At 48.2% G+C, this 100,197-nt stretch carries 105 protein-coding genes, 1 pseudogene and 1 riboswitch; of the genes and pseudogenes, 24 read left to right on the top strand and 82 right to left on the bottom strand.

The annotated features are described in order from the left end of the window. The 6 genes and pseudogenes from HP401_RS19280 to HP401_RS19255 all read right to left on the bottom strand — a co-directional run. A pseudogene (locus HP401_RS19280) lies at positions 1-1,551 on the bottom strand (late control protein); the annotation flags it as partial. A gap of 37 nt (positions 1,552-1,588) precedes the next feature. Then, positions 1,589-1,963 carry a DUF4280 domain-containing protein gene (locus HP401_RS19275; protein ID WP_173606173.1) on the bottom strand — a complete coding sequence of 125 codons (375 nt, stop codon included), beginning with the start codon at positions 1,961-1,963 and terminating at the stop codon, positions 1,589-1,591. Positions 1,964-2,170: 207 nt separating this feature from the next. Further along, positions 2,171-3,100 (bottom strand): S66 peptidase family protein, encoded by a 930-nt coding sequence (locus tag HP401_RS19270; protein ID WP_173606172.1) that lies wholly within the window; start codon positions 3,098-3,100, stop codon positions 2,171-2,173. 49 nt (positions 3,101-3,149) lie between these two features. Further along, positions 3,150-4,517: a sigma-54 interaction domain-containing protein gene (locus HP401_RS19265; RefSeq protein ID WP_173606171.1), complete on the bottom strand. Its 1,368-nt coding sequence runs from the start codon at positions 4,515-4,517 to the stop codon at positions 3,150-3,152. Beyond that, a complete protein-coding gene (locus tag HP401_RS19260) occupies positions 4,504-5,265 on the bottom strand; it encodes a response regulator (RefSeq protein WP_173606170.1) in 762 nt (253 codons plus the stop codon). The genes HP401_RS19265 and HP401_RS19260 overlap by 14 nt, the downstream gene beginning before the upstream one ends. Next, complete coding sequence (locus HP401_RS19255; RefSeq protein ID WP_173606176.1) at positions 5,252-6,823, bottom strand: ATP-binding protein; 1,572 nt, start codon at positions 6,821-6,823, stop codon at positions 5,252-5,254. The genes HP401_RS19260 and HP401_RS19255 overlap by 14 nt, the downstream gene beginning before the upstream one ends. Before the next feature lie 102 nt (positions 6,824-6,925). Here HP401_RS19255 and HP401_RS19250 point away from each other — a divergent pair, with 102 nt between their 5' ends. Next, positions 6,926-7,975, top strand: a complete 1,050-nt coding sequence (locus HP401_RS19250; protein ID WP_173606169.1) for a DctP family TRAP transporter solute-binding subunit — start codon at positions 6,926-6,928, stop codon at positions 7,973-7,975. Between the two features lie 5 nt (positions 7,976-7,980). On the opposite strand, the gene HP401_RS19245 is transcribed toward HP401_RS19250, so the two are convergent. From HP401_RS19245 to HP401_RS19235, 3 genes are all read right to left on the bottom strand, one after another. Beyond that, positions 7,981-9,435, bottom strand: coding sequence for a HAMP domain-containing sensor histidine kinase (locus tag HP401_RS19245; protein ID WP_173606168.1), 1,455 nt, complete (start codon positions 9,433-9,435; stop codon positions 7,981-7,983). Then, entirely contained in the window at positions 9,401-10,090 is a 690-nt protein-coding gene (locus HP401_RS19240; RefSeq protein WP_012684996.1) for a response regulator transcription factor, read from the bottom strand. Before HP401_RS19240 ends, HP401_RS19245 begins: the two co-directional genes overlap by 35 nt. A 212-nt stretch (positions 10,091-10,302) precedes the next feature. Continuing rightward, a complete protein-coding gene (locus tag HP401_RS19235) occupies positions 10,303-11,049 on the bottom strand; it encodes a stalk domain-containing protein (protein ID WP_173606167.1) in 747 nt (248 codons plus the stop codon). 248 nt (positions 11,050-11,297) lie between these two features. Between HP401_RS19235 and HP401_RS19230 the strand changes: the two genes are divergently transcribed. Further along, entirely contained in the window at positions 11,298-12,590 is a 1,293-nt protein-coding gene (locus HP401_RS19230) for a dicarboxylate/amino acid:cation symporter (protein ID WP_172141982.1), read from the top strand. 48 nt (positions 12,591-12,638) lie between these two features. On the opposite strand, the gene HP401_RS19225 is transcribed toward HP401_RS19230, so the two are convergent. Then, entirely contained in the window at positions 12,639-12,893 is a 255-nt protein-coding gene (locus HP401_RS19225) for a hypothetical protein (protein ID WP_012684992.1), read from the bottom strand. 326 nt (positions 12,894-13,219) lie between these two features. Here HP401_RS19225 and HP401_RS19220 point away from each other — a divergent pair, with 326 nt between their 5' ends. Both HP401_RS19220 and HP401_RS19215 read left to right on the top strand, forming a co-directional pair. Continuing rightward, a complete protein-coding gene (locus HP401_RS19220; RefSeq protein ID WP_012684991.1) occupies positions 13,220-13,717 on the top strand; it encodes a cation:proton antiporter regulatory subunit in 498 nt (165 codons plus the stop codon). Positions 13,718-13,719: 2 nt separating this feature from the next. Next, entirely contained in the window at positions 13,720-14,952 is a 1,233-nt protein-coding gene (locus HP401_RS19215) for a cation:proton antiporter (protein WP_173606166.1), read from the top strand. A gap of 48 nt (positions 14,953-15,000) precedes the next feature. Here HP401_RS19215 and HP401_RS19210 read toward each other — a convergent pair whose 3' ends face one another. Both HP401_RS19210 and HP401_RS19205 read right to left on the bottom strand, forming a co-directional pair. Then, entirely contained in the window at positions 15,001-15,561 is a 561-nt protein-coding gene (locus HP401_RS19210) for a peroxiredoxin family protein (RefSeq protein WP_173606165.1), read from the bottom strand. Further along, positions 15,545-16,240, bottom strand: coding sequence for a hypothetical protein (locus HP401_RS19205; RefSeq protein ID WP_173606164.1), 696 nt, complete (start codon positions 16,238-16,240; stop codon positions 15,545-15,547). Before HP401_RS19205 ends, HP401_RS19210 begins: the two co-directional genes overlap by 17 nt. A 90-nt stretch (positions 16,241-16,330) precedes the next feature. On the opposite strand from HP401_RS19205, the gene HP401_RS19200 reads away from it, so the two are divergent. After that, positions 16,331-17,110: a GNAT family N-acetyltransferase gene (locus HP401_RS19200; RefSeq protein WP_012684987.1), complete on the top strand. Its 780-nt coding sequence runs from the start codon at positions 16,331-16,333 to the stop codon at positions 17,108-17,110. 54 nt (positions 17,111-17,164) lie between these two features. Here the strand turns inward: HP401_RS19200 and HP401_RS19195 are convergent, their stop codons facing one another. Genes HP401_RS19195 through HP401_RS19095 form a run of 21 tightly spaced genes read right to left on the bottom strand, consistent with a single transcriptional unit; the run spans position 17,165 to position 36,394 of the window. Further along, positions 17,165-17,800, bottom strand: a complete 636-nt coding sequence (locus HP401_RS19195) for a precorrin-2 dehydrogenase/sirohydrochlorin ferrochelatase family protein (RefSeq protein WP_173606163.1) — start codon at positions 17,798-17,800, stop codon at positions 17,165-17,167. Between the two features lie 26 nt (positions 17,801-17,826). Beyond that, the gene (gene cobA / locus HP401_RS19190) at positions 17,827-18,609 is read right to left on the bottom strand and encodes a uroporphyrinogen-III C-methyltransferase (protein WP_173606162.1); all 783 of its coding nucleotides are present in this window, start codon (positions 18,607-18,609) and stop codon (positions 17,827-17,829) included. Then, complete coding sequence (gene cobT, locus HP401_RS19185; protein ID WP_173606161.1) at positions 18,606-19,646, bottom strand: nicotinate-nucleotide--dimethylbenzimidazole phosphoribosyltransferase; 1,041 nt, start codon at positions 19,644-19,646, stop codon at positions 18,606-18,608. Before cobT ends, cobA begins: the two co-directional genes overlap by 4 nt. Further along, entirely contained in the window at positions 19,621-21,162 is a 1,542-nt protein-coding gene (locus HP401_RS19180; RefSeq protein ID WP_173606160.1) for a cobyric acid synthase, read from the bottom strand. Before HP401_RS19180 ends, cobT begins: the two co-directional genes overlap by 26 nt. Further along, complete coding sequence (locus HP401_RS19175; protein WP_173606159.1) at positions 21,155-22,531, bottom strand: cobyrinic acid a,c-diamide synthase CobB; 1,377 nt, start codon at positions 22,529-22,531, stop codon at positions 21,155-21,157. Before HP401_RS19175 ends, HP401_RS19180 begins: the two co-directional genes overlap by 8 nt. Then, positions 22,528-23,673 carry a cobalt-precorrin 5A hydrolase gene (locus HP401_RS19170; protein WP_173606158.1) on the bottom strand — a complete coding sequence of 382 codons (1,146 nt, stop codon included), beginning with the start codon at positions 23,671-23,673 and terminating at the stop codon, positions 22,528-22,530. The genes HP401_RS19175 and HP401_RS19170 overlap by 4 nt, the downstream gene beginning before the upstream one ends. After that, complete coding sequence (gene cobM, locus HP401_RS19165; RefSeq protein WP_087344448.1) at positions 23,673-24,452, bottom strand: precorrin-4 C(11)-methyltransferase; 780 nt, start codon at positions 24,450-24,452, stop codon at positions 23,673-23,675. The genes HP401_RS19170 and cobM overlap by 1 nt, the downstream gene beginning before the upstream one ends. Beyond that, positions 24,452-25,162: a precorrin-2 C(20)-methyltransferase gene (gene cobI / locus HP401_RS19160; RefSeq protein WP_173606157.1), complete on the bottom strand. Its 711-nt coding sequence runs from the start codon at positions 25,160-25,162 to the stop codon at positions 24,452-24,454. The genes cobM and cobI overlap by 1 nt, the downstream gene beginning before the upstream one ends. Next, positions 25,159-26,388 carry a precorrin-6y C5,15-methyltransferase (decarboxylating) subunit CbiE gene (gene cbiE, locus HP401_RS19155; RefSeq protein ID WP_173606156.1) on the bottom strand — a complete coding sequence of 410 codons (1,230 nt, stop codon included), beginning with the start codon at positions 26,386-26,388 and terminating at the stop codon, positions 25,159-25,161. The genes cobI and cbiE overlap by 4 nt, the downstream gene beginning before the upstream one ends. After that, positions 26,351-27,487, bottom strand: a complete 1,137-nt coding sequence (locus HP401_RS19150) for a cobalt-precorrin-5B (C(1))-methyltransferase (protein ID WP_173606175.1) — start codon at positions 27,485-27,487, stop codon at positions 26,351-26,353. Before HP401_RS19150 ends, cbiE begins: the two co-directional genes overlap by 38 nt. Positions 27,488-27,491: 4 nt before the next feature. After that, complete coding sequence (locus HP401_RS19145) at positions 27,492-28,142, bottom strand: precorrin-8X methylmutase (protein ID WP_012684976.1); 651 nt, start codon at positions 28,140-28,142, stop codon at positions 27,492-27,494. A gap of 2 nt (positions 28,143-28,144) precedes the next feature. Beyond that, positions 28,145-28,918 carry a precorrin-6A reductase gene (gene cobK, locus HP401_RS19140; protein WP_173606155.1) on the bottom strand — a complete coding sequence of 258 codons (774 nt, stop codon included), beginning with the start codon at positions 28,916-28,918 and terminating at the stop codon, positions 28,145-28,147. Between the two features lie 12 nt (positions 28,919-28,930). Further along, complete coding sequence (locus HP401_RS19135) at positions 28,931-29,857, bottom strand: sirohydrochlorin chelatase (RefSeq protein ID WP_173606154.1); 927 nt, start codon at positions 29,855-29,857, stop codon at positions 28,931-28,933. A gap of 35 nt (positions 29,858-29,892) precedes the next feature. After that, positions 29,893-31,650 (bottom strand): precorrin-3B C(17)-methyltransferase, encoded by a 1,758-nt coding sequence (cobJ, locus tag HP401_RS19130; RefSeq protein ID WP_173606153.1) that lies wholly within the window; start codon positions 31,648-31,650, stop codon positions 29,893-29,895. A gap of 27 nt (positions 31,651-31,677) precedes the next feature. Continuing rightward, complete coding sequence (cbiB, locus tag HP401_RS19125; protein ID WP_173606152.1) at positions 31,678-32,628, bottom strand: adenosylcobinamide-phosphate synthase CbiB; 951 nt, start codon at positions 32,626-32,628, stop codon at positions 31,678-31,680. Beyond that, positions 32,625-33,257, bottom strand: a complete 633-nt coding sequence (locus tag HP401_RS19120) for a histidine phosphatase family protein (protein ID WP_173606151.1) — start codon at positions 33,255-33,257, stop codon at positions 32,625-32,627. Before HP401_RS19120 ends, cbiB begins: the two co-directional genes overlap by 4 nt. Beyond that, positions 33,254-33,994 (bottom strand): adenosylcobinamide-GDP ribazoletransferase, encoded by a 741-nt coding sequence (gene cobS / locus HP401_RS19115; RefSeq protein ID WP_012684970.1) that lies wholly within the window; start codon positions 33,992-33,994, stop codon positions 33,254-33,256. The genes HP401_RS19120 and cobS overlap by 4 nt, the downstream gene beginning before the upstream one ends. Further along, on the bottom strand, positions 33,991-34,530 hold the full coding sequence (gene cobU / locus HP401_RS19110; RefSeq protein ID WP_173606150.1) for a bifunctional adenosylcobinamide kinase/adenosylcobinamide-phosphate guanylyltransferase: 540 nt from the start codon (positions 34,528-34,530) through the stop codon (positions 33,991-33,993). Before cobU ends, cobS begins: the two co-directional genes overlap by 4 nt. Then, positions 34,527-35,642: a threonine-phosphate decarboxylase CobD gene (cobD, locus tag HP401_RS19105; protein ID WP_173606149.1), complete on the bottom strand. Its 1,116-nt coding sequence runs from the start codon at positions 35,640-35,642 to the stop codon at positions 34,527-34,529. Before cobD ends, cobU begins: the two co-directional genes overlap by 4 nt. Beyond that, on the bottom strand, positions 35,639-36,187 hold the full coding sequence (cobO, locus tag HP401_RS19100) for a cob(I)yrinic acid a,c-diamide adenosyltransferase (RefSeq protein ID WP_173606148.1): 549 nt from the start codon (positions 36,185-36,187) through the stop codon (positions 35,639-35,641). The genes cobD and cobO overlap by 4 nt, the downstream gene beginning before the upstream one ends. Positions 36,188-36,214: 27 nt before the next feature. Continuing rightward, positions 36,215-36,394: a hypothetical protein gene (locus HP401_RS19095; RefSeq protein ID WP_173606147.1), complete on the bottom strand. Its 180-nt coding sequence runs from the start codon at positions 36,392-36,394 to the stop codon at positions 36,215-36,217. A 32-nt stretch (positions 36,395-36,426) separates the two neighbouring features. Continuing rightward, positions 36,427-36,642, bottom strand: a riboswitch (cobalamin riboswitch). A 183-nt stretch (positions 36,643-36,825) separates the two neighbouring features. Between HP401_RS19095 and HP401_RS19090 the strand changes: the two genes are divergently transcribed. After that, positions 36,826-37,518, top strand: coding sequence for a M15 family metallopeptidase (locus HP401_RS19090; protein ID WP_173606146.1), 693 nt, complete (start codon positions 36,826-36,828; stop codon positions 37,516-37,518). Between the two features lie 100 nt (positions 37,519-37,618). Here HP401_RS19090 and HP401_RS19085 read toward each other — a convergent pair whose 3' ends face one another. From HP401_RS19085 to HP401_RS19060, 6 genes are all read right to left on the bottom strand, one after another. After that, on the bottom strand, positions 37,619-39,037 hold the full coding sequence (locus HP401_RS19085; RefSeq protein ID WP_173606145.1) for a LeuA family protein: 1,419 nt from the start codon (positions 39,035-39,037) through the stop codon (positions 37,619-37,621). A 25-nt stretch (positions 39,038-39,062) separates the two neighbouring features. Then, positions 39,063-40,154, bottom strand: coding sequence for an alpha/beta fold hydrolase (locus HP401_RS19080; protein WP_173606144.1), 1,092 nt, complete (start codon positions 40,152-40,154; stop codon positions 39,063-39,065). A 36-nt stretch (positions 40,155-40,190) separates the two neighbouring features. Next, entirely contained in the window at positions 40,191-40,640 is a 450-nt protein-coding gene (locus tag HP401_RS19075; RefSeq protein ID WP_173606143.1) for a DUF441 domain-containing protein, read from the bottom strand. Positions 40,641-40,648: 8 nt separating this feature from the next. Continuing rightward, positions 40,649-41,509, bottom strand: a complete 861-nt coding sequence (locus tag HP401_RS19070; RefSeq protein ID WP_173606142.1) for a HesA/MoeB/ThiF family protein — start codon at positions 41,507-41,509, stop codon at positions 40,649-40,651. A 30-nt stretch (positions 41,510-41,539) separates the two neighbouring features. Then, entirely contained in the window at positions 41,540-42,388 is an 849-nt protein-coding gene (locus tag HP401_RS19065; RefSeq protein WP_012684960.1) for a HesA/MoeB/ThiF family protein, read from the bottom strand. 214 nt (positions 42,389-42,602) lie between these two features. Further along, entirely contained in the window at positions 42,603-44,690 is a 2,088-nt protein-coding gene (locus HP401_RS19060) for a TerD family protein (protein ID WP_173606141.1), read from the bottom strand. Between the two features lie 255 nt (positions 44,691-44,945). Here HP401_RS19060 and HP401_RS19055 point away from each other — a divergent pair, with 255 nt between their 5' ends. Together HP401_RS19055 and HP401_RS19050 are read left to right on the top strand one after the other, a co-directional pair. Beyond that, on the top strand, positions 44,946-45,827 hold the full coding sequence (locus HP401_RS19055) for a hypothetical protein (RefSeq protein ID WP_173606140.1): 882 nt from the start codon (positions 44,946-44,948) through the stop codon (positions 45,825-45,827). A gap of 75 nt (positions 45,828-45,902) precedes the next feature. After that, a complete protein-coding gene (locus HP401_RS19050; RefSeq protein WP_012684957.1) occupies positions 45,903-46,433 on the top strand; it encodes a peroxiredoxin in 531 nt (176 codons plus the stop codon). A 180-nt stretch (positions 46,434-46,613) separates the two neighbouring features. On the opposite strand, the gene HP401_RS19045 is transcribed toward HP401_RS19050, so the two are convergent. Together HP401_RS19045 and HP401_RS19040 are read right to left on the bottom strand one after the other, a co-directional pair. Beyond that, the gene (locus HP401_RS19045) at positions 46,614-48,188 is read right to left on the bottom strand and encodes an FMN-binding glutamate synthase family protein (protein WP_173606139.1); all 1,575 of its coding nucleotides are present in this window, start codon (positions 48,186-48,188) and stop codon (positions 46,614-46,616) included. A gap of 73 nt (positions 48,189-48,261) precedes the next feature. Continuing rightward, positions 48,262-48,573, bottom strand: a complete 312-nt coding sequence (locus tag HP401_RS19040; RefSeq protein ID WP_064201762.1) for a hypothetical protein — start codon at positions 48,571-48,573, stop codon at positions 48,262-48,264. A gap of 369 nt (positions 48,574-48,942) precedes the next feature. Between HP401_RS19040 and HP401_RS19035 the strand changes: the two genes are divergently transcribed. Genes HP401_RS19035 through HP401_RS19020 form a run of 4 tightly spaced genes read left to right on the top strand, consistent with a single transcriptional unit; the run spans position 48,943 to position 52,367 of the window. Further along, complete coding sequence (locus HP401_RS19035) at positions 48,943-50,235, top strand: right-handed parallel beta-helix repeat-containing protein (protein ID WP_173606138.1); 1,293 nt, start codon at positions 48,943-48,945, stop codon at positions 50,233-50,235. Beyond that, the gene (locus tag HP401_RS19030; RefSeq protein ID WP_041749285.1) at positions 50,232-50,813 is read left to right on the top strand and encodes a nitrous oxide reductase accessory protein NosL; all 582 of its coding nucleotides are present in this window, start codon (positions 50,232-50,234) and stop codon (positions 50,811-50,813) included. The genes HP401_RS19035 and HP401_RS19030 overlap by 4 nt, the downstream gene beginning before the upstream one ends. Positions 50,814-50,830: 17 nt before the next feature. Next, positions 50,831-51,637: an ABC transporter permease gene (locus tag HP401_RS19025; protein WP_012684951.1), complete on the top strand. Its 807-nt coding sequence runs from the start codon at positions 50,831-50,833 to the stop codon at positions 51,635-51,637. Between the two features lie 4 nt (positions 51,638-51,641). Further along, the gene (locus HP401_RS19020) at positions 51,642-52,367 is read left to right on the top strand and encodes an ABC transporter ATP-binding protein (RefSeq protein WP_173606137.1); all 726 of its coding nucleotides are present in this window, start codon (positions 51,642-51,644) and stop codon (positions 52,365-52,367) included. Positions 52,368-52,423: 56 nt separating this feature from the next. On the opposite strand, the gene HP401_RS19015 is transcribed toward HP401_RS19020, so the two are convergent. The 6 genes from HP401_RS19015 to HP401_RS18990 all read right to left on the bottom strand — a co-directional run bounded on the left by HP401_RS19015 (position 52,424) and on the right by HP401_RS18990 (position 57,719). Next, a complete protein-coding gene (locus tag HP401_RS19015) occupies positions 52,424-53,341 on the bottom strand; it encodes a response regulator (RefSeq protein WP_173606136.1) in 918 nt (305 codons plus the stop codon). Between the two features lie 3 nt (positions 53,342-53,344). Continuing rightward, positions 53,345-54,613, bottom strand: coding sequence for a sensor histidine kinase (locus tag HP401_RS19010; protein ID WP_041749792.1), 1,269 nt, complete (start codon positions 54,611-54,613; stop codon positions 53,345-53,347). Between the two features lie 76 nt (positions 54,614-54,689). Continuing rightward, on the bottom strand, positions 54,690-55,340 hold the full coding sequence (locus HP401_RS19005) for an amino acid ABC transporter permease (RefSeq protein ID WP_012684947.1): 651 nt from the start codon (positions 55,338-55,340) through the stop codon (positions 54,690-54,692). A 15-nt stretch (positions 55,341-55,355) separates the two neighbouring features. Beyond that, the gene (locus HP401_RS19000; protein WP_173606135.1) at positions 55,356-56,009 is read right to left on the bottom strand and encodes an amino acid ABC transporter permease; all 654 of its coding nucleotides are present in this window, start codon (positions 56,007-56,009) and stop codon (positions 55,356-55,358) included. A gap of 96 nt (positions 56,010-56,105) precedes the next feature. Then, positions 56,106-56,957, bottom strand: coding sequence for a transporter substrate-binding domain-containing protein (locus HP401_RS18995; protein ID WP_173606134.1), 852 nt, complete (start codon positions 56,955-56,957; stop codon positions 56,106-56,108). Between the two features lie 33 nt (positions 56,958-56,990). After that, entirely contained in the window at positions 56,991-57,719 is a 729-nt protein-coding gene (locus HP401_RS18990; RefSeq protein ID WP_173606133.1) for an amino acid ABC transporter ATP-binding protein, read from the bottom strand. Between the two features lie 187 nt (positions 57,720-57,906). Here HP401_RS18990 and HP401_RS18985 point away from each other — a divergent pair, with 187 nt between their 5' ends. Further along, complete coding sequence (locus tag HP401_RS18985; RefSeq protein ID WP_173606132.1) at positions 57,907-58,485, top strand: sigma-70 family RNA polymerase sigma factor; 579 nt, start codon at positions 57,907-57,909, stop codon at positions 58,483-58,485. After that, entirely contained in the window at positions 58,475-59,461 is a 987-nt protein-coding gene (locus HP401_RS18980) for a hypothetical protein (RefSeq protein WP_173606131.1), read from the top strand. Before HP401_RS18985 ends, HP401_RS18980 begins: the two co-directional genes overlap by 11 nt. 67 nt (positions 59,462-59,528) lie before the next feature. Here HP401_RS18980 and HP401_RS18975 read toward each other — a convergent pair whose 3' ends face one another. Next, positions 59,529-60,383, bottom strand: a complete 855-nt coding sequence (locus HP401_RS18975; RefSeq protein WP_173606130.1) for a manganese catalase family protein — start codon at positions 60,381-60,383, stop codon at positions 59,529-59,531. A 176-nt stretch (positions 60,384-60,559) separates the two neighbouring features. On the opposite strand from HP401_RS18975, the gene HP401_RS18970 reads away from it, so the two are divergent. From HP401_RS18970 to HP401_RS18960, 3 genes are all read left to right on the top strand, one after another. Beyond that, positions 60,560-60,916, top strand: a complete 357-nt coding sequence (locus HP401_RS18970) for a DUF2512 family protein (RefSeq protein ID WP_173606129.1) — start codon at positions 60,560-60,562, stop codon at positions 60,914-60,916. Positions 60,917-61,039: 123 nt separating this feature from the next. Continuing rightward, the gene (locus HP401_RS18965) at positions 61,040-61,558 is read left to right on the top strand and encodes a DUF3231 family protein (protein WP_173606128.1); all 519 of its coding nucleotides are present in this window, start codon (positions 61,040-61,042) and stop codon (positions 61,556-61,558) included. 72 nt (positions 61,559-61,630) lie between these two features. Beyond that, positions 61,631-62,047 carry a DUF2243 domain-containing protein gene (locus HP401_RS18960; RefSeq protein WP_254457120.1) on the top strand — a complete coding sequence of 139 codons (417 nt, stop codon included), beginning with the start codon at positions 61,631-61,633 and terminating at the stop codon, positions 62,045-62,047. 18 nt (positions 62,048-62,065) lie between these two features. On the opposite strand, the gene HP401_RS18955 is transcribed toward HP401_RS18960, so the two are convergent. The 11 genes from HP401_RS18955 to HP401_RS18905 all read right to left on the bottom strand — a co-directional run bounded on the left by HP401_RS18955 (position 62,066) and on the right by HP401_RS18905 (position 71,565). Continuing rightward, complete coding sequence (locus HP401_RS18955; RefSeq protein ID WP_173606127.1) at positions 62,066-62,992, bottom strand: ADP-ribosylglycohydrolase family protein; 927 nt, start codon at positions 62,990-62,992, stop codon at positions 62,066-62,068. 38 nt (positions 62,993-63,030) lie between these two features. Continuing rightward, complete coding sequence (locus HP401_RS18950) at positions 63,031-63,228, bottom strand: hypothetical protein (RefSeq protein ID WP_286176788.1); 198 nt, start codon at positions 63,226-63,228, stop codon at positions 63,031-63,033. Positions 63,229-63,324: 96 nt separating this feature from the next. Beyond that, positions 63,325-63,615 carry a DUF3817 domain-containing protein gene (locus HP401_RS18945; protein ID WP_064201748.1) on the bottom strand — a complete coding sequence of 97 codons (291 nt, stop codon included), beginning with the start codon at positions 63,613-63,615 and terminating at the stop codon, positions 63,325-63,327. 96 nt (positions 63,616-63,711) lie between these two features. Further along, positions 63,712-64,239 (bottom strand): PadR family transcriptional regulator, encoded by a 528-nt coding sequence (locus HP401_RS18940; RefSeq protein ID WP_173606126.1) that lies wholly within the window; start codon positions 64,237-64,239, stop codon positions 63,712-63,714. A 12-nt stretch (positions 64,240-64,251) separates the two neighbouring features. Beyond that, on the bottom strand, positions 64,252-65,769 hold the full coding sequence (locus HP401_RS18935; RefSeq protein ID WP_173606125.1) for an MDR family MFS transporter: 1,518 nt from the start codon (positions 65,767-65,769) through the stop codon (positions 64,252-64,254). A 111-nt stretch (positions 65,770-65,880) separates the two neighbouring features. Further along, positions 65,881-66,534 (bottom strand): hypothetical protein, encoded by a 654-nt coding sequence (locus HP401_RS18930; RefSeq protein WP_173606124.1) that lies wholly within the window; start codon positions 66,532-66,534, stop codon positions 65,881-65,883. Between the two features lie 183 nt (positions 66,535-66,717). After that, a complete protein-coding gene (locus tag HP401_RS18925) occupies positions 66,718-67,401 on the bottom strand; it encodes an FHA domain-containing protein (protein ID WP_173606123.1) in 684 nt (227 codons plus the stop codon). Positions 67,402-67,428: 27 nt separating this feature from the next. Next, positions 67,429-68,343, bottom strand: a complete 915-nt coding sequence (gene blaBBI / locus HP401_RS18920; protein WP_173606122.1) for a BBI family class A beta-lactamase — start codon at positions 68,341-68,343, stop codon at positions 67,429-67,431. A 215-nt stretch (positions 68,344-68,558) separates the two neighbouring features. Beyond that, the gene (blaI, locus tag HP401_RS18915) at positions 68,559-68,957 is read right to left on the bottom strand and encodes a penicillinase repressor BlaI (RefSeq protein WP_012684931.1); all 399 of its coding nucleotides are present in this window, start codon (positions 68,955-68,957) and stop codon (positions 68,559-68,561) included. Positions 68,958-69,000: 43 nt separating this feature from the next. Next, complete coding sequence (locus HP401_RS18910; protein WP_173606121.1) at positions 69,001-70,770, bottom strand: BlaR1 family beta-lactam sensor/signal transducer; 1,770 nt, start codon at positions 70,768-70,770, stop codon at positions 69,001-69,003. A 225-nt stretch (positions 70,771-70,995) separates the two neighbouring features. Beyond that, complete coding sequence (locus HP401_RS18905) at positions 70,996-71,565, bottom strand: FAD-dependent oxidoreductase (protein ID WP_012684929.1); 570 nt, start codon at positions 71,563-71,565, stop codon at positions 70,996-70,998. 211 nt (positions 71,566-71,776) lie between these two features. Between HP401_RS18905 and HP401_RS18900 the strand changes: the two genes are divergently transcribed. Continuing rightward, entirely contained in the window at positions 71,777-72,262 is a 486-nt protein-coding gene (locus HP401_RS18900; protein WP_254457119.1) for a hypothetical protein, read from the top strand. A 62-nt stretch (positions 72,263-72,324) separates the two neighbouring features. On the opposite strand, the gene HP401_RS18895 is transcribed toward HP401_RS18900, so the two are convergent. The 6 genes from HP401_RS18895 to HP401_RS18870 all read right to left on the bottom strand — a co-directional run bounded on the left by HP401_RS18895 (position 72,325) and on the right by HP401_RS18870 (position 77,886). Then, positions 72,325-72,855 carry a GNAT family N-acetyltransferase gene (locus HP401_RS18895; protein ID WP_173606119.1) on the bottom strand — a complete coding sequence of 177 codons (531 nt, stop codon included), beginning with the start codon at positions 72,853-72,855 and terminating at the stop codon, positions 72,325-72,327. Positions 72,856-73,246: 391 nt separating this feature from the next. Further along, positions 73,247-73,564: a cytochrome o ubiquinol oxidase subunit IV gene (gene cyoD, locus HP401_RS18890; RefSeq protein ID WP_012684923.1), complete on the bottom strand. Its 318-nt coding sequence runs from the start codon at positions 73,562-73,564 to the stop codon at positions 73,247-73,249. A gap of 1 nt (position 73,565) precedes the next feature. Further along, entirely contained in the window at positions 73,566-74,174 is a 609-nt protein-coding gene (gene cyoC, locus HP401_RS18885) for a cytochrome o ubiquinol oxidase subunit III (RefSeq protein ID WP_012684922.1), read from the bottom strand. 2 nt (positions 74,175-74,176) lie between these two features. After that, entirely contained in the window at positions 74,177-76,147 is a 1,971-nt protein-coding gene (locus HP401_RS18880) for a cbb3-type cytochrome c oxidase subunit I (RefSeq protein WP_012684921.1), read from the bottom strand. Positions 76,148-76,170: 23 nt separating this feature from the next. Continuing rightward, entirely contained in the window at positions 76,171-77,166 is a 996-nt protein-coding gene (gene qoxA, locus HP401_RS18875; RefSeq protein WP_173606118.1) for a cytochrome aa3 quinol oxidase subunit II, read from the bottom strand. Positions 77,167-77,673: 507 nt separating this feature from the next. Continuing rightward, on the bottom strand, positions 77,674-77,886 hold the full coding sequence (locus HP401_RS18870; RefSeq protein WP_041749283.1) for a hypothetical protein: 213 nt from the start codon (positions 77,884-77,886) through the stop codon (positions 77,674-77,676). Positions 77,887-78,152: 266 nt separating this feature from the next. Between HP401_RS18870 and HP401_RS18865 the strand changes: the two genes are divergently transcribed. After that, positions 78,153-79,781 carry an ATP-binding protein gene (locus HP401_RS18865; protein ID WP_254457118.1) on the top strand — a complete coding sequence of 543 codons (1,629 nt, stop codon included), beginning with the start codon at positions 78,153-78,155 and terminating at the stop codon, positions 79,779-79,781. Further along, positions 79,774-80,493, top strand: coding sequence for a response regulator (locus HP401_RS18860; protein ID WP_173606116.1), 720 nt, complete (start codon positions 79,774-79,776; stop codon positions 80,491-80,493). The genes HP401_RS18865 and HP401_RS18860 overlap by 8 nt, the downstream gene beginning before the upstream one ends. Before the next feature lie 29 nt (positions 80,494-80,522). Here the strand turns inward: HP401_RS18860 and HP401_RS18855 are convergent, their stop codons facing one another. The 11 genes from HP401_RS18855 to HP401_RS18805 all read right to left on the bottom strand — a co-directional run bounded on the left by HP401_RS18855 (position 80,523) and on the right by HP401_RS18805 (position 89,815). Continuing rightward, positions 80,523-81,491: an EamA family transporter gene (locus HP401_RS18855; RefSeq protein ID WP_173606115.1), complete on the bottom strand. Its 969-nt coding sequence runs from the start codon at positions 81,489-81,491 to the stop codon at positions 80,523-80,525. A gap of 19 nt (positions 81,492-81,510) precedes the next feature. Next, positions 81,511-81,963, bottom strand: coding sequence for an Lrp/AsnC family transcriptional regulator (locus HP401_RS18850; protein ID WP_173606114.1), 453 nt, complete (start codon positions 81,961-81,963; stop codon positions 81,511-81,513). Between the two features lie 235 nt (positions 81,964-82,198). Beyond that, positions 82,199-82,981 carry a class I SAM-dependent methyltransferase gene (locus tag HP401_RS18845; RefSeq protein WP_173606113.1) on the bottom strand — a complete coding sequence of 261 codons (783 nt, stop codon included), beginning with the start codon at positions 82,979-82,981 and terminating at the stop codon, positions 82,199-82,201. A gap of 12 nt (positions 82,982-82,993) precedes the next feature. After that, positions 82,994-84,517: a tripartite tricarboxylate transporter permease gene (locus HP401_RS18840; RefSeq protein WP_012684914.1), complete on the bottom strand. Its 1,524-nt coding sequence runs from the start codon at positions 84,515-84,517 to the stop codon at positions 82,994-82,996. A gap of 12 nt (positions 84,518-84,529) precedes the next feature. Further along, positions 84,530-84,991 (bottom strand): tripartite tricarboxylate transporter TctB family protein, encoded by a 462-nt coding sequence (locus tag HP401_RS18835; protein WP_173606112.1) that lies wholly within the window; start codon positions 84,989-84,991, stop codon positions 84,530-84,532. Between the two features lie 81 nt (positions 84,992-85,072). Then, positions 85,073-86,107, bottom strand: coding sequence for a Bug family tripartite tricarboxylate transporter substrate binding protein (locus HP401_RS18830; RefSeq protein ID WP_173606111.1), 1,035 nt, complete (start codon positions 86,105-86,107; stop codon positions 85,073-85,075). A 201-nt stretch (positions 86,108-86,308) separates the two neighbouring features. Next, positions 86,309-87,376 carry an AbrB family transcriptional regulator gene (locus HP401_RS18825; RefSeq protein ID WP_173606110.1) on the bottom strand — a complete coding sequence of 356 codons (1,068 nt, stop codon included), beginning with the start codon at positions 87,374-87,376 and terminating at the stop codon, positions 86,309-86,311. A 182-nt stretch (positions 87,377-87,558) separates the two neighbouring features. Then, a complete protein-coding gene (locus HP401_RS18820) occupies positions 87,559-88,431 on the bottom strand; it encodes a LysR family transcriptional regulator (protein ID WP_173606109.1) in 873 nt (290 codons plus the stop codon). A 2-nt stretch (positions 88,432-88,433) separates the two neighbouring features. Further along, complete coding sequence (locus HP401_RS18815) at positions 88,434-89,135, bottom strand: TerC family protein (protein ID WP_173606108.1); 702 nt, start codon at positions 89,133-89,135, stop codon at positions 88,434-88,436. A gap of 123 nt (positions 89,136-89,258) precedes the next feature. Next, on the bottom strand, positions 89,259-89,555 hold the full coding sequence (locus tag HP401_RS18810; protein ID WP_007722285.1) for a hypothetical protein: 297 nt from the start codon (positions 89,553-89,555) through the stop codon (positions 89,259-89,261). Between the two features lie 38 nt (positions 89,556-89,593). Then, positions 89,594-89,815 (bottom strand): hypothetical protein, encoded by a 222-nt coding sequence (locus HP401_RS18805; protein WP_173606107.1) that lies wholly within the window; start codon positions 89,813-89,815, stop codon positions 89,594-89,596. A 158-nt stretch (positions 89,816-89,973) separates the two neighbouring features. Between HP401_RS18805 and HP401_RS18800 the strand changes: the two genes are divergently transcribed. Next, positions 89,974-90,243 carry a hypothetical protein gene (locus HP401_RS18800; RefSeq protein WP_173606106.1) on the top strand — a complete coding sequence of 90 codons (270 nt, stop codon included), beginning with the start codon at positions 89,974-89,976 and terminating at the stop codon, positions 90,241-90,243. 61 nt (positions 90,244-90,304) lie between these two features. On the opposite strand, the gene HP401_RS18795 is transcribed toward HP401_RS18800, so the two are convergent. From HP401_RS18795 to HP401_RS18785, 3 genes are all read right to left on the bottom strand, one after another. Next, on the bottom strand, positions 90,305-90,646 hold the full coding sequence (locus HP401_RS18795) for a GRAM domain-containing protein (protein ID WP_012684903.1): 342 nt from the start codon (positions 90,644-90,646) through the stop codon (positions 90,305-90,307). A 156-nt stretch (positions 90,647-90,802) separates the two neighbouring features. After that, a complete protein-coding gene (locus HP401_RS18790) occupies positions 90,803-92,782 on the bottom strand; it encodes a methyl-accepting chemotaxis protein (RefSeq protein ID WP_173606105.1) in 1,980 nt (659 codons plus the stop codon). Between the two features lie 259 nt (positions 92,783-93,041). Further along, positions 93,042-93,974 (bottom strand): 3-hydroxyacyl-CoA dehydrogenase family protein, encoded by a 933-nt coding sequence (locus tag HP401_RS18785; protein WP_173606104.1) that lies wholly within the window; start codon positions 93,972-93,974, stop codon positions 93,042-93,044. A gap of 200 nt (positions 93,975-94,174) precedes the next feature. On the opposite strand from HP401_RS18785, the gene HP401_RS18780 reads away from it, so the two are divergent. The 3 genes from HP401_RS18780 (at position 94,175) to HP401_RS18770 (ending at position 96,614) form a co-directional block, all read left to right on the top strand. Further along, the gene (locus HP401_RS18780) at positions 94,175-94,876 is read left to right on the top strand and encodes an SDR family oxidoreductase (protein WP_173606103.1); all 702 of its coding nucleotides are present in this window, start codon (positions 94,175-94,177) and stop codon (positions 94,874-94,876) included. 28 nt (positions 94,877-94,904) lie between these two features. Beyond that, the gene (locus tag HP401_RS18775; RefSeq protein ID WP_173606102.1) at positions 94,905-95,672 is read left to right on the top strand and encodes an SDR family NAD(P)-dependent oxidoreductase; all 768 of its coding nucleotides are present in this window, start codon (positions 94,905-94,907) and stop codon (positions 95,670-95,672) included. Positions 95,673-96,149: 477 nt separating this feature from the next. After that, the gene (locus tag HP401_RS18770) at positions 96,150-96,614 is read left to right on the top strand and encodes a hypothetical protein (RefSeq protein ID WP_012684898.1); all 465 of its coding nucleotides are present in this window, start codon (positions 96,150-96,152) and stop codon (positions 96,612-96,614) included. Between the two features lie 194 nt (positions 96,615-96,808). On the opposite strand, the gene HP401_RS18765 is transcribed toward HP401_RS18770, so the two are convergent. From HP401_RS18765 to HP401_RS18755, 3 genes are all read right to left on the bottom strand, one after another. Continuing rightward, the gene (locus tag HP401_RS18765; RefSeq protein ID WP_016741702.1) at positions 96,809-98,230 is read right to left on the bottom strand and encodes a SpoVR family protein; all 1,422 of its coding nucleotides are present in this window, start codon (positions 98,228-98,230) and stop codon (positions 96,809-96,811) included. A gap of 71 nt (positions 98,231-98,301) precedes the next feature. Further along, entirely contained in the window at positions 98,302-98,883 is a 582-nt protein-coding gene (locus HP401_RS29675; RefSeq protein WP_309145143.1) for a ParB N-terminal domain-containing protein, read from the bottom strand. A 453-nt stretch (positions 98,884-99,336) separates the two neighbouring features. After that, on the bottom strand, positions 99,337-99,783 hold the full coding sequence (locus tag HP401_RS18755) for a hypothetical protein (RefSeq protein ID WP_173606101.1): 447 nt from the start codon (positions 99,781-99,783) through the stop codon (positions 99,337-99,339). Positions 99,784-100,197 lie beyond the last annotated feature (414 nt).

Genomic DNA, 100,197 nt, shown 5'->3' with positions numbered 1-100,197 from the left:
CCCTTTCGCCTCAGCCAATTGGTTATTGAGGGCTCTTTTCGCCATGATGGCGGCCACACTGCTTCCCTGCAATTCCTTTTCAAACGCACTTGGTATGTGATTAAACTCTGTACGCTTAGACGCCTCCAGCTTAATTTCCTCACTACTGGATTTATTCTCCTCCAACAGTTCTATCGTATCCGACGCCGTTTTCACGTTCAAGCTCTCAGTCCCGGACAAAGACACGGCTGCCCCTTTCAAGGTCAGCGCACCACTCGCACTGATATTCACATTCGAGGTGCTTTTCAGACTGATGCCTACATCCTTGTTCATGGAGATGTAGAGCATCCCTTCCTGGGCCGTCATCGTCAGCTCTTTATCCCCGAGCGTAAACTCTTTCCCCTGCGGATTCCCAAACGTCTTCACACCGGGGTCCTGCATTTGCCGCTCCTGTTTCTCGGCAGCCGCTCCTTTTGGCGCATGGCGCACGGAGTTCATGACCATGCCGTCGTCTTCATCGTCGCTTGGGAAGTACAGCTTTACCTTTGACCCGAGCTCGGGCATGAGGTACAAAATTTGGTTGCCTTCCGCCGCGTACGGGAACCACTGGGCCTTGCTTGGCTCTTGCTTTTTGTCCATGTTCAGGTGGAGCTTGACCTGGTTGCGACCGATTTGAATCACTTTCCCGTCGATCGCCGCACCGATGATGGCCTTGTTGTACAGCTTCGTTTGCTTGACGGCTTCAGGCACGGCGCAGACGTAGCTCCACCTCAGGAGTCCCTGCTCCAGCTTCCCAGTCACTTTCGTAATGACAAATGTTTGCCCTTCCCGCCGCACCTCATCTCCGATTTGCAACAGGTCGTCGTAATCGAAGGCGTATGTCGTGTACTGGTACTCGCTGACGGACGAGGAGCCGTTTGCGGCTTTTTTCATGTACGGCGCGATGGCCCGGTTGACCTCGTATGGCGATTCCTCATCCAGCTTGATTTGCTTGCGTCCCTCGGGCATGCCGATCCACAAGCGTACCTTATGCGCACTCAAATCTGGGACGAGAACGGCTCCGACATGGGACGCGATTCGTCTTAAAAAGGTCCAGTCTGTCTCCTCGTACTGCATGATGTATTTGCCCTGCTGGCGGTCGTCGAAGGCTTGATCGATGACATCTCCACCGTGATAGATGGACATGATTTCGTCTACAACATCTCGGTACAACCGATTCACCTGTTGAAACGAACGTGTTTTCACGCTCAGATCTAAAGCATATGTATGCGACACGGCCTTTATTGTGACGTAGTGAATGTCCCGTACGACCTTGATCTCCACATGATCCAGCCGACCCATGAAAATCGGCTGTTTTTCCCCGCCCTCCACCTTGTACAGCTCGATGGGATCGTGGGTGCCGGCACGATTGATGATCTCGTCCTCTTTGTCTTCCGGAACAATTCCTGTGATTGTGAGCTTGGCATGCGTGCCTGTTTGATGGACGAACTCCAGCTGATCTAGCCGGATCGGTCCATATGGCCAGACGACTTTTATATCCTGATAGGTCATGACGCCACTTGTACGCTGCATGTTCTCTCCCCTCCTTCTCTAGCAAGCGCGATAAGCGTCAATCCTGACCGTCTTTTTCAATCGTGATGATGCCTGAACGATTGCAAACCAGCTGTGACCTGCTCAGCAAGGCATGCTCGTTGTCGATGAGCACATCGTGTTTTCCATCTGTCCATTTCGAGAACGTCTGTGGTACACACACATCTCCTCCTGCTGCTTTGCAAAACCCAAAGCATCCGATATTCACGCCGGGGACGTGATCGGCGACATTCATGACAGGCTTGTTAAGGCTGTAAACGCCATGGCACCAGGGTAAATTCAAAATGCCGGGGTCGGTTCCCTGACTACACTTGAGGGTCGCTCCCCGCACGACATATGAGTACTCGGGGCTGAACAACCCCATTGTAAGTGCTTGAAGTAACGCTAGCATCATTAGACCTATCTCCCCTTCCAAAAAAATCCTCCGCAAGCAACTTCCATATTCCGTCTTATTTTTACATTCCATCTAATAATCGGGATATATTGGAAAATATTTTATGGGTCAAACGTCCTGTTTCCTTATTTTTCTAAGTAACCCAAAAAGGCTCCCACCAACTCTGCAATGGTTGGGGAAGCCTTTTTGAATTCAAACCTATTCACACTATATGGTTACGCTCTCCTCGATCACCAGTTCACCGTTTGTCGCATCGAGACTGGCCTCTACGCCCAGAGGGAGAGCGATGTTGCACACGCCATGTCCGATCTGAATGTTCCAGATGGTTGGCTTTCCGTACGGTACGACGATATTTTGAAATACATCCCAGACAGAGAAACCTTCGCGCTTTTTCGGCTCACAATCGGTCCATGTCCCGATGACGACGCCCGCACAATCATCAAACAAGCCACCTTGCGCAAGCTGTGTCAGCATGCGGTCAATCCGGTATGGCTCTTCGTCGATATCCTCCAGGAACAACAGCTTACCTCTCGTATCGAGCTGGTAAGGCGTGCCCATCAAGGCGGAGACGAGGGCGAGATTCCCGCCGACTACGGGTCCAGCTGCCTGACCTTCGACGAGACAGACGATTTCTTCCCCCGGCGGATTCATGATTGCTCCCAATGGCTCGGGGCGAGTCATGGCGCGCAGCAAATATTGCTTGGACCAGTCATCCAGTCCATGCGCGATGTCTGAGGTAGCCATTGGTCCGTGAAGGGTAGCCAGATTCGCACGCTGTCCGAAAACGGTATGCAACGCCGTAATGTCACTGTAGCCGATAAACAGCTTCGGGTTTTGGGCGATGAGGTCATAATCGAGCAAGGGCAGGATTTGTGGGGAACCGTAACCGCCGCGCATGCACATGATCCCGTCCACTTCCTCGTCGACGAACATGGCATTCAGCTCAGCCGCCCGTTGCTCAGGAGTTCCCGCCAAATACCCACCGTACGATTCTCGGCACGTATCCGATATTTTCACCTTGTATCCCAGACCTTGCAGCTCTGCTATTGCTTTGTTCAGCACTTCTTCTGTGGCAGGGCTAGAGGTCGCCACTACTCCGATTGTATCTCCCGCTCGCAACGCTTTCCCTTTGTTCATCTGTCCAGTCTCCTTCTCCGGGTTCTCTCCCCATTATCGTACATCTGTGTCAACTGGTGCATAACCATTTTCGCAGCTTGCGACTTGCAGACGGCTGGCTGATTCCGAGCGCTTCCGCTACCTTTGTCGTCGTCTTATGCTGCTCATACGCCCGGTGCACGAGCTGGCGCTCCACCTCGTCCATTGCTTCCTGCATCGCCATCACACGATCGACCTTGATCCCTTTGTGCTCCCTGTACTCTTGGTTATGTATGTAACGCGGAATTTGCGCGGGCGTAATGAGGACATCGTGAGACGTGACGACGAGCCGTTCCACTACATTTTCCAACTCCCGCACATTGCCAGGCCAATCGTATTCACTGAGGATGCGATAGCAGGTATCTGCGAGCTGTCTCTCCAAGCAGTACTTTTGCGAAAAGACATTAAGAAAATAATGAACGAGCACGGGTATTTCTTCCTGCCGTTCGCGCAGCGGCGGAATCTCCAACGGAACGACGTGAATGCGATAGTACAAATCCTCGCGAAACCTGCCTTCCTTGACCATTTGCCGCAGGTTTTTATTCGTAGCCGTGATCAGCTTTACATCTATTTTTCGCGAGACAGAGCTGCCTACGGGCGTAATCGTTTTTTCTTGCAACACATTCAACAACTTCACTTGCAAGGAGAGTGACATCTCCCCGATCTCGTCCAAAAACAGCGTGCCTCCGTTTGCCTTCTCAATCAAACCTGCCTTACCATCTTTGAATGCTCCTGTAAAAGCACCCTTTTCATAGCCAAACAGCTCCGACTCCAGCAATGTCTCGGGAATGGCTCCGCAGTTGATGTGCACGAATGGTTTGTCCACCCGAGGACTGCACTCGTGGATGTATTTTGCCAGCACGCCTTTTCCGACACCTGATTCTCCTAACAGGATCATGGATGATTCTACCTGCGACAGTTTTTTGGCTAACATGGCGACCTGCTCCATGGACTGACTGCGGTAGATCAAGCTAGTCTCTCCTTTTTGTCTGTTGTTCTCCTTGGTCATTTCACTTTGCAAGACCGTCCCGACGTACTTGACTTCATTTAATTCCTGCTGTAGTTGCTCCTGGCTCGTTATATCAATGAAAGTATGAACCACTCCGCTAAAAATCCCGTCCTGATCCCAAATCGGTGTGCCTTCCACAAAAAGCTTTTGATTTTTGCGGGTGGTTTGAATCGTGTGTACTTTTTTCTTGTCGCGAATGACCCGCATCGTGATCGTTGGCGCAAAATAGCCGAGGTGATAAAACTCCTCGATCGGTTTGCCTATCAGCTCTCTTGGATCGATTCCGAAAAATTCCTCATATCGTCCTGAGCCATACAAGGTTCTGCCTTCTGTGTCTGTTACGTGCACGATATCAAACAGCGAACCTAATAACGATTCATAATCGACCATGGCGCTCTCTACCCCCCATGCCCCCCGCATCTTGTGGAGTGACACGTACATAGCGATTCGTCGGTCTGCCTACCCCACCATAGCTGACATCCATTCTGACACTCCCGCTCTTCTCCAAATAGTCCAAATAGCGTCTGGCTGTCACTCTCGCGATCCCTACGCGTTCGGCCACGTCATCTGCCGAGAGCGGCTGACTCTCTTTCTCGATCTGGCGCATGATCTGCTCCATAGTAACAGCGTGCAGTCCCTTCGGCAGCACTTCTCTGGCTGGAGTGGCATCGGCTTGTTCCTTTTCCCGGCTTTTGCGGAATAACAGCTGGTCGACCTCATCCTGAGACGCGGTTCCCTCCCACTCAATCCGTCGGCGAAACTCTCGATAGTTTTCCAACGACTGCTTGATCCGTTCAAACTGAAACGGCTTGATTATATAGTCCATCGCCCCATTGCGCAGCATGGACTGGATCGTGGTTTTGTCCTTGGCAGCGGTTACGACGATGACGTCCACTGCATGTTTGGCGGCGCGCAGCTCCATCAGCGCCTTCACCCCGTCCTGGATCGGCATGAAAATATCAATGATCACCAAGTCAGGAGTGAGCTCTTTCACTAGCTTGAGTCCATCTGCCCCGTTGGCTGCAATTCCGACCACGACAAAGCCCGGGACGCGCTCAATGAACTGCTTGTTGATTTCCTGTACCATCGGATCGTCTTCCATAATCAGTACGCGAATGTGATCGTTATCCTTCTCCATGACTGTCCACCTCCCCCATCGGAAACGTTATGAGAAAGCTGGCCCCTTCTCCGCGTGCCGAATGGCAAACCAGCTCGCCTCCCCCTTTATTGACCAACTGATGCACCAGATGCAGACCAAGTCCACGGTGCGCACGCTCTTTCGTAGAAAATCCCCGTTCCAGCATATGTCGGCGCGTCTCTTCGTCCATGCCGCTTCCATTGTCCTCCACCAAAATGGAGCAAATCTCATCGTCTTGCTCGATACTGATCATGATCTCCTTCTCGTCGCGTTCGATGCGCTCCAGTGAATCAAAGGCATTCTCGATCAGATTTCCCAATATGAGCACGAAATTATGATGATCCATGTACGGCGGAAAACGTTCCAGATGACTCCTGCGATCAATGACAACACGGATGCCCAGCTCTCTTCCGCGACTTACTTTGCCAATCAAGAGCCCAGATAAATTCTCATCCATGATCCGCGTGGTTAAAAAGGAGGTGAGCTCCTCTTGCTGCTCGTTGACATCGAACAAATAATTGAGTGCCTTTTCATGCTGATGGAGCTGAAGCAAGCCTGCGATGGTATGCAAATGATTCATGTGCTCGTGATTTTGTACCCGCAGTGCACCCACGAATTCTTTTACGCCCGTCAGCTCCTCCGCCATTCTCGCCACTTCTGTTCTGTCCTGAAAAATCGCAATGGCACCGACGATCTTTTCCTCGACCTTGATCAGAAAACGGTTGGACCAGAGCAATGTATTGCCGACGTGAATTTCCGTGTTGGTAAAATTCTGGCGAAGCTCCAACACTTCTGGTAATCTGGTGTCGTGCAGGACAGACCGTATGTGCTTGCCCAGCACCTCTCCTTCTATGCCAAAAATTTGCTTCGCCCTGTCGTTAAAGATTGTGATTCGCTCCCGATTATCGATAGCGATTACTCCCTCATGCATGGCATGGAAGGTTGCGGTTCTCTCTACCAGAATTCGCGCGATTTCGTCCGGCTCCAAGTCGAGCATCTGCTTTTTCATGTGACGGGCCAACTGATAGGAGCCCCACACCCCGAACAATAAGGAGAGGAAAAAGGTCAGCGCGATATTGTTTCGCTCGCTGTACAAGATTCCCCAGACATCAGGCATGACACGTCCGACCACGACAACACCCACCTGCTGATGCTGGTCATCCATGATCGGCACGTAGGCCCGCAGAGCCGTTCCCATCTCTCCTATGACTTTTTGAAAATAGGAGTGCTCGGCATAGGCCTCATCAACCGCAGGGTCCATAAACACCGTACCAATCCGCTCATCTAATGGGGCTGAGTAACGAACACGCTCCCTATTCAGTACGACGATATACGTCACATCATTGACGACGCGCAGGTTGTTGGCTGTCGGTTGGATCACCTTCCACCCGTCTGGTTCCTGAATGCTTTTCTGTACATTTGGAATCGTCGCAACCGTGCGCGCTGTGGTCATCAGCCGTTGTCCCAGTTGGGTTTCCGTAATCCGAATAATCCCTCCGGCCATGATCAAGTTTCCGATGATCAAGGAAAAAAGAACGATTCCGACGGAGAGCAGCATAATCTTCCATTTAATTGTTAATCGTTCGAGCAGGTTCGTTCTTTCCTTTCCATTGGGTTTGCAACTCACTTACATTTACTCAACATAAGCAGGTGTTTAATAATGAAATCATTGGTAACTAGTACATTCATAGTCTTACTCGGACTTGTGAGCGCTGTCATTATCGGCTTCGGTCCAGATCAACTGATGGACAACAGAGGATACGACGAAGAACAAGTAGGGCTGTCCAATCAAATTATCATCAAGTTCAGCCACGTGATCGCGGAAAACACGCCGAAGGGTCTGACTATCGAACGTTTTTCCCAGCTCGTGAAGGAAAAGACAAACGGACGTGTAGAGGTGCAAGTCTTTCCCAACAGTATCCTTCACACAGAGAAAACTGAAATGACTGCTTTGCAAAACGGCGAAATCCAGATGATCGCCCCTGCATTCTCCTACGTGTCGAACACGATTCCCGAGTGGGCTGTCCTTGATCTGCCTTATCTGTTTCGATCGCAAGAGGACGTCGAAACTGTATTCAATGGGGAAATCGGCCAAATACTATTCGATAAGCTTGAAGATTCCGACATGAAAGGGCTGGCCTTTTGGGCAAGCGGCTTTAAGCAAGTGACAGCCAACCGCCCATTAATTATGCCTTCCGATTTTGTCGGCCAACGTTTGCGCATCATTCCAGGCAACGTGATCGAAGCTCAGTTTCGCACGCTCCACGCAATTCCTGTAGGCTCTTCCTTCAATGAATTATACAGCATGCTGGCTGCCGGAAAAGTAGACGGCGAAGAAAATACGATCTCCAATGTGTACACCAAACGGCTTTACCACGTTCAAAAGCACATGACGATTAGCAATCACAGTTATTTGGGCTACGCCGTCGTGATTAATAAAACGTTTTGGAACAATCTCCCCGCAGATATTCAGCAGGCGATATCAGAAGCGATGCAGGAAGCGACAGCTTACAATAATCAGTTGGCTGTTTCGATGAATGACAAACAACTACGCTTGCTCCAAGAAAATGGGGGGATGAACATCCACGTACAGACAGCAGAAGAACGTGCGGCCTGGATCGAAGCATTGCAGCCAGTCTACGATCAATTCGCCCCGAGTATCGGAGAACCCTTGATGCAGAAAATCAGAGAGCTCCACCAACGCCGGTGAAGCTCTCAAGCAATCTCCTCACTCTGCTCCTTGCGCATGGGCAAAATGAGCGTAAACACCGATCCCTCTGACGTGCTATTTGCGAGGAGGAGATCTCCACCAAGCGCCTTCGCCATCATGCGAGAATAGGACAGCCCCAAACCGAGTCCACGTACTTTGTCTTTTTTATTGCTTCCCCGGAAAAAGCGCTCAAACACAAGAGGCTGTTCCTGTGCGGGTATTCCTGGTCCATCGTCTTTGACGTCGATTCGTAAATCGGTGTCCGTTTCGTAGAGAGTGAGCGCTATGCTTCCCTTCCCACCAACAGCCTGTTTCGCGTTGTTCAAAAGGTTAATCAAGATTTGCTGGACACGCCCCGGATCGACATAGATCATCGTCTGCTTGTCCAGAACCCCAACGGTAAACGTAACGTGACCGAGGTCGTTAACAATCTGCCATTGTGAGGCGATCTCGCGGACCAGCTTGTTCACGTTTTGCTCTTCCTGACAAACGGTGATCGCTCCTACGGCAAATGAATTGAAGTCTAGCAAATCCTCTACCATTTTTTGCAGACGCTTGGTCTCCTTCAAGCAGATTTCCAAGAACTCCTTCTGCTCCTCACCAGAAACCACCTCGTCGTTAATTGCCTGGATCAATCCGCTAATTGACGTAACGGGGGTTTTCAACTCGTGTGTCACCCCTGCCAAAAGCTCTGTTCGCATGCTTTCCAGCTGCCGAAGACGGTCGGCCATTTCTGCAAACGTATGCACCAGTTCGTGAATTTCCTTTTCCTTGATCGTTTTATTGAGCAAGACGTCGTAGTTTCCTTCTACGATCTGTCTTGCGGACATTACCACATTTTGAATCGGTTCAGACAGCTTCCGCGCATGAAAATAAATAACCGCCCAGCCAAGCACACCCAAACTCCCCAGCATGATGACCAAATATTGGATTTCTTCTTTCCCTACCTTGATATCCGTTTCTGGAAAAAGCAAGATCACCTCGCCAATGATTCGGTCATTGAACTCCAAATTCTTCCTGATTACATACAGGGTCTCCCCTGACGGATGCCTCACTTTATCCCGCATATCTGCCTGCTTCAACAGCTCAGGTGCTGCCTGCTGCAAAGGAGGCGGAAGCTTGGTTGGACGACTGTATACGACCTTTCCTTTTACATCTTCAATGAACAAAATCAGGTTGCGATCCACACCCATAAACTTGCGCCGATTATCCAATACCTGATGAAGTTTTTCCCCCACCAAAATATTTCCAACATCATCGACGACTCGATCAGCTACTTCCTCCGCAAACAGTCGCGTGACCTCGATCTGCTTTTCAATCGCTGCGTACTTGATCCAATAGGCAGAAACAGCCCCAATGATGAGTAATCCGATCACGAGGGTGAGTAGATAGCGTGTGGTCCAATAGCGCAGCAACGATACGGGCTCATTGTTTTTTATAAACACAGAATTGATACCCAACCCCTCTTTGCGTCTTGATCTCGCCTTCCTGAACTGGCCAATTCTCCAGCGTCTTTCTGACCCGCTTGATCGCCAGGTCTACAGCACGGTCACTCCCACCATAGTCCATTCCCCATACTTGTTCGATCAATTGCTCCCGGGTAAAGGTCTGATTCGGATTTTGTGCCAGAAAAAGCAGCAAGGACAAATCGCGCGGGTGAAAAGTCAGTTCAAGACCGTGCAGCGTCACGTGGTGGGACTGAAAGTTTATTTTTAAGCTTCCAAATAGTCGGGTTTCCTGATCTTTCACCAAAATTACAGAGCGGCGCAGCACCGCATTGACTCGTGCAACTACTTCATCCGCGACAAACGGCTTCGTTATGTAGTCATCTGCCCCTTGATTCAGTCCTTTGAGCTTTTGGTCTGTTTGACCGAGCGCTGTCATGATAATGACCGGACAGGAGCTCTTTTCGCGAATGTACTGGAGAATCTCCCAGCCGTTGCGTTCAGGGAGCATGACATCCAACAGAACCAGATCCGGCTTTTTTTCGTCAAAAAGCTCCATCGCCTCAAGTCCGTCGTTCGCTGACCAGACCTCATACCCTGCCTTTTGCAAGTAAGCCTTTATCACACGCGCTATCACCAGTTCATCTTCTACCAATAATATGCTTTTCATATCTTCCCTACCTGATTTACAGACATATGATCATTCCTATTCGAGAATTCTCGCATGGTCTCTCTAATCGTCTACGTACTTCTATTCTATCAGTTTACAACCTTGTATTTAAATTTCGCTTTGATGTTTTTGGAAAATAGGAAAAAAGCCTTGCATCCTGTAAAAAGGAGCAAAGCTTTTTTTGTGAGGAACGTCCTCACTTTTCGTTAATTTTACACGTCAAAGTTGATGTCTTCATCGCTAGCATCGCCTTCGAACTCATAAATGGTATCGTCAGAGTCGCTGTCGATGATTTCACCTTTAATGTCGGCATCTTCGAAATCCTTGTCGTCCCAGATATCTTTAATAATATCTTCAACGAGAGCCTCTACATCGCCATCGTCATCCAGGTCATCGAATTCATCTTTGTATTTATCCAGATTGATCTCGATTTCTACATCGATATCATCCTCATCACCCTTCAGGGAGATACTCCATTTGAGGTCTTTGTAGTCATCGTAATCAGAGTTCAGATCATCTTCCAAATCATCCAAGGCATCCTGAATATCATCATCTTTTTTGTTACTGTTGTTTTTCTTGCCGTTTTTCAAATCAGAGATCTCTTTGTTCAGGCTATCGATGGTGTTTTGCAGGCTTCTGATTTGAGCATCACGTGCAGCCAACTCGTTTGCGTGTTGGGAGTTAGGCAAGTCTTTTACCGTAATGGTGTACTTCGCGCCATCCCATGCTACATCCTTGCTGAATACGCCAGCCATCATGCGAAGTGGAATGTACGTGGTTCCGTTTACGATGAATGGTTCGATTGTTGTTGGAACAGCTGCACCGTTATAAATAACTTTAATGTTGTTGTACTTAGCTTGCAGATTCTTCGTTCCAGTCGCCGCTTGAGAGCTCGTCGGAATAAGTGTGGTAGTCAGAATCAACGCTGAGGCAATCGCCAGATATTGCTTCTTGAACATAGAAAATCCTCCATTCTCCCGGTTGTCTATTTCTTTCGTGTCACTATGTACCTCTCTTACTTTACCTATCGTTCGTGTCGAGAGTATGTCAATCATTGATTTTTTCCTTTCCAATTTGAGGGGATTTCTATGACCAAAATGACCAAAACAACCAATATGACCGCATCATTTTCAATTTTTCACACCATCTATACAATGCAAAAGAGAGGGATAAAGCGCTTTCAATTTTTGGAGGAGGAATGGATTCGATGCGGATCAACTTTAAAAATCTGACCGTACAGGTCGTTATTGCCATCATTCTCGGTATCGTAGTTGGTCATTTTGCACCCAAATTCGGCGCAGAGCTGAAAGTGTTGGCCGATATTTTTGTCAAACTGATCAAAATGGTTATTCCACCGATTGTCTTCTTCACCGTGGTGAATGGAATCGCCAGTATGGGAGATATGAAAAAGGTCGGAAAGATCGGCGGAAAAGCGCTACTCTATTTTGAAATCGTTACCACAATCGCATTGGCGATCGGACTGTTGGTTGTCAACTTGATCAAGCCTGGAGCAGGCTTTGACAAAACAGGACTGACCAGTGGGGACGTCTCCAAGTATACGGAGGCTGCTGCTCAGAGTAACAACGGTTTTATTGATTTTATTACGGGGATCATCCCGGAAAACGTCGTCGGGGCTATGGCAAAAGGAGAGCTGTTACCCATTCTGTTCTTCGCTGTCCTGTTTGGTCTCTCACTCGCTGCCATGGGGCAAGCGTCCCAGCCTGTCATCAAGCTGTTTGACAAGCTGACACACGGATTTTTTGGTGTCGTTAACATGATCATGAAGGTTTCTCCAATCGCTGCATTTGGGGCGATGGCGTACACGATTGGCAAATTCGGCATCGGGTCGCTGACCAGACTGGGCCTTTTGATGACGGCAGTCTATATCACGATGTTTTTGTTCATTATTCTCGTATTGGGCGGGATCGCGCGCTACTACAAATTCAGCATCTTCTCGTTTATCAAATACATTCGGGAGGAAATTCTGCTCGTGCTCGGAACATCCTCCTCAGAGTCCGCTCTTCCGAGAATGATGGACCGGCTGGAGAAGTACGGCTGCTCCAAATCCGTTGTCGGTCTGGTCGTACCGACGGGCTACTCGTTTAATCTGGATGGCACCTCCATCTATTTATCTATGGCTGCCATTTTTATCGCCCAAGCATATGGCATCGAGCTCAGCTTTTGGGAACAGATCACTCTTTTAGGAATCCTGATGATTACGTCAAAAGGGGCTGCCGGTGTCACAGGTTCTGGTTTCATTACACTCGCCGCTACCTTGGCAGCCTTCCCTGTCATTCCAGTCGAAGGTATTGCCCTCCTGCTCGGCGTTGATCGATTCATGTCAGAAGCTCGTGCCATCACGAATCTGATCGGAAATGGCGTAGCTGCCGTGGTCATAGCCAAGCATGAAAATGAGTTCCATCCGGGACGCGTCCAGCAAACAGATGAAACGGCCATCGAGTCGGACAACGAGTCAGAAGCAAAACCGATCATGGCCTAGTTTCAATAAAAAAGAGGTTCTCCGATTGGGAGAGAACCTCTTTTTGCTTTAGTCATTCGGCCATGTTTTGCGAAGCTCAACCTCAAATTGGCGCAGGTGATTAATTCGCTTCTGAGCTGCCTGATACTCCTCCTGCCAGCCATCTTTCTCGCGCTCTCTGATCAGCTCCGCCTTTTTCTCCAGTTCCCTTACCTCATTTCGCAATGCGATCACGATGTCCAATAGCTCATCCATCTCCATGGATCGCATGTCTTGAATAAAGACCCATTCCGCTTCTGTTAATCGATACTGTTTGTTCGCCATGTTTCATCATCCTTAAAATAACCTCTATCGAAGTCCACTCATAGAGGAGCGACCGCGCTTTAGAGGATAGTTAATATTCGTACTCGTTTATAAGTGTGTCATTTTTAAATAAAAATGTTTCATTTTAAAGAAAAACGATGTCATTTCGTGTATAATAGTTGTTGTAGGTATGAATGTCGACAATAATCCGCACAACAGGGGGGATTATTACTAAAATATCACCGGGATGGATATAATTCCAAATAATTATTGACGACTTGTTGCTCACTGGGAAAAAGAGTAGCTATCTATGCCAATACAGTGTTTTGCGTGAAGGAGGATCTTACATGTTCTCTATTAGAGAATCTGATTTGCCGGGAATCGGCAGGAAGTACCAGGTCGAAACCAGAAGTGGCGACAAGCTGGTTATCGTCATTCACGATGACGGCCGCCGGGAAATGTATCACTTTGACCGTGATGATATAGACGAAACTCTCTCCATGGTTACCCTTGACGATGATGAGGCGAGACAAATTGCTGCCATCGTAGGCGGCTTGACGTACAAACCATCTGCACTGGAAACAGTCGAGGTTGCGTTAGACAAACTCATGATCGAATGGTACAAGATTGAATCGAACGCTCCTGCCATTGGCAAGACGATCGGGGAACTCAACATTCGTCAAGAAACAGGCGCTACGATCATCGCCGTTATCGAAAAAGACCATAATCAAACGATTAATCCCGGCCCCGAGTATGTCCTTTGTACAGGATCTACTTTGGTCGTTGCAGGTGAACGGAAGCAGGTGAAGGCTCTCAAGACTATTCTCAGCAACGGAGGTGAGTGATATTGGAGCACATCGTTTTTGAAGTCGGTCTTGCCCTCGCACTCATAGCAATCGCGGGGTTCCTCTCCATGAAGTTAAAATTCTCCATCGTACCCTTCTACATTCTCGTCGGGATGATCGTGGGTCCACACGCTCCCGACATCGGTTTGTTTGATCTCCGCTTTATTTCAAGCGCCCCGCTCATCGAATTTATGGGCAGACTCGGCGTACTCTTCCTGTTGTTTTACCTCGGACTTGAATTTTCAGTAGGCCGCCTGATCAAGGCTGGTCGATCTATTGCCGTTGGCGGTACCATTTACATTGTCATCAACTTTACCCTCGGCCTCTTGTTTGGTTGGGCCGCTGGATTTCCACTTAAAGAAGTTTTGATTATCGCAGGTATTACTACTATTTCCTCCAGTGCCATTGTGGCAAAAGTACTGGTGGATCTCAAACGTACAGCAAATCGCGAAACAGAGATGATCTTGGGGATCATCATGTTCGAAGACATATTCTTGGCCGTCTATATCTCAATCGTGTCCGGCTTGGTGTTAAGCGGTGCAACTTCTCTTGCTGGCGTACTCTCATCCGCATTGATTGCACTCGGCTACATGCTCCTCCTCATTATCGTAGGACGCAAGCTCGTTCCTTTCCTGAATCGGGCATTGAACATCAAATCAAACGAAGTGTTTATGATTACAGTGTTTGCCGCTTTGTTTCTGATTGCGGGTTTTTCCGAAACGATCCATGTTGCCGAAGCCATCGGAGCATTACTCGTAGGTCTCGTCTTGGCAGAAACACAACACATGAAGCGCATCGAGCACCTCATCCTGCCGTTTCGAGACTTCTTCGGGGCCATGTTCTTCTTCAGCTTCGGTTTGACAATTGATCCATTGTCATTAGGTGGAGCCGTATGGTTGTCCATTGGTGCAGTTGCCCTTACCCTTTTCGGTAACGTTGTCGCCGGACTTTTGGCTGGGCGAAGTGCTGGGTTGCCTCCGAAGGCTTCTACCAATATTGGACTGACCATCGTATCTCGCGGTGAGTTCTCCATCATCATGGCTAATCTCGGAAAAGCGGGCGCACTCATGGAAATTTTGCAACCATTTGCGGCTCTTTACGTTTTGATACTCGCCATTTTAGGTCCTTTGCTGACCAAGGAATCCAAGCATATTTACAAGCTGCTCAATGCTGTGTTTCGTCTGGATCGAAAGGCACCCGTCAAAGAACCAGCAAACAAAGCAGACGCTGGATAATCAGAGAGACATGACTACCGACAGCAAATATGCCTGCTGTCGGTTTTTCTATTGGATCGCAGACAGCATGTTCTCCATGATTTCTTCACTCATCGGGCCGATGTATTTATTCTGGACCACGCCGTTCGAATCAATGATGTAGCTGGTCGGAATCGAAATGGCTTTGGACACATTCGCTACTTTTTTATCGGGATCGAGCAAGATCGGGAAGCTGATGCCGTACAACTTCACGAAATCCGCCACTACTTCCGGGCTCGTCTCCGTATCGGTCAGATTGACCCCGAGAATAACTACACCTTTTTCCTTGTTCTCCTCATAGTAACGCTGCATGTCCGGCATTTCTGCGCGGCAAGGAGGACACCACGTCGCCCACAGATTGAGAATGACTTTTTTCCCGCGAAAATCGGACAGTTTGACCGTACCGCTACCTATTTGCTGCAATTCAAAATCCGGAGCGGTATTTCCTTTTTCCATTCCAATCTGCCCGTTGCCTTGCTCTCCAGATGACGCGCTTGGCTCCTGCCTGTTCAAGATTTCCGAATCGAAAATGCCCCATCCCAAAAGCCCCAAGAGCACGACAATCGCCCAAACATTATGATGCTTCTTCATCGGTTGCTCCCCCTATCGGCTTCACTCGTCTGGACAAAAAGAGCAGCAAGAGAGCGAATGTATAGTACATGAGCTGATCGCTGGAAAGTCCTGCAAACACAGCTTCTCGATTTGGAACAAAAAAGTGCACATAGACTTGGCTAATGGCAAACCACATTACGGGTGCAAGCCAAGCCGCCAGATGAATGAGTCCTTCCTTTGCCCGTTGCAGCCACCAAAGAAAGCAGGCGCATATGGCGATCTGCTGTACGTGATACCACATGCTGCTCTGTTCGAACACGACCGTGAGTAGCTGGTAAACGCCCGTTGCAGCAAGAAAACCTGTCGCCATTGCCAAGGCGACCAAATGAACAGGAATCGCTTTTTTTCGTACTGTCTTGGTGAGGTAGACGACAACTACCACGACAGCCAGCATGGTTCCGTTTTCTCCCCCAGAAAAATAAAGAATGGATGAGGGGTTCTCCAGCGCTTTGGAAAAATCAAACAAGATGTAGCTGAATTTCCAAACGAGAAAAGCCAGCACCAGTTTATGACTCAACAGCTCAATTACCGCTGACTTCCATTCCCTACTATGTGTAAGCTGAGCGGATATAGCCACAAAGCCGAGCGAAAGCGAAACAACGACCGCCAGCATGCTCATTTTCAACAAAAAGGGGCCTATTTGAAAAGCATCCGACATTTTCGTTTCCTCCTTTAGGAAAATGGCTTACTCTAGGAAAGACAAGTATTCAAACAACTATCACCATATCAGGAAATGGGGAATAAAGGAATGCTCACGAATATTTTTACTTTGCAGGAGCGCTATGCCCTTGCTTTTTCTACGCGAACCGAGCATCCACAAGTGCGCGTATATCGGGATGAATCGGTCCCGGATATGTATAGCCATAATTATACAGAAGTCATGTCGGTGCCCACGCAGGACTGGCTACAAGCTTATATCGAGCAAGAGCTTCGGCGTGCCAAAGAGCAGCAGCTCGGCCACTTGAAGCTGGAGCTGCACCCGTCGCTACCTTTTTCAGAAGAGTTCGTGTCTTTTGCGACTCAGCTTGGGTTTGAAGTGAATACGATGCTGTACATGCTCGCTCCGCTGGAGGTTGCCGATAAACTGGCGCCGAATCCACAATGCTCCGTTTTACGAGGAGATTCAACTGACGTCATGGAAGCAGGCATACGCTGCCTTACTGCTTATGATTCGGTTATGATCAATCCTGATTTTGCTGTCCGTAAAGCGAACCGGAAAAGAGCGGTCTATGAAACCGGTGAGATCATCCCGTATGTATGCTTTGTCGATCAGGAGCCCGTCGGCGCATGTGAATGGCATCTTTACAAGGAGCTCGTTCGTATGGAGGAATTTTTTATACTGGATGCCTGGCAGCGTAGGGGACTCGGTACGGAAATCATTCGGGTCATGATGCAGGACGCCAAAAAGCTCGGCGCCACCCATATGTACTTGACCACCTATGCAGATGATACGCCACAAGAAATGTACAGAAAGCTCGGCTTTCAAGAGGTCGGGAGGCATTTGGAAATGATCTGGCGCAAAAACTAGAAAAAAGCTCCCACCAAGTCGCTTAGTGGGAGCCCTCCAATTTTTGGCGTTAATCTACTCTTTTGTCATGGTAAGCAGCGCTTCTGCCTCCCGATCTCTTCGGTCGGTTTCGCCATTTTTGGTCCATTGTAAAAAGCGGTCGTCCAAAAGCTCGGCCAAGATTGCTCGTTTGTCCGCTTCGCTCACAGACAGCGAGAGTATTTGTCTTCTCATGCTGCCGAGAAAAAGCGTGTAGTCCTCGTATTCCGGTCCTACCCAATCTTCAAGCTGGCGGCGCATTTTCTTTGCCAGACCCGGGTTGTTTCCACCCGTAGAGATCGCAATCTGCAAGTCTCCACGTGCAACGACAGATGGAACGGTAAAGGAACAGAGGTCTGGGCGATCAACGATATTGATCCACTGATGCGGACGACACGCTTCGTATACCGCCAAATTGACGGCAGGATCACTCGTCGCTGCGATGATGAGCACTGCCTCTTCGACATCCTGTGGGGTAAAGGGGCGCAGTGCTACCGTCAGCTTCTTGGCGTGTGCCCATTCAAGAATAGTTGCCGTACAGGAGGGACTCACAACGGTGACATCCGCACCAGCAGCAAGCAGACTGCCGATTTTCCGCTCGGCTACTTGCCCGCCACCGACCACCAAGCAACGCTTGTTTTGTAGATTGACCATCATGGCATAGTGACTCACCAGCGTTCCCTCCCCTCGGTTTCCTATTATTGCACCTGCTCGATTCCAAGCGTAGCTTCAAACCAGTTGATTTTCTCACGCATCTTCACGACTTCACCGACCAGAATGATTGCTGGATTCGTGATGTGACTGTTTTGGGCCAAACGTTCCTCAATATCAGCCAAGGTACCCGTTACTACTGCCTGCTGCGGGAGTGTTCCCCACGAAATGACGGCTACTGGCGTATGTGGATCGCGTCCGTGCTTGATTAATTGGGTGCGGATCAACGGCAGGTTGGCGACTCCCATGTAAAAAGCAACCGTGTCGATGCCATTCGCGAGAGCACTCCATTTTTCTACCGCCAGCTCCGGTTTGTCTTCACGCAGATGTCCCGTCACGACAGCAAATGACGAGCCGTGATCGCGGTGTGTCACCGGAATACCTGCATACGCCGAGGCTGCAATTCCAGCTGTTACTCCCGGGACGATTTCAAAGGCAATTCCTCGCTCAGCCAAATGCTGTGCTTCTTCTCCGGCACGACCAAACACACAAGGATCGCCGCCTTTTAGCCGTACGACGACTTTTCCTTCCAGCGCTTTTTCCGCTAACAGCTCGTTAATCGATTCCTGTCTCATCGTATGATGATCCGGCAGCTTGCCGCAGTAGATGCGTTCTGCCGTCTGTGGCGCGTACTCCAGCAAAGCTGGATTTGCCAGACGATCATACACAACCACCTCTGCCTTTTGCAGGCATTCCATTCCTTTTACGGTAATCAGCTTTGGATCGCCAGGGCCAGCTCCTACGAGATAGACTTTCCCCGCGCCGCTCATCGGTCACTTACTCCTGCTGATGCAAATGTCGCCATCTCACGAACCATCCGTGTCGCTGCTTCCACGATTGGAAACGCCAATGTTGCTCCGCTTCCTTCGCCCAGTCGCAATTTCAGGCTGAGCAGCGGCTCCTTGCCTAATGCTTGCAGGACAAAATCATGCCCCGGCTCCTCAGAACGGTGACCTGCGATCAAGTAATCAGCAACGAGTGGCTCCATTCGAACAGCAAGCAAAGCCGCTACCGTAGCGATAAAGCCATCCAGCAGCACAGGGACACGGCGAGAGGCTGCTCCCAGGATCGCTCCTGCCATTGCTCCGATTTCCAGTCCGCCGACTTTTGCCAAAACGTCCAACGGATTGGTTGCATCCGGGCGATGCAAGGCAAGTGCTTCGCGAACAACTGTCTTTTTACGCTGCCAGCCTGCGTCATCCAGCCCTGTTCCACGTCCGACGATTTGCTCAGGATCAGCTCCGGTTAAGGCTGACAGGATCGCGCTACTAGCTGTCGTGTTGCCAATACCCACTTCACCGACGATCAGGACTTTGGCGCCTTCCCCGATCATCGCTTCTGCCATCTCGAGGCCAACTGCGATGGAGCGCTGCGCTTCGTCTGCCGTCATCGCAGCTTCTTTCAGCATATTGCCCGAGCCTGCTTTGATTTTCTTATGATAAACACCTGGTGCTTCGATCTCGACCGCTACACCGACATCTACGATTTTTTGAATGGCTCCGATTTGTCTTGCGAAGACGTTGACTCCAGCTCCACCATGAACCATATTCAGCACCATTTGCGCTGTCACTTCCTGCGGATAGGCAGAGACACCTTCCCGTGCCACACCGTGATCGGCCGCAAAAACAAGCACGCCCGGCGGTGTTACAACAGGCATTGTCTCACCTGTCATCCCAGCCAGCTCAATAGCCAATTGCTCCAGGCGACCAAGGCTGCCAAGCGGTTTGGTCAACTGATCCACATGCTGTCTCGTTTGCTCACTTGCTTCCTGATTTCGTGGCTCAATCGCCGGATAAATGACTGACATTATACTGCACCTCTTTTTCTTGAAAAGCCTTCATGTACTCTTCGATCGTATCCAACTTCACATGGCGACGAACAGTATCCGCCAACAGATCGTACCCCTGCTCTCGTAGAGCGACAAAAGAGGGGCGATCCGTAATGGGTGAGAGTCCTTTTTGCTCACGGATGGCATTCAGCAACAGTGTGCGGAAGTGGTCATTGTGGAACAGGCCATGGAAATACGTGCCGATCAACTGCCGCTCCTCCTGACAATAGCCCTCCGTACGCCCCTCCATCTGGATAAAAGGAAAATCATTGCGCGAATAAGTCGATTGCCCCATGTGAATCTCGTAGCCTTCCACCGTCAGCTCTTCCTTCGCAAATACTGCTTCACCACGGGACAAAACAGTCGTTTTCTTCTGCTCCATCGTCGTAATCATCGGGATAAGACCCAGCCCATCAAGCTGCTGTAATGGAGACTCGACTCCAGCAGGATCATGAATGGCTTCTCCCAGCATTTGATAACCGCCGCACAAACCGACGATATACGTCTTCCCTTTATGATGAAGGTCTTTGACTGCCGCGGCAAGACCTGTCTCTCGTAAGAATTGCAAATCCTCGAGTGTATTCTTGCTGCCCGGCAAGACAATCAGGTCAGGTTCACCCAGCTCTTCCAAACGTGTCACAAAGCGCATCCGGCAATCCGGCTCTACAAAAAACGGGTCCACGTCTGTAAAGTTGGAAATTCGCGGATAGCGCAAAACCGCAATGTCAATCTCCCGCGGTGTCTCACGCTGCCCTTGATAACGGTGCAAAATCAACGAGTCCTCTGCATCGATCCACAAGTCTGGAATAAATGGCACGACACCAAGGACAGGCTTGCCTGTATATTCTTCGAACCAGTCGAGTCCCGGCTGCAAAAGCGTCAAATCACCGCGAAAACGATTGATAATGACGCCGATCACGCGGTCCCGATCTTCGGGCTCGAGCAGTTGGAGGGTACCGACCAAGCTGGCAAACACTCCCCCTCGCTCGATGTCTGCCACTAAAATGACGGGCGCTTTCGTGAGGCGAGCTACTCGCATATTGACAAGCTCACGGTCATTCAGATTGACCTCTGCCGGACTGCCAGCCCCTTCAATGACGATCCGCTCATAGGAGCTGGCGAGTCGTTGATACGCTTCCTCAATGATCCGCAAGCCCTTGTCATAAAACTCCGTCCGATAGGCAAAAGCCTTCATGTTGCCGTATGGCTCGCCGTTAACGACAATTTGCGATTCGGAATCTCGTGTCGGCTTGATCAAAATGGGGTTCATGTCAGTTGTCGCCAGAATTCCTGCTGCCTCTGCCTGAACGCCCTGTGCCCGCCCGATTTCTTTTCCATCCAGCGTCACGTAGGAATTCAGGGCCATATTTTGCGATTTGAACGGAGCTGTCTTGTAGCCATCTTGGGCAAAAATCCGGCACAGCGCTGTTGCAATCGCACTTTTTCCTGCATCCGAGCTGGTACCTTGCACCATCAACGGGAGGGTCTTAGGCACGCTCGGCCACCTCCGCGCAACGGCTCAGCCAACGTTCGACCAGTTCAGGATTGGAGCCGAAATGCAAGTGAGTATAGCCTGCGACCAGATTTTCTTGGACATAGCCCTCCGGTTTCGTACCGCGGAGCCCTTTCGTCTCATATGCTGCTGGCAGCTCTTGATCCGAAGCATACGTAGAGTAATGGAATTCATGCCCTTTTGCCTGTTCCTCTGTGCCGAGCAAGAAATTGCCTTCCTTGCCACGCACTTCCCGATAGCCAAGCGCTGCGAGCTTTTTCTGCATGGTCACCTTGCCTGGGATGAGCCCCACCATTGGATAGCTGTCGCCATCGGTTGTGACGATCGCCTCTGTCAAAAACATGTAGCCGCCGCACTCAGCCAAGGTAGGCAAGCCTTTTGTGATCGCAGATCGGATCGATTGTTTCACCGCTTCATTTTGCGATAGCTCTGCTGCAAACTCCTCCGGGAAGCCTCCCCCGATGTACAAGCCATCTGCGTCCTCAGGCACTCCCTCACCGGCCAGTGGGGAAAAGAACGCAAGCTTCGCGCCATATGCTTCGAGTAGCTCCAAATTTTCCGGATAGTAAAAATGAAAAGCAGGGTCCTTCGCTACAGCAATGGTGACATTGGCAGACGCTTCTCGCGGAGCAAACAGCGTGGGTTCTACTTGCAGCGGCTCAGCCTTTGCCAGTTCCCAGATTTGCTCCAAATCGACTGTCTCTGCGATCAAGTCAGCCAGCTTTTCAAACAGCGGTGTCAACTCTCCACGCTCGACAGATGGCACCAACCCGAGATGACGTTCCGGTATTTCCAGCTCATTCTCCCGTTTTAGATAGCCTACGACCGGAATCCCGCATTCCTGCTCGATCGCTGCCTTCACGATTTTGTGATGCCCTTCACTCCCGACCTTGTTCGCGATGACACCGACGATTCTCACCTGTGGATTGAGCAGTTGAAAGCCTTTGACAATCGCAGCTGCACTGCGCGCCATGCTCTGACAATTGACCACCAACAGAACCGGAGAGCCAGTCAGGATGCTGATTTCTGCCGTGCTGCCTTTATCGCTGGTCGCTTCCTTGCCATCGTACATGCCCATGACACCCTCGATAATCGAGATGTCAGCCCCCTCGCTGCCGCGGACAAAAATCTCCTTCACGATCTCGTGCTCCAGCATGAAGCTGTCCAGATTACGCGAGGCTCTGCCGGTCACAGCCGTATGATACGTAGGATCGATGTAATCAGGTCCGCACTTGAAGCCCTGTACGGTATGCCCTTTTCTTTTCAGAGCAGCCATCAGTCCGATGGTAACGGTTGTCTTACCCGCTCCGCTGCCCGTTCCTGCAATCACAATACGGCGGCTGTCCGTCATGCGCGCTCCTCCTCATGATAGGGCATCAATCCGACCGAAATGGTGGTGTTGCCCGACTTCTTCTTGGTCAAAACGAGTTCGCCCGCGCCAGCGTACAGCTTCGCGGCAGGCTCGCTTACTCCGTACGCTCCCGTGAACTTGAAGACGGTATCAGACGGATCGCTGATCTCTACCTGATTCAACTCTTCAGGCGAATACCAGACGAATGGCCAGCCGTATTTTTCGCAAACGGCGATGAGGCCTGCTTCATCCTTTTTCAGCTCGATGGTCGCCAGTGCTTTTACACTTTTGATCGAAAATTGCAGTTCATCCAGCGTTTCCTTGATGACAGCCTCGATCTCTTCTGCGGAGGTTCCCCGGTTGCAACCCATCCCGAGCACGATTACCTTCGGACGATAAAGGACGCCGTTGTCCAAAATCGATTGTTCCTCCGGTGTGAGCAAGCGATGAGAGACGACGAGAGCAGCTTGCGGCTGATCGGCTTGTGCCTCAGCGATTGTCGCGTATTCCTTAATAGATGGTGGCATCGGTGTGTCATGCATCCACCAGTCGCGTTCACCGGATTCATTGATGACAGCTACGCGCTCCTCGTTTACGACAGAAGCACTGACAGGGGTCAGCTTTTCAGCGGAATCCCACTCCCAGCCAAAACGTCTACCGAATAGATCGACGGGAATCGTCTTTTGTACGTCAGATGCTGTGGTGATAATCGGACGAGCACCCATGACTGCCGCTACCTCACGAGCCAGCTCGTTGGCACCGCCCAAATGGCCAGACAGCACACTGATGACATTCTCCCCACGGTCATCGACGACGACGACACCCGGGTCTTTCTTTTTGTCTTCGAGCAAAGGTGCGATCATCCGAATAACCGCACCCAGTGAAATAATGATGATTAAGCCTTTATAAGCAGGCCAGAGAGCGGGAAACAGCATCCGGACACTGTTGGAAAACAGCTGGATGCCGCGCGCTTCCTCATCTCCGCGCTCGAACTTGCTCATGTAGTACAGGTCTGTCCCAGGGAATTTCTGTGCCAGATCGCGCGCCATCTCTACACCGTGCTTCGTGATCGCGACGATCGCATAGTCTCCGCGCTGCTCGATAACAGGGATTTCTCCCTCGATCAGTTCGATGATCTTCATTATTCCTTCACACCTTTTCTGAACCCGTGTGTAAAGGTTTTATCGTACAGCTTGGAACGGTATTGCTCACTCTTGTCGTGGATGTTCGGGTCCAATGCCCAGCCAGCCAAAATCATCGCGTGCTTGCGAATACCGTTTTTGCCCATGTCTTCGTCCAAATTTTTCAGCGTGGTGCGAACGATCAATTGATCCGGCCAGCTTGCACGTTGTACGACTGCTACTGGTGTATCCTCGCTCCAGCCTGCATCGACCAGCTCACGGACTACTTTTTTCGTCAAAGTCGCACTAAGGTACAGAGCCAACGTACAATGATGCTCAGCGAGCGCACGCAGCTTTTCTCTTTCAGGCACCGGTGTGCGACCTTCCGCGCGGGTGAGGATGATCGTCTGTGTCAGATCAGGAATCGTCAGCTCGGCTCCTACTGCTGCCGCTGCCGCAAATACTGAGCTCACACCTGGAACGATTTCTACCTCGATGCCTTTTTCTTTTAATAGGGCAATCTGTTCCATGATCGCGCCATAAATGGACGGATCACCTGTATGCAGACGTACGACTGTTTTTCCGCTATGAATACGGTCTACCAACAGCTCTACCATTTCTTCCAATGCCATACCCGAGCTTTGCAGTACCTCTGCATCGGGATTGCTCATTGCTACCAAGTCCTCGTTCACAAGGGAGTCGGTATACATAATAACGTCTGCCTTTTGCAGCAGCTTCAAGCCTTTTACCGTAATCAAATCAGGGTCGCCGGGACCCGCTCCAACTATGTACAGTTTCATTATTTTTTCACCACCATCAGTGTAAGATAGCTAAGCTCTGCCCGCTCCAGTTCACGCATATCGGTCCAAACCATTTCCTCGGAGGAAGTGACCTTGGTCGCTACCGCTGCCTTTTCAGCCAGCCCCATTTCTTTCAGCAAGCCAATGATCATTGGCAGTACCTTTGCTACCTTCAGGAACACGACGGTATCATGGTTCTCAAGCGCTTTGCGCATGGCTTCCTTGTCTTCTGTTGCCGGGATGATGCCGATCTGCTCGTCCCCGTCCGCCAGCGGCAGATTGAAGCGGGAAGCTGCTCCTAGAAACGAAGAAACGCCTGGTACGGTCACGATTGCTACTTCAGGGTGCTCCTCATGCATGACGCGCATCATGTGGATGAACGTGCTGTAAAACATCGGATCGCCTTCCGTTACAAAAGCAACGTCCTTGCCTTCAGACAAACGCTCCCAAACGATCTCCACTGTGTTGTTCCACTCGCGCTCCAAAATTTCTTTGTCCCGCGTCATCGGGAATACGAGCCCAAGCATTTCCTTGTCTGGGGTCTGCACATACAGCTCTGCGATTTGATGCGCGTAGCTTTTGCTGCCCATCCGTTTTTTCGGATACGCAACCACTGGTGATTGCTGTAATAGACGAAATGCCTTGACGGTAATCAATTCAGGGTCGCCGGGACCTACTCCCAGTCCGTACAATGTTCCGATCTTAGTCACTTGCTGTCTCCTCCTTGTTCTTCTGCCTGCTTGGCCCAGGCCGTAATGATGTAGATCGGATTCAATGCTTCAAAGCGCGTTAGGGACAAAATCGGCTTGCTGCGCGATAGCTGCGCCAGTGTCACCGATGTCTCAAATCCTTCTTGCGCGAATGCTTGTGTCGCTTCGTACAATGTCTCAATGGTCGCTGCATTCACCACGATCCGGCCATTCGGGCGCAGTCGTGTGCAGCAGATGTTCAACAGCTCGCGCAATTCTCCGCCACTGCCGCCGATAAAGACGGCATCCGGGTCCGGGAATTCATCCAAGCCATGTGGGGCGCGTGCGTTAATCACTGTCAAATCCGTGCGAAACTTCGCCATGTTCTGGCGACAGTTTTCCAGATCGTCCACGTTCTTCTCTACGCCGTACACTTCACCCTCACGCGCAATTCGTGCCGCTTCAATGGCGACAGAGCCTGTGCAGGTGCCGATGTCCCAAACGATGCTTTTCGTATGCAATTGCAGCTGCGCAATGCTTAAAATGCGCACTTCTTTTTTCGTAATAAGTCCCTTGTCCGGCTTGCGCTGGGAGAACTCCTCGTCTGCGATTCCGAACGGCCATACCGGGCTTGGACGGCGTTTTTTCAAAATCACGACATTCAGATCAGAGAAGCTACCATCAGCCATTTCCTCAAGGGAATACCAGCCTGCCTGCTCTTCGGCACTGCCGAGATTCTCCGCCACGAACGCATCATACTCGGTCATCTGAAACGAAAGAAGGTACTTGGCAATCGCTGCTGGCGAGTTTTCCCGATCCGTCAACAGTGCGACCTTATCCTTCCCGTCGATCCGCTGTGCCAGACCTTTGATACTGCGCCCGTGCACACTTGCCAATGTTGCATCCTGCCATGCTTCGCCCATTTTGGCAAAAGCGAGCTGAATGGAGCTGAGGTGCGGGTAAATCTCTACGTTCAGCTTTTTGGAAAGTAAGCCACCTATCCCGTAAAAGAGCGGGTCACCTGACGCCAGAATGACCGTCTTGCGCGTCTCTGTGCGTAGCTCTTCTACCATCGCGGTCAGTCCGCCCTTTAGTACACGCTTTTCTCCTGTATACTCCGGGAAAAAGCTGAGGTGCCGCTCGCCTCCAACCAACAGCTCACTTTCCTCTATCCAATTCCGGTACAACGGCAGCAGGCTCTGCTGTCCATCATCCCCGATTCCAATTACTTTCATCGCCTGTGTCATTGATCGTCACCCTTCCCAACAGGGACCCTTTCATTGTGATGATGATGGTCTCGACCTCGATGCCGCCGCCCACTTCCTTTAGTGCGGCGCGACAGCAGTTTTCGCACATAATCTCGAAAAAGGCTGGTGTGTCTACCATCATATCGCCTACCTGCGAAGCGGTGTTGGCTCCCAAAATTTCGTCAATACGCTCCTGTGAAGCACCTGCATCTGCTGCCATTTGAGCGAGGAAGCCGAAATCGACGGGTGCGCTTTTGGAATGAACCATCATGACGCCCTGCGCTACCTTGGAAAACTTGCCCATCATCCCGACCAAGGTCACTTTGCGCATCTTTTTGTTCTTGCACTGCTTGAGGGAAAAGCCGACGAAATCGCCCATCTCCACGAATGCTTCTTCCGACAGCTCTGGATAAGTAGCGACTCCGTAGGATTCACTCTTTCCGCCCGTCGACAGCACAATATGATCGCAGCCGGCTTCCTTGGCGACATTGACCGCTTGTGCCACGCTTGCCTTGTAGGCAGAAGTGGAGAACGGCACCACGATTCCACGCGTCCCCAAAATGGAGATGCCGCCGAGTATGCCAAGTCGTCCATTCAAGGTTTTTTTGGCGATTTCCTCACCCGTAGGCACGGAGATGACGATTTTGATCCCGCGCTGGGTCCCGTACTCATCCAGAACAGCCTGCGCGGTTTCCCTGATCATTTTGCGCGGGACGGGATTGATCGCTGCCTCGCCAATCGGAACAGGCAACCCTGGCTTGGTCACCCGTCCTACACCGAGTCCGCCATCCAAAATAATCCCAGGCTCATCCGACCATTCCACCGTAGAAAGAATTAGGGCACCGTGTGTCGCGTCTGGGTCGTCTCCCCCATCCTTGATCGTGCCTGCTGTCGCCCTCTCCAATGAAAATTCACAGCTCTCCATCTGAAAGGTGACATCCTCGCCGATTGGCAGGCGAATCGTCGCTTGGCTTTGCTCTTCCTGAGTAATCAGCGCGATCAAAGCAGCCTTGGTTGTCGCCGTTGCACATGATCCAGTCGTATATCCATGGCGGAGGGGTTTTGCCTCTTTCTCGTCCGTTGCTGCTTTGGCTGCCATCTGCTTAGCCCAACCGTTCCGCCATAATCGAAATGGCATTCAAAGCTGCTACCGTTACTGGGCTTCCGCCTTTACGTCCCATGTTTGTGATGAATGGGATATCGAGCTTCGCCAGCTCTTCCTTGGATTCTGCCGCGGATACGAAACCAACTGGCATCCCGATCACCAAACCTGGCTTTGCTTCGCCTTCCTTCACCATGCGGATCAGCTCCAGGAGTGCCGTAGGTGCGTTTCCGATGCAAAAGATCCCGCCATCTGCTTCCTTGATCGCTTTGCGCATGGAAATGATCGCACGGGTCGTATTCAGACGCTTCGCCTCTTCCATCACATCGCGATCAGAGATGTACACCTTTACTTCTCCACCGAATTTTTCAATACGGTTTTTGCTGATGCCGACTTGCACCATCTGTACATCTGCTACGACGATTTTGCCGCTGCGGATCGCTTCGATTCCCGATTTTACTGCGTCCGGGTGGAAAACAAGGCTGCGTCCGAGGTCAAAGTCTGCAGATGCGTGGATGACGCGTTGTACTACCGGATATTGTTCTTCTGTAAAGGAATGCTCGCCCAGCTCATCTGTAATGATTTGAAAGCTCAAGTCCTCAATCTCTTGCGGTTGTACGGTCATCGGTTTAAATTCTGTTTTGAAATCCATGGTTAGTTTCCTCCAGTCGCTTGTTTAAGTTCGCCCAGCACGCTTGCGTAATCTGAAAACTTCGTTCCATAATCGATCTTTGGACGACCGATGACGATTGTTTCGATGCCCATTTCCAGTGCCGCTTCCACCTTTTCATCAAAAGCGCCTACCTTGCCGCTCTCCTTGGTGATCATCAGCGTGACACCATAATGCTCGTAGAGCGCTTTGTTCAGCTCCTTGGAAAAAGGACCTTGCATCGCGACGATGTTTTTTTGCTCAACACCGAGCTCTTCGCACTTCTGCATATTGTCTAGACGTGGCAGCATGCGTGCTACCAGCGTCGTGTCCGGCAAGCCCAACAGCCGATCCGTGAACGTTTTCAGCGTCTTGCTGCCCGTCGTCAGCATGATGACGCCGCGCTTTTCAGCCGCCAGTTCAGCCGCCTGGACGTAGTCTTCTACTACAATCAGCTTTTCACTGCCAGGTGAGGAGAGGCTTTCCCGCTCATAACGAATGTATGGGACTCCCGCTCCTTGCGCCCCTGCCATGGCGTTCTTGGAGGCTTCCTCTGCGAAGGGGTGACTCGCGTCGACTACGCATTGGACGGCTCTGTCTTGGATCAGCTGCTGAATATCTTCAGCAGTCAGGCGTCCGACCTGAACGGGCACACCCGCTTCCTCCATACTTTTCGCAGCATTGTCGGTGACAACTGTCGTTAACAGATCGTAGCCCTTGTCCTTGATTTGCAAAGCCAACTCGCGCGCGTCGCTCGTTCCAGCCAGTACCAGAATCATGCTGTCTTCCTCCTACTTGGTAACGTGGTCGTGCTTGTGATCATGCTTGTGGTCGTGGTCATGGCCGTGATGGTGATGGTGACCATGGTGATGATGATGTCCATGCTCGTCATCGTGGTGGTGATGGTGATGGTCGATGTGCTCCATCGCCGCCAGCCTGTACTGACAGGTATCACAGTTCAGCTTCACTTCACCGTGCAACGCTTCCACTACACGATCCTTGAGCACTTCTTTCAACAACGGATGGAAACCAAAATACTCGGCCATTTCGAACTGGGCTTCTGGATATTGCTCACGGAACTTCTCCAGCTGGTCGCTCATCCGTTTGATCAACACACCCGTAAACAGGAAATACGGCAAAAGTACGATGCGCTTCGCACCCAGCTTCAAGCAGCGCTCAACACCCTCGTCGTACAAGGGATATGTCACGCCCATGAAGGCGGTCTCTACCCACTTGGCTTTGTAGCGCTCCCAGAACAGTCGGGACATTTTGTAAATATCGCTATTGGCATCTGCATCGCTGCTGCCGCGTCCGATTACAAGTACAGCCAGGTCATCGTTGTCTTCTCCGGAGGCAAAGCCTGCCTCTTCCATGCGAGCGGTCAAAATATTGATAACTTCGTCGTGAATGCCGATCGGGCGTCCGTAGATGAACTGAACGTGTGGGTGCAGCTCCTTCGCCTCGTCGATGGCAGCTGGAATATGGATTTTTGCATGTCCGGCAGAGAACAGGATGATTGGAATCACCGCCACGCGGGTTGCCCCCCGAGCCACGCATGTATTCAAGCCTTGCAGCATGTCAGGACGGGCAAACTCCAGAAAGCACGTCTCGATAATCGGTACATCCAAGTCCGGTGTTAGCGTCGCCACAAACTGGCGAATCTCTTCATTGCCTTCCGGGTCCTTGCTTCCATGACCTACAAATAATACTGCGTCCATTTTATGTCCCCCTCGTTTTTAGTGGTGTTCTTGCATTAATCTCCGCATGCAGCATTCTCGATTTCAGCTTTGGCTGGCTCGTACCATGCAAAGCCCTCCAGCTCACCTACACGTTGGAAAAACTTGTGGAACCGCTCATTCGGAAATGCTTCTTTTTTGAATCGGTTCACGATTCGCTCCACGAGTGGAACAATCTCTTCTTTTTCGATGCCTTCTGCTACCGGAATACCGGAGTGTGCATTGCGTCCCACCGTTTTTGCTCCCAGGAATAAATCGAACTTCCCTTTGCGGAATACGATCCCAATATCCTCTTGAACCGCGCCATAGCACGCCATCCCGCAGCCGTTAAAACCGATCTTCAGTTCTTTCGGCATTTCTTTTCCACCCAGCTTTTGGTGCAGCTCCTCGGCATAAGGGATGCTGTCTTTTTTCTCGCCGTCGCAGAAATCACACGCTTTTACCTGCAAAACGTCTCCGATCGGGCTGAGAATCAATCCAAGCTCTCGCAAGCGGCTAGTGATGCTTTCTGGGTTGGCAGTCGGCACGCGCAAAATCATTTGGTGGTGTGGGGTGTATTCGATCTCGCCTTTTTCTCCTGCCACCTCGGCAATCGCCATCATTTGCAGCGGCGTGATTTTTTTATTGGCAACACCCGGACTTACCGCGCATTCGAAAATCATCTCTGGCGTAAAGGTAGACACCGGACGATTGACTTGACCTACAGCTGGCTTGGTTTCAATGCCTTTCGCCGTATTGATAGCCGTCAATGCCTCCATGGCCCATGCGAAAGGAGCTTTTGGTGCGGCTTCTTCTGTTACAGGCGGCGCTTCCAGTACTGCCGTGCTTGTTGCTACACGATTTGCTGGTTCTGTAGCAGGTACTCTATCCTCGGTAACGGCTACTGGTCTTTCTGTGTTCGGTGTTGCTGGTGTTGCCGGAGCTGACGCGAGGCTCTCCTCGGAGGCCTCGAGCGACCAAGGCTCATTTTCTACACGCAGACGCTGATGCGGCTTCAGTGGCTGCTCATCGGCAGACAGGGTGTACTTGCGCTGATAACCGCGCGGCGTAATCATTTTGCCGTCGTATACAAACGTCGATGTATTTCCGATAATCACGGTGGTCAGCATGCCGATATCATGCTCCAGCATTTGGGCCAGGGTCGTGACGACAACCGTTTCGCGTTCGCGATAAGCACTTTTCACGATACCGACCGGCGTATCTGGTGAGCGGTACTGCAAAAGAATGCGTTGTGCTTCGACAATCTGGCGTGTGCGTCGTCCGCTGCGCGGGTTGTACAACGCGATCACAAAGTCAGCCATCCCTGCTGCGTCAATCCGTTTGGCAATGAGTTCCCACGGCGTCAAGTGATCGCTCAGACTGATCGTACATGCGTCGTGCATGATCGGTGCACCGAGGATCGCCCCACAGGAATTGATCGCCGAGATGCCCGGTACGATTTCGATAGGTACGCCGGTTGCTTCTGTCCAGCCTTTTTCCACCAACACCTCGTATACGAGACCTGCCATCCCGTAAACACCTGAGTCTCCACTGGAAATGACCGCTACCTTTTTGCCTTCCTCTTCCGCCTGACGTACAGCTTCCCGTGCACGCGCCACTTCTTCCGTCATCCCTGTGCTGACGATTTGCTGATTCGTCAAAAGTCCACGGATCAAATCTACGTAAGTGGAATAGCCGATAATGACATCGGACTCTTGCAGGGCTTCCCGCGCCCGCTTGGTGATATGCTCAAAACTCCCTGGACCAAACCCGATCACAAACAACTTGCCGCTCATAAGGCCCCTCCCCTTTTCGCTTCCTGTTTATAATAAAATCGATATCATCACACTAACGAGCAGACATAAGAGTGAAACGAGATACATCAAACGAATCGTCGCGACAATGTCACTTGCCTGCAATGGTCGTTTCGCATCTCCCATTTTTGCCCGGTTCGATGCAACGCCTTGATAATAATTCAATCCCCCGAGCTGCACGCCTAATGCGCCAGCGACTCCGGCTTCCGGCAAACCGCTGTTTGGACTCGGATGCAAGTGCGCATCTCTTCTGATCATTGCCCAGCACTGCTTCCCATCCAATCGCTGCAGCCAGCTTGCGGCGACGAGCAACAAAGCCGTCAAACGGGCGGGTATGTAGTTCAGTACATCGTCAAAGCGGGCAGACGCCCAGCCGAGATTCAGATACTTCTCGTTTTTATAACCAACCATGGAATCGAGGGTGTTGGCGGCACGATACGCCATTGCCAACGGAGCTCCCCCAATCGCTGCGAAAATCAGCGGAGAGACGATCGCATCGACGATGTTTTCCGCCACGGTTTCTACCGCTCCCCTACATACTTCCGGTTCATCTAGTTGCTCCGTATCACGTCCGACTACCATGGACAAGGAGCGTCTCGCCGCTTCCATGTCCCCAGCCACAAGGTGACGGGCAATCTCCATCCCGGCATCGGCCAAGCCTTTTGTCGCGATCGTCGTAGAAATCAACCAGGCACCCAAGATCCAGGCAAGCACCGGATGGATGAACGTCGCTCCCCACAGAATTAGCCAAACCACAGCATAGCTACCGCCAACGATCACGACCGGAAACAGGACTCCTGCCAGCTTCAAATGCGACTCCTCTTTGAAGAGAGAACGTATGACCAGTTCCAATCGTGTAATCCACCAGCCCATGATGATCACTGGATGCGGCAAGCTCCGGGGGTCTCCTACCACCCGATCGATCAAGTAGGCCGCGCATAATACCCATACTTCTGTCATGTTGTCCCTCTCTTATTCTTCAGGGGTTGTCGCATCCAACTCTGCTTTTCCGGATCCAAGCATTCCGCTACCAGCGCCTCTCCATGCTTCATGCCATCGACCTGCCAATATTGGTCAGGATTGTTTTCGAGCCAGGTGGCCTGGAACCAGCGGATCACGCCGCCATGTGTGACGATGACGACTGTATCGGATGTCTCCTCCCTGCCCGCTCTCTCCAACAAGGAACGTAGCCAACGATCCACGCGCATCCCTAGCTCTTGCAGACTCTCACCTTGTGGAGGTCGATTTCGAAAAGGATCGTCGTACCACCTCGTGGCCCGCACAGGGTCCGACTGCATTAGCTCATCGTAGGTCATCAGCTCCCACTCGCCAAAAGACAGCTCTCTCAAAGCTGGCTCCGAAATAACCGATAGCCCCCAAGTAGCTGCAAGTGGTTCGGCAGTCTGCATGCATCTGAGCAGGTCACTCGAGTAAATCGCAGCGGGTCGCCCGATCAGCACTGGTAATTCCTTGGCCAAATCACTCGCGTGTAGATACCCACGCTCATTCAAAGGAACGTCGCTATGCCCCAAATATCGATGCTCACGATTGCTGTCTGTCTCCCCGTGACGTATCCAAACCAGTTTCATAACCACCAGCTCCCGACTAGCACGAGCAGAACGACCGCTTCACTGCTTTCGATAACAGCCCCATAGCAGTCTCCATTTAAACCGCCCAGTTTTTTTGCAACCGAGCGTGAAAACCATAGAGCAAACAGCAGCGACAGGAAAATAGCTGTCATGACCTGCAAGCCCCCAAGATACCATCCTGCTGCAAACACGATGATGTAGCTCACGATGATAGAGGAAACGGAAAGCCCGGAACTGATGCCTTTTCCGATTCCTTTGTCCGCCGAAAGATACGGCCAGAGCTTGATCGACAAAAGCACATGCGTCCGCGCTGCCACTGGCGCTACGATCAAAAAGCTGCCCCATCCCGGATGTGCGAGCTCTGCGACCGCACCCGCCTTGATCAGCAACAGCATAATCGCAGCAAGTACGCCCATCGCACCTACACGGCTGTCCTTCATAATCGCAAGGATTTGCTCTCGCGGCCTGCTGCTGCCAAGACCGTCCGCGAGGTCCATCCACCCATCCATATGAAGACCACCGGTTACGTAGACCCATGCGATCAGCGTCAAAATAGCGGCGATCCATGGACTAAACAACACCAGTCCTGCCTGATGCACACCCCATAGCAATAAACCGATGACCAAACCAACCGCGGGATACCAGTTGACGCTTTTTCTCCACGCCTCCTCAGAAGGACGAAGCCACGGGACCGGAATACGCGTAAAAAACGAGATCGCGTGTAAAAATGCATTCATCCTTTGATCCTCCACGGTATCCCCGACAAAACCGCGTAGACGGCGTCCGCTTGTCGCGCACTTCTCTGATTGACATCGCCCAGCACATCCGCGAACCATCTGCCCAAACGACTCAAGGCTACACCGCCCAATCCGACCTCACTTGTGACAGCAATGACTTTTTGCGGGGAATTCTGAACGAGGGTCAGCCACGCCTCTGTCTCCTGCAGCAGGGCTTGGGTGTGTGAAGCACTTCTCCATTCCGACTCCTCCACGCTCATCAATCGATTACTCACCCAAGTGGACAGACAATCGATCAACACCACATCATACTGCTCACGAAATGCGTGGTAATCCGTTAATCGTTCTCCTATCTCCACACAGCCCCAATCCAGCGGACGACGTGCCTGATGCTGCTCGATTCTCTGCTTCATTTCATCATCCCAAGCCTTGCCTGTCGCCACGTATAAGACTCGATTGCCCAACGTCATCGCGAGCTCTTCCGCGTAGCGGCTTTTTCCTGAACGGACACCGCCTGTTACCAGCACCAAGCTCATCGCTGTTCCCTTCCTTCCGCATGGACCTCGCGAAGCGCTGCCAAAAGTCGTTCATTTTCCTCTCGTCCACGCACCGCGATTCTCACATCATGCGCCGTCAAACCGGGATACATCGCACAGTTGCGGATCAGAACGCCTTTTTTGCCCAGCCGTGCCTGCAGTTGCTCGGCTGGCAATCCTTCTGGCGAGCGCAGTAGCAAAAAGTTTGCCTCCGAAGACCATACCTGCCAGCCCAACTCTCTACGGATGCAGTCAGTCAAATACGCACGTTCTGTTTTGATCAGCCTACGCGTCTGTTCCTCGTATGCCTGCTCCTGCAAGCACAGTTCTCCTGCCAAAAGGGCCAGTGCATTCACACTCCAGCTCACTTGCTTTTGGCGCATTTTCGCAATGACATCCGGATGCGCAATCGCATAGCCCAAGCGCAATCCCGGGATCGCGTACATTTTCGTCATCGAACGCATCAAAATCACACGGGGAAAGTGCTCCAGCTGCGTCGCCAATGTATACTGCCGCTCTTCCTCCACAAAATCGAGAAAAGCCTCATCCACGATGAGCCACGTATTGGTCTCTTGCGTCCATTCCGCCATTTGGCGCAGCTCATCCAGTTGATACAGGATTCCGGTCGGATTATTAGGTGACCCGACAAATACGAGATCAGTCTGCGTAAAAAGCGTATACAGCTCTTCAGGATCGGGCTTGTACCCGTTCGCTTCCTTCCCGAAGCAGCCAATGACACGAGCTCCATACTGCTCGGAAAGTTGCGCGTATTCCGAAAAGCAAGGATACACCACACCAACTATTTGCGGCGAAAGACCGAGGATGGCCAGCGCCATTGCCTCCGCGGCACCATTCGCAGGTAGCAGCCATTCCTCCGACATTTGCAGCCGTTTGGCCAGCGCACGACGAAACACACGATGTCCAGGGTCTGGGTAATGCGCTACAGCAGCCAACGAAGCCAGTAGCATCTCACGGACGCTTGCTGGCATCCCCAGCGGATTAATATTGGCACTGTAATCCAGAAATTTCCCGGGCTCTCGACCAAAGCGCTGCGCTGCGGTCAGCAGGTCTCCACCATGACCGTACGTCTCTATTACACCTGCGCTTGTCAAAACTCTACCCCCAGCACAGCTGGAATCCCTTCATCGTAGTAATGCTTGATTGGCTTCATCTCTGTCACCAAATCTGCGATGTCCAAAATCTCCTGCTTTGCTGCCCGACCCGTAATCACGAGGTGGATATGACTTGGTCTGTTTTGAATCGCTTCCAACACAGCGGACAATGGCAACACATCGTCAATCGGGAAGCGGTCAATCGCCAATGCATTATTCAGCTCATCCAGAATGACGACGTCGTACACTCCGGAAGAGAGCTTCTCGCTCGCAAACGCCCAAGCTTCCTTCAATGCCTCACGATGCTCCTCCGGTGTCTTTGTCCAGGTGAAGCCGACGCCCATTTGCACGATTTCAATGCCCAATTTATCAAAAATAATCTTTTCTCCATATGTTCGCTCCGGCGACTTGATGAATTGAACCATCAGCACCTTTTTTCCGCGCCCTGTCGCCCGCACAGCCAATCCGACTGCTGCCGTCGTTTTTCCTTTGCCGTCTCCTGTGTAAACGAGGGTCAAGCCCCGCTTCTTATCGTTTTTCTCCATCGTGACCACCTCAAAAAGTGACGTATTTTACTCCGCTGTTCCATCCATACTTTCCGAAGCAAGAAAACGGTCATGACCGTTTTGTTGACCGCAAGCGGTCGCATCCACTTTTATGAAAAACGTCGAGACGTTTTTCACAGAAAAAAAGCGCTCTGTTTCCCCCAGTACGTAAGGAAAAACAAAGCGCGGATAGCTGAAAAGCAACAATCCTCACCTCTTCCTTTGACCCGAAGGAAATCAGTGTAAACGTAAAACAGGCAGGTCTCCTGGCTTGAGGATCATCGCTCTTCTTCTCCTTCCCGCTCCCGGATGGGCAGTGGATGGCATGATGCCTTGAAGAATAGCTACTCTCTTACAGTGGCGGGACCGCGTTGGCTTTTCACCAAACTTCCCTTTTAACCTTGCTCCTGCGAATCGGTTTCGCAAAAACAAGGACCTGTTTCTCTTCCATATGTAAATGTCATTCGTTTCGTTGACAAGCACTTGCTTTAATAATAGCAAAAGCTACCGAGGATTCAAGCAAAAGCTGCCGATTCCTCGCAGGTGTCTATTGGCAGAAAATTTAAGATAATGACCGTTTACTTACTTGACGTTTTTCGTTACCCTATTGGCAAAACAATCGAAAGTGGTGTGCAGTCATGCTATATCCTCCGATTCCAAAAATAACAGACATGGTCCTGCCCAGCCCACTGCCGATCAAGGAATGCGGCGAACTGATGATCCCTCTCTCTTCCCTTTGTGAACAAATCACAGTCTATCCAGCCTACTACCACGAAGGCTATGCCGGAACACAGCCAGAAGCCTTTTTGCGAGAAGGGGCAGCACGCAAGCTCGCCACGGCTGCCGCCCAACTTCCTGTTGGCTACAAGCTCGTCGTGTTGGACGGCTGGCGCTCGTTCGAGGTACAGGCATCTCTGTATGAACGTTTTCGTGAAGCTCTGCTTTTACAAGGTTGGCAGGAAGGACCCACCCTCACGGAAGAATTGAGCAAATTCGTTGCTTATCCAACAACAGACCTCTCCAAACCGTCCCCGCACCTATCCGGTGGTGCAGTCGATCTGACTATCACAGGGCCTGATGGCTGGCTGGAGATGGGCACAGCCTTCGATGATTTCAGTGAAAGAGCTGATACTCGCCATTATGAAGAACTCATACAGCCTACCCAAAAAGACATCGAGATTCGAGACAATCGCCGACTGCTCTATCATTTGATGACTACTGCCGGATTCGTCAACTATCCGCAGGAGTGGTGGCATTTTGAGTATGGTACGCGCACTTGGGGACAAAAAACGCAGCAGGAGCCGATCTATGGCGGGGTTTTGTCGATGTAACCACAAATACTCAAGTATTCAGCCGAAAAAGGCATGAGCCCGGTCTATACCGTACTCATGCCCAGATGGCCGCCCACTCCTCAATAAATTCCTGTACCTTTTAGCTCACTGGTATTTCAGAAGAAGCTGCTGAAACCAAAAGGCTTTTGTTGTATTCAGGTGACAATACAATATTTGTATAAGTTCCGCGACCAGACACATAGTGATAGGAATGCTCGACCCCTGCTGGGATAAAAATAGCCGCTGGACTCTCAACAGTCTTCTCTTCTTCACCGAGTTGAACATGACACACCAGCCCAGTGCCATCAGGTGCATCTCCCCAAAAGAGGAAGGCACTGTCACAATGATGCGCATGTCTGTCTACATGCTTTTCAGGAATACCGGACAAATCGCATAGTCCAAATATCCTTTGGATCACATAGAATGAGGCTCGCTCATCAACACGAGAATCCATCATAACCCAGCGTATCCCTGGACCGTCACGATGATACTGTAGCTCTGAAGCACCTTTGGGAAACGGCTTTCCTACCTGTAAGGAAACAGGTAGCTTTGGACTTCCTATTGGAGGACGCTTTTCTTCGAGAAGCCGTGTTCTTCCAATTGTTTCGGGAGGTAATGGCTCATACGCTTTGGAATTTCTCTTTACGGCTTGGACATGGTAAGTCGATGTATGCGTAAAGGCATTTTGCCCAATGATAGGGCGCAGTTCGTCCGGCCTATACCCTGTCGTCAGACGTATCGCTTGGACAAGCTCGGGAATTCTATCCAAAGAATATCGATGATCATTTCGCAGCTTTTGCAACGCAACAGTAAGCTGGATCAAGTCAGTAATGCCTGCTCTTTCACCGATCCCTAAAATTGTCGCATCAATGACAGAAGCGCCTGCATCAATAGCCGCCAGCGCATTCGCTTGAGCAAGACCGAAATCATTATGCAGATGAACTTCAATTTCGCATCCAAACTCCTCAATGGCACGAGTTACGATTTTTTTGCATGTATCAGGCTCCCAAATCCCGACAGTATCTGCCAAACTAATGCGATCTGCACCTGCCTGCAAAGCAGCATGACCTAAGCTGGATATCTTTTCCCACTCTGTCCGTGAAGCGTCTTCAATCGTGAATCTAACCTGTAATCCAAGCTTTTTTGCTTCGATAACTGCTTGTTGGACTTTCTCAAGTATATAGCTTTCCTCGTGATGTCTGAATTTGGTTTGGATAGACACATCATTAATGGAAGCCCATATCCCCACCCAGTCTGCTTTGGCGCGCTTTGCAGCATGTACTTCTTCAACAGTAGCTCTCGCATGCATTAGTATTTGCGCTCGTCTTGCCGATTGAGCCACTTTTCGGCAGATTTCTTCATCCAGAGCAGAAATTCCGGGATGGCCCACTTCTATGAGGTTTATTTGATAGCTTTCCAAGAGATGCAGTATGCGAATCTTGTCTTCGCATGTGAAGCGAACGCCTGCTTGCTGCTCTCCTTCTCGCAGTGTTGCATCCAAAATTTGAAACGGCTTCATTTCCAGCACATCCTTACGAGTTTACTTACTTTTTCAGGAATTCGTCTGTTTCACGCAAGAGCTGAGCACGATTTTTTTCATACAACACCCAATGTGTGGCATCTTTGATAACCACTTCTTGTTTTGCAGTTGAATTGGTCAGCTTATGGAAGAGGGACTTATCGGCAAAAAAGTCTAGATCTCCTCGAATGATCAACACTGGCGTCGTAATTTTCACCGCATCAAAAATGGGTCTGTCCGTCCATATGTAATACAGATCTACCAAAGGTCCCATTGGACGGCGGATGGACTGTTCAGATTGCTTGCTGCTGTTAGGATCAGCGTTTACGAAGACCTTGGATACAGCATTCATTGCCTCACCAGAAACCAGATCACGTTTATCTAGCATCATGTGCCAATGGTGCATGGCCTTGTCAAACTGGACAACCTGATATGCTGGTAATTGGGGATTAATTTCACCTGGCTTCCCTTTTGCTTCAAACGGAGTTGCCATCAAAGGCAAAGAAAAACCATGCATAACACCATAAAGCACGAGTTTTTCAATATCATCGGAATGTTCAGTCGCGTACATCCCTGCAACAACTCCACCCCATGACCATCCTACGATACTGATTTTATCCACTTGTCGGGTTTTCTTTATGTGCTGGACGACAGCCTCCAGATCTTTTACCGCCTCAGTAGCACGGACGACAGGAGCATTCTTTACAGGTGGTTGATCCATCTCAACTGGTCGAGTAGAATGCCCGAACCCTCGGAAGTCCATCGCCCAAGTGTCGTAGCCTTGCTTTGCGTATTCCTCCATCCAGGAGAATCCCGGAACATCGAAAGCTTCGGCAGTAGGTACGCTAAACGGTTCAAGAAACAACACAACCTCTTTGCTGACGAACTTTTCCTTGTTTTTCGCACTCATATGCCTCACATACAAGGAGACGTCCTGATCGATGCTTGGCACTTTCAGTTCTTCCGTTACGATCTCACTGGTTGATTCCACTACTGATTGAGCTTGTGTTTTACTATTTTGATGGGGGGAATCAGGAGTTGAACACCCTTGAACAAGCAGGCCTAAAGATATGACTAGCATAAGAAAATGATTTTTCATTTGATGATTGAAATTCATAGTTTGGCACTTCTTTCAAATTAGATTTAGAGGGTCCTAGAAATTGAAGATTCTCGACAGCAACGCAATGCATCCAGCTGCAATGATTAAGCCTGCGGGCAGCCCATTTGACAGTAGCACGGCCAAAAGTGTTCCAATTGTTACGCATATGAAAACAACCGGTTGATCTGGCAAAATACTTAAGCCTTTTCCCCCGACATAAGAGATGATAAAACCTGCTAAAATGGCTATCGTTGCTTTCCAACTGACCATTTCCTTACCAAGGGAGATGAAATCATATTTTCCTTTGGCAATCGGAATCAACAAGAATACCATTAGACAAAACAGACCCACATGGAACATTGGTTTTTGGATTGCATCCATGACAGGCACTGCTTTTAACAAAGATAATCCGAGCAGCAAGAGGGAAGCGTAGACGAGAACCAGATCCTTTGCCACTAATGACAAGATGGCGATTACCAGTAAGATAATGGTGGTATGCAACATAGGAGTCCTTATAGTAGCGTGTTATCCCAGCTTCCCTCTGCCGGGGCTTCCACCTGTACCATTTGGACGGAAGCTAAATTGACTTTGACTAGATTGGGAGCAACGGCTGGCAATAGGTTTGGTCTCTGAATGATTAGTTTGAATGCCTCAAAGCTAGCCAATACGCCGACGATATTCGCTACCGGAGCAAGCACTGCCCATGGAGCCTCTCCTTTTACATAGGCATCTGCCCATTCAGGCAAAGCGCCTTGCGATACGGAATACTTTGCACGCTCGTCTTTGATCTGACTAATTTTTTCACGCATCTCTGGTGTGAGAGGCTGTTTGTAAGAAGGGTGTCTCATGGCGACCTCATAGGGCAAGGAGTCCGGGGTCATGCACATGACTCCTCCACGGAAAGGTGGTGTTACCGCAATCCAGATGGAAGGAATCCCCATATCGGCTGCTGTTCTATGAATGATTACCCGTGCAACCAGATTATCCGTAGCATCTACAATCACATCTGTATCACCCAGCAGATCATGTGCATTTTCTTCGGTAACAAACTCCCTTGTTACCTTTACTTCCAGCTCTGGATTGATATCGTGAAGTATTTCCTTCGCTACTTCCGCCTTGGGAGAGTTGATTTTGCTGACAAAGCTGAGCATTTGGCGATTGAGATTACTTTCCTCAAACGAGTCTTGATCGATGACATGAAGCTTCCCTACACCCATCCGGGCGAGTTGAATCAATGTGATTCCACCCACACCGCCTGCACCTACCACCGTTACTCTTGCATTTCGCAGTTTGGCTTGCTCCTCACTCGTAATGATTCCGAAATTGCGGGTAAAACTATTGTTATATAATTGGCTATTTTCTATCAATGACACACGATCATCTCCTTTGTTCTTTCAAAATCGTTATAGTGTTGCATAGTTCCACGTTCCATCAGGGGGAGTTGTCACTTTTACCGGTGTGTCCGTATCTAGATTAATGAGAACTCCTTTGGGTGCACGTGCCAACGGTTCTCTGCCCGTCAAGATTTGCACGGCTTCATGAAAGCTGAAAAGCGATATGAGATGAGCGCGAACTGGTGTAATAATCCAGCCAGCCTTTCCCTCACAAAAATCCTCTGCCCATTCCTTTGGAGCTCCTTCTTTGACAGAGTGCCAGGCCCTGGCTTTTTTTATGTCAGCAATCTCTTGACGTAGCGCTTCATTGGTCAACTTTTCCCCTGCTCCTGGGATGTTCAATGCTGTTTCGTACGAAATGCCGTCTGGAAAAAAGGATGAGACAAATCCTCGGGTTGGGGGGCTCCCTGACATGCCCACGCTTGGTATGCCCAGCTCACGCGCGGTCCGGTGGATGATGACACGGGAGGGTATATCGTCCACTGCTTCAATCACCAGATCATGCCCTTTCATCAGTTCAAGCACATTGTCTTCATCAACATTTGCTTGGACGCATCGAATAGATATGTATGGGTTAATGGATTGAAGAACTTCTTCAGCCGTCGCCGCTTTTGATTTACCCAATGAATGTACCGTAGCCAGCATCTGACGATTGATGTTAGAAACCTCGAATTCATCAGGATCTACTCCGGTGACATGCCCGATCCCCATGCGGGCGCAAAGAATCGCTTCCATTCCCCCGACCCCACCGAGTCCAAATATGATGACCTTTCCGTCCTTTAAGCGTTTTTGTTCCTCAGTGGTATACACGCCAATATTTTTCTTGACCATTTCCCAATAAAACGAATCCATTTCCAATTCTTTTTCCTCCTCTTTCCAAATTGAATTGTCCATTTACATTTGACATTATAGAGTTCCAGTTACTAGCAAAAAAATAGCTCGTTATGACTATTAATTGGGTTTTATTTGAAATTTCCATGAACATAGGAGAAAAATTTTCAGCTAGAATAGACAAAATAAAAAGGCTTGAGTCCGGTACAATACCGAATCCAAGCCTTACACTCCCCTAACCTTACTGCATAAAATCCGCCATGATGATCTCCGTATCAAACGGCGTAATCCCTTCCTCCAAGGAAAATACCGTATCCGCCTCTTCTGCTTGATCAATCAGCGTCCCTCTCGCCTGTGCATGAAGCATGAACAACTCATGCAGGGTAGGCTTCACCAACGAGGTGAGCGCTCTTCCCATCAGCTCCACCCCTCCGGCATTGGACTCCACATTGTTGGCAAAACGCGGATCGGAATTCAGAGCGATATCCGTCCAAATCACTTTTCTCTCCACGAGATCCAGAATGACCGGGATACAAATCTGCGTGTTTGCGGCGAGATCAATCTTGTCCTGTACCGTCTGCGGCTCGAAAATTTCTCCTGTCTGTGGCGCCGACCGAATCATCCAGCCTGCGTAGCATTCAGGCAAATCGCAAAAAGGCTGACTCGAAAACGAATACAGGTTCATTACGACATATCGACCACCATAGCGGATGACAGAATCAATTCCGATGTCGATGAACTCGCACGCGCCTTCGGGAGCCTCCACAATATCCCCGCTATGGTACGCTTGATACTTGTCGGAACGCAGATTGGTATAAGAAATATGCTCCATGTACTTCCAGTCTTTGTTATAGAGTACGGCAGACAAATCGATATCGACTCTGCCTGTAGGGACATCGTTGACGATCCCTTCCCTCCACCACAGGAAAAAGCGAATCGTTCCTCCATCCGGGATCGATAGACGGGAGCCGCGTGCAATCGTGCGCAATGCCTTGCTGGCGGATCGCATCGAAAACGGAACGAGATGCTCCTGTAGTCGCGGATCAATATAGACGTTGCCCAGCGACGGCAATTGGGCAAAACGGTTCAACAATGATGTCCGGCAAATGTCCGCTGCCTTCTGTCTACTGTCCTCTTGCAAGCCTGGCACTCGGTTTTCGATTGCCTGTACTTTCGCCACTTGCCCTTTCGGAAAAAAGGTCCGCCATTCCCCGTAGCTATCCCGTTTGTCGAAGTGATTCATGACTTGCAAAAGAACTGGAGTCGATACACCATCCGCAATTTTCTCGAAGGCAGTAAGAACTGGGCTCCCCTGCTCCGTCAAACGCAACAAATGATCCAGACGACGGGCGAATTCCCCTGGGCGCTGTTCGAGCAGCTTGATCGCCGTATTCACATCCGCACGGACCAGCGCCTTCTCTACTTGGCTATTGAACGTCTCGATCTTGTGATTGTTGCGCAAAATATCGAATGCTTCTGCCGCTTTCGGATAGCGATCCTTATATTCAAACGGATGCAAGATTTCCCCGAGACGAATCCATCTGTTTTTGTAACGATTCATGTCTTCTACGATATTCGAGCTGGCTTCCAGCAGGCTAAGGAGTAGCCTTCTTTCCCCGCGTTTGAACTTGCGAAATTTTGCAGGCTCTGCCAAGCTCACATCTCCACCAGACAGCGCCACTGCCAGACGCAATACATCTGTTGCGGTCTTGTAATAATGGGCAAAAAAAGCAGCAGGAAGCTGGTCATACTTGAGCAGCAGGCTAGCAGCGATCGCCACGTTTTCCTTTTGAGGAATTTCTGCTGGCAGAGCTTCTGCGATTCCTTCATAGGCCTGAATCAAGCCCTCCAAGTCTTCCTTATCAGTAGCAGACAATGAGCTATTGGCGCGCAGCAAATTCATTCCTACCTGCAGCAGCTCTTCATCTGTGCCCAAATGAATCAGCTTCAGGCGAGATTCTCTTAGCAAAGGCAAACGTTTTTTCACTTCGTGCACAGGAAGATCCAATGTCAAATAATGAATGATCGCATTTACAAACAACTCACCCTCACTAGCCTCCATGACTTGCTTAGGAAAATTCGGATACATCGGCTTGTACTGGCGGGATGCCCCGATCTTTACTTTTAGCACAGCTACCACATCCGAATAGAGCGCAAAAAACTCTCCTTCCGACAGCGTCCGGATTCTTTCTAGCAATTCCAGTGAAAAAGTATAGCCCAAGCTCTCTATATTGCGCAAAGCCGCAGCTAAATAAGAGGTAGGCAGTTCATGCTGCCCCTGATGTACGATGATTTTATTTTTCCGGCGAAGGTAGATTTGATTTTTCATTGGCATCACGAAAAAAATCAGGAAACCTTTCGCTTAGAAGGAAGGTGTACAATAGCCTGATTTTTTATTCCTTTTTGTAATTTTTAACCATCTTACTTCAATTCTCCCTGATGGTAAAGCTCTCCTCAGGAACGAGACATAAATCCGTCCCCAGTCCTAATTCGATTTCATCCCGCTGCCCGTTATTCCGCATTCTTCATCCCTGTAAAGTGAGTAGCAGAGTACCAAAACTTTACTGGAGGGAGAACTCGATTCATGAAGCAATCTGTTAGGAAAAGTCATTCAGCACCCCCTTTCTTTCAAGGGGAGAAATGGTTAGTGTACACCGGCTTGCTCGGCTTCTTACTCGCTGCCATTTGCGCAATCTGGGTCATGCTATACGGGGGACCCGTCGCTCCCAATGGCGATGTCTCGAAAGCGTTTTCCTTTAATGCCGCACTCGGAATATTTTTATTGACGACAGCTGCAATCATTCCGTTATCTGCCCTCGGCACGCGAAGTAGAGCTTTCTTTCGCTGGTCTTATATCCCGCTTGCTCTCTATTCTTACGGAGCGGAAACCGTACAAAACTTCCGCGGTGTGGACCCGAGGTTCGTCAAAAATGGTACACCCTTCGACGTCGCCGTTGGTTCCATTTTTACTTTTGTGGCTCTTCTCCTGGTCCTCTTTTATGTATTCATTGCCATTCAGTTTTTCCGAAGAAAAGCTTATTCCCTACACCCAGAGCTAGCCATTGGCATCCGCTATGCCATGATTGCGATTATGCTCTCGTTTGCGGCAGGCCTCTGGATTTCATTCAACTATGGTCGAGTGGTCGGCGAGGAAGGGAATATCATTTGGCTCCATGGCATTGGTTTTCATGCTCTGCAAGCAGTACCTTTTGTCGCTTGGTTAGCGGAACGTAAAAAGCATGTATCCACTGCTCGTACTGGATTCATCCATCTCACGGGCATCGCCTACTTGCTCGGTTTGGCTGCAATCGGCTGGCAAACCTATCTCGGTCGTGCTGTTTTGGAAATGTCCGCATTTCCGATTATCGCCGCCTGTTGTTTCTTGGTTTCCTTTATTCCAATCGTTTTCTTCCTTCTCCAAAAGAACGATGCAAAAAAGCTCCACACTTCTGATATTCAGAACTAATTGATTCTCCTTATCATTCGTGATACTTTGTTACCAGTACCTGACATACGGTATCAGAAACGAGGAGATCGGACTATGACAGCACGTATTGGACTTCCTGCACCTGATTTTACGATGGACACCGTGACATTTGACAACGGATTTCCCCTGCCAAAGAGCTTGGTAGACTATCGTGGAAAATGGCTTCTTTTGTTCTTTTATCCGTTTGACTTTTCGAAAGTATGCCCGACCGAAATTCTCAGCCTCAATCGCCGGATCAAGGAGTTCACGGATTTAAATGTCGAGGTGCTTGGCATTAGCGGCGACAGCATACATACACACAAAGCATGGATGAGAGCAAGTGAAGGCATCGGTCCACTCTCCTTCCCTCTCGCTTCTGACTACAGCAAAGAAGCGACCATGGCATACGGTGTGCTGGACGAAGCAACCAAAGCTCCGCTGCGCGGCAGCTTCATCATCGATCCAGAAGGCATCCTGCAATACGCAGTCATCTCCAACTCCAAGGTTGGCAGAAGCGTAGATGAAACGCTCCGTGTGATCGAAGCTCTACAATCAGGCGGACTGTGCCCAATGGACTGGAAGCCGGGACAAAACACGATCTCCTAGCCACTAGACATAAACAAAGGCCGCATGATCACTTGCACAGGATCATACGGCCTTTTTCATTTTTTAATAGGCATAAAAAAATCAGGAAAGCAGTACCCCTAATATCGGATTGGGTTAGAAGGAAGGTGTACTATAGCCTGATTCTTTCACCATACCATTATTTATCTTCTCTGTAAATGATTATCTAGACGCGACCGGGTACGGAAACAAGTCAACCACACGCACAGTCTCCCCGCTTTCGTTGGTAAACACAACATGCTCTCTCCGAAGCTCGGTCGGGCTCTCCAAACCACATGCTGCCGCCAGCGAGAACAAGCCTTCCCTCAACTGCAAAATATAGTTCATGACACGCCACTGCTTTTCTGCTGGAACCAGCGCCTCCTGGTATTTGGAATCCGTCGTAGTGACTCCTGTCGGACATTTACCTGTATGGCATTGCATCGCCATGATGCAGCCAGTTGCAATCATGAAACCTCGCGCGGAGTTGACGCAATCCGCCCCCAATGCCATGGCGATCGCTACTTTGTCAGGAGTAACGAGCTTGCCGGAAGCAAAAATCCTGATGCGGTCCCGGACACCGAATTTCCGCATCGTATCATCGAGAATGATGAGCGCGGCGAACAGCGGCAAGCCCATTCCATCTGCCATTGCCTTGAACATTGCGCCTGAACCGCCCTCAGAGCCGTCAACCGTAATAAAATCCGGGTATATGGACAGCTCCAGCATTTTCTCAAAAAAATGCTCCAACCGCTTTGGATCGCCGACGACGATTTTCACCCCCACCGGCTTACCTCCCGCCTCCTGCAAACTACCGATGAAACGCAAGGCTTCATCCGGATTGCTGAGGAACTCGAAGCGGTTCGGTGAATTAACGGTTTGTCCCACAGGTACCAGCCTTGCTGCTGCGACTTTTTCCGTGACCTTGGCGCCCTCAAGATGCCCTCCGCGTATTTTGGCCCCTTGATGAAATTTCAGTTCGAACGCTTTGATGTTCGGGATACTTGCCTTTTTCTTGAATTCTTCGATGGAAAACTTGCCCTTGTCATCACGGAAGCCAAACATCCCCGGCCCGATTTGCGAAATAATATCTACACCTGTAGAGAGGTGAACTTCTGCAACGCCACCCTCACCTGTATTGATCCAAGAACCGCCTGCCATACGTGCCCCATACCCAGCGGACATGATGTAGTTTTCTCCCACTGCTCCAAAGGAGGTAGCTGAAGCACCGAACATCCCTTTTAGCCGCCAGGGCTGCCTTCTGTTTTCGCCCACGACAATGACATCCTCGTCATGTAGCATCCACGGCTTAACCTCTAGTTCCTCGATTAACTTTTCTCTTCTTGTAAACAGTCCCTCATGGGTAATCTCATACTTTTTTCCAGGGACGACTTTTTCATTATCTACCCGCAGCTCACTCGTTAGCCTCGGGAACATCGCATTGGACAAATAGAAGCCGGGCTTCTCGTAATCACGTTTTCCACCAAACGAGATCAGGTCGGTCCTGTACTTGGCCGCATAAACCATTCCGACAAAGTCAGAACGGGAGAACGGCTTCCCTTCTGTATCCGATTCAAACCAATACTGGCGAAACTCAGGCCCGAGCTTTTCCAGCAAATAACGCATCCACCCCAAAAAAGGATGGGAACGAATAATGGAGTGCTTCGGCTGTTTAGACAAGGCGTACATATATCCAAAAAATACAATTGGTGGCAGAAGAAGGATGATGATAATAACGCATAACAGAGTAGGTACCACTTGTGCTTATCCTCCCCAAACACAATATTCTAGTAAATCATGTCAAGGATAGGATGCAACAAGTTCTCTGTTTTTAATCGTATTTCTCATCATCCTCCCGAATTTGCCCATCTACGATTAATTCCAGCTCCGTTTCAAAATTCAGCATGATCTCTACAGGCAGCTGCTCTGCAACCTCTGCCATGTCCGGAAGAAGCAGTGCATCCTCTACCGTATCAGGCTTCGTCTCCAACTGATCGTACCACTCGCGAATGTGATCCATCATGCGGTAAAACGAGGCCTCAAACTGATTCGCATCGTCCTCCGCGTCGTCCTCGTGGCTCTTTTTCATCCGATTCCAAAATTCCAGCGTCGTACGCAGTGCTTTTTCTATGTTTGTATCCATTTATCGTCTCTCCTTTTCGTCTCTTCCTTCTCTCTCATTTAGTATGACCGCTTCGATTGTACAATGCCACCTCAGGTGTAAACCTCTCGATCCTTCCATTTTTTCATAATCGTTGCGTTTTTTGACACGTTTTATAGCCCGGTTGAGTCATACGAAAATGAAAAGAGGCTGTTATCCTAAATGTAGCTAGCAGCCGATGATCCGGCAATAAACAAGAGAGCTCTCTAGTGGAATAGGGGAGGATGCACCCTGTCATTACGATGGAACAATCGAAAATTATCTCTCCCGCTACTTTTCGTCTCCGTCATTTGTATCGTTGCTCTACAGCTGCCTACCGCAGCAAAGGCGACGCCTGCGGATACTGACTCCTTGCAGGCGATGATTGATCAAGCACGCCCTAACGATACCGTTACCATCCCGTATGGTTTGTACAAAGGTCCGATCCGCATTACCAAGCCAATTCAATTGGTAGCCAATGATCCAGTGAAGATCATCAATCCGACCGAAGAAGAGGCAACGCTCACGATTGAAAGCGACAATGTGAGCGTGCAAGGAATCCATATCGTGGACAAGCGAATCAACAGTGACGTAGCCGCTCTTGTCATCCGTGGCGATCAAAACTTTCTCGAGAATGTCATCGTTGAAACGAAAGGGATCGGTATTCAATTACGGCAAGCAGACTACAACACGCTGCACAACGTTCAAGTCATCGGAAAAATCAAAGGTGATGGCAGCCCAACGACCAGTTCTGGACATAATCACGGAGCACAGCCTGAAGTAAAGCCAAAGCAAACGGAAAAAGCCAGACGAGGAAACGGAATCGACGTGCGTGAATCGGATCATAACCGTTTCATTAAAAATCAGGTGACGAATGTCGAAGATGGCTTTTACGTCGAAAATAGCGATCGAAACCATCTGGAACAAAATCTGGTGACGAGCTCGCGGTACGGCTATCATTTCATGGGCACCTCTGATACGACGGTCATCAACAACATTGGAATGGAAAATGTGACAGGCTCCCAGCTTATGGAGTCGCGCAAATTGACGGTTACCGGGAACCAATTTTTGAAACAGCAAAAAAATCCTGGTTCGCAAGGAATTCTTCTCATTACCGTACAGGATACGCTGATTGCAAACAACACGATTGAGGGGAACCGCGTTGGACTGTATTTAGAGCAATCATCCGGTATTACGGTTAAAAACAATTTACTCAGTCTCAACTTTATCGGCATGCAGTTTTTGTCCTCTTCTGACAACGTATTAACCGATAATCAATTCGTCTCCAACGTCATCCAAGCGCAAGCCCAGGATAGTCAGAACAACAACTTAAACAAAAACTACTGGGACAATCTGCAAGGACTCGATGTAAACGGGGATTCTCGCAGTGATTTGCCGTACGAGATGAATCCTTTTTACCTAGGTTTGACCGATGCGGTTCCTGCCTATCAGTTGTTTTTCCAAGCCCCTGGATTTGTGTTTCTGGAAGGCTTGTTTACAAGTGGGGCCGGTTCAGCAATCAAGGACGCATCTCCTTTAATGCAACCCTCGGACACCGTGCTACTTGAATCCGGGGAAACGAGCAGTTGGGGTGCAGGCATTCTTGGACTTATCTTGTTAGTAGGAAGCTGTTCCATCATTTATATAGGAGTGAGAAAATCATGAACAAAATGAAAAAATGGGGTACAACAATCGGAGCAATTCTCGGCATTAGCCTGCTTATGGTCGGCTGCGGAAGCGAAGAGCCGAAACCTGTGGATATCGCGGAAGGCGTAGACAAATGCGACCTTTGCAAAATGCATGTCCCTAACGATTACAATGCTACTGAAATCGTCTTAAAAGATGGAAAAGCACTGAAGTTCGATGATCTCGGCTGCATGAACAACTGGATGAAAGAGAATGGAACCGATAACGTGGCTGTACAATTTGTCCGCGATTACTACACAGCAGAATGGACAAAAGCAGAGAAAGCTACCTACGCTTACGACAAAGACTTCAAAACGCCAATGACATATGGCATCTACTCTTTCAAAGAGAAGTCTGCTGCAGACAGCTTCGTTCAGGAACAAAAGAAAGGTATTGTCATGAGTGCGGATGAGTTGAAAAATCATAGCTGGGAAAATAGCATGAGCAAGCACATGAACAAAGACGGTCAGTCTTCCGAAGGTCAACATCATGGCGGTCACGAAAGCAAGCCAGCCGATCACGGCAGCAATAGTACTACCCCAACCACACATAACTAACAGAGGGAGTGGAGTCTTTGCACATCAATCTGATTGCCAAACGAGAAGTGAAGGTAGGCTTTCGCAATCCATGGTCCTACTCGTTTATGGCTCTGTTCTCCCTGTTTAGTTTGGGGCTCTTGATTATCCAATCGCAGTCCTACATGAAGGGTTATACGTATACGACAGGTACCATGCTGAATCTGATTTTGTATTTGCTGCCACTGATGACGATGCTTCTCTCCTCTTTTTCCTTGACGGCGGAAAAAGAAGAGGGAAGCTGGCAGCTCCTCTCTACCTACTCCATGACGACCTTTTCGTTTTTGGTGGGGAAATATTTGGGACAAGCACTCGTGTTAGTTGCGATCGTCAGCTTCGGGTATGGGTTGTCTGGTGTAGCTGGTATGCTGTTAGGAAAAAGCTTTGCATTCTCGACACTTTTGTTTTTGCTTGCCTTTTCCATCTGTCTCATTCTTTTATTTTTGGGAATTGCCATGCTGATTGGCGCCATTAGTAAAAACCGTTGGCAGGCTTTGACGATGGGAGTCAGCATCTGGTTCTTCTATATTCTGGCATGGCCTACTCTTCTCATCTCTGTGCTCAGCTTCGTCCCTTATACATGGATCAAGCCTCTGCTTCAGCTCGCAACGTTTCTCAACCCAGCGGAGTTTGTACGAATCTTTTCCGTTGCCAGATTAGGCGGTGGCTCGATCTTTGGACCTGAATACTACAAATGGGTGTACTGGGCTGATTCTCCGCTTGGTGATCTCATCTTTGTCACACTCAGTCTGCTCTGGATCAGTGCGACCTTGTTCATAGCCATCCGGGTATGGGAAAGAAGGTAATGTAATGAATACGTTAGGACTTACCATCGACCAGGTCGCTAAGGAAATCAATGGGAAAACAATCGTCCACCCATTCAGTATGAACATTCCACCCGGCCAAGTCGTCGCCCTATGCGGCGGGAACGGCGCAGGGAAAAGTACGATTCTGCGGATGCTGGTCGGTATTCTCCCGCCTTCTTCGGGAACCATTCAGCTCAACGGGTTAAACTGGAACGATAATCGCGTAGAGTATCTTCAAGAAATCGGTTATATGCCGGATCACTTTACGTTTTCTGCCGGACTTACCGCGAAAGAAACGCTCGAGTTTTACGCTTCCCTGCGCAATCGCACCGCCGAAGAGGCGGATCGGCTGCTGAAAATGGTGGGACTGCATGAAGTGAGAAACAAACGAGTGTCTCAGTTCTCCAAAGGCATGCAGCAGCGTCTCTTGTTTGCCCAAGCGATATTGGCAAAGCCTGCACTCGTTGTTCTCGATGAACCGACCAACGGACTCGATCCGTATTGGATGGATGCATTTGTCGATCTCGTGCGGGAAGTAAAGCTAGCGGGTCAATCCGTTCTCTTTACGACACACCAGTTGCAGGTGGCAGATGCGGTAGCGGATCGGGCAATTTTCTTGATGAATGGGAAAATCGTGCGTGATGGGTCGATAAAGGAGTACCAGCAGCAGTATGGGGCAATTGGTTTGTATGGTGCTTTTTCCGAGCTTGTAAATCAGGCAAAGGCATGAATAAAAAAACGCGGGAGAGATTTGATCGTTTAGATCGACTCCCGCGTTTTTGCTATTTATAGCGCCTTCGCTTCCATATAAAAGACCGATAAAAACTTTTTCACACTAATCCGGCACTTCGTCGTTTTTTCACCCGCCTCCAGCTCTTGCATCCGTTGGCGAATTTCTTGAAAGTCAAACAGTCGTGGTGCAAAGTGTTCAAAGGTCGGGTTGGCATAGTCGGTCAACCCCAATGAGGAAAGATGCGTAAAGGCTTGCAGGACCATCCGGCGAATCCGTTGTTCCATAGCACGCACCTCTTTGGTAATGCCATGCTCATTCAGGCTAGCATGCACCTTCAGCAGAATTTGTGTGTACAGTTCCTTGAGCTGCAATTCGTGCAGTTTGTCTCCTTGCCGCTCATCCTGTACGAGCCATTCCATGATCAATAGCAGATCGGGAGCCCCGGCCTCACCTGCGATCCCTAGCTGCAACAGCAGCTTTCTCGCTTTTTGTGCCAGAATATCCTGATCGGATGACTGACTTTTCAAGCCGCTGGTATGTGGTTCTTTTGCTTTGACATCCAGGATTTGCAAGGATTTGCGGATGGTTTGCAGAGAGGCTTCCAGCGTCAAGTAATCCGATACCCGCTTTAGCACAGCCATGACTTCAAGGCGGTTGATCGGCTTTTGAATAAAGGTATCAATTCCTTGCAAATAAGCCTCCCCGATCATTTCCTTGTTCTCCACCTGTGACACCATAATGAAGCGGCCCGCGAAGCCATCTGCCTGCAACTTTTTGATCGTTTGGATGCCATCGAGTCCCGGCATCAACAAGTCGATCAAAATGACATCGACCCCATACAGTAGATCAATCGAAACGTGACTGCCATCGCTGGCTTGTCCTACAATTTCACCCAACCCGCTGTCTTGAATAATCCGTTCGAGCATGCGGCGCACTACGGCATCATCTTCAATTAAAAAGAAACGTATCATTGCTTACACTCCCTCCTTTCCGAGCAATTGGTCAGTCGGAATTTGCACTTCTAAGTGCGTCATTTGCTTCTGATCAGGTAAAATACGCAGGCTTCCTTGTAGGCTTTGGACAATTCCTCGGGCATGCGTCAGTCCAATTCCGGTAGATGCATTTCCCTTTTCATCGTATTTCGTCGTATACCCGGGCTGAAACACCCATTCCTGCTCTTCCAGCGGGATTCCCGGACCACTGTCAAGTACACTGAACACCAGATGACGATGAATCAGCTTCACATTCAGCTCAATCCGTCCCGACATGGGAATCGCCTCTACTGCATTGGCTACCAGGTTGTTTAGCACGGAGAGCAGCGCATAGATTTGGCTGGTAGACAGGTTGATGTGACAGCTCCACTCGATTTGAATATCCTTTCCCAACATCTCTGCGTACTTCTGATTCGCCCGAGCAACCAACTCACACAGCTCTTTGATCGGCAGCTGTGGTGCTAGTCCCTCCTGATTGATTAGCTTGGAAATCCCCGCCAGCATCCGCTGCGAATCTTTTTTTACTTCATGTACATTCTCGGCAATCGCCAAGGCTGTCGGGGATTCCGCATGCTCCGAGGTGAGCAGACGCCTGTAGAGCTGGTAGCTCTCGCGCGTGATTTCCTCCAAATGCGTCATTGATTTTCGCAAGTAAAAGGCTTCCTCATACAGCTCCGTATTGATCATCCGCAGACGCTCCAACTCTTGCTGACGCACCTCTCCCACTGCCCGCAACTGCCTGATCGAAAAGCTGTTGTACAAACCAACAGCAAAAAAGCTACGCAAGACCCCAAAGAAGAGAAGCATCAAAAAGCTCTGCCAAGTGATCGGCGGAAAATCAGTGAAATACTGTCGTACTTGGATCTCTACCACATTGGAGATGAAATCAATAGATGCACCTATCAGCCCTAACCATAGAGGAAACTCGCGATACCTTCGCGCACGGAGCAAATAAAACAGAACCGTAAAGCTGAAATAGTAAAAGGCGGAGGGAAGATGAGCAGCCACACTCTCCATGTATGGACGGTACGCAAAAAAGACATCCATACCGACGCGAAATCCGAAGATAAACGTCCCTGTAAAAAAACCCGTCAGCAATACAGGTACGGACGAAAACCACAGCAATCCGAAAAAGAAAGCAGCGATGCCCAAGGAAAAACGAAAAGACCCTCCTACGGGGTTTACCTTCATCTCTCCAAAAAAAGCAGTTGCCAGCATGATAATAAACAGGATCAAAAGGCGTTCTCGCATAGCTGCTCCTTTCACACGGAAAAAGATCTCCTATTCTTATTTTACTAAGAATCGGAGATCTGCAAAGATAAAACGCTTACGCGTGCTTATTTTCCAGTCGCTTGGAGACGACTGACAGCGCGTAGTTGACGACAAAGTACATCACTGCCACCATCAGGAAGGTCGGAATAACGTAGTTAACATTGCGTCCGTTGATGATTTGCGCATGGTTCATCAGCTCTGGCAAAGCGATTACGACAGCCAGCGACGTATCCTTCAAGAGCGAAATGAATTGGCTCACAATCGGCGGAACCATCCTTCTGAGAGCCTGCGGAAGGACAACATGCCACAGTGTCTGGACATAATTCAGACCTGAGGAACGTGCAGCTTCAATCTGTCCTTTTTCGACCGAAGTTAAACCGCTTCGCACAATTTCCGATAACATCGCTGCTTCGAAAATAACCAACGCCAAAACAGCAGCCCAAAACTTGTCCAGCTTGATTCCCACTTCCGGGAGAGCAAAATACGTAAAGAAAATAATCAACAAGAGCGGCAAATTACGAATCAGCTCTACGATTGTCCCGAGAACTTGTGAGACTCCGGGAATTTTTGCGTAACGCAAAACCCCTACGATAATCGCAATCGTAAAACTGAAGACAATTGACAAGAAAGCGACCTGCAAAGTGACCAAAAAGCCTTCGAGCAGGAAGGTCAAATGACTGGGCGCATATGCTCCGGTAAAGTCCATGATGTCCCCTCCTCCTTAGCGGCTTCCAGCCAAGCGTCGCTCCAAATAACTGACGAACGCGCTCAACGGAAGGGTCAGAATCAGATAGAAAACAGCTACAAAGATGTACACATCAAAGGTAACAAACGTATCAGCGGCAATCAGATCTCCATAGTACATCAGGTCAAGACCTGCAATCACACCTAATACCGAGGAGTTTTTTACGAGATTGATAAACTGGTTGCCCATCGGCGGGATCACGACCTTGATCGCTTGTGGCAAAATAATATAGCGCATCGTTTGTCCGTACGTCAATCCCGAGGAACGAGCGGCTTCTGTCTGTCCTTTTGGAATCGCCTGAATGCCTGCGCGGATCGTCTCTGCGATAAATGCTGCGGTATACACTGTCAAGCCAAGCGTACCTGCAATAAAAGGCTCCAGTATGATACCAATGGCCGGCAAGCCCACAAAAAAGAGGAAAACGACGAGAATCAACGGGATATTACGCACAAACTCGATGTATGCCGTAGCGATCCACTTGAGTGGTCGAATCGGAGAAATCCGAAAGATCGCAAAGAGCGTCCCCAGTACAAAGCTCCCAACGAGAGCAAGCAGGCTCGCCTGCAAGGTGTTCCAAAAGCCTTTGAGATACATATCCATGTGATCAAACAAGATAGAAAAATCGATCATCTCTTATGCGATCCTCCTTGTGTGCAAAATTCTGTTAGGAATATAAGGGAATGAGCGGCAGAGTAAACCGCTCATTCTTTATGGAGTCGAACCGCATTATTTTTTAGGTTTTGTTCCGATCCATTTTTCGTAAATCTTGTCGTATTCACCGTTTTCTTTCATTTCTTTCAGCAGATCGTTCACGGTTTTCACGAATTCAGCGTCACCCTTGCTGATTGCAATACCGTATGGCTCTTCCGTGAAGGTCTCTTCTGTTACACGGTAGTTCGGATCTTGCTTCGCCATGCCGTACAGGAGAGCGTTATCAGTTGTCAGCGCGTCACCTTGACCAGCTTTGAGTGCTGTGAAGGCTTCCGCGTAGTTTTCGAATTCCAGTACTTCTACGTCAGGAGCACTCGCTCTGATGTTTTTCGCAGAAGTAGATCCTTTTGCGGTCACGATTTTCATGCCTTTTTGCATGTCTTTCAGACCGTTGATTGGGCTGTCCTTTTTCACCAAGAAAGATTGACCTGCCAGGAAGTACACATCAGAGAAGTCTACTTCTTTTTTACGGTCTTCTGTAATGGTCATCGTTGCGATGATCGCGTCAATTTCTCCGTTTTTCAGCATCGGAATACGCGTTTTGGAGGTTACTTCCTTCAGCTCAATTTTGTTTTCGTCCCCGAGTACTTTCTTTGCGATCGCTTTCGCAATATCGATATCGAAGCCTTCTACATTTCCGGTTGCCGGGTCTTTCAAGCCGAACAAATTCAGGTCGTACTTCACTCCGACTACGAATTTGTCTCTTTCTTTGATTTTTGCCAATGTGCCTGTACCTGCTGTAGCTGGTGTACCTTTTGCGCCGCCTTCTGTTGTACTACCTCCACCACAGCCTGCCAACGCAGTTGCGCTCAGCATCAGAACGAGACCCATACCTGCTACCTTTTTCCACAGCTTGTTTGCTTTCATCTGAATACCCCTTTTCTCTATTGTTTTCTTTTTTTAGTGATTCAAAATCCGACTCAAGAACAAACGCGCACGTTCTTCACGCGGACTTGCGAAAAACTCCTCTGGTGTCGAATCTTCGAGAATCGTGCCCTGATCCATAAACACGATGCGATCTGCGACTTCGCGGGCGAAGCCCATTTCATGCGTCACGACCACCATCGTCATGCCTTCCTTCGCCAGCTTCTTCATGACATCGAGCACTTCTCCGATTGTCTCGGGGTCCAGTGCAGAGGTCGGCTCGTCAAACAGCATGATTTTTGGTCGCATGGCCAGTCCACGCGCAATTGCTACTCGTTGCTGTTGACCGCCAGATAGTTGCGTTGGGAACATTTCCGCCTTTTCCGGAATCCCTACCTTTTCCAAATAGTAGAGAGCCGTTTCTTCGGCTTCCTTCTGCGATACGCCCAGTACCTTGGTTGGTGCCAGCGTAATGTTTTGCAGTACGGTCTTATGCGGGTATAGATTGAAGTGCTGGAACACCATGCCGATGTCCCGACGCAGCTTGTTGATATCGGTGTTTTTATCGTTCACTTTCACCCCGTCTACCACCAGCTCTCCGTCTGTAACCGTTTCCAATCTGTTGATACAGCGAACCATCGTGCTTTTACCCGATCCTGACGGGCCAATGACCACGACGACTTCTCCCTGGTTGATATGCAGGTTGATGTTCTTGAGGACATGAAAGTTTCCGTAATGTTTATTTACTTGATGAAAACTAATCAACCTTAAATCCCCCTTGCTCTATGTCTTATTTTGTATACTAATGTCGAACTACTCAAAACTACTGAAAAAGACAAAGAAAAGTTTTTCTGTTTAAAATTTTCTAATAACACACAATAAAAAAACGAAGTGAACCTCCCAGGCAAATGGGAGCCAATATATTATGTAAGACCTGAATGGAGGCCGGCCTATGAAAGAGGAAAATGTAAAGCCTTGGCTCATCCGGATGCGCCAAGGAGAGGAAGAAGCTTTTCAAGAAGTCTATCGAGCAACTCGCACGTACGCCTACAATCTGATCTATTTTCTGGCGCCACACAAACAGGATGTAGACGACATGATGAGTGAAGTGTACGTGGAGTTGATTCGAAGCATCCACAGGTACGATGTGGAGCAGCCCTTTATCCCATGGTTCAACGGCTTGATTGTGCGGCAGGTTCGCAACTGGAATCGGAGCATTTGGAGAAGATTCCGCCTGCTGGAGCGGGTAAAGGAAAAAGGCTACGAAGCACCTGTTGCAGGTATGGAGGATAAGCTGGGGGCAATCAGTGATGAGCTGGAAGTCATTCCTGCCGTAGAGAAATTATCCTTCAAGCTCAAGGAAATCGTCGTACTGCGTTACTATCAGAACTGTTCCTTGGAGGAAATTGCTGCGATTCTTCAAATCCCGCTCGGAACGGTGAAATCGAGACATCACTTGGCGATGAAAAAGTTGAGAGAGCATTTTGAGCATCGAATCAATCCTGAGGAGGCATCTTTTCATGTTCATTGAAAAAAAGCTGAGAAATGAGTATGAGTTGGCAGCAGGGAAGGTCCACATTGATCCTGCATTGGATAGCAAAATCGAACGATTAGCCAAAAAGGAGTTCGCTGGCAAGCGGCGTTTGCACAAAGGGATGCGCTTTCGCCCAAAGCTGGTACATGTTGCAGCTGCTTTCGCCCTGACTACTGGTTTTGGTTATGCGACACACAGCTTGTTGTACAAAATTGATGAAGGCTCTGTCCAAATGGAAGTTCAAGCAAGTAAGGATTTTACATTGACACAAATAACCCCTAAAGAAATACGTCTGGAATTGGCAAACGTTGAGAACAAACTGGCAACAGGCGAAACTGCCCTTGTCTACTTCGCAGCGCTTGAAAAAGAGAAGCACCCTCTCTTTCAACAAAACCCCATGATCGGCATCGAAAAGCCGGATGTGGTGAAAGATTGGAAAGCATGGACTGCCGTCCTCAGTGAAGAAGCTTCTCTCTCACATGCCTTGCCACACCAGCTTCCTGACAGCTTTTCCTTCCTTGAAGGCAAACAGGGTACCCCATACGGTGTCATGATGGGTCAAGAAGGACAGCAGTGGCTGCATGAGCTTCAAGAAGAAAGCAAGGAAACAGGCAAAAATGTCGTATGGAAAGTCGTTCCACAAGCGACTTCTCCTATCGAAGCGTATACCAGTCTGTATGAGAACGAGCAAAAAGAACGTATCTTTGTTACGGTAGAGAAATTCCCGAAAGAACAGCTAGATGTACAATTGAGCACACCAGAAACAACGAAATACGATGCAGTAACTGTCAGCGGAAAAAAAGCGCATTACACGAAAAACGACCAGTTCTTGTTTAGTGAATCCGGTCAGTATCAAGAGCTGTCTTGGTTGGATCAAGATGGAGAGCAACCGATTATGTATCGTATAGCTACCGATTCGCCAACCGTTTCCAAAGAAATGCTGGTCCAGGCTGCAAAAGCAAGCCAGCAGTAACAATATGAAAAAAGATAAACCAGTTCAACGCTCTTTATGCGATGACTGGTTTTTCCCTTTTAAACTATTACGCATTCAGATCATACAGTCCTGGACTGTGCTCATTTGGCTGTTCCGGCATGATAGGAACCGGGAAGCCCTCAGGTGGGGGAATTACTTCCAGACTGCCGCCATTTCTACTCGGCGACTGTCCGTTGAAGATTTCTCCAATACGAGTGTTATCCAATCGGAAATTGAATTGAGCATTGTGGAAGCCCATTTCTACATACTTGCGGCACTCAGGATACTTGTTTATGTCGTAGTTGGGGATAGGGAACAGCTTGCCCCAGTTCACGCCTAATGTCTCCAATGCCTTTGCGAAGGCGTTTTGATGGGCGTTATCCCGAACGATTAGGAAAGCAAGCGTTTCACGGAATGTTTTGTTCGAGCTCATTTCGTAAATGCGTGACTTTTGCAGGACACCGGTTGATTCCAGCACCAGGTTGTCGAGAAGATCACTTATCAAATTGCCATGATTATACACATAATTCCCCATCCATGGATTTCCTGCTGCATCGACGGGTAAGGAGCTTTGCGCACCCACGATAAAATGGTGCGGGTTCGCGTGCTTGACTGCCTCATCAAGCGGTGCTCCGTCAACCCCCGCATTACCGGGAACCTCTTCACCACTCCCCGTCAGCAATTGATTAATCGTGTGCTGTACAAGCTCCACGTGCGCTATTTCTTCCAAAAAAACACCCCGTAGCAAATCACGATACGGAATGGCATTCCCACGGAAGTTGTTAGCCTGGAAAAAATATTGCATCATGGTGCGCATTTCTCCAAAACGACCACCCAAAATCTCCTGGATGACTTTAGCTGCCGCCAGGTCTGGTTTATCTGGAACAATCATGTTAATCAAATCTTCCTTGTAAAAGTACAAAAGGCATGACCTCCCACCAAAGTAGAATGCTACGTTTTAGTTTGGATGATGACGATCTACTTTAACCGGAAAGAGCAAGAAAACGGTACTTGAATAAACCCGACTACTTTGTAAAACAGTAAGCACCATATGATCAAGGGCTATTTTTTTCACACTGTCAATAAAGGAGAATAAAAATGACTCGATTTTTAATCAAGATGGCTGTTAACGGCATTATTGTTGTCGCCTGTTTATGGTGGTTTGCAAATGCCCCCTGGACATCCGCTATTTTAACGGCACTCGGCTTGACCGTCATTGCTTATCTGATTGGCGATCAATTGATATTGCGTGCAACCAATAATGTTACGGCCACGATTGCAGATGCAGTGATCGCTGCTATTTACTTATGGGCAGTTGCCAGATGGCTGGATTGGCCATTAAGTTTTGGGGAGTTAATCATTACGGTAGCCCTTTTAGGTGTGGCAGAACTTGTGTACCATCGCTTTTTGGGTATATACGATCATAATCGTATCCAGAAAGAACCCGGTAAATAATTCTCCTCTTCCTTTGAGGGGATATATCCTGTCCCTCATGTAAATCTTATCTTTGGGTTACATCACAAAGTTAGGAGAACCCGAATGGATATCAAAACTCTACTGAGTACTGGGAGGACATTAATGGGTATTTTATCAGGCAATCCGCAAAATGAACCTATGCATTATGGCGAGGTTTTTGGAGTATGGATGTACCTTTCAACAACAAAGGGCTTGCTTTCTAGTTATCAAACAGCGCTCAACCATACTGGTGATCATGATCTGAAAAGCTTCCTTGAAGACATTACGCGAGGCATGAAACAAGAAGTGGAACAGCTGGATGAATTGCTCAAAGTGAATGGGATTGGATTGCCACCAGCGCCACCGGATCGCCCTGTAGCGAATCTAGAAAGCATTCCGGCTGGTGCTCGTATGAATGACCCAGAGATCGCTGCCGGTGTTACAAGAGACATTGCAGCCGGATTGGTTGCCTGCAGTCAAATCATGGCTCAATCCATCCGAGAAGATATCGCGATGCTTTTTGGTCAGTACCATGCTGCAAAAGCCCAATTTGGCCTCAGATTGCTCCGCATTTCAAAAGAAAAAGGCTGGTTGGTTCCGCCGCCTCTTCATATGCAAACGCCAGAACTTGTCCATGCCTAAACTTGGTGATAAGCACTGCCTGATTGGCAGTGCTTATCGCTTTTCACCTATTTGGGACTGGGGGATACGCGATTGAAAAAAACAATGATCGGTGCCTTTCTTTTTGGAGTAGGTATCATTGGTATGCTAGATGGCATTATCTTTCACCAAATTTTACAGTGGCATAGTGTAGACATGTACGGAGATCGACACCATCAGATCATGAGTGACGGTTTCTTCCATTTATTCGTGACGGTCATTATTTTCATTTCGGGCATTCTTCTGTGGAAAAGCAACCCTGTAGGGACTGCGTATTATTTCTGGAGTAGTTTTTTCCTCGGAGCTGGTACATTTAACTTGATGGAAGGAATTGTTAACCACCATCTCCTGCAAATTCATCACGTCAAGCCGGGTCCATCTCAATTCTTATACGATATCTCTTATGATGTATTCGCACTTCTGCTGATTGGGATCGGATGGCTACTATATAGGCGTACAAAATCGAAATAAACCATTCCATTTTGTCGATTAATGAGTAGCGTGCTCGTACAATTTCTGCGCGAACTCCTCCATCAATTCCCGCTTGGCCAACAGCTTAACCATTCGTTGAGGCAAGCCCTCTACTCCATAAAAAGCACCTGCCAATTGACCGTAGACAGCTCCCGTCGTATCCGCATCATCCCCGAGATTTACCGCTAGGAACAGGCCTTCTTCGAAAGAACTACTGGAATAAAATGCCCAAAGCGCCGCTTCAAGCGAATCGACGACATACCCCGACCCTTTGATCTCTTTTTTCGTTTTCCCTTTATAGGAACCATTTGCGACTCGGGCGATATCAGGATCAAGCGGTTGCTTTTCCCATACACCGGCTACTGGAGAAAACGAATCAGTGAGCAACTCCTCTTTCGAAATACCCTGTAGAGCCCCCAGAAGTAATGCCCCTAGAAAACGACAGCCATCTACTGCCTTTGCCGTCGCGTGTGTGGTGCGAGAACTTTGCGCACAGTAATCAATGGCGAGCTCTGGTTGTTTGGCATAATAGAGTGCAACTGGTGCTAGCCTCATAATCGAGCCATTCCCTGCCGACATCGGATGATCCGATCCGCTGAATGGATTTTTTGTCTGCTCAAAACGCCACAGCGCTTCTTTGGTGATATTCCCGATATCGAAGCAGTGATCCTTGCAGCTCATATAACCCTCTCGAAACCAGGCTACATATCGGTTCATCTGATCAACCGGATCGAAGCCGTTCTGCGTAATCAAGCTCTCAGCCAGGCACAACGCCATCGACGTATCATCCGTCCATTCTCCCGGCTTTAAATCGAACGGTCCTCCGCCGACCATTTCTGTAAGTGGCTGGAAGGTATCCGGTTTGCGAAATTCTAAAGTAGTGCCGAGTGCATCTCCAACGGCTAATCCTAGCAAACTCCCAGCATATCGGTCACGCAGTTCCACGCCTATCCACACCCTTTTTTCAGAATTATCTGTTCATATCAAACAAAGCATCTGGCAATAACATTTTGACCGACAAATTGTTCGCTCAATTCATCTGTCGCTACCTTTTCTTCTGTGCTCGCAAGTGTGATAATCTGCGGCAAAACCAGCTTGTAACGGTCCTCCATCACGGTTTCAAGAACGTACTGTTCCACTTCGTCCCACAAAAGAATTCCTGCTAAAATTCTGGTCTCCACACAGATCCCCTCCATTTTTTTCTCTTTTGAATATGTACGAAAGACGGGTACAATGACCCGCCTTCTAGTGCCTTACATAATGTGTAATGTGTATACTTACTGCTCTTTTTTCAGGCGTGCATCCAGAACAAAGTTGCCGAATGGCAGTAATGAAGCGATAAAAGCCCCGATCACTTTCAAGAAGGACCACTTATTGGTTATTGTAACATGTGCCAGCGCCAAAATATACAGGACAAAAAACAATCCATGAAGCGAACCGGCAATTTTAACTGCAGCCGGGTAATCCATAAAATACTTAAGCGGCATAGCAATCCCGAGAAGTACCAAATACGAGACGCCTTCGATCAGGCCGATGAGACGGAAGCGTCCGAGGGCAGAGTTCATCATGTGCGGGTACCATCCTTGCCATTGAAATTACCACTATTATAAACGAAAAACTATCATAATGTTGAAAATAGTCCAATGTTCATAATAAATTCAAAATCAACGGCCCCAGGCTTCTTCTCGGATGCGTTCCATCCAACGCATCTCTGCGTGCAAATGCTCAACGGCACCGATCAGAATCGCTCGTGCTCCCCAGCTAAGCCTCTCTCTTTTTTCCTCCTGGATCGATTCCAACAATCCAGCTAATCGTCTTACCTTCTGGATATTAGCTTCCAAGGCCTCATCCATTTTTTGTGGATCACCGTACGAAGCAAAAGTCAGAGCCGCGTAAATCGGATTGGTCAGCTGCATCGGTTTTTGTAGTTCTTCCAAGAGAAGCTGTTGGAATTGCTCTTCGCCTTTTGGTGTGATCCCATACATCTTCTTATCTGGGCGGCTAGTCTCACGAATGACTTCTTTGACCTCAATCATCCCGCTCTTTTCCAGTTGGTCGAAGGCATAGTAGAGGGAGCCCTTGGCATATTTCATGTAACAATCCATTCCCCTAGCCTTCACCTGCTGCTGAACCTCATAGGGATGCTTTTCCCCTTCCATCAGCAATCCCAGAACAAGCAATTTTAGACTCATGACGATTCTCCTCTATCCGCGTTCCGGTTTCGGTGCGGTAGGTGATTTCCCCAATGCCCGATCATTTCCCATCAGCAAAATGCATACGAGAGCAAGTACAGCAGGAACGAGCGCCCACATAAACGTATTCGCAATCGAAGAAGCAAGAATATCAATCATTTTATCCAAAATAGGAGCCGGAATGGATTCGCGCGCTTCTGGTGTCAAAATCGCTCGTGGGTCTGTAATGGCATTCGTCATCCCTTGACCCCCGAAGGCAGAGAACAAGCCGTTTTCAAACGAGTTGCGTTGCAAGATCCCAAATACGGTGATCCCCAATGTCATCCCCAATGAACGGGAGAAAGAGTTCGTCGAGCTGGCCGATCCTCTTTGACGCATATCAAAGCCATGAATGGCTGAAATTCCCAAGGTGGAGAAAGAGAAGCCCACGCCAAACCCTGCAATCACCATATAAAGTGTAACGATTGAACGAGAAATCTCAGGCGTCAGTGTACTCAAAAGAAAAATACCTGGGATGAAAAAGACTGCGGACAGAAGCATAATATTGCGGAAGCTGGTCTTCGTCGTCAGAAATCCACCTAGCTGGCTTCCAGCAACCGAGCCGAGCATCATCGGTGTCAACAGTAATCCGGCATTCGTCGCTGACCCGCCATAGACCCCTTGGATAAAAATCGGCAGGTAAACTGTAGAGATAATGAAAGCAGCTCCATACAACAATGCAACCGCATTTGTCGTGGCAAATAACCGCTTCTTGAACATGGAGAACGAAATAATCGGATCAGATGCCCGCTTTTCGATAAATAGAAAAATCACAAACAACAAGAAAAAGGAAGAGAACAATCCAATAATCTGCATCGAATCCCACGCGTATTGATTGCCGCCCAGCTCAAGTGCAAACATCAGACTCACTACCGCACCGACCAGCGTAATCGCTCCCCACCAGTCAATGCTCTGCTTGCGGTATTCCAGCGACTCCTTGTAATACATCGAGATCAACCAGAGGGAAACAGCACCAATCGGTACATTGATGTAAAAGATCCAATGCCAGCTGACATATTCGGTAATATACGCACCGAGCAAAGGTCCCAATACGCTGGACGTACCGAATACAGCTCCGAAAAGTCCCGTCATCTTACCACGCTTCTCCGGAGGGAATACGTCAAAAATAATCGTGAAGGCAATCGGCATCAGCGCTCCACCGCCAATCCCTTGAATCGCCCGATAAATGCTCAACTCAACGATGCTGTTTGCCGTCCCACATAAAATAGATCCTAACAAAAATACGATGAGACCAAATACGTAAAAACGTTTTCGCCCATACATATCGGAGAGTTTACCGAATATCGGCATCCCCGCCATCGTAGCGACCATGTACGCTGATGTCACCCAAACAAACTTATCCATGCCGCCCATCTCACCGACAATCGTACCCATAGCCGTCGCGACAATGGTATTGTCCATGGAAGCCATCAGGAGACCTAGCAATAGCCCCGCTAACACCATATTCACTTTACTTTCTCTTGCAATCATTGCTTCGCCCTCCTGGGTGGTTAAATCAAAGTACTATACGTTATTATATTCAAATTTGACTACATATCAAAAAGAAATGCTCCTTTTTCTCGGAGCATTTTTTTCGGTTTATTATCGCCCGAACGGTGATGGGCTAAAGGGGGATGGCTGCTGGGCTTGATTGCCCTTCCACATTTTATACGCCGCTTCCGACATCGGTTCTACAGTCGGCTTGATCTCTCCAGTGAATGGATTCTTATTATAGGGCAGGTTAAACGTCCGTGTCCCGTCGCTCTTACGCATCAAAGAACCATCCGACAGCTCCACCCAACTACTTCCTGGTCCTCCATCGTCTACAACATAGAGGCCGTTATCATCCCAAGCCGGATACGTTGGCACATTTTTTACCGGAGGGCGCGTAGTCTGTTTCTTGACTGGTTTTGTTGAGGTTTTCGTCTTTTGTGTTTTCTTCTTCGGTGTGCTCGTTTTAGCAACTGCTACCGCTTTTGTTTTTGTCTTCAATTCGCTTTGTTTTTGCGCCGACGCTGGGGTAGGTGCTGATACAGCTACAGGTTTTTCAACCGGATAGGCGGAAACGTTAGCAGCGCGCGGGCCTTGATTAGCCAAATCCATAGCAGGCTTGGCAGTACCTGCTTTTTGTGAGACAGATGCTGTTTTTGTATCCGTTCGTCCATCTGTTTTTACCGCGTGAATTAATGTCGGCCACAAATAGGCGTTAAAGCCTAGTAAAGCGACCATCGAAGCAATACCTACGATTTTTTTCATAATAACGGCTCCTATGACTGAGTGATTAGGAAATAGAGTAATGACTTCTGGCCTATATCAAAATTTTAGTCGATTGGAAGAAAAAAGAAAACACCTTACATAAACAAACTCCTTCTCATGTTAGTTTTGAGAAGGAGTTCGTTTTGTAGGAGTTTCACTCACCTGGATTTTACTTTCCCTCATTCAAACATCTAAGCGATATCCATATCGCGGAATCGTCGTGATTTGCTGCCCGTAGTGCCGAAGCTTTTTCCTTAATCGATACACGAGCGCATTGACTTCCACCTGTCCGACATCTGGGACGTTACCCTCATAGAGCATTCGTTCTGGCCAAACGGTCAACATAATTTCTTCAAAACTAACGGCCTTGTTCGCCTTTTGGTAGAGAAGCTTCAGCAAATCCATGTCTTTTCCGGTTAAAGGAAGTCTTGTTCGGTCGATACGAACTTCTCGTCTCTCCAAATGAATTTCCAAACCTGGCAAAAGCGACGCATTCTTCGGCTGCGTGAAAGGGAGCTCTACCGTATCATCCAGTCTATTGACCTCTCGTAAAAAGACGAGCTCAGCTACCCCTTTTGACAAGCTTATTTGATCCCCGTGACAAAGAATGTGAGAGGAGTAATGAAGCGGGGTCCCGTTTACCTCTGTGCCATGCTTGCTTTCCAAATCGATAATTTTGTAATCGTTCCCGATCCTTTGAAAGGCTGCATGCATTCTCGAAATGTACGGACTGGAAAAGGTAATGTCCAGTTGAAAACTAGTCCCCCTGCGCCCGATTGTACAGCGATCCTTCGTGAGATATTTGCGCGTGGCAACTTGGCTAGGGTCCCCTTTTTTTACAAGTAAGTATGCACCATTATCTATCATCTGGTGATCACCTCACGTGTTGATCGATTACGGTTTTGCAGCCGTCAGTGCGTCAACAACAATCTTGGTAGCTTCAGCAATGAGCGCATCATCATAAGTAGCATCCTGCTTATCTCTGCTAGACAGCACGGCAATGACAATCGGCTTTTTATTCGGTGGCCATATGATCCCTATATCGTTTCGCGTTCCGTAGCTCGCCGCTCCCGTCTTATCTCCGACCTTCCAATCTTTGGGGACACCCGCTCGAATCAGCTTGGCTCCCGTCGTGTTGCCTTGCAGCCACTCGATAAGAATCTTCTGCTTGTCAGACGACAGCGCATTCCCTACCGTATAGGCTCGGAGGCTCGTTGCAAGTGCTTTCGGTGTACTTGTATCGCGAAGATCTTCTGGCTTAGCCTCATTCAATTCCGTCTCATAGCGCTCGGATTTCGTAACACCATCACCAATCTGTCTCAGAGCTGATTCAAAGCCTTTCGGGCCACCCAATTCTTTGAACAACAGATTTCCGGCTGTGTTGTCGCTATAGCGAACTGCGGCGTCTGCAACCTCTCGAAGAGTCATCCCGGTCGCTACGTGTTTTTCTGTGATCGGTGAATAAGTAACGAGGTCGTCCTTGGTGTAGGTGATGACTTTGTCGAGCTCTTCCAATGGTTTCTGATGCAAGACTGCACCTGCGGCTAAAGCCTTGTACGTAGAGGCAAAAGCGAATCGTTCATCTTCGCGATAAGCAACTGCCAAATCTGTTTCGGTGTCGATCGCATATACTCCGAGCCTCGCACCAAACTGTTTTTCCAGTGCAGCGAACTTTATATCCATTGCAGATGCGGACGTTTCCGTTTTTGCGACAGGCGTTTCAGCAGAAGAGCAACCAGCAAGCGTGAGAAGCGTGAGAAATATTGTTTTCACTGTGAATCCAAACAGTCTCGATGTGTAAACTTTCATGGATGACAAACCTCTTTCTTGGAAAATTAGTTGAAATACTACGTATGTAATACTGTACTACATTTGTAATCAATTGAATTTACAACAATATTACACGCGTAATCCATTAGTGTCAATCTCCTTTTTCTTGCAAAGCTTTTGAAAAAAAAGACGCCCTTTCAAGCAAACTGGATAACCGGAAATGGCTTTTCCAAGTCAGCTTGAAAGGGCGCACTTTATTTTTGGTGAGGATCGGTCGATGATTGTTTCGCATCCAATATGGAACGTAGCTCCTGAATCTCCTCGTCCGATAAGGATTCCTTCTGAATGAACTGAACAAGCATTGATTTTAGAGCCCCGCTGTAAATCCGCTGTAGAAATGACTGTGCCTCAGCGTGCTGGCATTCGTTTTGGGAGTACAACGGATAAAATGTATAGACTCTTTGGTTTTGATTGACGCCAACAGCATTTTTTTGAACCAAACGATTCAAAAGAGTGCGTACTGTTTTTGGGTTCCAATCTGTTTGACCTTGCAAGGAGGAAATGATTTCGTTGGCCGTCAGCGGCGATTTTTCCCATAGTACGTTCATGACTCGCCATTCCGCTTCAGAAATACTTGGCATGGATGTAGACACTGAAGTCTCCCCCTTTCGAAAATAATGACTGTAGGCGCAAAGGCTAGTAGAGACCTTTGGCTTTCAAAATAGACAAGGTTATTTCTGCTGCTTTAGGTCCATTCGCGTCGTCTTCGTTTTGTATATTGGTAGCAAAGAAGTAGGTGCCTTCCTCGTTCTCTACATACCCGACAAACCAACCGTTGACATCTTTTTGATTGACGGTGCCCGTACCTGTTTTCCCGGAAAGAATCGAGCCCGCCTTTTTCGATAACCGGATAGAGTCTTTCACTGTCTGGATATTGTTTTCTTGAAAGCCAAACTCATTCATATAGAACGCTTTTAGTAATTGTACCTGCTCCACCGGAGAAATCTTCAAGGAAGATTCTATCCAATATTCGCCGATTCCACCAGATGTATTGGAGTTCCCGTAGTTCAATTGTTCCAGAAAAGATTGAATCATATCCGGGGAGATGTTCTTATCCATCTCTTTGAAATACCAGGTCGTGGAGTTTCGCATCGCTGTAAATAGATCTTGATCCCGGTTCCACTGCTCATATGGATAGTGGATTCCATCCCATTTTAGCAGGGAATCTTCTCTCGAAATCACACCGGTCTCCAGACCAAACAAGGAGAGAAAAATCTTGTAGGTAGAGTTGGGTGAAACTCGTTGAGTACTTCCTGCCTCGTTATAAATCCGATACTGGTCTGCTTTCAAATCATATAAGACAAAACTGCCTTCAAAGCCTCGGAAATAGTTGTCCAAATCCTCGTAAATGGTTCGATCATCTTGAAAATGATAGCGGCTGCGATCGTCGGCTAAAGCAGAGCCAACAAGAACCTGACTGGCAACCAATACGACCACCATGGAAAAAATGACTGTGCTTTTCAACTGCAACAGCTTTGATTCTGCCTTGTGGGACGCGATTTTCTCGATTCGTTTTTTAACTGCCTTCTTGGAACCGTTTAGCTGATTGGCAAAAACGACATTCCCGGCTCCACTTTCTTGATCCAAAAACTTAATGATGGTATGACCATATTCCAAGTAATTTCGCTTGTCTAAAAAGTTCAATACAGCTACATCACAAGCAATTTCACGGTCCACCCTCATTTCCCGAAAAGCCAGCCAAACCAATGGATGGAACCAATATAAAAGCTGATACACGACGGTCACATAGTTCATGAAGATATCATGGTTTTTTTGGTGCATCAGTTCATGCAAAAAGATATACTTCATTTCGTTGATCGACAGCCATTCATCAAAATGACTGGGAAGGACAACATACGTCTTAAAAACGCCAAACGTCATCGGAGATTTGACCTGATTGGATTCAGCTAGCACGATATGCCGCGTTATTTTAACATCCTTCTTGCATTGTTCAAACAGATCGATGACTTCTTGATTGGTGATCACAGATGCTGTCCGCTTGATCTGCTGGATTTTTAACCAGGCTGATATCGTGATCGAAGCACAAACGATCATCCCGACTACCCATATGCTGACGAAAATCGTAGAAAGGGAGTCTGGTGTATAGCGACTTACCGACAACGATAAATCCTGTACCCAATTCGCATTTTCAAACGTAGGAGCTTGTGCAGCGAACGTCGAACTGCCAGCTTCATTACGCTGTATCATCCCTGAAGCAAAAATATCTCCAAAATCAAAAAAGGATTTCGGGATGAAAACTGGCGTCAAAGCGACCAACAAGAGAAACCACAAATTGTACTTCCATTTAGCTGACAAGTGGGAGCGAAATACTTTTCGAATCAAGAAAATTAGCGTGATCGTGCAGGAAGAAACGATCACGCTTATCAGCACATGATTGACAAACATGCTTCCTGTCTCCCTCCTTACTTATCCAGGATAATCTAGATAAAAATAGAATCCGTATCAATTCTGAGCAGCAGGAACGCTCTGCAACCTGACAGGATTCTTCACGTCGATTCGCACAATTAGCTTCATTATGTCAAAAACGCGATCACGATACAAGCTATCGTCAATTGTAGAAAAAGGAAAACACCTTCTCTACAAAGGGAAGAAGGTGTTTCCTAACCTGATTTAGTTTGTTTTCAAAACATCGTGATCGACGTAACGTTCGCCATTCATTTCGCTGATAACATTGATTGCAACCTTGGCGCCATCACCAGATGTAATAATCGTATGTACGCTTACTCCCGCGCACGTACCTGCTGCCCAAATTCCTTCAATGTTCGTCTTCCCTTGTGCATCGACATCGACAACGGTTTTGATCCGTGGCTCTGAGCCTTCTTTGGTTTTTACCCCAATCGCTTCTGCCAAAGTCACGAGCGCTCCTGTTGCAAGTATCACATGCTTTGCCTCAAAGCTGCCTTTTTCCGCTGTCTCTACGAGCAATCCTTGCTCTGTTTTGGTAATGTTGCTAACTTGATCGGCTACCAGCTCCGCACCGAATTTCGCTGCTTGCTTTTTACCGATCTCAATGAGATCTGGGCCGGAGATTTCCATGATGCCGTAGTGATTTTCCATCCACGCGCGCTTGGTCATGCTTTTGTCATTATCAATCAGCAACGTCTTCTTCCCTGCTTTTGCAGCAAACAACGCTGCACTACCTCCTGCCGGGCCTGCTCCAATAATTACGATATCAAACAAAGAAATCTCTCCCTTCCAAAATAACTTTCATAACATAATTATATACTAAGTATGGTAAACGTGGCAATATCTTTGATAAGTTTATGCTGTATATAAGAAAAATATTTATTATGATAAGGGTAAGAGAATGAAGTTTCAGATAAAGAACATGATCTAAGGAGTGAATCCTATCGAACTTCGAATAGGCTTTGTAATCGGGGAAAAATTGGATTTGAAAAGAATCGACGAGATTTTATACACCCATGAAAACAAACAAGCTGCATCTTGTAAGGTCGTATTAGACTATATGGAGATGGACCCAGAGATTTTTTTAGATCGTTCCTTCTCTTCCACATGTCCAGTCCCTATTAAAGATCCCGATCTCCTTGAAGCTGAACTTTCCCAGTTGTATGATTTTGTATGGGTTGAAGTATTAGGCAGTATTGAGCGGCATGGCCACCCTTGCGTTACGATCTCAGATACAAAATATGAAGGAAAGCTAATCCATACGTTAGACAAAAGAATGTTCATCTTTTTACGAGACATCATCAGTGACGATCAAGGAATACAACTTCTTAGGAAAATCTGCCACCTCCCAAAACCATTACAATGGCTCGTCCTCCCAAAAACAGACGGAAAAACTCCACCCCCAGACTATATTCTTGACGAGATGGAGCAATGGGTTCGCAAGTTGATTGCATTCAAGATAGATGAATGAACAGGGAAAGGGCAATCTCAAACGTCTTGTAACCGGACAATGGGATAGCCCTCCCTCTTCTTTTACGAAGATCGCGTAATCCAGAAACGACGAATGACCAATCCGTCGTCATCTGTACATTCTGCCTCAAAAACGCCCCCGTTCTTCCGAATCGTTTTCTCCGAAGCAACATTATCATAGTCGCAAATCACCAATACTTCGTTTATACCCAACTCGCTCGTAATAGTTATGGCTTGCGCTAAAATTTCCGTCGCATATCCTTTGCGTCTCTCAGATGGCCGGATTCCATATCCGATGTGCCCGCTGTTTTTTCGTAGACGCTCGTTGAGACGATGCCGAATATTCACCGCCCCCACTATGCGTCGCTCCTCATTCACAAGCCAATACGTCGAATGAGGAACATAGCCATCCGGAAGATTTTCCTCGTTACTTTCACTCTCCAGAAATTCCAGATACGCAGGAAAATCATAGGGCTCCCGATCCACCACCCACGGTACGATAGGCTCTCCACTTTCTTTCCACTCTTCGTAAAAGGAAATATACTCTGCTTGAAGCTCTGCACAAGGCTTCATTAAATACAATTGCCCAGCCATCGACTTCACTCCCCTTGCACATTTTGGCGTAAAATTCTTTCTATTATAGCTGCAAGAAGAGAGTGTTACCAGTTTTCACCTTCTTGAATTACTTCCATTGGTTGACGAAAAGCCGCGTAGGAAGAGGCGCATTTCCAGTCCAAGCGCCTCAGGAGCCCAACTCAGCTTCGGAAAAAATGGCGGGGAATTTCAGCTTCACTTATGGAATACTTCCTCGAAACTTCAACGTTTGAAGCGCTCCCGCCATTTTTTCCGAAGCGGACAGTCCCCACCCCTTGCGGGGCGTAGGCCGAAGCGTAGACTGGAAATGCGCTTCTTCCCTCCACGACAGCTACAAATAAAAAAAAACGTGGCACAAGCAATGAATCGCCTGTGCCACGCTCTTAACTGATTAATATTTGTTAAACAACATGATCCAGAGGGAACCTGCAACGATTGTAATTACAATCACAAGTCCAAGAATCAATGTCTGTACGTTGTAGCGTGGTTTTTCTCCTTCGCGGATGTGCATGAAGAAGACCAACTGAATGACGAACTGCAAGACCGCCATTACCAAGATCGCGATCATGGTCGCTGTTTTACTCAAAATCGAGTTCATGACCAGCACGAGTGGGATAATGGTGAGCACGATCGACAGGATAAAACCGATTACGTACTCTTTCATCGATCCGTGACTATGATGTCCGCCATGGTTTTGATGTTGTGCCACCTTACATCACCCCCATCAGGTAAACGACTGTGAAGAGGAAGATCCACACAACGTCAAGGAAGTGCCAGTACAAGCTAAAGTTGGTAATTTTGCGGCGAGTAACCGCAGAGATTCCACGACGCTTCAGCTGGATCATCAACGCAGTCATCCAGAACAGACCAACCGTTACGTGCACTCCGTGTGTACCAACCAGTGTGTAGAAAGCGGACCAGTAGCCGCTAGTCGCCATGGTTGCGCCTTCGCTCATCAAGTGCATAAACTCAGTGACTTCCAACACTACGAAAGACAGTCCCAAAAGACCAGTTACAGCCAGCCAACCAATCAGCTGCTTAACATTGCCTTTGTTCATCGCCAGAACAGCGAGACCGCTGGTAAAGCTACTTGTCAACAAGATAAAGGTTGAAGCAATAACGCCTGGCAGCTGGAACAATTCCTGTCCAGTTGGTCCACCAGCAAAGCTATTCATCATTACCGCATAGGTTGCAAACAATGTACCGAACAACACGCAGTCTGTTACAACGAAAATCCAAAAACCGAGAACCTTAAGTTGCTCATGCTCTTCATGATGGTCGTGGTCGTGGCCGTGACCATGGTCATGATTCGTAGCCATCGTTACACCACCCTCCCCAGTGAAGCCTCAGTGCGACGCACTTCCTCCACCGGTACATAATAATCCGTGTCGTATTGGAAGGAGCGTGCCCACATGCATGCGAATACGCCAATGAATCCAATAACGGCCATCCAAACCCATCCAAATGTGAAACCAAAACCTACCAGGAACCAGAAGTTCGCCATGATAAACGGAATTCCAGAGTTCTTCGGCATATGAATCGGCTCCAGTTTGGCCGGTTGTTCTTTATAGGTGCCATTTGCTTTTGCTTCTTTCGTTGCCCACCAATCATCCATTTCTTTCACTTGTGGAACAACAGCAAAGTTGTAGAACGGTGCAGGTGACGGAATCGACCACTCCAGTGTACGACCATTCCATGGATCGCCTGTCGTGTCGCGCTCACCATGCTTGATGCTGTAAGCGATTTGCCATACTTGGAAGATGAAACCGATACCCATCATGAATGCCCCAACAGTGGATACCAGGTTCAGGTCTGCCCAACCGCGATCCCAACCGTACGTGTAGTAACGGCGAGTCATACCCATGAAACCGAGCGCGTATTGCGGCATAAAGCACACGTAGAAACCAATATTCCAGAACCAGAAGCCCCATTTGCCCAGTTTCTCGTCGAGCTTGAAACCGAACAGTTTTGGCCACCAGTAGTAAATACCAGCCAGGTAACCGAACACTACCCCACCGATCAATACTTGGTGGAAGTGGGCAACCAAGAAGTAACTGTTGTGATACTGATAGTCTGCCGGAGCTACTGCCAGCATTACCCCTGTCGCTCCACCAATTACGAAGCAAGGGATAAAGGCAATGGTCCACAGCATTGGTTGTTTAAAGGATATCCGACCACGGTACATTGTAAACAGCCAGTTAAAGACCTTAACACCGGTCGGGATACCAACAATCATCGTTGATATCGCAAAGAAGGCGATAACACTTGCGCTCGTACCCATTGTGAAGAAGTGGTGAGCCCATGTAAAGAACGATACAACGGCAATGATCATCATCGCCCAAACCATTGATTTGTAGCCGAAAATCTTTTTACGTGAGAACGTAGCCACGATTTCAGAGAAAATACCGAAAGCTGGTACAACTACGATATATACCTCAGGGTGACCCCACATCCAGATGAGGTTGAGGTACATCATCGGATTACCGCCGCCGTCCATTGTGAAGAAATGGGCACCTGCGAAACGGTCAAGGAACAACAGAGCCAATGTTACAGTCAAAATTGGGAAAGCGAAGATAATCATAATGCAGCTGGACAATACGGACCAGCTAAACAATGGCATTTTGGAAAGCTTCATGCCAGGTGCACGCATTTTGAGAATCGTTACGATAAAGTTAATCCCTGTCGCCAAACTACCGATACCGGAGATTTGAATCCCCCAAATATAGAAGTTCTGACCTGGTCCAGGGCTAAAATCATTTTGTGACAGTGGCGGGTAAGACAACCAACCAGCGTCTGGGGAGCCCCCGATTACGAACGAAAGGTTGAACAGCATCGCACCGAGCATAAACAGCCAGAAGCTGAGTGCGTTCAAGAACGGATACGCTACATCTCGAGCACCGAGTTGAAGCGGTACTACCATGTTAAACAAGGCAAACATCATCGGCATCGCCATGAACAAAATCATGATCGTACCGTGAGTCGTAAAGATGGCATTATAGTGATCCGAGTGCAGGAATTCTACGTTCGGGAATGCCAGCTGCACGCGCATCAACAGGGCGTCAACCCCACCGCGGAACAGCATCAGAAGCGATGCGATCAAATACATAATACCAATACGCTTATGGTCAACTGTAGTCAACCATTCGCGCCACAGCCAACCCCATTTTTTATACTTAGTCAGAACGAATACGATCGCAACCATGGTCAGTACAATCGATACGTCCGCACCGTAAATCAGTGGGTCACCTGTTACAAAGAACGTGGATGCAAAATCCTTAATGTTCTCCCACACGTGGTATTCCTCCTCCCTCTCGCCTAGTGGTTCATACTGGAATGATTCATTCCAGGCATGTTGTGCGATTCAATCTTATGCTGCATATGCTGCATATTTAGCGAAGTCTCACTAGAAGACTTGTCACCTGCGGGCGCAGGGTTTTTCTCCATCACATAGTCCATATCGTGACCATGACCATATTTCGCAACGATCTCTTCAAACATACCTTCTGGGAATGCAGAGTACGTAAACTTGTCTGTCACGCCAGGCTTGCGAAGCTCTTCATAATCTGCCTTCGTCATAGCTGGAGTCGTACCTTTTACTTCTTTTACCCATTTATCGAACTCATCTTTTGGTTTTGCCACTACATCGAACTGCATTTTGGCGAAACCTTCACCTGAGAAGTTGGAGCTAAATCCAGCGAATGTACCTGGTTCATCTGCTTGCAGATAAAGTTCGGTAGCCATTCCCGCCATCGCATAAATCTGTCCACCCAATTCTGGAACCCAGAAAGAGTTCATCGGTGCGTCAGCAGATACCTGGAAGCGAATCGGTACGCCTGCTGGAATTTCCAGATGGTTAACAGTTGCGATATTTTGTTCTGGATACGTAAACATCCATTTCCAGTCCAAAGCCGTAACCTGAATGGTCATAGGGGCAACTTCTTTATTCGGGTTCTCTTTTAACACATAAACATCACGGACAGTAAAGTAACCCAGCAATGCAACGATAACGATAGGAATAATCCACCAAATTACCTCTAGGGTTGTACTGTGTGCCCACTCCGGCTTGTAACTTGCTTTATTGCCCGGTGTATCCCGATAGCGGTATACAATGAAAGCGGTAAGCGCAATAACCGGAACGATAATGACAGCGACCAATATCGTGGAAATAATAATGAGATTGTACTGCGTTTCTGCTACAGGTCCTTTTGGATTCAAGACGAGGTATTCGCTACCACAGCCTGTCAGCAGAACGGTGCCCAACACTGCCAAGATCCAAAACTGGATATGCCTCAGCATTTTTCCTCCGCTCATTCTCCTAATCCCTCCTAGTCACAAACAACGAGCATGTAATACTTTGGATGTCGATAGTGCAGTCACTCTCTATGGAGAGGTCTCGAGCGAGGTTTTGGAAAACCTTCTTTCTTCAACGTGCATTCACACGTTTCGAGAGTTCCTCACAATAGGTTTTTCAACACAAGTGAACTTCACTATTTGCCGCATATACATACTATCAGAGTCTGCGAGATTTTGTACTCGTTTTTAACGACGTTCAATATTTCGTAGCTTTTCTGTTACAAAGTGTTCACATTGCAGTCACGAGTTGATCATATTCTTGTTAGGATTCCCCTCTAATGATTCCCACCACCCATTTCTGGTCATTACACCCAATTCTAATTGTCAAGATTTCTTTTTCACTTTTAATAAAAAAACAAAAAAACCGCCAGCTTATTTCGCTGACGGCAAATTTCCGTATAAATAAAAAACCTCTCATTATTAATGAAGAAAATGAGAGGTACTATGGGACTATTTTTAACTAACTTAGGCGTCAGTTCTTTTTAGTGTCATCAAGCGAAACACCGTGCTCATAATGAAGATATTCATGCCAGCGATCAAAAATCCGATCGACACCATCAACGGCAAGTTCTCCGATCTGAAATCGCTTGCAGTGAAAGCCATAATAACAGCACCGACGAATAATACTGTCCAAGCCATCCATCTTAACACATCTGCTGCTTTTCGATCGTTATTCATAACACAAAACCCCTATCATCATAGATTTTTTGCGTGACCGTTTCTGTTTTATGCTCTTATTGTAACACAATATTCACTTGTTGTTCATATTTTGTTCATTTTTTTATAAAAAATTTGTCAAAACTTTTTTCATAAACCTATTGGCTATCGTATTGTCACAAATTTACTTTGTGTCACAAATGTGAAAGCGTTATTGTTATAATGAATACAGTAAACGTTTTCATACATGTATAGCATCTTGATCTGTCATCGAAGGTGGTTTGCCCATGGTTCATACTCCAAAAAAAGCCCGCATCAGCCTCTTGACCCAAATGGTTCTGCTCATTTCCATCGTTGTCCTGATCAGCATGGGGATAGGAACTGCCTTATTTTCCTTCATATTAGATGACATTTTGGATCGCTATATTGGGCAGCAAGCCATGACGGTCGCCAAGCTATCTGCCATGAACGAACGCATCATCGCAGCCTTTGAGACCGATCACCCTTCCAAGGTGATTCAACCAATAGCCGAAACCATTCGGAAGGAAACGGGCGCCAGCTATGTGGTGATTGGAAACAAAGACGGTATTCGGTACTCTCACTACGACCCAAAGCAGATTGGATTACCGATGGGAACCAGCAATGACCCCGTCTTTTTAGAAAACCGCTCGGTCATTTATCGGGGGACAGGCATTTCTGGTCCTGCCATCAAAGCGAAAACACCGATCGTCAACAAGAAAGGCGAAACAATCGGAGTCTCCTCTGTCGGCTATGTCATGAGTGATGTAGAGAAAAAGGTCGCGGAATACAAGGAAAGGGTCGTCGCCTTATCTCTAGTGCTGCTGGTTATCGGAATTATTGGTGCGATTATTATTGCCAGACGAGTCAAGCGGTTGATCTTTGGTCTGGAGCCAGAGGAAATCTCATTTTTGTTTACGGAAAAAGCAGCTATTCTTGAATCAATTCACGATGCTACGGTAGCAGTCGATATGCAAGGGCGTGTTGTCTCGATGAATAAACGAGCACGTTCCCTTCTCCAAGAGGATTTGGCCGTAGGGAAATCGATCGCTAGCCCGCAATTGCGCGACATCATTCATTCTGTCAATCGAAATACGCAAGAAATGAACTACAAAATTTTGCTGGGGCACGAAATTTTTATTACCGACTACTCTCCTATTTTGAGCAACAATGAAATCAGAGGTGTGGTCTTCACATTTCGTCCAGAGTCCGAAATCGAGCAACTCACTGAAGAAATTACGAAGATCAGTTCCTTTTCGGACAATATGCGTGCACAAAATCACGAATATTTAAATCGGTTGAACACCATTTACGGTCTCCTCAAGCTAAAGGAGTACGACAAAGCAATCGAACTCATCACCGATGAAGTAAAGGAACGGCAGGATATTCTCGCCTTCATTATGAGTTCAGTCAAAGAGCCCTTCATCGCTGCTTGTCTGCTAGGGAAAATCAATCGCTCCAAAGAACTGAAGGTATTACTCGAAATTGATCAGGACAGCTATTTGGGAAATGTACCTGACAGCTTGGATACAAAGGTATTGGTCACTATTCTCGGCAATTTGATCGACAACGCGATGGAAGCTGCACTCGAATACAAAGGCACTGACGCATTGGTTCACGTATCCTTCACTGATTTAGGTGGCGATATCATTTTTGACATCGAAGACAATGGACATGGGGTATCAAAAGAATTGGAACCCCGCATCTTTGAAAGCGGTGTCACTACGAAATCAGGTGAAAATCGAGGACTCGGTTTGGCTATTGTGAAAAATGCCATCGAGCTATTAAAGGGGCAAATCTCACTCGGAAAAAGTGATCTAGGCGGAGCGCGTTTCACCGTAGTCGTCCCCAAGAAATGGGACAAAGCAAGTAGTGAGGAGGCAATCCACAATGTCTGAGAAACTTATTACCGTCATGATCGTGGAAGATGACGAAATTGCAGCTAGAATCTATGAACAATTCACAAGTAAACTGGAAGGATTCCAGATTATTGCCACGGCCACGACTGGAAAACAGGCACTGGAGATGCTTCACGTCGTTACGCCAGATGTGCTGCTTTTGGACATTTATTTGCCGGATATGAACGGGATTGACTTGTTGCGTGAAGTGCGGAAGCATTTTCGCGGGATCGATGTCGTTATGATCACAGCCGCAAACGATGTGGAAACGGTGAGAGAAGCGATACGTGGCGGTGCATACAGCTACATCATCAAGCCGATCATGATCGATAAATTCATGTCTACCTTGGAACAATATGCAAATACGAGACATCAGCTTCAGCAGCATACAACCATTGATCAAACAGCGGTGGACAAGCTGTTCACGAAAGCCGCACACACTCCTGCTGTCAAAACCGTTGGAACGGTCACCTCGCTCCCGAAAGGCATCGACAAGCTGACATTAAAGCTGATCCGGGACAAGATGCAGGAGACCACCCAAAGCATGAATGCCGATGATCTGGCTGCACTGGCTGGCATGAGCCATTCAACCGTGCGCAGATACCTCGAATTTCTCGTCTCTATTAATGAAGTAACTGTCGAGACGTTCTATGGAACCGTCGGACGTCCGGAAAGAAAATACCGCTGGGTTCCACAAAAAACAACCAAATAAAGCCTGATGGCAAAAAGAAGAGGGAAGCTTCATTTATGAACCTGAAGCTTCCCTTTTTCTTTTCTTGCTACCGTTTGTGTCGCACCTGGACTCTTCTTTTCCCGAAACATCGTGATGATGGCAACGGCTGCGATGATCATGACAGCAGCAATCAAGGTTTGGCTTGTCAATTGTTCATCAGCAATCAGCCAGCCTAGAAAAACTGCGACTATCGGGTTCACATAGGCGTACGTGGAGACCAGGGAAGGCTCTGCATTTTTTAAAAGCCAAATGTATGCTGTGTAGGCGACAATGGAACCAAATCCAACTAAATAGCCAAAAGCAATCCAGGAACGCAGGGTGATCTCCGATAGGTGCAGCTTCGTCCAATCGTCGAGAAACAGCGAAGTGATCCCCAGCAAACTCCCTCCGATGATCATTTGCAAGGCTGTCGCCATTACCGGTGATGCAGGGAGCTTTGCATTTCGCGAATACAACGATCCCACTGCCCAACTGATTGAGGCAAACAGGAGCGCAAAGATTCCGACGGTATCGATCCCTTGATTGCCTGAGCTCTCGGGATGGACAACCAGCACTGCGATCCCCGCCAAGCCAAACAGGATTCCTCCCATGACCCCAACCGTTGGCTTCTTCTTGCTGCCACCGACCCAGTTGAAAACGAGAATCCATAATGGAACGGTAGCGATCAGCAAGGACGCGATTGCTGACGGTACCTTGAGTTGCGCCCATGCAACTACACCGTTACCTCCGAGAAGCAACAACGCCCCAACAATTCCGGCCCCTCTCCATTCTGCTGCACTGGGCAACTCTGCCCCTTTCCAACGCCCGATCAAAAACAGGATCGATCCCGCCAGAAAAAATCGCGCCCCCGCCATAATAAAAGGTGGCATCGATTCAATCGCGATCTTCATTCCGAGATAAGTGCCTCCCCAAAACAGGTAGACCGCTAACAACGCAATCGTAACGCCAAATAATTTCGAATCTTTTTTTCCTGTCATTGTGTTTCCACCTTGGTTGTCAAATTTCTTTCCGGCCATCCTCGTAGATCGTCGACAAGATGAAAGTCGTAGAAGTTTCCAGTATTTCGTCATACTGGACCATTTCATCGATCAGATTGGTGATATCTTCTGGTGCCGTTGCACGTACTTTTAGCATCATGCACCACTCTCCCGCGAGCCGCTGGCATTCAATGATGGTCACGTTCGGTACCTGAACGCTCATAATCTTTGCAGTGATTTCTTTGAAGTCCTGACATCTTGCTTTGACGAAAATCAATACCTTCAGCCCTTGCTCTAATTTTCTCCAGTCAATGATGCCACGGTATCCCTTGATCACACCATTTTTTTCAAGCTTGGCAACCCGTTGGTGAACAGCCGGTCGCGAGATGTGCAGCAGCTTGCTGATTTCCTCATGAGATATCCTTCCGTTTTCCTCGAGCAATTGAACAATTTTCAGGTCAACCTCATCCATCACATACCTCCTGTGGTTATAGTAGCATATTTTCCTTCATATAGACTATTTGTACTCTATATTGTACGAATTCAAACGAATAGTAAATACAGAGCAAGATATCCCAAAAAAATCATGCCAAAAACCGTCGTGAAAGCACCCTACTCATTACGAATCGTTACTTAGGTACCCATACAAAAAAAAACAAGCCCCCGCTTAATTGTAAGCGGGGACTAGCTTAGAAGCATCGTCCTTATCATTCTGGTTTCTCAAACAATGCCATCCACTCATCAACTTGGATGGAAACGACTTGCTCTCCAACTTTTTCAACCGCGAAGTAGGCTTGGATTTCTTTATCCGCACTTGTGATATGCGCGGTTACTTGCTCAACTTGCTCCTCAGTCTCAGTCGTACGTCTGACCCAAGTCGCATACGGGAACGTCTTCTTACGGATGCGCGAATGACTCTCCACCAGCCCCTCTTGCTCGATCCACCTTACCCATTCGGAGCGTGAGTAGCTTCGTACATGACTGTGATCCCGAAGTTTCTCCAGCGTATTCACAAATCGGTCGAGCTTTTCATCCTCTGCTGCGATATTGTCGATCAGCACGAATTTTCCACCCGGTTTCAGAACACGCGCCACTTCTTTTACAAACGACTCCGGGTTCGGGAAGTGATGAGCCGCGATTCTGCACCCGACTGCATCAAAGGATTCACTCAAAAACGGAAGTGCCTCCGCATCCGCAACCACATAAAAGACATTGCTTGTGTGAGATTTCAGATGGTTTCGCGCCGCTGCAAGCATCGGCTGTGTCAAATCAGTCGCAAAGACATGACCGACAAGTGGAGCGATTGCCTTGGTAAGATGACCGCCACCCGTTGCCACATCGAGAAACACCCAATCCGGCGATGGATTCAGCCAAGGCGTGAGGAGAGCGAGATCCTCTCCCGTAGCGTGTGTCTGGCTGTTCACATACTTTTCAGCATTCGCACCAAACTGCTGTTTGACTTCCTCTTTGATCCTTTTGTCATCGCGCATGAGAATCGCCCCCTATTCTTCGTTCACGATTACTTTCTTCCCTCTCATTTTCATGATCAAGGGAACGGTGATCCAGAGAACCGCAATGATGAGGAACACCAGCGATACTGGCTTTTCAATAAAGATAGAAAAATCACCATTGGACGTCGTCAGCGCTCGTCGTAAATTGTTTTCAATCATCGGACCCAAGACCAAGCCAAGAACGAGTGGAGCCATTGGAAAATCGTTTTTCGCCAAAAAGTAACCCACGAGTCCGCAGAGCAGCAACAAGACCAGATCAAAAACAGAGACACGGACTGCGTATACACCAAACACCGAAATCGCAACGATCATCGGGATCAAATATTTAGGGGGTGTCTCAATCAGCTTCGCAAACACTTTTACGAGCGGCATATTGAGGATCAAGAGCATCACGTTTCCGATGAACATACTAGCGATCAAGCCCCAAGCAATGGTCGGATGATCCTCAAATAAGAGCGGACCTGGCTGCACGTTGTACATAATCAGTGCGCCCATCAATACTGCTGTCGTCCCTGTACCCGGAATCCCCAAGGTCAAAAGTGGAATCATCGCCCCGCCAGATGCTGCGTTGTTTGCCGACTCTGGAGCCGCTACCCCGGCAATTGCTCCTTTGCCAAATTTTTCAGGCGTTTTACTGATTTTCTTTTCCAGCAAATAAGCGAGGAAGGATGCCAGTGTTGCACCAGAACCAGGAACAATTCCTTTAAAAAATCCAACCAGTGATCCACGGAGAATCGGTCCAGCACTTTCCTTCAAGTCTTCCTTGGTCGGTATAATTCGGGAAATTTTGGCGATCTCCCCCTCATTCACATCGCGCTCGAGGATCGTCTTGAACACTTCGCCAAGCGCAAATACCCCTACGGCGATCGTCAAAAATTCCAAACCGGAATAAAGCTCGGGCATATCAAAAGTAAAACGCGCCACGCCGGATACATTGTCCAGCCCAATCGTCGCGATCAATAAGCCAAAAACCGTCATCATCAATGCTTTGGTCACAGACTTGCCTGCCAGCCCACTGAGTGCACATAACCCCAGGATCATCAGCGAAAATTCATCTGCAGGACTGAGCTTGAGCGCTACTTCAGAGAGTGGCTCTGCCAAAAATACCAGACCGATAAGCGAGACAAGTCCTGCAAAAAATGAACCAATCGCAGCGATAGAGAGAGCAACTCCGGCCCTTCCCTGCTTCGCCATCGGGTATCCGTCCAGTACGGTAACGACTGAAGATGACTCACCCGGTGTATTCAACAAAATCGAAGTGGTAGAGCCGCCGTACATCGCCCCGTAGTAAACCCCTGCCAACAAAATAATGGCACTGGTAGCCGCTGCTTCTGGTGGCAGTCCACTCGTCAACGAGGCTGTCACCGGAATCAACAAGGCCACGCCACTGATTGGCCCAATCCCTGGCAATACCCCAACTACTGTCCCGATCAAGACGCCGACAAACGCAAAGATGATATTTTGCCATTGCAGGGCAGTGGCAAATCCGTTCAGCAAATAATCAAATGCACTCATTTCATCCACCTCCTACAAGCCTAACCATGTTGGTAAACCGGGCAATGTGCCATCGAGAACTTCCACGTACAACAAGTAGACACCGAACGAAAACGCACTGGAAATGATCACGCTGTTGAGCCATTTCCCTTTCTGCATCGTCTGGAATCCAACGAAAAGGAACAGGAAGGTGCTGATCACGTAGCCGATTTCCTCCATAAGCAATACGTAGAATAATGCCGCGACAAGAACGATGAGGAATCGTTTGTAATCGAGCTTTTCCTTCTCTCTATTGCCCTCTTGCTTGTATTTGAACGTCTCATAAAATAATCGCAGGCTGAGCAGGATCAGAAGACTTCCGAGTCCCATCGGAAAAATGTTTGGCCCTACATTGCTGCCGTAAGCACTCGCCGAGATGTTTTGGCTTCCGACTACAAAGGCTACGCCTAACACGAGAAAAATCAGACTGGCGAAGCGGTCAAATGTTTTGCTCACGTATGTTCCCTCCTGTTCGTACCAGAATCCAGAATGAAGGAGGAGAAGAATCGCTCCTTCTCCATCCCCCAGCAACCCTTTTTATTTCGCCATTCCGAGCAAGCCCAGGATTTCCTTGAACATTTTTTCTTGCTCACCCAGGTAACTCTTGAAGTCTGCACCGTTTTTGTAGCCATCGTCCCAGCCGTTTGCTTCCAGCTCTGCTTTCCACTCAGGAGTCTCTGTCATCGCTTTCAATTTTTGCTCCCAGTAAGCAACAGCATCTGGCGCCATATCTTTTGGGCCAAATACACCGCGCCAGTTGATCAGCTCCGTGTCATAACCGGATTCTTTGTACGTTGGGATATCCTTGAACATTCCTTTCAAGCGCTCAGGGGAAGAAACACCCAGAATTCTGACCTTGCCGGATTTCAAGTATTCACCCGAACCGGATACATCTGTAGCCAGTACATCAGCATTGCCACCCAAGAGAGAGGCGATCGCTTCCCCGCCGCCATCGTAAGAGATGTATTTCACTGATTTCGGATCAATTCCCGCTTTGACAGCTGGCATCAAGAAGGTCAAGTGATCAAGCGAGCCTGGAGCAGAACCGCCTGCAACCGTTACTTTGGTTGGATCAGCTTTGATAGCATCTAGTAACGATTTCAGATCCTTGTATGGAGAATCGGCTGCTACGACAATCGCGCCGTAATCTTTCGTCAATTGTGCCAACGGAGTCATATCCTTGTAGGAATGCGGGCTATTTCCTTCTTTTTTCACATTGTTAATGACGATTGGGGTCGAGGGAAGCAGGAGCTTGTAGTTGTTTTTCTTGTCCTGCGTCACGAAATCTGCCAAGCCTACTGCCTGTCCGCCACCTGGCTTGTTTTCGACCGAAATGGTCTTATCTACTAGCTTCGTTGCTGACATCACCTTTGCGAGGGAACGCGCTGTTTTATCCAACCCTCCGCCTGCGCCCGATGGTGCGATAACCGAGATAGGCTTTTCCGGGTAGGTAGAAGCTCCGCCAGAGGAAGCTGTCTGCCCACCGCCGCCTCCACAGGCTGCGAGGCTAAGTGCCATTGCCGTAGTGAGAAGTACTCCGCTCCACTTTGTCCATTTGTTTGATTTTTTCATCTTTATGACCCCCTCTGTTGATAGCGTTTTCAATTAAGGTAAGGAGATCATAGCATCCGATGAAAACGCTTCCTAGTTTGTTCAGATAATTTGGATAAAAACCATATTTACGATTATTTTCATTCTTTTCACGCCAAAAAGACCTGCCGTTCCGATCTGGGAACGTGCAGGCCTTGCCATATATTTGACTGTAAAACTGCGTCAAGCGCTGGTCTCCTTTGGCTGTTTGATCCTGCTGTGGTAGTTGGTCCATGCACGTGCGCCGAAGGAAAACAGTGTAAGGACAAGGACCAAGCGAAACAGATGAAACGCCGTCACTAGGAGCGGATCGGCTCCTGTCGCCAAGGCAGTCAAGCTCATTTCGGCAAGTCCACCTGGCACCGTAGCCAGAATCGCCGTCACAATATCGGTAGCAGTGACGTAAGAAATGCCGATGGCAAGCCCAATTACCATGACGAACAAGAACAAGGAATGCATGAGACCAAACAGAAAGAATCGGCGATTTTTCACGATGTCCTCTCGTTTGAAGCCAAGACCGATGCTGACCCCGATGAATATTTGGGCCCCTTGAACCAAGATGCTTGGCAACGCAGGACTCTCTCCCATAAACGATGTATTCATCGAAATCAAAGCGGTCACGAGCAAGGCACCTAGCAAGAACGGAGCGGGTATATAACAGCGTGACGCAATCAATGCTCCAATGAGACCAGCCACTAGGATCATGACTGTCTGCCCAATCCCCAGCACGTGTTCTGTCGTAGCCATCTGTATGGCAGCATGCGTAGGTAAAAATGCCACGAGATAAGGGGTACAAAGCACGACGCTGATCGCACGGATCGAGTGGAAAATCGTAATGACTTGTTGATTTCCTCCCGCCATTTGCCCCACCGACACCATTTCCGATAATCCACCGGGAATATTGCTGAATATCGCCGTTATCCCGTCTACTCTGCAAATCTTATAAAAAATCCAAGCGTTCACCAAACTGATCAAGATGGTCAAAATCGTGGTGATAAGCATCAAACCGACGTGCCCCGTCATCGTATCGACGATTTCAGATGTCATTCGCAGACCAAGGGTAATCCCAATCACTGTCAATCCTACTTGACGAAACCAGCGGGGAATCCAGAGATTTTTGACCCCAAGCATATTACAGATAACTGTCGTAACTAGCCCTCCGAGTAGCCAAGGAAGTGGGCTGTGAATGGTAGCAAACAGCAAGCCTCCCAGTGATCCGAGCAGCAATGTAAACAGAATGCGTAGCAGCATAAGCGTTCCCTCTCCTACTATCCGACGTTGTATGAAGCTTCTAGGGTGGGGGTACACCTAGTGTAAATCAATTGTTCTCGCAGAAAAAATACAAAATGGTTATCGTTAGCGATTCCTTGTGTGAATAATAAAAAACTGCTGGCTCCCCTTCAGGGAATTACCAGCAGTTCCTTTTTCCTAGCTTATTCGATGAATGCAATCTCACCCTGCTCTATGAAGCGCACAAATGCCTTGACCATTTGCAATTCCATCGAGTCGGCATGATAAAACATCCAGGTACTTCGCTTGATCGGCTCTCCCTCAGCTGTGGTCAGCTCAATCATGTGCAGATCGTCTTTGCCATTCAGCACGCCTCGTGGAAGGATGGCGTACCCCAAACCGTTTGCTACCATTTCACTGCATGTATCCGCCTTGTCGACCTCCATGCCGATCAACGGCGGTTGGGAAAATCGTTCCGTCCACCAGCTGTCCACTAATGCCAGCAGCATGGGATCCGTCTCATAGTCGATTCGCGGCAGGGTGGGCAGGTCGTCGATCTGAATGGGTTCCGTGGAAACGACATAGACCGATTCCTCGAACAATAAGTGCTTTTGGTCGGACCAGTTGTAGCTTCCCCGGACGAAGCCTACGTGCACGTCCTGATTATACACGGACTTGTAGACGTCTTTACTCCATCCGGTCATTACCTTGTACTCGACGTTTGGATAGGCTTCCTTGAACTTTTTCAAGATCATCGGGAGCTTGTACCGTGCAAAATAGTTGGAAACCCCCAGCCGGAGCGTACCATTGACCTCGCCGCCCATGTTCAAGACATGCTCCTTGATATTGCGCAGTCTGAGGAGCATTTCATCCGCACATTTGGCCAAGTACTCGCCTTGAGGAGTGAAATGAACGCCTCTACTCCCCCGTTGCACGATCTGTACGCCAAATTCTTTTTCAATCTGCCGCAGTCTTTTCGTCAGCGCAGGCTGGGACAAATACAAGCTTTCGGCTGTCTTTGTAATGTTTTGTTCCTGGTACAAGGTTTGGAGAATGTACCAATCGCGATATTCCATAGCTATAGTGTCTCCGCATGGTTATTTGTCACTTCTTTATTTATCACATTTTTCTCCTTCCTTTTCAAATAGTTTCCAATCACAATAACCAGAATTGCCAATGCTACTGGAAAAATCATATGCAGCGAAGGCATTACCCCCTCCAGGAAGCTGCCAACTGCTTTGTCTCCTACAATCATTTCTCCTGCCGTATATCCGAGCAGAGCCGCCCCTAATAATACGATAATCGGAAAGCGGTTCATCAGCTTCATCAGAAGTTGACTTCCCCAAATGATGAGCGGAATGCTGATGGTAAGACCGATGATAACCAAAACCAGATTCCCGTTCGCTGCCCCAGCTACGGCGATGACATTGTCCAGGCTCATAATCAAATCGGCAAAAATAATGGTTTTGAGTGCCTCAACAAAACTCGCTCCCCCACCAATGTGACTGTCCTCATCTTCACCTTTTAACAGCTTGACCGCAATCCAGATGAGCAAAAGCCCTCCGACGACTTGGACAAACGGAATTTTCAACAACCAGATAGCAATGAAGGTCAGGATGATCCGAAGTCCGATTGCACCGAAGCTCCCCCAAAAAGTAGCTTTCTTCTGCAGCTCTGGACTCAGGTTCCGACAGGCAAGAGCAATCACGACTGCATTGTCTCCGCTCAAGACCAGGTTGATCATAATAATTTGAAGTAAGCTAAGTAAGTAATCTGTCATGATGTCTCCTCCAAAATTTCTGATACTGACAATAATAGACCTATCTTTTCATTCGTGCAGTATTATTTCTATTATTTGCATATATTTTTTTGGAATAGAAAAAACCTGTCATTCGAAGACAGGCTACTTCTTGTATCCATACACTGAATAATCCGCCCGCACTTTTCGAATCGCTAGCCAAACCGGCAATCCTCTCGCTACCCAACGCAGGGCGGACATAATATTTTGTTCATTTTCAAACTGCTCGACAATGATGACGGTCTTTTCATTGATGTACGTCTGTAGCTCCTCCCACCCCATTGCTGAATAGCGATCATTTCCGTACGTTTTCAACGCCAAAAAGTCTTCGCGTTTTGGGTCCTTCAGTTGGAGGAGATGCTGAATGGCTCTCGCGCATTCGGGATGAATGGTATTATTCATGATGTCATGCCTCACTTTGGTACGGAGATGATTTTATGTTAAACGATTGCAGCAGGCTTCGCACGCAAATAAAAAAGGCCATCATCACTTTGGTAGGATAACGACCTTTTGTGCTTCTGTTGATTCAGTTTTTCTGCTCTCGTCTTCGTCGTCCGTTGTCTCATGTCAGCGAATGCAAAGATGCTTCTGTTGAGCTCTGGGTTTCTTTTGCCTTCACGAGCCAGTTTTTCCCGCTGCTTGCGTGCTACGCTTTTTGCCATTGTCTTTCACTCCTTTTTAAATTGAATACCGTCCTTGGTGTTATCATAGAACGCTTCCTACATTGTTGCAACGAAAATAGTAAAATTGCCTACAACTCTTGTCCACTCCTTTTTCTCTCCCATGAATAGGATAGATTGACAGGAGGTGTTGAGACTCGATGAAAAACAAAAGAATTACTGCGAATCGCGTGGAAAACCAAGTGTATTCCAATCGGGTTCTGCGCTCTGAATTCGATCGCAACTGGCGTACGGTAATCTCTAGAAGTGGTTACGTTATTTATATTGCAAAAACGAATCGGGCAAAAGTCACTGTACTGCTCTCAGATGGATCTAGGAAATTGCTCATCTTCAGACAAGGTGGAAGAGTATTGGTTGGCGGTGGGGGTACCAGTCATTATAGCAAACCACACATTGCAAGGAATTTGTAAAATGTGGGAAGCGCCCTGCTCAGTATTACTTGTGGCAGGGCGATTTTCATTGAACGGATGACTACCTCGTCTTAATAATCACCGTCATTTTTTGCTTCATTTTTGTATCTTGAATCATTCCAATGATCTCCGCCCGTTTCCATACAACAAATTTGTGCTCTTGCCCGTTATGCATCTTGATTTTCATTCCATTTGGGATCACGAATAGCGTATTCCGCTTTTCAACTGCCGTAATATCATTCAAGTGCAATTCGAGAGGTTGTGTTTGATTATTGTGACTGTGTGGTTGAAAATAGAGTCTTTCACTCGTAATTGTTAACTTCCCACCTACTCCTTCCCTTCCTCTGAATAGGTTTGCCGCTATATTCTCTTGCACGATCGATTCGTTTCGCTTGAGTTTCATTGCTTCCTTTTCCCCTCCGACATGCGATTCCGTTTTTACACAAATGATTAGATATTATATTACCATAATTAGGAATACACGTGACCACATCTATATAGCAAAGCGCCCTGCTCGTATGCCTGGAGACAGGACGCTTCGTTTGTTTAAGAATACAGGTTAATAGGTAAACTTATTGAGCATTACTTTCAGCTCTTCCGCCAATGACGACAAGGATTGAGCGGAGGATGAGATCTCTTGCATGGAGGCGAGTTGCTCCTCCGTAGAGGCTGCTACTTCCTCGGCTGTTTCGGCATTGCTTTTCGCGATGGTGACGAGCACATTGGCTGTCGCGGTTACTTCCTGAACAGCAGCCAAGATTTGCTGTGCGATCAAGGAAACCTCTGCGATATGTGGATTGGTCAGTCTGGTGCTTTCCATAATGCCTTCAAACTTGTGAATCGTCTCCTCGGAAACTTCCAAGCCTGCTTCAACATCCAGTCTGACTGTTTCCATGTTGTCGACGGATTGCTTGGTTTCCCGTTGAATCTCTGTGATCAATTCAGAAATTTGCTTAGCCGACAATTGTGATTGCTCAGCCAACAGTCGCACCTCTGTAGCTACAACCGCAAAGCCTTTGCCATGCTCACCAGCCCGCGCTGCTTCAATCGCTGCATTCAATGCCAGCAAATTCGTCTGCTGGGCAATCCCGCTGATGACATCCGAGATCGTACCGATTTCTTTCGAACGGTCATAGAGCGATTTGGTCATGCGATCCGACTGTTCTACGGATTCGTGAATCGACTTCATTTGACTCATGACCTGAGCGACAAAGTTGCCCCCTTCTTCTGCCTGAACCGTCGTTTGCTGAGCCGTATCCGACAACACATTGACACTCTCTACAATCCGTGTGACCCCTTCCGCAATCTCCTGCAATGAGCGAACATTTTGGTCGATTCCGCTCGTTTGTTGTTCCGCGCTGCCAGCTACCTCTTGAACCGCAGTCGTTACATGCTCGGTCGCAATGCTCGTCTGCTGCGCACTCGCAGTCAATTGCTCCGAAGACGCTGCTACTTGCTCCGCTCTAGTCTCGACATCTGAAATGAGCGCCCGCAGGTTATCCTGCATCGTATTAAACGCATGGCCGAGCTCACCGATTTCATCGGTTGACCGCACTTGAATCGGGTCAGTCAAATTACCTTGGCTCACTCTAACGGCATGTACCTTCACTTCCTGGATGGACTGGAGAAGGGAACGCAGTACAGCTGCTACAATGAGTCCTCCCAACACCAAGCAGATCGCAATCGTCCAAAACGTTTGCTCGAAAATCGGCTCTGCAGCATCCTCAACCTCTGACAAGTACATCGAACCTGCAATTTTCCAGCCAGTAGCTGGATTCGTCACATAGTAAATCTGTTTCGGGATGCTTTGCTCCTCGTAATTGAATTGTCCTGTTTCTCCTTGGTACAAGTTGTCGTAAAAACTCTCTTGTGCCACTGTTCCTGCCTGATTTTCCGGGTGGACGACATACTTCTTATTGCTGTCTACTACGATGACATCTCCATCCGAACCGATGCTGACTGAGTTTGCCAGTTGTTTGATCTGTTCAATCCCAACTGTAATGCAGATAACCCCAGCGCCATCCTCTGTCGTTCTTGCTACCGCTACTAAAACCTCACCTGATACCGCCGAAATATATGGCTCTGTAACGACGACCGTCCCCTTGTTCTCCATCGCTTGCTTGTACCAGTCTCTCGTCCGCGGATCAAACCCTGCCTGTACTTCTTGCTTGGGAGCGCGGAAATACTGACCGTCAGCCGTTCCCAAACTGATGCTGGACACATCCGCATGCATGCCCATATACATATCCAAGTGATGCATGATTTCTTCTTGAACATCAGCTGATTTCACGCCAGGTGTGATATCTTTTGCCAAATAGTCAGCATCCTTCTTTTTGCCCTCAAACGTACTGCTTACGATGGAGTTGACCAAATCGACGTTTTCGTTGGCGCTGTCCATGATCTGTTTTTCAATTTCTTGTCTCGCTTGATTGTAAGCCAAGCTTCCAACGACAAGGGAAGGGACTAACAGAATCAAGAGAAATGTGATGATGAGTTTGGTTCGATAGCTTCGAAGCCAATTCCTGAGGTTAACTTTCACTTCATTTCATCTTCTTTCTAAGGTGTATTTGGAAAAACGTTTCCTGTTGGTGAAGTCCTAATTTTTTTATATCGGTAACGAAGGAGTGTTCATTAAGTAAAAAAATATATAGAACTGTAATAGGTATAAAAAGGTGGGGATGATACCGCCCTCACGGCCATAGAAAAACCGCCCTGCTTATGAATGATAGACAGGACGGTCGGTATGGGTTGACTTTGCAACAGTTACCACGATTTGTTGAGCGAATCTGTAAGTCACTTCAACCGCGCTTCATTTTCCCCAAGCGGATAAACTGTTCGTCACGTACACGCAGCTTTTCTGAAACAGCCGTATCCGTATACGAGTAAATACCTGCTCCGGTCTTGGTGCCGAAATTGCCTTCTGCTACCCGTTCCTCCATGATGGCGGGTGCTTTTGTCGAGCCATTCAGCTCTGGCGCCAGGTTATCCATCACGCGCTTCCATGTATCGAGTCCACCAAAATCCGCCGTCTCAATAGGCCCGACAAAAGCCCAGCGAAAGCCAATTCCGTTCTTCATCACCGTATCGATCTGGGCTGCATCTGCAACACCTTCTGCAAGCAAATGAAAAGCTTCTCTCATCAAGGCTGTTTGTAGCCGATTGGCGATAAAGCCCGGTACATCCTTTTTCAACAAAACAGGGCACTTCCCGATATCTTCCATCAGCTGCATGGTTTTTTGAACTACTTCCAGCGCAGTCTTCTCATGCTTAACTACCTCGACCAACGGAACCAATTGGGCTGGATTGAAAAAATGGGTAATGATAAAGCGTTGGGGAGTAGTAGCTTTTTCAATCAGTCGCGCAATCGAAAACGTAGACGTATTGGAAGCGATAATCGCATCTGGGTTCGCGTAATGCTCTAGCTTTTCAAACAGCTCCCACTTTAGCTCGATGACTTCTGGGATTGCTTCTGTAATGATTTCAGCTTCAGATACTGCCGCTTGCAAATCCGTGGTCAGGACGATATGCTCGAGCGCCGCTACTCTAGACTGGTCTGCAATCACTCCCTCTGCAACCAGAAGAGAAAGGCTGTGCTCGATGCTAGCTCTCGCTTTCAGCAAAAACTCTTCCTGCAAATCGTAAAGAGAAACACGAAATCCAGCCAATGCGAATAACTGCGCGATTCCATGTCCCATAACACCTGATCCGATAACAGCCGCATGCTTTTCCATAGAAATATCCTCCTAGGGTGAATTCGGTTTACCAGCAAAGCTTTCCACGATGAAATACCTAGTTCCTGCCCACAAATTCCTACTCCTTTTACCGAAATTCATTCCTATGGCGCTTGTTGGTAGAGTCAAAGTTTTGTACCATTAAAAATCGTTTCCTAAAACCAGCTTTTGGAATGAACGTTTCATATACGGAGGTACACATGAAACTACTGAATAAAGTCGTGGTCATCACAGGAGCCAGTCGGGGATTGGGCCTTGAAATGGCAAATGTTCTGGCAAAAGAAGGAGCGATCGTTTGGGCAACTTCTCGAACCGCGTCTCATCCGAACGAAATTGCACATGCTGAACCGGGAAGTGTGACGAATGTAAAGCTAGACGTGACTGACGAGCAAAGTGTCCTTGCCTTATTTGCGCAAGTACAAAGGTTATACGGACGTCTAGATGTCCTCGTGAACAATGCAGGCGTCGGCGTGTTTAAGCCTGTTGAACAAACAAGCTTAGATGAATGGGAGAATGTTTTTCGCACCAATGTAACCGGACTCTTTCTTTGCAGCCGCGAAGGATACAAGGTAATGAAAGCTCACGGAGGCCGTATCATCAATATCTCTAGTGTCTCAGGGTATATTCCCATTGCGGAAAACGGCGTTTATGGTGCTTCGAAATTTGCCGTCCAAGGCTTTTCCCAAATTTGTAATGAAGAATGGAAAGACGACAATGTAAGAGTCTCCACCATTTTTCCCGGCGCCGTTCATACAAATATGACGGAGGACCGACATTTTTTTGATCCGAGTGCGATGCTCGTACCAAAAGATGTGGCAGATACCGTGTTAGATATCGCTTCCCGTCCCCTCCACGTTCGAATCGATGAAGTCAAAATCCTTCCGCCTAAAGGCGTCCTCTAAATGACAGATGAATAAGGAGAGTTTACAAATGCAGCAAGTAGCAATCATCACAGGAGCAGGCAATGGAATCGGGGCAGCAACCGCAAAGCTTTTGGCTCAACATGGGGTACGTGTCGCTGTTCTTGATGTACATGAAGAAAAGGCTCAGTTAGTCGCCCAAGCAATCAGTCAGGCAGGCGGTCAAGCCTTGTCCATTCGCTGTGATGTCGGTCAACGAGCACAAGTAGAAGAAGCCATCCAGCTAGTAGAATCGCATTTCGGAGATATCACCATCTTGGTCAACAACGCCGGAGTTGGTGGTCCATTCCACCGAGTTGACGAAGTCTCCGATGAAGAGTGGGATTGGATCATGAATACCAACTTGAAGAGTGTATTCCTATTTTGCAGAAACCTGTTACCCAAGATGAAAGAAAGGAACTACGGGCGGATCGTCAACATCGCTTCTATTCAGGGCTTGCTCGGCTCAGCACATTCGTCCACCTACGTCGCTTCCAAGCACGGCATGATCGGCTATACGAAAACAATTGCTGCGGAATGGGGTGAGCACGGGATTACTTGCAATGCCATCTGTCCCGGATATGTGGATACCGCGATGGGCGTACGTCCGGAGGATATTTCGGATTACATGAATCGGGTCATCGCCAAAAGCCCGGTCAAACGCGTAGCTCAACCGGTGGAAATCGCCCAGATGATTGATCATCTCGTTGGACCGCATAGCGGATACATCAACGGGACGAGTATCACCATGGACGGCGGGATCAGCAGTCACATCGGAATTACGGATCAGTTGTCCTAGTTCGTTACACACAGAAAAAGCCGCACGCTCGGTCAGTTTCCCCCGGTCGTGCGGCCTTTCTTTCCTCTACCCTTATAGTCCAAATAAATCATCCAAAAAGCCACCGCAACTGTGATGACTACTAAGACCTTTCTATTGATTCCCATGCTAACGTCTAGATCGAAAAATCTCAATGCTAACAGCCCAAGAAGTAAAACCAAGAGAATTATTCTGATAGGATCACCTCATTCATCAGTCTTCTTCCTTATGTTAATGGTAATCGTTTGAAATTTTAACAAAAACATTAAACCCATTTTCGAATAATTAGTGAAAATACCGATCCAAAGTGAAGCAACTTTCTTAGACCACCTCATATGTTATTGCAGGAGGTGGTCTAAGTGGCTAACAGATGTCTTTGTCGAGGTAGTAGATGCAATATCTTTTGCAGGTGTGGATGCAGGCGAAGAAGGAAAATAGCAGCGAACGAAGGAGGATTATATGCTATTCCTAAACATGATTTTTCTCAGTTTGGTGACGGTTAGCTGTATCCTTTATACCTATAAAAATCGGTCCGAGCTTGCCTGTATGGATGGCATGATCATCGCTATGGTGTTAGGTGCTATGTCTAGTATCTCCTTGGGGTTGAATATTCAAGTATATCTGGTGAGCGATTTACAATCTGCGACGATCATTGCTATCGCAATTGGTATGGTGGTTGGGTTTATATCGGGGAAATTGGTCTCTCTTACCGCTTCTATTGAAGGAGTAATGGCTGGAGTTATGGGCGGGTTGATGTCACCTATGCTAGGGGCCATGCTTTCTCATCCCTTGGGGCTTATCTGGTTTCTCGACTTTGCCTACATCTTTGTTTTCATCCTGATTGTTTTCCTAGTAAAAGAAGCAAGGCAAGCCTTTTTGGAAGAAGCGATGGAGCTTGAGAAAAAAACTAGCAGTTTACCTTGAAACTCTTCAAAAACACGGACGCGCTCGCTTCTTTGCGAGTTTTTTCCAGCTCTCTTCCATCAACGGGACGAGCATCCCCATGGACGACGGGATCAGCAGTCACATTATAATGACGGTTCAGTTGTCCTCGTTCGGGCACGTAGAAAAGGCCGCACGCTCGGTCAGCTTCCACCCGGCACGCGGCCTTTTTCCCCCTATAAAAAGCGGCGATGTACCTTCTTGCCATCGTACGTAAACAACACTTGTCGATCCTCCACCATCGATTCAAGGTGGATGGATTTTCCCCACAAGTCATAGATGTAAGGCAATGTTTTTTCTACGTATTTGACATCCAGCTCCAGCCCCTCGAAATGATGCTTCAAATACATCTCGCCGGAGCGTAAGTAATCCCCATCGTGTACGAGTACATAAGGGAATCCCCCGTTAACTCGTGTGCCCGCAAGACCATCGCGTACCTTCTCCCACTGCTTTTCCGCGACGACCCAATCGTTGCCCTGCTTGCCGAACATATACAAATCCAGATCACTGACAAGGTCCTTGGTCAGGAAGTTGCGAATGAAGCTGATGTCAGACTCCAGCTCGCGCACCTCGAAAATTTTCGCGCGTCCCTCTCCTGGCTTACGTCCGAAACGCTCCTGCTCCTCCTTCGTCGGATTATCCCAGCGTTTTTCAATGTCCTCCAAAATTTTCAGACCCAAATGATACGGATTGATACTCGTCGTCGAAGGCTGAATGACGGAGGAATGCAGCTTGGCAAACTCGATCGTCTCCGATTCTGTCAGCTCCATTTCGCGCAGGATGCGCATATGCCAGTAGGTGGCCCAGCCTTCGTTCATGATCTTCGTTTCCATCTGCGGCCAGAAATACAGCATCTCATCCCGGATGATCGTCAGCACATCCCGCTGCCAATCGTCTAGGATATTGCTGTATTCCATAATGAAAAGCAGCAGGTCTTTTTCCGGCTCAGGAGGGAATTTGCGTGGTGCTTTTACCGGCTCGGCTTCCTCTTTTGCTTTACGGTCCAATCCCCAGAGATCGTCATAAGGGGAGTGCCGTTCGTTCCTCGTCTTTTTGTTAGCTTCGTCTGGCTCTCGTTTCCAGCGCAGCTTCGGACGCAGCAAGCTCGGATCGATGTGCTCCTGAATCGCCAAGCTCGCGTCGAGCAAATTCTCCACAGCTTCCTTGCCATACTCGATCTCATACTGGCGAATCCGCTCTCCGCTGGCCGCCATGCTTTCGACCATATCCCGATTGGTGTTGGAGAAGCGTACATTGTTTTTGAAAAAGTCGCAGTGAGCAAGGACGTGAGCCACAATGAGCTTGTTTTGGATTAAGGAATTGCCGTCCAAAAGAAACGCGTAACAAGGATTGGAGTTGATGACGAGCTCGTAGATTTTGCTCAGATTCAGGTCATATTGTAGTTTCATCCTGTAAAAGGACTTTCCAAAACTCCAGTGCGAAAATCGTGTGGGCATTCCATACGCGCCAAATGTATAAATGATGTCAGACGGGCATATCTCGTATCGCATCGGGTAAAAATCGAGATTGAACCCTTTGGCGATCTCGGTAATTTCGTCAATGGATCGCTCCAGTTCTTTGCGCTCGTCGTTGGTCAAATCGTTTCGCCTCCCCTTTTGCCGTCGGTCTACTTTATGTATATGGGGAAACAGCCAAAAGACGCCACCTTTTAGAAAAGATGTCGTTCTTCATATGGCGCATTTTGATGAATGGGTACATCGGGCGCCTTCTCTCGGATTTCATCCAAGGACACAACAGAAACCTCTATTTCAGTAGTTCCTTGTTCTACAAGAATTTTAAAACGCTGATGTCCGCCGACGAGATTACCTGTTTGCTCAATCCAAATTAGTGGCTCGACGTATCCAAACTCTTGAAAAGATCGTTTCAGCTTCTCGTATTCGATGTCGCCCGGCTGCAAATCTATTCGCGGATTATAAGAGGCTGGATTGATTTTAGAGACAATGCGGGCAAGGTCTTTGACGGTAAGCGGCGTCCCCTTTTGTCTGCGCTCATTGTCGCCTTGCAGGAGCTTAGTTCCCTCGCTGGCATAAGGTGTGATCTTCAACAAAAAGCCAGCCTTAGCGAGTGACAGCTTTCTGAGCCGTCGCTTTGCCTTTTGGCTGGCTTTGATCTTCACGAATTTTGTGCTGCGGCCTACAGGACGAAAAACCTTTACGATCTCGTCCGACCGGAGCAGTACTTCCTCGGTGTAGTATATTTCTCCTGTCGCTGAGTCGACATACTGGCTCACTACATTTCACCCACCTCCATGAAAAAAAGCACCGCGTGGGTGCTTAATTTAAACTATTTCTTATTAGTATCACTGTGACAAGAACCCCTGCGATACTTGGAAGAATAGTTTTCGAACTAACGACAATATCAGGTATCGAAATTCCTAGATACATTTCTGGCAAAATATCACCCCCTATACTTCCATTCTGAGGTAATGGCAGGAGCTTGTCTATATCAAAAGCCCCACTCTTTCGGCAGGGGCATCCGGCGCGAGCCAATCCTTACGCCTAACTGCGGTCACAGGCTATAGGAGGCGGTGCAGCAGGTAATTCTGTACACTTGAGACAGGATCGGCGTATCGGTTATGAGCGATACAGAGCAATGGGCAAAGACCGAAATAGTCCCCTATTAAATTTGATGGGAACAGAAAAAAGCACCACTAGGGTGCTTTTCATTAAGACTTTCCTCTCAATTACCAAGCCGATAAGTAAACAGCGTAAGCATGCCTCGAATCAAAATCTTGGGAGGAATGTCCACGAACCTTAAAGTATACTGTCACTCCCTTACCAAATCCTATGCCACCTGCCGATGCAGCGTCAATTTGGCCAGGCCCTAAATCACCAGCAGTACCAGACATTATATACTCGCCATTAGGTCCAAAAGCTATCCAGTCATAGTCATAGTTAATACCAGCAGGGGATTGAAGTTCGAATACCCAATTCGATTTGTCTGAGTTATTTCTATAAACATACCAATCAACATCTGTACTATCCGAGATTGTTTGAAAGAAACTACCACCATCGTTGATAGCATGAGCAGTTTCTTTTGAATCCGCCCACCCATCACTGGCAAAAGCGGCTTGCGAACCGAAAGTTAATACGGAAACAACTGCACCCAAAGTCATCAATTTTTTAATCATAATCCACACTCCTATTTCCACTTAATTTTTTCGAACATGCCTTTTTCATATTTCTTATCTACTGAATTGTTTCGTCGACTAACGTGGTATGTACGACATGGGCTAAAAATTAAAATAATCCACTTTTTCCATCTCTTTACACTTTTAAGGACATCATAGCACGCACCAAAAAAACAATACAACTGTATTATTTAAATCATTCCGAATTATAGCCAATGCTACGCTTCTGCACAATTGAGATAGGATCGGCTTATTCGAATATGAGAGATACCGGACAAGGGACGAGAAGCCGAAGCCGTAGGTCTCGCATGTAATCCCCTGTCCGGTAAATCCCAGCAGAGTAAATCGCGATTTTCCAAAGTTCCGAGAGGGGTTCCCAAAACTTGAAAACCGCTGTAACGCATACAATGAAAA

It is taken from the genome of Brevibacillus sp. HB2.2 (assembly GCF_013284275.1).
Lineage (GTDB): Bacteria > Bacillota > Bacilli > Brevibacillales > Brevibacillaceae > Brevibacillus > Brevibacillus brevis_D.
This window is presented reverse-complemented; position numbering and strand designations above follow the sequence as displayed.

What these genes read in the sequence shown, in the direction of transcription:
- HP401_RS19275 (WP_173606173.1), bottom strand. Translation starts at nt 1,963, where the DNA reads ATGATGCTAGCGTTACTTCAAGCACTTACAATGGGGTTGTTCAGCCCC.
- HP401_RS19270 (WP_173606172.1), bottom strand. Translation starts at nt 3,100, where the DNA reads ATGAACAAAGGGAAAGCGTTGCGAGCGGGAGATACAATCGGAGTAGTG.
- HP401_RS19265 (WP_173606171.1), bottom strand. Translation starts at nt 4,517, where the DNA reads ATGGTCGATTATGAATCGTTATTAGGTTCGCTGTTTGATATCGTGCAC.
- HP401_RS19260 (WP_173606170.1), bottom strand. Translation starts at nt 5,265, where the DNA reads ATGGAGAAGGATAACGATCACATTCGCGTACTGATTATGGAAGACGAT.
- HP401_RS19255 (WP_173606176.1), bottom strand. Translation starts at nt 6,823, where the DNA reads ATGCTGCTCTCCGTCGGAATCGTTCTTTTTTCCTTGATCATCGGAAAC.
- HP401_RS19250 (WP_173606169.1), top strand. Translation starts at nt 6,926, where the DNA reads ATGAAATCATTGGTAACTAGTACATTCATAGTCTTACTCGGACTTGTG.
- HP401_RS19240 (WP_012684996.1), bottom strand. Translation starts at nt 10,090, where the DNA reads ATGAAAAGCATATTATTGGTAGAAGATGAACTGGTGATAGCGCGTGTG.
- HP401_RS19235 (WP_173606167.1), bottom strand. Translation starts at nt 11,049, where the DNA reads ATGTTCAAGAAGCAATATCTGGCGATTGCCTCAGCGTTGATTCTGACT.
- HP401_RS19230 (WP_172141982.1), top strand. Translation starts at nt 11,298, where the DNA reads ATGCGGATCAACTTTAAAAATCTGACCGTACAGGTCGTTATTGCCATC.
- HP401_RS19225 (WP_012684992.1), bottom strand. Translation starts at nt 12,893, where the DNA reads ATGGCGAACAAACAGTATCGATTAACAGAAGCGGAATGGGTCTTTATT.
- HP401_RS19220 (WP_012684991.1), top strand. Translation starts at nt 13,220, where the DNA reads ATGTTCTCTATTAGAGAATCTGATTTGCCGGGAATCGGCAGGAAGTAC.
- HP401_RS19210 (WP_173606165.1), bottom strand. Translation starts at nt 15,561, where the DNA reads ATGAAGAAGCATCATAATGTTTGGGCGATTGTCGTGCTCTTGGGGCTT.
- HP401_RS19205 (WP_173606164.1), bottom strand. Translation starts at nt 16,240, where the DNA reads ATGTCGGATGCTTTTCAAATAGGCCCCTTTTTGTTGAAAATGAGCATG.
- HP401_RS19200 (WP_012684987.1), top strand. Translation starts at nt 16,331, where the DNA reads ATGCTCACGAATATTTTTACTTTGCAGGAGCGCTATGCCCTTGCTTTT.
- cobA (WP_173606162.1), bottom strand. Translation starts at nt 18,609, where the DNA reads ATGAGCGGCGCGGGGAAAGTCTATCTCGTAGGAGCTGGCCCTGGCGAT.
- cobT (WP_173606161.1), bottom strand. Translation starts at nt 19,646, where the DNA reads ATGTCAGTCATTTATCCGGCGATTGAGCCACGAAATCAGGAAGCAAGT.
- HP401_RS19175 (WP_173606159.1), bottom strand. Translation starts at nt 22,531, where the DNA reads ATGACGGACAGCCGCCGTATTGTGATTGCAGGAACGGGCAGCGGAGCG.
- HP401_RS19170 (WP_173606158.1), bottom strand. Translation starts at nt 23,673, where the DNA reads ATGAAGATCATCGAACTGATCGAGGGAGAAATCCCTGTTATCGAGCAG.
- cobM (WP_087344448.1), bottom strand. Translation starts at nt 24,452, where the DNA reads ATGAAACTGTACATAGTTGGAGCGGGTCCCGGCGACCCTGATTTGATT.
- cbiE (WP_173606156.1), bottom strand. Translation starts at nt 26,388, where the DNA reads ATGACACAGGCGATGAAAGTAATTGGAATCGGGGATGATGGACAGCAG.
- HP401_RS19150 (WP_173606175.1), bottom strand. Translation starts at nt 27,487, where the DNA reads ATGGCAGCCAAAGCAGCAACGGACGAGAAAGAGGCAAAACCCCTCCGC.
- HP401_RS19145 (WP_012684976.1), bottom strand. Translation starts at nt 28,142, where the DNA reads ATGGATTTCAAAACAGAATTTAAACCGATGACCGTACAACCGCAAGAG.
- cobK (WP_173606155.1), bottom strand. Translation starts at nt 28,918, where the DNA reads ATGATTCTGGTACTGGCTGGAACGAGCGACGCGCGCGAGTTGGCTTTG.
- HP401_RS19135 (WP_173606154.1), bottom strand. Translation starts at nt 29,857, where the DNA reads ATGGACGCAGTATTATTTGTAGGTCATGGAAGCAAGGACCCGGAAGGC.
- cobJ (WP_173606153.1), bottom strand. Translation starts at nt 31,650, where the DNA reads ATGAGCGGCAAGTTGTTTGTGATCGGGTTTGGTCCAGGGAGTTTTGAG.
- cbiB (WP_173606152.1), bottom strand. Translation starts at nt 32,628, where the DNA reads ATGACAGAAGTATGGGTATTATGCGCGGCCTACTTGATCGATCGGGTG.
- HP401_RS19120 (WP_173606151.1), bottom strand. Translation starts at nt 33,257, where the DNA reads ATGAAACTGGTTTGGATACGTCACGGGGAGACAGACAGCAATCGTGAG.
- cobS (WP_012684970.1), bottom strand. Translation starts at nt 33,994, where the DNA reads ATGAATGCATTTTTACACGCGATCTCGTTTTTTACGCGTATTCCGGTC.
- cobU (WP_173606150.1), bottom strand. Translation starts at nt 34,530, where the DNA reads ATGAGCTTGGTGCTGGTAACAGGCGGTGTCCGTTCAGGAAAAAGCCGC.
- cobO (WP_173606148.1), bottom strand. Translation starts at nt 36,187, where the DNA reads ATGGAGAAAAACGATAAGAAGCGGGGCTTGACCCTCGTTTACACAGGA.
- HP401_RS19090 (WP_173606146.1), top strand. Translation starts at nt 36,826, where the DNA reads ATGCTATATCCTCCGATTCCAAAAATAACAGACATGGTCCTGCCCAGC.
- HP401_RS19085 (WP_173606145.1), bottom strand. Translation starts at nt 39,037, where the DNA reads ATGAAGCCGTTTCAAATTTTGGATGCAACACTGCGAGAAGGAGAGCAG.
- HP401_RS19080 (WP_173606144.1), bottom strand. Translation starts at nt 40,154, where the DNA reads ATGAATTTCAATCATCAAATGAAAAATCATTTTCTTATGCTAGTCATA.
- HP401_RS19075 (WP_173606143.1), bottom strand. Translation starts at nt 40,640, where the DNA reads ATGTTGCATACCACCATTATCTTACTGGTAATCGCCATCTTGTCATTA.
- HP401_RS19060 (WP_173606141.1), bottom strand. Translation starts at nt 44,690, where the DNA reads ATGAAAAATCAAATCTACCTTCGCCGGAAAAATAAAATCATCGTACAT.
- HP401_RS19055 (WP_173606140.1), top strand. Translation starts at nt 44,946, where the DNA reads ATGAAGCAATCTGTTAGGAAAAGTCATTCAGCACCCCCTTTCTTTCAA.
- HP401_RS19050 (WP_012684957.1), top strand. Translation starts at nt 45,903, where the DNA reads ATGACAGCACGTATTGGACTTCCTGCACCTGATTTTACGATGGACACC.
- HP401_RS19040 (WP_064201762.1), bottom strand. Translation starts at nt 48,573, where the DNA reads ATGGATACAAACATAGAAAAAGCACTGCGTACGACGCTGGAATTTTGG.
- HP401_RS19030 (WP_041749285.1), top strand. Translation starts at nt 50,232, where the DNA reads ATGAACAAAATGAAAAAATGGGGTACAACAATCGGAGCAATTCTCGGC.
- HP401_RS19020 (WP_173606137.1), top strand. Translation starts at nt 51,642, where the DNA reads ATGAATACGTTAGGACTTACCATCGACCAGGTCGCTAAGGAAATCAAT.
- HP401_RS19015 (WP_173606136.1), bottom strand. Translation starts at nt 53,341, where the DNA reads ATGATACGTTTCTTTTTAATTGAAGATGATGCCGTAGTGCGCCGCATG.
- HP401_RS19010 (WP_041749792.1), bottom strand. Translation starts at nt 54,613, where the DNA reads ATGCGAGAACGCCTTTTGATCCTGTTTATTATCATGCTGGCAACTGCT.
- HP401_RS19005 (WP_012684947.1), bottom strand. Translation starts at nt 55,340, where the DNA reads ATGGACTTTACCGGAGCATATGCGCCCAGTCATTTGACCTTCCTGCTC.
- HP401_RS19000 (WP_173606135.1), bottom strand. Translation starts at nt 56,009, where the DNA reads ATGATCGATTTTTCTATCTTGTTTGATCACATGGATATGTATCTCAAA.
- HP401_RS18995 (WP_173606134.1), bottom strand. Translation starts at nt 56,957, where the DNA reads ATGAAAGCAAACAAGCTGTGGAAAAAGGTAGCAGGTATGGGTCTCGTT.
- HP401_RS18985 (WP_173606132.1), top strand. Translation starts at nt 57,907, where the DNA reads ATGAAAGAGGAAAATGTAAAGCCTTGGCTCATCCGGATGCGCCAAGGA.
- HP401_RS18980 (WP_173606131.1), top strand. Translation starts at nt 58,475, where the DNA reads ATGTTCATTGAAAAAAAGCTGAGAAATGAGTATGAGTTGGCAGCAGGG.
- HP401_RS18970 (WP_173606129.1), top strand. Translation starts at nt 60,560, where the DNA reads ATGACTCGATTTTTAATCAAGATGGCTGTTAACGGCATTATTGTTGTC.
- HP401_RS18965 (WP_173606128.1), top strand. Translation starts at nt 61,040, where the DNA reads ATGGGTATTTTATCAGGCAATCCGCAAAATGAACCTATGCATTATGGC.
- HP401_RS18945 (WP_064201748.1), bottom strand. Translation starts at nt 63,615, where the DNA reads ATGATGAACTCTGCCCTCGGACGCTTCCGTCTCATCGGCCTGATCGAA.
- HP401_RS18940 (WP_173606126.1), bottom strand. Translation starts at nt 64,239, where the DNA reads ATGAGTCTAAAATTGCTTGTTCTGGGATTGCTGATGGAAGGGGAAAAG.
- HP401_RS18935 (WP_173606125.1), bottom strand. Translation starts at nt 65,769, where the DNA reads ATGATTGCAAGAGAAAGTAAAGTGAATATGGTGTTAGCGGGGCTATTG.
- HP401_RS18930 (WP_173606124.1), bottom strand. Translation starts at nt 66,534, where the DNA reads ATGAAAAAAATCGTAGGTATTGCTTCGATGGTCGCTTTACTAGGCTTT.
- HP401_RS18925 (WP_173606123.1), bottom strand. Translation starts at nt 67,401, where the DNA reads ATGATAGATAATGGTGCATACTTACTTGTAAAAAAAGGGGACCCTAGC.
- blaBBI (WP_173606122.1), bottom strand. Translation starts at nt 68,343, where the DNA reads ATGAAAGTTTACACATCGAGACTGTTTGGATTCACAGTGAAAACAATA.
- HP401_RS18910 (WP_173606121.1), bottom strand. Translation starts at nt 70,770, where the DNA reads ATGTTTGTCAATCATGTGCTGATAAGCGTGATCGTTTCTTCCTGCACG.
- HP401_RS18895 (WP_173606119.1), bottom strand. Translation starts at nt 72,855, where the DNA reads ATGGCTGGGCAATTGTATTTAATGAAGCCTTGTGCAGAGCTTCAAGCA.
- cyoC (WP_012684922.1), bottom strand. Translation starts at nt 74,174, where the DNA reads ATGGCTACGAATCATGACCATGGTCACGGCCACGACCACGACCATCAT.
- qoxA (WP_173606118.1), bottom strand. Translation starts at nt 77,166, where the DNA reads ATGAGCGGAGGAAAAATGCTGAGGCATATCCAGTTTTGGATCTTGGCA.
- HP401_RS18870 (WP_041749283.1), bottom strand. Translation starts at nt 77,886, where the DNA reads ATGAATAACGATCGAAAAGCAGCAGATGTGTTAAGATGGATGGCTTGG.
- HP401_RS18865 (WP_254457118.1), top strand. Translation starts at nt 78,153, where the DNA reads ATGGTTCATACTCCAAAAAAAGCCCGCATCAGCCTCTTGACCCAAATG.
- HP401_RS18860 (WP_173606116.1), top strand. Translation starts at nt 79,774, where the DNA reads ATGTCTGAGAAACTTATTACCGTCATGATCGTGGAAGATGACGAAATT.
- HP401_RS18855 (WP_173606115.1), bottom strand. Translation starts at nt 81,491, where the DNA reads ATGACAGGAAAAAAAGATTCGAAATTATTTGGCGTTACGATTGCGTTG.
- HP401_RS18850 (WP_173606114.1), bottom strand. Translation starts at nt 81,963, where the DNA reads ATGGATGAGGTTGACCTGAAAATTGTTCAATTGCTCGAGGAAAACGGA.
- HP401_RS18845 (WP_173606113.1), bottom strand. Translation starts at nt 82,981, where the DNA reads ATGCGCGATGACAAAAGGATCAAAGAGGAAGTCAAACAGCAGTTTGGT.
- HP401_RS18840 (WP_012684914.1), bottom strand. Translation starts at nt 84,517, where the DNA reads ATGAGTGCATTTGATTATTTGCTGAACGGATTTGCCACTGCCCTGCAA.
- HP401_RS18830 (WP_173606111.1), bottom strand. Translation starts at nt 86,107, where the DNA reads ATGAAAAAATCAAACAAATGGACAAAGTGGAGCGGAGTACTTCTCACT.
- HP401_RS18825 (WP_173606110.1), bottom strand. Translation starts at nt 87,376, where the DNA reads ATGCTGCTACGCATTCTGTTTACATTGCTGCTCGGATCACTGGGAGGC.
- HP401_RS18820 (WP_173606109.1), bottom strand. Translation starts at nt 88,431, where the DNA reads ATGGAATATCGCGATTGGTACATTCTCCAAACCTTGTACCAGGAACAA.
- HP401_RS18815 (WP_173606108.1), bottom strand. Translation starts at nt 89,135, where the DNA reads ATGACAGATTACTTACTTAGCTTACTTCAAATTATTATGATCAACCTG.
- HP401_RS18810 (WP_007722285.1), bottom strand. Translation starts at nt 89,555, where the DNA reads ATGAATAATACCATTCATCCCGAATGCGCGAGAGCCATTCAGCATCTC.
- HP401_RS18805 (WP_173606107.1), bottom strand. Translation starts at nt 89,815, where the DNA reads ATGGCAAAAAGCGTAGCACGCAAGCAGCGGGAAAAACTGGCTCGTGAA.
- HP401_RS18800 (WP_173606106.1), top strand. Translation starts at nt 89,974, where the DNA reads ATGAAAAACAAAAGAATTACTGCGAATCGCGTGGAAAACCAAGTGTAT.
- HP401_RS18795 (WP_012684903.1), bottom strand. Translation starts at nt 90,646, where the DNA reads ATGAAACTCAAGCGAAACGAATCGATCGTGCAAGAGAATATAGCGGCA.
- HP401_RS18785 (WP_173606104.1), bottom strand. Translation starts at nt 93,974, where the DNA reads ATGGAAAAGCATGCGGCTGTTATCGGATCAGGTGTTATGGGACATGGA.
- HP401_RS18780 (WP_173606103.1), top strand. Translation starts at nt 94,175, where the DNA reads ATGAAACTACTGAATAAAGTCGTGGTCATCACAGGAGCCAGTCGGGGA.
- HP401_RS18775 (WP_173606102.1), top strand. Translation starts at nt 94,905, where the DNA reads ATGCAGCAAGTAGCAATCATCACAGGAGCAGGCAATGGAATCGGGGCA.
- HP401_RS18770 (WP_012684898.1), top strand. Translation starts at nt 96,150, where the DNA reads ATGCTATTCCTAAACATGATTTTTCTCAGTTTGGTGACGGTTAGCTGT.
- HP401_RS18755 (WP_173606101.1), bottom strand. Translation starts at nt 99,783, where the DNA reads ATGATTAAAAAATTGATGACTTTGGGTGCAGTTGTTTCCGTATTAACT.